Source organism: Chryseobacterium electrogenes, assembly GCF_053553015.1.
Genome location: NZ_JBNPPB010000002.1, coordinates 1,094,997 through 1,210,339, shown reverse-complemented (window position 1 = coordinate 1,210,339; position 115,343 = coordinate 1,094,997). Strand labels below are relative to the sequence as shown.

Here is a 115,343-nt window from a genome sequence, read left to right as displayed (position 1 = left end):
TGCTAACTGTAATTTTAAAAGTTGGTGTTTTTGTTTTTCTTTTTCATATTGAGTTTCTAATTTTTTGCCTAAAGCTGCACTTTCTTGATCATATATTTTCTTAAAAGTTTCGAGATAGGCTTTTTGGTAGTGTATTGCTTCTTTGTAATTGCTTTCATTTTGAAAAAGTCGAGAAAGGCTCTCAAAAAGTGTGAGCTTAATTTGTAGATTAGATCCTTCCTCATGCTCTAGTTCTGTAAGGGCAATAAGGAGATATTTTTTGGCTTCTTCGTTTTTATTATTTTGTATTGCAATTTCTGCTAAGATCCCATTGGCAGAAGCTATGTGAGCATGGTTGTTGGTTTCAATGCCTTGTTTTCTGGCAACATTAGCATAGTATAGAGCTTTGTCTCTGTATGATTCCGGAAAATGAGAAAGATAAAGATTGGCCAAATTAATAGCTACAAAAGACAGGTTAGAAGGAAAAGGAATGCGAGTTTTGTTCGCTTGATAGGTGCTTATGGCTTTAATATAAAAAGACTCTGCTTTCTTAAGATATTCTTTTTGGCTAGTATTAGATTCATAATGTTGTTCATACATATAGCCCATTGCCATATAAGCATCAAATATATGGATTGGGTTTTTCTCTTGGATGGCAGCTTCTAAAGTTAACCTGCTGTATTTTTCTTGCAACTCATAATCGTTCCAATTAGCATATATGGCACTGAGTTCACGATATACAGATGTTTTTCTTAAGTTTAAACTTTCCGAATGTTTTGCTTTTTCATAAAAAGATAAGGCTTGTAAAAAATATCTAACAGCTTCGGCTTCTTTATTATTACGTGAGCAGATCCAACCAAGTCCATAAGCTACATAGCCTTTTGTTTCTAAATCTTTTGTTTTTGCTTCATATATTAATGCAGATTTGGCAGCGTTGTCAGAAGCTTTTAGATTATTATTTAGGTGGTAATTTATTGCGGTAATAATGTATAAATAGGCTGCATATTTACCGTCAGTCATTTTTTTTGCATCGACTATGTTATCCGCCAAAATCGCAAAAGCTTTGCCTTCTTGATTGTTAAAAAAAAGGGATTGTGCGTATTTCCCTGTAATTAGGAGTCGTTGAGGGCTTCCTGATTTTTGACTATTGTATTCTTTTTCTAGGTCATTGCCAATCCCTTGAGCCGAGAATAGGGGACTCAAGAAGATCAATAGTATTAATAAAATGTAGAAGTGGAAGTTTTTTGTTCTCATTATTACAAAAAGTAAGCTAGGTAAAGTTATTACTTCGCTCTTTATGATTTCATTTTTTATTAAACAAATGAAATTTAACTGTCGATAAGAATATCCAAAAATGCTCATTATTAGGCAGTTTTCCAATCCCTATTTTCAGCTAATTTAGTCTTTGAAGTATTAGTTTTTTGGTTTTTAATTAACAAATTAAAAGCAATCGATACTCGCCATCCTTTTCTAAAGGCGCACGATGAATACAAGGTAAAACCTCTTGCTTAGGATGATCTACGGCTAATCTCCAAAGATGTCCAACCCCTAAGTTAATTGGTTGCGCATTAGGCTTTGCTTGATAATGGAGATCAAAAAAGTAGTCTTTTAAAAAACTTTCGAATTCTGATTCTGGTCCATCATGTAGTTTTTTTAGCTTTTCTCTAATGTCCGGAATTAATATTTTTTGTAGCGCCTCATCATTAGCTATTATATCGCTTGAAGCACCATGATAAGTACATAAGAAAGTGTCTGTAGCAATAGGAGAACGATCAACATGGTAAGAATAGACATCTGTTGAAATGAAATCTAGCTCGTCATCTCGCTCATAAGATTTAAGCAAATTGAGAGAAGGAGATGCGCCAAAATCAGTTAATAATTGTATATCATTTATAATAATTTCTCTTGCGATATTTGCTTCCTCGGATAGTTCTAAGGACAAAAGCTCATGAGTAGTAATTTCTGTAATATTGTCTCTTAGTTGAAGTTTTGATACTATTTCGCAGAAGTCCCCAGTAAGATTTCTATGCCAGCATAAGGCGTTTGTATTTCCTTTAAAACTCGTATTAATTAATGCAGAAAAAGAGGAAACAATTTCAGTAGGATTCATTTTGTATTATTTTAGCTACTTTTTTAGATTGTCATAGAGACTCGTGATACGTTAGAACAAAAATAGCTAATTAACAATTAAGATTAACAAGAGTTGAAAGCTTATTTCTGCACGTGCAGAACTTAGTGATGATTAATTAAGTTGCAATTTTAGTCAGTGCAACGAGTTAATACATTACAAATTTTTGAATTAAATTTACTCAATGTTGCGGGAATTGAATAAGGAATTTATATAATTAATTTTTAGGATGAAGTTTCAATTCCATAAAAAAAATCAGCAATAGAAATTGCTGATTTATATAATATTTGAAAACTTAAATGTTAGTAAGACATTTCGATGATATTTTTAGCATCTTTTGGAGTAACCATTCTGTTTTCTCCAAGAAGCCAACCACGAGATTCAAAAGTTGCTTCAACTTTTTCTGCACTTCCATTATATTGATCTGTGTAATCAGATAATTTGGTTTTAATATCTAAAGTATGAAAGAAAGCTTCCATTTTTTCTATGGCTTTATTTGCTTTTTCGTCAATAGTTCCTTCTGTAACATTCCAAATGCGCTCTGCATATTGTGCTAATTTTTCTTTTTTCTTATCAAAGAAATAACGGTAATGTTGTGGTGCAACGATCGCCAAAGTTCTAGCATGATCTATCCCAAATTGTGCGGTAAGCTCGTGTCCCATACCATGAACTGCCCAGTCTTGTGGCACACCTTTACCAATTAATCCATTAAGCGCCATAGTACAGCTCCACATAAAGTTAGCAGCAGCATCATAATCAAAAGCTTCTGTCATAACTTTTGGTGCAATATCTTGCAAGCTTAATAGGACACTTTCTGCAAATCTATCTTGTAGACCAGCACCTGTTGGATAGGTCATATATTGCTCTAGCACGTGAGTGTAAGCATCTGCGATACCATTAGCAATTTGGTTTTTAGGGATTGATCTTATAACTTCTGGATCTAATATTGAAAACTGCGGGAATAATCCAGGACCGCCCATTCCTAACTTTTCGCCAGTAGCACGTCTAGATATTACTGCGCCGGAGTTCATCTCAGAAGCAGTTGCAGGTAAAGTTAACACAGTTGCAAAAGGTAATCCTTTTCCTTCTGCTGTAACAACTCTGTTTTTTAATATATCCCAAGCTTCACCGTCGTAATTGGCTGCTGCAGAAAGAAATTTGGTTCCGTCTATTACAGATCCACCACCAACTGCTAATAGATAAGTGATATTTTTATCTTTGATAACTTTAAGCGCTTCTAGCAATACTTCATATTCTGGATTAGCTGGCACACCACCAAATTCTGTAAGTTGATATCCTTCTAATGCCGTAATAACTTGGTCGTAAACGCCGTTTTTCTTAATGCTTCCTCCACCGTAGATCATTAATATATTGGCGTCTTTAGGTATTTCTCTAGACAAGTTGGCGATTTCGCCTTTACCGAATATGATTTTAGTAGGGTTTTTAAATTCGAAGTTTAACATTTTCGTTCCTTTTTTTTGTTTGGTCAAATTTACACAATTCTACTTTTTATGGCGTGTCCTTTTGTTTTTTATTTCCAATGAGAAACATAGTCTATTACTATTAAAAAAACAAAAGGCCGCGTCATGCAGGGCTACACTTCGTTTCGGTTAGTAACCGCGCTTTGCAAGCGCGCCCTTACTACCGCTCACGCGAGCGTTGTGATTGTATTGACAGTTTTCTGCGCGAAGGATAGCAGCGGTTATCCTTTTTGTAAGAAAGGATAATAGCTAGGCGCAAAAAGATAGTAGCGATGATCTGGCTAGGACTAAATAAGGCGATAATAGAAGGTCGCGCCCTAGAGATAAGTCTTGATAAAGCGAAGTTTATGCGTGTGTTTATTCTGTTCTTTATTGAAAATCCCAGTAGAATCTAAGCTATCAATACGAACTTTGCCATGAGCATGAATGATTTTTTGGTGGTCTAACATGATACCAACGTGGATGATTTTGCCTTCTGCATTATCAAAAAAAGCCAAGTCTCCTGGTTGTGCTTCTTCTAAGAATGTAAGTGGAGCACCAGCTTCAGCCTGTTGAGAGGCATCACGAAGGATTTTGATATTGTGGATTTTGTAGATCATTTGTGTAAAACCACTGCAATCTAAACCGAAAAAACTTTTTCCGCCCCATAGATAAGGTGTGTTAAGAAATTCTTTGGCACAAATAACGATGCTTTCTCTAACGTCATTACTGCGCTTAGTAGATATAGTTTCGAAAGTGACTTCTGAGCCTAGGCTCAATAGCATTTTGCCAGCGTCCGTCATCGCAGATTGAAAGGTTTCTGTGACAAGATGTTGCTTTCTCTGCTTAAGAAAATCCGCAGAAATAACTGTGATCTGTTTGGTATCTAGCCAACCTTCGTAGCCGTCATAATGCATTTTAATTTTAGTAAAATTATTGTTGACTTCTAATATATCGGCAGATTCGCCATAAAGCATCTGTGTTACCATCTCGCTTCTGTCGCTGTTTTCTGCTCTTACTGGCGCGATAGAAACGTTGCAAATTACTTGTTCCATTATTTTTTTCTGATTAGATGTATGCCGTCTCGCAATGGTAAAATTACATTTTCGAAATCGGGATCTTCTGTAACGATTTTATTAACTAATTTAATCTGTTGAGTGGCTTTGTTACTTGGGTTTTCTTCTAAAACTTTGCCATACCAAAGCACGTTGTCGATGAGAATAATGCCACCAGACCTCAATTTTGGTTTTATCAATTTGAGATAATCTTGATAGCTTTCTTTATCAGCATCTATAAATACTAAGTCCCAGGTTGTGTCTATATTTTTGATTTCTTCGCGGGCATCTCCCAAGATAAAGTTAATCTGAGAAGCGTAATCGCTTTCTGCAAAATATTTTTTTGGAAGATAGGCAAGATCTTCGTTTTTGTCTAAGGTATAGATGAGGCCATCTTTATGTAAACCTTCTGCCAAACAAAGCGTTGCATAACCCGTAAAAGTACCGATTTCTAGTATATTTTTTGGCGAAATCATTTTAGAAATAATACTGAGTAATCTACCTTGTAGATAACCAGAAATCATGTGTGGTTGTGTGGTTTTCTGATAGGTTTCTTTTCTTAATCGTTTTAGAATTTCTGGCTCTGCAGAAGTATGGTTTTCTAAGTAACGATCCATCGGTAGGTCTAACTCTTCGAAATAGCTCATTCTCTCTAGATTGTTGCTCAAAATTACGGAAAATAAAAATCCCACAGAAATTCTGCGGGATTTAGTTTTTATGATAAGAAGATATTTATTTCTTAACTGGCGCAATGTCCATTAATTTCATAAATTCATCTAGCTTAGGCATAATGATGATTTCTGTTCTTCTGTTTTCTGCACGTCCAGAAACTGAAGCGTTAGTCGTCTTAGGATTGTACTCTGATCTACCACCAGCTGTAATTCTGTTAGGATTAACCCCAAATTGAGCTTGTAGAACTTTAGCAACAGATGTAGCTCTTAGAGCAGATAACTCCCAATTATCCTTTGGTGAATTACCACTGTTAAGAGGAGTGTTATCTGTGTTACCTTCGATTAGTACACTATAAGTATCATAATCATTGATTACTTTAGCAACCTTTCCTAACACGTCTTGTGCTGCAGGAAGTACATCAGATTTACCAACTTGATAAAGCATTTTGTCTGATAATGATATCATTACAACACCTTTCAATACTTTTACATCAACATCTTGATCTGCGATGTTATCCAAAGAACGTTTCAGTTTATTAGACAATGCTAAGTTAAGACTGTCATTTTTGGAGTTGCTAGAAATCAATTGTTTGATATACTTATTAGAAGCGTTAATTTCTCCTACAAGCTTGTCTATGTTGGTAGAGCTTTTTCCAGAATTGCTAAGACATGCATCTAAGCTGGATTTCAAAGCATTATTTTGCCCTACTAATAAATCATTTTGCCCTTGTAAGTTGGCATTTTTTCCTGTAAGATCTTGGATCTGTCTCTGTCTATCTGCACCGTCATTAATACATTGCTGATAATTAAGATTGAGCGCGTCAAACTGTTTTTTGCTGACACATGATGTCGCCGAAATTGCTACAACAGCGATGGCGAAAACTTTAAATAATCTCATATGATAGATTTTAGAATTTGTTCAAATGTACAAAATGCTTTTAAATAATGGCTTATCTTTGCTTAGTTTTAAAACGAAGAAATTAGTAATACATTATTTTGTTAAGCGAAAAATTTTTTATCGAAACTTTAAAAAATCTTCTACCCAACTTGAAGCAAAAAACATTCCTTTTGGCTGTAAGTGGTGGAGTAGACTCTATGGTTTTAGCTTTTCTTTTTAAAAAAGCTGGACTTCAGTTTGATATTGCGCATGTTAATTATCATCTAAGAGAAGAAGATTCTAACTTGGATCAGGAGTTGGTAGAAAAATTTTGTATAGAAAATAAAATGAAATTTCATCTTTATGATGTTTCTGAAATTGACAATAAACCACAAAATTCTATAGAAAATTGGGCGCGCGATATTAGATACAGATTTTTTGACGATATAAGACAGCAAGAAAACTTGCAATATCTTGTTACCGCACATCACCTTAATGATCAATTGGAGACGTTTGTTATTAATCTTTCTAAAGCTTCTGGGCTAAAAGGTTTGGGCGGAATTCCTAATAATGAGAACAATATTATCAGACCATTGTTAGGTTTTTCAAAACAAGAAATTTACCAATTTGCGCTAGATCATAATATTCTATTTCGGGAAGATTATACTAATAAGGAAAATATATTTCTGCGTAACAAAATCAGAAACCAGATTACGCCACTTTTACTAGATACTAATTCTCATTTTTTAGATAATTTTAAAAAATCTATCAGCATTATTAAAGATTCTAAAAACTTTATCGATCAACAAATAGAATTAATTTTAAAAACAATTACAATCTCCAAATCAGAAAACGAAATAGTTCTCAATAAAGAATTATTAATAAAAGAATCTGAATTTGTAAAATATGAAATTCTCAAAAACTTTAATCTAGAAAGTTATCTAGAAATTGATAAAATGTTGTCCGCAGACAATGGGAAGATTTTCATTACGAAAACGCATAAAATATCAATAGGAAGACGCGAGATTGTTATTCAACCGAAAAATATAGAGTTGGATCAAGATGAGATTATCGAATTAAAATTAAATCTTGTGGAGCAAAAATCCTCAACGATTGTAATTTCTAAAGATTATTTTGAAAACGGAGAGATTGATAATTTCAATCAATGGATTATAAATGCTAAAAACATTACATTTCCTCTGAAAATTAGGCGCCCGAAAGCAGATGATGTTTTTTATCCTATCGGTTTTAATGGGAAAAAGAAAGTGTCAAAATTTTTGAAAGATAAAAAAATACCTATTTTTGTAAGAATTCGAACTTGGATTTTGGTCGATCAAGACGATCAGATCCTCGGCGTATTACCTTATCGTCAAGATCGCAGGTTTGCTGAAGAAAATGCGAAAACTAACGTTCTAATTATAATTGAATAAAATATAAAACGTTTGCAATAGGATTGCTGACTTTTTTAATGTTAAATAAATAGTAACAATGAATTTTTCTAAAAGATTATTTCTATTTGTGTTTGGGGTTTGTGTCATGATGATTAATGCACAGATTAAAGATCCGGTAAAGTTTAAATATGAAGTCAAAGAGCTTGGCAACGACGAGTACGAAGCTATTTTATCAGCAACATTAGAACCGAAATGGCATGTTTATTCTCAAGATATACCAGAAGATTCTGGGATTCCGACGGAGATGAAAGTGTCTTCCAAAGATGGGATTATATTGATCGGTAAGCTCAAAGAAGTTGGTAAAAAGATCGATGAATTTTCTGAAGCTTTTGGTGCTCAGATTGTTTATTATTCTAATGCGGTACAGTTTAAACAGAAATTTAAGCTCAAAAATCCAGGTAAAGCGGCTAGTATTGTTGCAGAAATTACCTATCAGACTTGTAACGATCGTATTTGTCTAGCACCTAGTACTTTAGAGTTTCAAAAAACAATTCCAGCAAGCGGAAAAGAAGAAGCTGATCCTAAAGTTGAAGATAATGCTGTTGTAGCTAAAGTAGATTCTCTGACGACGACTGGACAAACAGTTGCAACAGATCATCCTGCTGTCGTAGCGCAGAAACAAGAAGGTCTTAAAGTTAATTCTTTGGACTTCAAAAATCCACTGACAGAATGTGGTACACAACAGAGTAAAATTGATTCTAATTATCTTACAATTATTGTTTTAGGCTTTCTAAGTGGACTTTTAGCGTTGTTAACGCCATGTGTTTTCCCAATGATTCCGTTGACGGTTTCGTTTTTTACAAAAGGGCAAAAAGATAAAGCAAAAGGCAAAAGAGATGCTATTATATATGGTGCGTTTATTTTGATAATTTTTACAGCATTAAGTATTCCTTTCCATGTGATAGACGGTATTGCTGGTAATATTTTTAACCAAATTTCTACTAATATTTGGCTTAATTTATTCTTCTTTGGCGTATTCTTATTCTTTGCGTTGAGTTTCTTTGGATATTTTGATATCACCTTGCCAAGTTGGATAATGAACAAGTCTTCTAAAGCTGAAGATGCTGGCGGTATGATCGGTATTTTCTTCATGGCTCTGACCTTGGTATTGGTATCATTCTCTTGTACAGGGCCAATTTTAGGAACTATCCTCGGAAGTATATTAAGCGATAGCAGTGTTAATATTCCAATGGTTTTAACCTTTGCATTAGCGGGCTTCGGATTATCTTGGGCATTGGTTTTCGGCTTATTAGCCTTGTTTCCGCAAGCGTTGCAAAGTTTACCAAAATCAGGTGGCTGGATGAACACCGTAAAAGTTGTTCTTGGTTTTATCGAAGTTGCTTTAGCTCTTAAATTTTTATCAAAAGCAGATTTAGTTTCCAAAACATTCTTGCTGAAGAGAGAATTATTTATCGTTCTTTGGATTATTGTTGCCATTGGATTGGTGCTTTATTTATTCGGGAAAATCAGATTTCCGCATGATGATAAAAACCAAAAGATATCCGTGACAAGAAAGGTTTTTGGAGCATTAGGAATTGGATTTGTCATTTATTTAATTCAAGGTTTGATCCCGGCAGAACGTCCGAAATTACAATTATTAAGCGGGATTTTACCGCCATTGAATGTGAGTTATTTCCATGATGAAAAAGAAGGGATTTTAGGTTTGAAACCTTATCATAATTATTTTGATGCTATCGAAGAAGCTAAAAAACAAAACAAACCGGTCTTAATTGACTTTACGGGTTATGGTTGCGAAAACTGCCGTAAGATGGAAGAATTTGTATGGAGCGAGCCTGATATTTTACCGATTTTGCAGAACGACGTTATCCTGGCTTCGGTATATGTAGATGATAAAGAAGAGTTGCCAGAAGCGGATCAGATGAGAATTGATATGGGAAATGGGCAGATGAAAAAAGTGAAAACAATTGGAGATAAATGGTCGCTATTTCAGCAAGTTAATTTTAATAATAATTCTCAACCGCATTATGTGTTGGTAACGCCGGATCAACAAGTGATTAACTCACCAGTTTCTGGATATATGCCAAAAGAAGAGTTTGAGAAATTCTTAAAATGTGGCGTTGATTTTTATAAAAAGAATAAATGATTTTTAGCTCAATAAGAATCAAAATAAAAATAAATTTTAATAAAAAGAGTATTGATAAAATGCTCTTTTTTTATTTATTTTAGACTTAAAATATAATCATGAAAAAACTAGCGTTATTTTTAATCGCGTTCTCCATATTTTCTTGCAAAAAAGCTGAGGAAACACAAAGCAGTAAAGTCGATAGTACCAAGATTGTCGACTCTATTAATTTGGTTAGACAGAAGATCAACGATAGTATTATGGCGAAGGATCGCTATAATAACTTAGTAGGCACGCATGTTTTGACGCATGATATGATAAAAGGTCAAGGGAAAATTGATTTTGCTAAAGCTGGCAAAGACGAATATTCGATTAAAGGATCTCTGCAAAACGGAAATAATTATATTAAAATTGATGGCGTTGGGCAGATGATTTCTAAAAATAATCTGAAGTTTCAAGGGACAATAAAACAAAGCATTCATGATTATGAAAACGGAAAACTGGATGTGAGAAGTGGTAAGAAAATCTTTTTTACTAAAGATGGCTGTAAGACATTTAAGCTTCATGAGTCAGTTAATAGTTTTGGATTTTCGGATCAAATTTATATTAAATTCTAAAAAATATGCTTCATTACGAAATTTCTGGTAGCGGTAAAGAGACTTTGGTTTTGCTACATGGTTTTATGGAAAATCTTACAATTTGGGATGATATTGAGCGATATCTTTCTGAGGATTTTCAGTTGGTTAAAGTAGATTTGCCTGGTTTTGGTAAGTCAGAATCTATTGCCGAAATCCAAACTATGGAAATTATCGCAGACGAAGTTGAAAAACTTATGCATTATCTAGAAGTGACAAATTTCCATTTGTTCGGACATTCTATGGGCGGTTATGTTGCGTTAGCTTTTGCAGAAAAATATCCTCAAAGTTTGAAGAGTTTAAGCCTGTTTTTTTCGACGTATTTTGAAGACGATGCAGAAAAGAAAAGTATTCGCCAAAGAAGCCTTAGAGTTATTAGCGATAATTATCAAGCTTTTGCCAATGCAGGAATTCCTAATCTTTTCGGGATTAATGAAAGAGATCAACTTAGGGACGAGATAGAACTCGCGAAACAAATTGCTTATACGGCAAGCATTGCTGGGGTTTTAGCCTCACAAAAAGGCATGATAGAACGCCCAAATCGTAGAAGTGTTTTAGAGAATTTTGAAGGAAGAGTTTTATTGATTTTAGGTCGATTTGATAATGCTATTAATTCTATCAAAACAATTGCAGAGCTTCCTGAGCGTGAGAATATCAAAGCTTATCTTTTGGATTGTGGTCATAATGGTCATTGGGAAAAGCCGAGTATTTGCGCAGAAATTATTAATACAGAATTGTTGTAAATGGATAGAAGTTTACCCAATATAACGGCGATAAGATTTTTTTTAGCTTTACTTGTTTTATTATATCATCTGCCAGAATTCTCGCAGAATAGAGGGTTTCCGTTTTTTGCGGACGCTGCAATTTTACATAAAGGCACAGAAGCGGTCTATGCGTTTTTCTCATTAAGTGGATTTTTAATTATTAGAAATCTTTATCATGAGAAATTAACATTGGGGCAGATTTCTATCAAGACATTTTATAGAAGAAGAATACTGAGGATATTTCCCTTGTATTATGCGGTGTTGATTTTTGGATTACTGTATTATAATTTGATTTTGCCACGATTAGGATTTGATGTTGGCGAGAAAAATTATTCTATTCTCGAAGCTATATTTTTGGGCGGAACTTTTTTTTCGAATGTTTTGGCGGGTTACAATCCTGGCGGAATTATAAAAATTCTCTGGTCTATTGGGATAGAAGAACAATTTTATTTGCTCATTGCACCAGCTATATTTTTGTTACCATTAAGAAAGATTGCATGGTTTTTAGGTATTTTTACAGTCGTTTATTTTTTGATGTTTAATCTAGAATTTCCTTCTTTTTTAAAAGCGAATAAAGTCTATTTTTATTTCTTCTCCATAAGCGGAATGACGGCTATTTTTCATACTAAAATTTTGACTCAAAGAAAGATTAATTGGCTTTTTAAAACATTGATATTTGGTGTGACAATAGCATATTTTTTTACAGATTATTTTGTGGAGAATTTATCAGAAATCGCTTATCAGTTTGTAAGCATGATGTTGTTTCCGTTGTTTATTGTTTGCTTAATAGACCAACCTATTGCATTTTTACAGAAATCAAAACTAAAATATCTCGGCACAATTTCTTACGGAATCTACATGCTTCATGCGATTGTTTTTCAGATTACAGGATTTTTGGTTATTAAAGTTTTTCCGGATTTAGTATCAATTAATAAGGCTTTATTTGTGATGCTTTATACAATCTTTAATGTTGTATTGACGATAAGTCTAGCTCATATTTCTTACCAATATTTTGAATCTTTTTTCTTGAGGTTAAATACAAAAAAAGAGGACTAAAAATCCTCTTCATTAATATATTGTTTAAAATCGATAATCGTATCTTCTATGGACTTCATATATTTTCCGCCAGAAGCGTTAATATGTCCGCCTCCCTTAAAGTGTTTTCGTGCAAAAGCATTGGTGTCAATATCATCCTTAGATCGGAAAGAAATTTTGATAAAATCATCGTAAAGATCTTCCATGAAGAATACCGCCATTTTGGTTCCGCCAATGCTTAATCCATAATTAACAAAACCTTCGGTATCGCCTTTCTCGAAGCCCATAGCTTTTAGTTCGTCACGTTTTAACCATAGAATAGCAACTTTTCCGTCTTTTACAACTTCTATTCGGCTTAATACTAACGACAAAAGATTAAGTCTAGAAATGGTATTGTTATCCCAAGTATTACTTGTAATAATCGCTGGATCGGCACCTTTTTCAATCAAATTAGCGATAATACGATGCGTCTCTGCACTGGTAGATCTAAAGCGGAAACCGCCAGTATCAGTCATAATACCTGTATAAAGACATTGTGCAATATCCACATTAACAAGGTGCTCATCTCCTAAAGCTTGGATAAAATGATAGACCATCTGGCAAGTTGCAGGAACTGTCGTGTCAGAGTAAACAAAATCGAATTTCTCTGGCATCTGATGATGATCTATTAAGATTTTTTTGGCGTGAGATTTAGTAATCCAATCACCTAAAATCCCTGCTCTTGTTGGCGAATTGAAGTCCAAGCAAAAGATAACATCAGCGTTATAAATAGCTTCGCCAGCTTGTTTTCTTTTATATTCTGAAATGACTGCTTTTTTAGCATCGGGCATCCATTTTAGAAATTTAGGAAAGTCGTTAGGGACAAGGATTGTAGCTTCTATACCTTTGGTTTTCAAAAAATGATAGAGTCCTAAGCTAGATCCAATTGCATCACCATCAGGATTATAATGTGTGGTAATAACAATATTATGGTTGGGAGTTAAGAGTTTTTCTATTTCTGAAAGTTCTTGTGTACTAAACATAGATAAAATGGAATTTTTTGAAGTTCAAAGGTAGTCAATTTTGATAGTTTTAATAAGGAAAAGTAAGATTAAAGTTTTAAACGATGAAACTCATTTTTATTATCCTTAAATTTGCAAAAAAATAGGAAATGCACAAAGCAGGATTTGTAAATATCGTAGGAAAACCTAATGCCGGAAAATCAACATTGCTTAACCAATTAATGGGAGAGAAGTTGGCTATTGTTACTCAAAAAGCACAGACTACACGTCACCGTATTTTTGGGATTTATAACGAAGAAGATGTGCAGATTGTATTTTCTGATACGCCAGGTGTACTAGATCCTAAGTACGGATTGCAAGAAAAAATGATGGATTTTGTTAAAGAAAGCCTTCAAGATGCTGATGTATTTTTGATGATTGCTGATATTAACGATCAAGAAGAACCATCAGAATATCTAATCGATAGATTAACTAAAATCCCTGTACCTGTTCTTTTATTACTTAATAAGGTAGATAAAACCAATCAACAATATCTAGAGGCTAAAGTAGAATTTTGGCATAAGAGATTTCCAAAGGCAGAAATATTACCAATCTCTGCACTTAATGCGTACAATACAGAATATATTTTACCAAAACTGAAATCTTTATTGCCAGAAAATCCACCATATTACGATAAAGATCAATATACAGATAAGTCAGAACGTTTCTTTGTAAACGAATGTATTAGAGAGAAAATCTTGCTTAACTATGATAAAGAAATCCCATATTCTGTAGAAGTTGTAACAGAGCTTTTCAAAGAAAAAGAAGGCATTATTTTTATCGACGCCATTATCTATGTAGAAAGAGATTCTCAAAAAGGAATTATCATTGGGCATAAAGGTGAAGCTGTGAAAAAAGTAGGTACCGAAGCACGTCAGGATTTAGAAAAATTCTTTTCTAAGAAAATACATCTTAATATTTTTGTAAAAGTTAAAAAAGATTGGAGAAAGAACGACAGAGATCTTAAAAACTTCGGTTATCGATAGGCTTTGTATGAAATTTTTATTAGATTTGAATTTTAAATAGAACTTATGAGTAAACTATCATCTACTTACGTTAGTAAGAATCTAATAGATCTAGCCTCTTTGCTGTTAAGGGTATTTGCAGGAGCTTCTATGTTAACACATGGATTTCCTAAATTACAGCAATTAACTGCGGGTGGCGAAATTCAATTTATGGATTTTCTGGGATTAGGTCCTGTAATTTCTCTAGTTTTAGTAGTTTTTGCAGAATTTTTCTGTTCGATTTTTATTATCTTAGGACTTTTTACAAGATGGCTGACAATACCATTGGTCATTACAATGTTAGTTGCAGCATTTATGATTCATGCTGCAGATGACTATTCTGTTAAAGAATTAAGTATTGTATATCTAGTCTTTTATATTCTTATATTATTACTCGGACCAGGAAAATATTCCTTGGATAAAATATTCTCAAAAAAAGAAATTCGTTACTAATCTAGTAACGAATTTTTTATTTCTGTGCGCAACTTCCAAATACTGCATCTGCGCCAAAGTAAAATACAGCAAGCCATACTAGACCTTTTGCTGTAAAAAAAATCAACCCACCAACACCAACTCTTTTAAACCAAAGTTTTAGTTTCGAATTTTTTTCTGGCTGTTCTTCCATGTTTTATATTTTGTACAAATCTATGATTTTGTTATTTTTAAAGCAAAATTTATTTAGATTAAATACAAATAAATAATTAACTAAGGGGATATTCTTAGATCTTGTATTTGATAAATGCTATCCTTAGCATTATACTCAATAATATAATCTATTATTTTGATTTTGTAGAATTTTGACGATTTTGTAGGTTTTGAAAATAAATCTTTATCTTTAGCAACATACAAATCAATTTTAAATAATGAAGACAACAGACCAATTTGAAATTAATAAATCACTCGAGAATCTAGGAATAAAGCAATCTAACCAAGGATCATCGACAGGAGTTCAATTCTTTGCCACAGGAAAAAGTATTGTAAGTCAATCACCTACAGATGGAGAAGATATTGCAGAGGTAACTTGTAGTTCGGTAGAGGATTATCAGACGGTTATAGATAAGGCTCACCAAGCATCTAAGGAATTCAGAATGATTCCTGCTCCTAAGCGTGGCGAAATTGTTAGACAATTTGGAGACAAATTAAGACTTTATAAAGATGATTTAGGAAAACTGGTGTCTTATGAAATGGGGAAGTCATTGCAAGAAGGACTTGGTGAGGTACAAGAAATGATAGATATCTGCGACTTTGCAGTAGGATTATCAAGACAGCTTCACGGTTTTACAATGCATTCAGAAAGACCTGGACATCGTATGTATGAGCAATACCATCCGTTGGGAGTTGTTGGGATTATCTCAGCATTTAACTTTCCGGTAGCTGTATGGAGCTGGAACACCGCTCTGGCGTGGATTGCAGGAAATGTTTGTATCTGGAAACCTTCAGAGAAAACACCACTTTGCGCCATTGCTTGCCAAAATATTATTGCTGAAGTTATCCGCGAAAATAATTTGCCAGAAGGTATTTCTAGCTTATTAGTTGCAGATCATGAGATTGGTGATCTAATGGTTAATGACAAGCGTGTTGCATTAATTTCTTTTACAGGATCTACAAAAGTTGGTAGAGAAGTTAATAAGAATGTAGCGGCTCGTTTTGGAAAGAGTATTTTAGAATTAGGTGGTAATAATGCCATTATTATTTCTGATAAGGCTGATCTTGATATGAGTATTATTGGCGCTGTTTTCGGTGCTGTTGGTACTGCGGGACAACGTTGTACATCGACAAGGAGATTAATCATCCAAGAAGATGTTTATGATGAAGTAAAGAATAGATTAGTAAAAGCTTACGGTCAATTAAAAATAGGAAATCCATTAGATATCAATAATCATGTTGGACCGTTAATTGACCAACAAGCCGTTAATCAATATCTTGATTCTATCGAAAAATGCAAAAAAGAAGGCGGTAATTTTGTAGTGGAAGGCGGCGTCTTAGAAGGCGATGCATATACTTCAGGCTGTTATGTAAAACCATGTATTGCAGAGGTAGAAAATAGTTTTGCAATTGTTCAGCATGAGACATTTGCGCCAATTTTATATTTAATTAAATATAAAACTTTAGAAGAAGCTATTGCTATACAAAATGACGTACCACAAGGATTAAGTTCTGCGATAATGACTCAGAATTTGAGAGAGTCAGAATTGTTCTTATCTCAAGCAGGATCAGATTGCGGTATTGCCAATGTTAATATCGGGACTTCTGGTGCAGAAATCGGCGGTGCTTTCGGGGGCGAAAAAGAAACTGGCGGTGGCAGAGAAAGTGGATCAGATGCCTGGAAGTATTATATGAGACGCCAGACCAATACCATCAATTATTCTACTGGATTGCCATTGGCACAAGGTATCAAATTCGATATTTAAAATTAAACTAACACTTACACCAAATCACAAAATATTAATATAAAATGAGTACAACTAACGTTATAAATAACCCAATTAATAAAGTAAAAGAAACATTAGGAAGGCACATCTTAGCAGATGGATTTGATTTCGTGATGGATTATGAAAAATCCCATGGCTCTTGGATTGTAGATAGATTAACGGGAAAAGAATATCTAGATATGTTTTCTATGTTTGCCTCTGCGGCAGTAGGATATAATCATCCATATATTGTAGAAAAAGCATCTTGGTTGGGTAAAATGGCAGTTTATAAGCCAACGCTTAGTGATGTATATCTTCAGGAGTACGCTGATTTTATGGAAGTTTTTGAGCGTGTTGCCATTCCGAAAGAATTAGAATACTGCTTCTTTATAGAAGGCGGTGCATTGGCAGTGGAGAATGCTTTGAAGGCTGCATTTGACTGGAAAACAAGAAAAAATTGGCAGAAAGATATTAACACAGAAGGGAGCGTTGCAATTCATTTTAAGCAAGCATTTCATGGGAGAAGTGGTTATACTTTATGTTTGACCAATACTTCGGATCCTAGAAAATATCAATATTTCCCAAAGTTTGAATGGCCGAGAATCATCAACCCCAAAATAAATTTTCCAATAACGGAAGAAGGTACTCAAGAAACAATTAAAAACGAACAATTAGCTTTATTGCATATACAAGAAACTATTTTGTCTAATCCTAATCAAGTGTCTTGTATTATTCTCGAACCAATCCAAGCGGAGGGAGGCGATAATCATTTCCGAGATGAGTTTTTTGTTAGCCTAAGAAAAATTTGCGATGATAACGATATTCTTTTAATTTTTGATGAAGTACAAACAGGTATTGCAATGACGGGAACGATGTGGGCTTTTCAGCAAAGCGTTATTAATCCTGACATTATTGTCTTTGGTAAAAAAACACAAGTATGTGGGATTCTTGCTAATAAAGAAAAGATGAATGAAGTTGAGCATCATGTTTTTACAGAAAGTTCTAGGATTAATTCTACTTTTGGTGGTAATTTTATAGACTTGTTGCGTTTCCAGTTGGTTTTGGAAATTATTGAACAAGAAAATCTCGTTGAACATTCTAAAGTTGCGGGACAGTTTTTATTAGATGGACTTAGTAAGTTAGAAGAAAAATTTCCGCAAGATGTTTTTGCTTCTCGAGGGAAGGGACTTATGTGCGCTTTCGATCTTAAGGATGGCGAGACCAGAAATTGGCTGCAAGGAAAGCTTTATGAAGAGGGAATCATCATTTTGACTTGTGGTGATAAGTCATTGAGATTCCGTCCACATCTTAATGTGAAAAATGAAGAATTGCAGTTAGTTTTAAATAAAATTGATGAATTATTAACAAATAATTTGCATTAATCTCATTTAGTTCTGATTATTTTTTGTAAATTGTACATTCAAAACGCAGTTTAATATTAAAAGAACAAGATTATGAGTACAGTAACACGCGTTTCCGTATTTGAAAGTAGCAATGCACAGGAAATACAATTAGTTAAGTCAAAATTACAAGAAGTTGGTATAGAAAGTGAAGTAGAAAATGCATATCTTTCTTTTCTGACAACGCCCACAGCAACAAATATGATGTTGAAAGTGGATCTACAAGATGAAAGCAAGGCTTTTGAAGTGATAGATAATTATTTACAAAACACCAAAAACTAGTTTCATATTTTTTAAATTTTACGTTTTACAGAAGTCGGGATTATTTTATTATAGTCCCGATTTTTTTATCTATTTCTTAAATTCTATTTTTAAAGGAAGGCTAAAAGGAAATTTTAATATTTTCTAGATAATAAATTGTTAGTAGATACAAAAAAAACTGCTCAAGTAGAGCAGTTTTTATTTCTTTATATAGCTTTAAAAGCTAAGTTTTTTTCTTTAATTTGTTGAGCTTCTAATTCTTTGTAGTAACCCGTTTCTAATTTTTTGTAGATGGCTTCAAAAGCTTCAAGTGTTTCGTTAATCTCAGAATCTGTATGAGAAGCAGTTGGGATTAATCTTAACAAAATCATTCCTTTTGGAATTACAGGATAAGAAACTACAGAGGTAAAAATACCATAGTTTTCTCTAAGATCTTTGGCCAACATCATAGCTTCGATAGGATTACCTTGGATGAAAATTGGTGTTACACAAGTATTGGTATCACCAAGATTGTAACCTATATTTCTTAATCCAGATTGTAATTTATTTACATTTTCCCAAAGCTTAGCTTTAATTTCTGGTCTAGATCTTAACAATTCTAATCTCTTTAATCCTCCAATTACCATTGGCATTGTCAATGATTTTGCAAAGATCTGAGATCTAAGGTTGAATTTTAGGTAACGGATGATTTCTTTATTTCCTGCTAAAAAAGCACCAAAACCTGCCATAGATTTTGCAAATGTTGAAAAGTAAACATCAATTTCATCTTGACAACCTTGCTCTTCTCCAGCACCAGCACCAGTTGCACCAAGTGTCCCGAATCCATGTGCATCGTCTACCAAAATCCTGAAACCATATTTCTCTTTAAGTGCAATAATTTCTTTCAGTTTACCTTGTTGCCCTCTCATTCCGAAAACACCTTCTGTGATTACTAAGATTCCGCCTCCTGTTTCTTCAGTTACTTTCTTAGCTCTTTGTAGGTTTTTTTCTAGGCTTTCTATATCATTGTGTCTGTACGTAAAACGTTTTCCTGAGTGTAATCTAACACCATCCACAATACATGCATGAGAGTCTACATCATATACAATTACATCGTTTCTAGAAACTAGAGCATCAATGGTAGAAACCATTCCTTGATATCCGAAGTTCAATAGATATGCAGATTCTTTCTGAACAAATTCTGCTAATTCTCTTTCTAATTGTAAGTGCTGATCAGTCTCGCCGGACATTGCTCTTGCACCCATTGGGTAAAACATTCCGTATTCTGCAGCTGCTTTTGCATCAGCTTCCAAAACTTCAGGATGATTACATAATCCTAAATAATCATTGGCACTCCAGAAGATTACTTCTCTCCCTTGAAATTGCATTCTTGGACCAATTGGCCCTTCTAGTCTAGGGAAAATATAATAACCTTCTGCATAATCTGCAAATTGTCCTAATGGTCCTGGGTTTTGTTTAATTCTGTCAAAAATATCCATCTAAAGTATTTTTTGATTTTTAGTTAAAAATTATCCCGATAAAAATCGGGACATATTTTATTTGATATATTCAGTTTTAAAAACTTCTTCGTAATTATGTACACAGTTGTTGATGAAGCCTTGTTCTTGCATCCATTGATCACTATAGACTTTAGAGATGTATCTAGAGCCATGATCAGGGAAAATAAGAACAACAGTATCAGTTTCTTTCAATTCATTAGAATTGGCATATTGCAAAAATCCTTGCGTTACTGCGCCAGTTGTGTATCCGCCCATAATTGCTTCTTTCAGGGCAATTTCGCGGGTTCTATAAGCAGCCATCTCATCATTAACACGGACAAATTCATCTACTTTATCAAATAATAAAGCGGAAGGGATTAGGTTTTTGCCCATACCTTCTATCTGATAAGGATGAATGTCTTCTTTCTTAATCGCACCTGTCTCATGGAAAGATTTAAGAATAGATCCATCTGCATCTACACCTATAATTTTGATATCTGGATTTTTTTCTTTCAAGAATTTAGCAGATCCAGATAGCGTACCGCCTGTACCAGTACACGCTAGTAGATGTGTGATTTTACCTTGTGTCTGCTCCCATATTTCTGGACCAGTTGTCTGGTAGTGTGCATCAATATTTAATTCGTTAAAATACTGATTGATGTAGATAGAGTTAGGTGTTTCTTCAGAAATTCTTCTTGCAACCTCATAATAAGAACGAGGATCATCTGCAGCAACATTGGCTGGGCATACATAGACGGTAGCGCCTAATGCCTTAAGATATGCAATTTTTTCAGGTTTAGTTTTGTCACTAACTGCCAAAATACATTTGTATCCTTTTATAATACAAACCATTGCCAGAGAAAATCCTGTGTTTCCTGATGTGGTCTCAACCACGACAGAATCAGGTTTTAAAAGTCCTTTTTTCTCGGCATTTTCTATAATGTGTAACGCTATTCTATCTTTAGTAGAATGGCCGGGATTGTGTGATTCCAACTTCGCGTATACAGTTGCAGGGATTTCCTTTGTAACTTGATTTAATCGAATTAAAGGTGTGTTTCCAATTAAGCCAAGAATATTATCGTATACATTAGTCATTATTTAACATTTTTCTCTAAAAAACTGTTTGCAAAATTAACAAAAAAAAGCAAAGTTTTCCAATTTTATTTGAATAAACTTGTTATTTATAATCTGTTTTATGGTGTTATAAAGTTAACAAACGATAATCGACTCTCCAAATTTTAAGCCAAAGTTTATTTTTTGTTAAAATCAAACAAAACTCATAGAAAAGTCTTAATTTCGCAGTAATTTGTATATCTTATGAAGAATTGGACTTTTAAAAAATGGAATACTATCCTAGGTTGGGTAGTTTTTGCAATTGCATTTTTTACTTATATCTCAACAATAGAACACACTTTGAGTTTTTGGGACTGTGGTGAGTATATTTCCTCAGCTGTTAAGTTAGAGGTGACTCACGCTCCAGGTGCTGCTCTTTTTCAATTAGTTGGTGCTGTATCTGCTGTTTTTGCATTAGGCAATGCGAGTAATTACGCATTGGTGATTAATGCGATGTCTGCAACCTTTAGTGCCTTTACAATTTTATTTTTATTTTGGACGATTACACATCTGGTGAGACGATTGCTGAATAAAGACTTTGAGGAGGTTTCTAATCAAGAAGGTATCGGTATCTTATTTTCTGGTGTTGTTGGTGCTCTATGTTTTACATTTTCTGATAGTTTTTGGTTCTCTGCTGTAGAAGGTGAAGTCTATGCGATGGCATCTCTTTTTATTGCATTAATACTTTGGTGTATTACAAAATGGGAAAATGAATATAAAAAAGAGGGGAGTGAGCGATGGATTATTCTGTTATTCTTCATAACAGGACTTTCTGTAGGTGTCCATATGATGTGTATGCTAGCTGTGCCTGCTGCCTGTCTTATTTATTATACTAGAAATTATTCTTTCACTTGGAAGTCCTTTGTGGTTGCTAATGTGGTGACTTTAGTTATATTAGGAGTTGTTTTCAAAGGGATTTTCCCATTGATAATGACCTTGTTCGGGAAAAGTGAAATATTCTTTGTTAACGGGTTAGGATTGCCTTTCCATAGTGGGACTATTTTTGCTTTTGTTCTTTTAATTTTAGCTTGTTATTTCATTGTTAATTTTGCTAGAAAATCGAAGAAAAATGTATTTCAAACGATTGCCTTGTCTATTATATATATGATTATAGGGTTTTCTTGTTGGATGGTTATTCCTATTAGAGCGAACGCTAATCCTCCAATGAACCTTAATGATCCTGATAATGCGATTGGAATGCTGGATTATTATAATCGTGTACAATATGGAGATTGGCCTACCTTATATGGTCAGAATTATACGGCTTATCTTGACGCTAACGGTATCCAGAAGAACGAAGATGGAAGTTTTAAAACTATTAAAACTGGTGACGTCTACGAAAAAGATGAAAAAACTGGACGTTATAGAGTAGTGGGTGATCGATTTAATTATGTTTTCAACCCTGCTCATGTTAGTTTTTTACCTAGAATGTTTAGTGAGGACAAGTCTATTATTCCTAATTATATTTCTATGTATGGTGCGCCAGATTTCAGTTTCAATTATGATAATGAAGATGCGGCAAATAGCCAAGAAGCGAAACAATATTTTGATGATCTAAGAAAGAAATTTGAGAATGGATCTATCAGAATGGATGATTATAATAAAGCGAAACAATTTAATTTAATTAACGTTCAGCGTCCATCTTTGGCTCAGAATTTAGATTACTTTATTACTTTCCAAAACTATTATTATTTTGTTAGATATCTTCTTTGGAACTTCTCTGGAAGACAAAATGACTTAGAGGGCAATATGCAAAATACTAATGGTAATTTTATTACAGGTATCTCTGCGATTGATGATAACCTGTGGGGTAACCAAAGTGATATGCCTGAAAATTATAGAAATGAAAGTACTGTTTATTTCTTTATGTTACCTTTAATATTAGGTATTTTAGGCTTTTTCTTCCAATTAAATAGAGATTTTGGACGTTTTTATGCAATATTATCTTTGTTTATCATTACAAGTGTGGGGATTGTTTTCTATACTGGTATGAAGCCTTTTGAGGTTAGAGAACGAGATTATGCGATGGTGGGTTCTTTCTATGCATTTGCTATTTGGATTGGTCTTGGAGTCGCTGGTATTTATTATTACGTTCAGAAAAAAGTAAAATCTTCTTCGGCGCAGATTGGTGTTGGGGTTCTATTATTGGGAGTGCCATTGATGATGGGTTTCCAAAATTATAATGTACATGACAGAAGTGATCGCACCGCAGCATATGATTATTCTTATTCGGCTTTAAAATCTTTGCCTAAGAATGACATTATGTTTGTGTACGGTGATAATGATACTTATCCAGTCTGGGGATTACAAGAGACAGAAGAATTTAGAAGTGATGTGAAGGTTGTTAATTTTACTTTATTGGCGACGCCTTGGTATCTCGATCAAGTCAAAAGAAAAACATATAATGCAATGCCAGTGCCGTCTGGGTTAACGCATGATAATTATCGTGATGGTACTAATGATCAGATTTTTATAATGAGTAAAAAAGATTGGCAGACTATTTTTGCTAATCTAGAACAAGCTGGCGCTCCAGAAACAGAATTTGCTGAGTTTAGAAAATATCTTGTTCAGGACTCTATGAGCCTTAAGGATGCGATTAACTTCTTAAAAATGTCATCTGAAAATAAAACAGAAATACTGAAAATGGTTTTTGGTGAGAATAGCAAAACAGAGCGTTTCAACTTCTTACCAGTCTCTAAGTTTACGATTCCTGTAGATGTTAATAGTGCTGTAAAATCTGGGATTATTACCGCTGAAGAAGCTCCATTGGCAGAAAAAGAACTTGTTATTGATTATAAAAGCAATAGCTTGTTTAAAAATAATCTAATGCTTCTTGACATCCTAGCACATTTTGATTGGAAACGCCCAATTAACTTCTCAACAGGCGGTATCTATGAAAACGAAAATATTGCTTACCTGGGAGATTACTTGCAGTACGATGGCTTTAGTTACCGATTAGTTCCTATAAAAACACCTCAGAAAGAATCAGGTGAGATGGGAAGAGTTAATGCTAATAACCTTTATAATATTGTTAAAAATTATAAATGGGGTAATTTTAAAAATCTTAAAAATCATTATGATGAGACTGCAATGCAAAATATTGTAACCTATCGTTCTTCGGTAAGTCGTGCAGTAGATGCTTTGGTGGCAACTAATCAAAAATCTAAAGCGGTAGAATTGTTAAGCTTAGTGGATACAGAAATCCCAGTTTCAAGATATAATGATCCTAGATCTTTAAGTTCTATAGTTTTTGGTTATATTGTTGCAGGACAAGAAGCTAAAGGCTTGCAGCTAGCAGAAGATCTTAAAAAAGGAATTTTCAAGGATTATGACTATTTTATTAATTTACCAGAAAGATTCCAGATGAATTCTTCTAGACAAATAAGAATGAAACCATTAGAGTATTCTTTGATTGTTGGTGCGGTAGCAGATGCTTATATTAAAATAGGAGAGACCAAAAAAGCGCAAGAATATACCGAAAAATCTATCAATACTATTGATAAAAGATTTGATGCTTTTATAAAAGATATGCAACAGATGGGCAAAGAAAAAGCCTTTAATCAGATTGACAAATCTCAAAATATCACTAATTTTTATCAATATTTATTTGATGTGATGAATAAATTTGATACTACTTACGCCACCGAAAAAGAGGATCAAGTAACAAGAGCATTAATGAAAGTAGCTCAGTAATATATAGAATATTATATGATAAAATATTTAAAAGAATCTAATTTCCCTATCGGCGTTTTTTTTGGCGCGATAGGGATTTGGTTATTTATGGCGGCTGTTGTTTTCGGACTTAATGAATATGTCATTTTTACGGGGAATAGTATTTTATTTCCTTTTTCTGTAGTATATCCTTCGGCATTTCTTTTTACGGGTATTTTATTTGGTTTTCTTTTTTTAGGTGTTGGATTATTAGCTTACACTGCACATCAAAAACTTAATTTTTTCTGGCTTTATATACTTTGTATTCTTTTGGTAGTATTGGGTAATTTAGCACAAGGTAATATTGATATTGCTTTTTTGCAGCCATTCTATTTTAAAGGAAGACAATATTACGCAGATGCTATAAATATTACAGATTGGCAAATTTGGTTGAAGGATTTTAATCAAAATCTAGAAAGTTTTCAATTGCATACCAAGACGCATCCGCCTTACACGACGTTAATTCATTATCTTTTTTTAGATATTTTTAAAGGTAATATTTTAGGATTAAGCTTATCATTTTTTGCATTATCATGTCTTAGCTTTCCTTTAATGAATCAATTGATGAAAAATTTTGATATAGAAAAATCAAAACGCCAATTAATTTTGATATTATTTGCGATAATTCCATCGGTTAATATTTACTTATTAGTTTCTATTGATGGTATTATTCTGACTACATCTTTATTATTTTTCTGTGGATTGTCAAGTGTTTTTATCAAGAATAAAATCAGTTTTTTATCACTTCTATCATTGTTTCTAGGCTTAGTCGCAACTAATTTGTTATCGTTTTCAGGATTGTTTTTATTTGCGTTTTTAGGTGTTATTTCTTTAATAACACTATTTAGAAAACAGTATTTTGTTACGATTACCTCAGTGATTGTAAGTGTTTTATTTGTTGTATTTTTTTACCAATTATATCTTTTGACAGGAAGCGACCAATTAGAAACTTTTCTTCATGCTAGTCGTTCCGAAAATAAAAATGGATTTATGCTATTGCATTCGCCAATTGTTTATTTCTTTACGCGATTAGAAGATGTTGTTGAGATTTTATTTTTCCTTTCTTTTGCTTACGTGGCTTATTTTTTCAGCTTTAAGAATGATAATATTAAGATGTTTGCAAACGCCAAAATTAATATTTTTTCTTTTTCAGGAATTATTGCTTTAGGAGTTATGTTTTTGACGGGAGCTTATGGTACAGGCGAAACTGCAAGAGCATGTTTGTTCATCGTTCCGCTATTTGTTTTATTCTTAAAAGATTTGCAGGTGAAAGACCTTTCTGTAATTTATTTATTATGTTTATTACAGACATTTGGCATGCAGACTATAGGTAATTATTATTGGTAATTTTATGGGGATGGAGCAGTTTTGTGCATTTTTGAGAGGTGTTAATGTCAATGGTACAACCATGAAAATGGCAGAGGTTTGTCAGGTTTTTAAAGACGCTGGCATGCTCAATGTCACTTCGGTTTTAGCAACCGGAAATATTATTTTTTCATCAGATAAAAGTCGTTCTGACTTAAAGTCAACTTTAGAAAAAGCCTTATCAAGTTATTTTAATTACGAAGCTTTTTTATTTTTGAAATCAAAATCTGAGGTGATTAGTATATTTGAAAATAAAGCATTCTCGCAAGAATCTGATCAGCATCTTTATGTTTTTATCGGGAAGGATAATATCGAAAATGTTTTGTTAAAAGAATTCGATTTATCAACAAAGTCAGAAGAAGAAAATGCTAAAATTGTCAATTCTGTTTTCTATTGGCAAGTCAAAAAAGGAAATACATTGAGCTCTTCTTTTGGTAAAATATTAGGAAAAAAATCTCTCAAAGATCAATTTACGAGTAGAAATATTAATACTCTAGAAAAAATAATCAATAAGTTTTAAAAATGAAATCTAGTTTCTAATCCTTTTCGATTTTGAAAGTTTATGAGTAATTTTACAAGACTTTAAAATTTAAAATAAAATGATTCAATATTTAGACAACATTCAACATAAAGATTCTAAAAACTTTTTCTTAATTGCTGGTCCTTGTATTATAGAAGGAGAAGATATGGCGCTAAGAATTGCAGAGAAAGTGATTACGATTACTGATAAATATAATATTCCGTATATTTTTAAAGGAAGTTTCAAGAAGGCTAATAGAAGTAGAGTAGATTCTTTTACGTCTATTGGTGAAGAAAAATCTCTTGAGATTCTTAAGAAAGTAGGAGAAACTTTTAATATTCCTACGACAACAGACATTCACGAAAATGAACATGCTGCTTTGGCTGCACAATATGTGGATGTGTTGCAGATTCCTGCATTTTTGGTTCGTCAGACAGATTTGTTAGTAGCGGCAGCACAGACAGGCAAATGTGTGAGTCTTAAGAAAGGTCAATTTTTGTCACCAGAATCTATGCAATTTGCGGTTCAAAAAATCACAGATTCTAACAACCAAAAAGTTGCAATTATAGAGCGCGGTAATTCTTTCGGGTATACAGATCTTGTTGTAGATTTCCGAGGTATCCCAACGATGCAACAATATGCGCCAGTTATCCTAGATGTAACGCATTCTTTACAACAGCCTAATCAAAGTTCTGGTGTGACTGGTGGTCGTCCAGAGTTAATAGAAACTATTGCAAAGGCAGGTATTGCGGTTGGTGCAGATGGCTTGTTTATAGAGACGCATCCAACGCCAGAGACTGCATTGTCAGATGGTGCTAATATGTTAAGATTAGATCTTTTAGACGATTTATTAGCAAAATTAACAAGAGTAAGAGAAGCAATTTTATAATAGAATTGTCAACATATAGCTGTAAAATTAAAGAAGTTTGGATTATTCCAAACTTCTTTTTTACTAATTAATTTAACTAATATGAAAGTTTTTACCAACAAAAAATGATTTTATGATTAATTATGACATTAATTAGAGGTGTCGTAATTAATAATCATTTCTTTTGTAAAACTAAATTATTGATTAGTTTTCAATAAAAAAAATGTTTTGTTATTTATTTTTTAATTTATTTGATTTAATGTTGTTTAATCGTTATTGAATTGTGGTTTGCTAAATAATTTTGGACTTATACAATTTATATCAACTTTTCTGGTTTTCAGTAACAAAGAGAAATTGTATATTTAACCATTAAAATTTATCGCATTGAAAAAATATATCTTATCGGCTTTTGTTTTGTTGCCAATGGCGTTGTTTTCTCAGGTAAACCTCAAGGTTCTAGACGAGAATGGCAAAGCGGTTTCACAAGCTAAGGTAACATACAATAATCAAGAGTATATCACAGATAATAATGGTTTTGTTAAAGTTCCTATTGCTACAACCGAGCAAAGTTTACTTGTAGAAAAACAAGATTTTAAATCATTTTCTAAAAGTATAAAACCATCACCAAAAGTTCAGAATGTAAATGTTCTTTTTCTTGAAACAACAAAGGTTAATGAGATTAAAGAAATTATTTTTCAGAAAAGAGTTAGACCAAAGTCTAATGACCTTAGTTCTATAGAGATTTCACCTAGAGAAGCACAACAGGTTGCATCATTATCTGGTGGTGTAGAAGGACTTCTTAAGACTCTGCCTTCTGTTAACTCTAATACAGAGTTGAGTTCTCAATATATGGTGCGTGGCGGTAATTATGACGAAAATTTAATTTATATTAATGATATCGAGATCTACCGTCCTTTTTTAATCAGAAATTCTTTACAGGAAGGATTAAGTATTATTAATCCAGATATGGTATCTGCTGTTAACTTTTCTGCAGGAGGTTTTGAGGCGAGATATGGCGATAAGATGTCATCTGCGCTTAATATTTATTATAAGCAACCTCAGAAATTCGAGTTGTCGGGAGAAGCTTCTTTAATTGGAGGAAGATTAACGCTTGGTGGTGCTTCTAAGGATAAAAGATTATCTGCTATTGTAAGTGCTAGATACAGAAATACCAATTTGGTGCTTAATACACTTAATGAAGATACAGATTTCAATCCTCAATATATGGATTTGCAGTCTTATATTAATTTTAATATTAATGAAAAATGGTCGGCATCATTTATTGGATATTTTTCTAAAAATGATTACGAAATGATCCCGAAAAGCAAAGAAGTAGATTTCGGAAGTCTACAACAGCCCATTAGATTATCAGTCATGTACAATGGTAAAGAAAATGACAAGTATAAGAATATGATGGGGACTTTCAGTCTTAACTTTAAGCCAACCAAACAATGGAACGTTAATGTAGACGCTTTTGCTTATCAGAACCGAGAAAAAGAATATTACAGCATTGCCTCGGGTTATATGTTGCAATCCTTTGATCCAGAAACAGGATCGCCTGTAGCGACTTATGATGCAGGAGGACAGATAGATCATGCACGAAATGATCTTAAGGTTCAGACTTATGGTGCGCAATTGAGAGCAAGATTCTCACCAGATGTAAATACAGATATTGAAGTTGGTGCAAAGATTGAAAAAGAAAAACTTCAGGATAATACCAACGAGTGGCAGTTAGTCGATTCTTTGGGTTATAGTACGCCAAGAAATTTTGTATTGCCAGGTAATCTAGATGCTTCTCAATTAAAACTAAAATATAATATCGCTGGTGCTAATAATATAGATCCTACGAGATTATCAGCTTATGCGCAGTATTCTAAAAAATTCGATTGGGGAGATAATAAAGTCTTTGTAAATGCAGGTGTAAGGGTGCAAAATTGGAGTTTTAACAAAGAAACTTTAGTAAGTCCAAGAGCACAATTTGCGATTAAACCTAATTGGGATAATACAGATATGTTGTTCAAGGTTACAGGTGGTGTCTATTATCAAGCACCTTTTTATAAAGAAATCAAAGATCTTAATGGAGATTTCAACCCTAATATAGAAGCGCAAAGATCTTACCAGATTATCTTAAGTAACGATTACGAGTTCCGTTTGGGAGACAATAAAGATTCAAAACCTTTTAAGCTAACCACAGAAGTTTACTATAAAAAAATGGATAAACTGATTCCTTATTATCTGGATAATGTGAGAATCCGATATTCTGGTAAAAATAATGCCGAAGGTTATGCGTATGGCTTAGATACAAGGTTATTTGGAGAGTTTGTGCCAGGAGTTGACTCTTGGATTTCTGCAAGTTATGCAAGAGTTTATGAGAATATAGATAACCACGGTTATATCCCAAGATCAACCGATCAACGATTAAGATTCTCGGTATTCTATCAGGATTATATGCCTAAGTTCCCAAGTATGAAGGTTAATTTAACCTTAGTTTATGCCAATGGATTACCTTCTGGGACGCCTGTTTTATTCAATAAAGAAGGACAACCAGATTATTTAGGTGCCTACAATTATCAGAAAACACTACCATCTTACAAGCGTGTAGACATTGGTCTTAGCAAAGTATTTATCGATCAAAAAGATAATAAAGTTGCAGCAGGATTCTGGTCTAACTTCCGTGAGTTAACATTGGGAGTTCAGATTTTTAATGCCTTTAATATTAATAACACGGTGGCTAATCAGTGGGTGAGCGATGTCAACAGCTCGGCTTATTATCCTGTGCCTGTAAGATTAACGGGAAGATTCTTTAATGTAAAATTAGAATTCAAACTATAACAACCTAAGCTTCACATCATGTGGAGCTTTTTTTATGGCGTGTCGCCAGCTCGGTAACTTACGGCGCTCGCTTCGCTCGCGCCTCCAGTTCCTCACTGGCGTCGGTCTGCGCGCAGTCGCTTTTTCTAATAAGGCTTTCGCTGTGCTTCGCCATATTAGAAAAGAGCTCCGACAATGCGCTTCGCCCTCACGCAAAAAATTGAGAATATTTAACAACGAAAAATTTCCTCAATCACTATATATTCCCGAAATTTGGTAGTCATTTAGATTAGACAATAGTTTAGTTTGATAGTAATAATTCATCAATTAAAAAAAATAAGAATGAATATTTTATTAGCCTCAACCTCTGCATTATATGGAGAAAAATTTTTAGAATATTTAAGACCACAACTTCAAGATTTGTATCAAGGCATAGACGAGATATTGTTTGTTCCCTTTGCAAGACCAGACGGGATGACGCATGACGCTTACACCGAAATGGCGAAAAGCTTCTTCGATACAATGGATATTAAAGTAAGAGGTTTACACGAGTTTGAAGACAAAATAGAAGCTATTAACCAAGCTAAAGCTTACTTTACAGGCGGAGGTAATACATTTTTATTAGTAAAGACTTTGCATGAAGAAGGCTTAATGAGTGTTCTTAAGACTAACGTTGAGTTGGGCAAATCTTATCTTGGATGTAGCGCGGGCAGTAATATTGGCGGTATTAATATGAAAACCAGTAATGATATGCCCATTGTCTATCCACCAAGTTTTGATTGTATGGGATTGGTACCTTTCAATCTTAATCCACATTATCTGGATCCTCATCCAGAGTTACATCATAATGGTGAAACAAGAGAAACGAGAATTTTAGAATTTTTGACTCAAAATGACACAAAAGTAGTTGGCTTAAGAGAAGGTAATTGGATTAGAAAAATTGGAAGTAAGATTACCGTAGAAGGATCACAATCTACACGGATTTTTGAGAGAAATAAACAAGCCTACGAGGTTACATCGAGTACAGAATTATAACAATGATATTACAAAAAGAAATAGATTTTATCTTGGCGGTTGATGCGCTTAAGAATGTACAGCGTAGAAATTACAACGCAGATGACTCTCGCAGAGAAAATACAGCAGAACATAGTTGGCAGATCGTTATTCTCGCACAGATTCTTTATCCTTATGCCAAGAATAAAGAGCAAATAGACTTGCTAAAGGTGATAAGAATGTTGTCTATTCATGATTTAGTAGAGATCCATGCAGGCGATACTTTTCTGTTTGACGAAAAGTTGATGGAAGGAAAATTTGAAAGAGAGAAAGTCGCAGCAAAGAAGATCTTCGGGATTTTAGATGAAAATATGGCGACAGAGTTCTATAATCTTTGGATAGAATTTGAAGAAGAAACGACGCCAGATGCCATCTTTGCATGTGCTATAGATCGTATTATTCCGTTTATTCTTAACTCTTATACAGATGCGAAGAGCTGGACAGAAGCAGGTGTTACAGAACATCAAGTCAGAAATATGTTAGAAAATGCTATCAAAAGAGCTTCGGACGAGATGGGAGAAGTCTTTGATGTATTAATGGAAAGAAATATTGACGAAGGTAAATTGGTTTAATTAAAATCATTTTGGAAAATTAGTATAGCTTTAGATGATAGAAAATAAAAAACCTTGAGAATTATCTCAAGGTTTTTCTAATTATATTCTTTCTAACTCGTTGGCATTAATCACAGTTTTAAAACTTCCGTAATTAACGGTAACTTTTTCTTTGGATATTTTTTCTATTGTACCCACGCTTGTGCTGCCGCTAATCCTTACGCGTTGTCCAATCTTCATCCAGACGGCTCGTTCTGTTTGCTTCTTTTCTTCGATTTTTTCTTGAGTTTCGGCAATCTTTTCGATGACATCTTCTTTCTTTAATTGCTGAGTAATTTTCCGCTTTACAATTTGGAGTTTTTTGCTTTCGTCTTTGTCGGTATCCAGCTTCCTGAATTTTTCTTGCTCTAATATTTTAACAAAATCTTTCACCACATCTTTCCTCGGTTTTCCTTTGATATAGCTTTCTATAAAGCCTTCTATCTTGTTCCCGAATTGCAGTTTGCGGTGTTCTTCCTCATACAATTTCTGAAAGTTGAACAGCTTTTGCTGCAATTGTTCATTCAGTTTTTGGAGATTGTCGCGCTTGTCTTCAACAGATTCTTTACGTTCTGTAAGATCAGTTTTTAGCTTTTCGACTTCATATTTTTCTTGTTGAAGTTTAACAATCGTTTTGTCGAGATTGACAATGTCGTGTTCTACTTTTTTCTTCGCATTATGAATGATAAACCTAGGGATTCTGTTTTTCTCAGCCACCTCAAAGGTGAAAGAGCTTCCCGCCTGCCCAATCTCTAACTTGTACATCGGTTCTAGCGTTTCTTCATCAAAGAGCATTGCCGCGTTAATCGCATTAGGAAGTTGCTCAATCACTAGCTTAATGTTAGTGTAATGCGTTGTGATAATCGCAAAACTGTTCTTTTGATAGAAAAATTCTAAGAAACTTTCTGCTAAAGCACCACCCAATTCTGGATCAGATCCCGTCCCGAACTCGTCAATCAATAACAAGGTGTTTTCATCAGATTCTCGGATGATTTTTGCCATCTTTTTTAGACGAGAAGAGTAGGTAGATAGATGGTTTTCTATGGATTGATTGTCGCCAATGTCGGTCATGATTTTATCAAAGAAAAACATCTCACTTCTAGGATGCACAGGCACCAAAATCCCTGACTGAATCATCAATTGCATCAGTCCTAAAGTTTTCAGTGTGATAGATTTTCCACCAGCATTAGGACCAGAAATACAGATGATTCTGTTCTTGTCAGATAACTCTAAAGTCTGAGGGTAAATATCTTTGTTTTCGGCTTTATTCTGCAACCATAATAAGGGATGGAAAGCATTGATTAACTTCATGCTTTTATGACGATTAATCTTAGGTAAGATCCCATTAATACGCTTAGCAAACCTCGCTTTGGCTCTTGTAATATCTAGGTTAAAGATATAATCTTGATAGTTGCTAAGTTGCGGTTGATAGTCTGCCAGTTCTGCCGTTAATTGTCGTAATATTTTATCAATTTCTTTTTTCTCTTGTTCTTCATTTTCACGAAGTTTAAAGTAATGTTTTACGACACTTTCTGGTTGGATGTAAGTGATAGATCCAGTTTTAGAAACGCCCAATGTCCGTCCGGGAACTCTTTTTTTGTAACCCGACTTAATGGCTAAAACACGTTGGTCATCAATAATACTTTCTCTGATATCATCTAAGAAATCACCTTGTCCAAGCGCAGTTAACGCGCGATTAAAATTCTCCTGAATGGCTTTTCTGGCGTGTTGCATCTCTGCTCGGATGATTTTTAAGTCAGGAGAGGCTTCACTTTTTACTTCACCAAAACGGTTAAAAACTTGACTGATTTTTTCTAAAATAACTTTTTGAAAGTCAATGTCTTTAATTTCGTTATTCAGGTTAGGGAAAATATCTAACATCTTAGGAAAATAAGTTTTCAGTTTTCCAATCTGTTCTGTGATATTTTTAATCTTTATAAAGGCGTGGTTTTCTAAACGGTAATTTTCTATATGAATAACTTTTAGCTCTTCTTCGATGTCTTCATATTCATCAAAAGGAATGGCATTGTCGCTTTCATACGAACTTAGATATTCTGAGGTTGTTTTTAGTAATAATTCTGCTTCATCTAAAGGAATTGGTTTTAAATGAAGGATTTTTTCTGAGATTTTCTGGGAGTAAGCTAATGGCGCAATTTCGCCTAGCAATCTCGGAAATTCTAATTCTTGTAAATTTTCTTGAGATACTTGCACAATGCAAATATAGATAAAAGGTCAATCTTACAAAAACAAAAAATTTGCAACATTGTTACAAGCTTTATAAGAACTCAGCACCAAAGAAATATCCATTATATGTTAATTGTAAAACGTGGAAGAGGATAAGACGTAAATACTTGCTTTAATATAAAAATTGTTTTCAAAAATATGCTTTGGCAAATTATTTATTCGTTTTTAATTTAGTATTTGCTGTCAAATAAGATATAATTTTATCATATTATAAATAATGAATTAGAATGTCTTCTTTTGTTATATCAATCTTTTTTTTGATACTATTCATTAATTTTGTTGCAGCAAAAGTTCCCATTTCAAATCCGTCGTTAATCTGATATTCGTAAGTTTCATCTAGATATTTCGGAAGTGTTCCTTCACTTATTGCAACCACTTTCTTATTGGTATTGTTAAGATTTCTTTTTATTAAGGAACTATGAAGACCGATCAGCGTCTCATCACTCATCGCAAAAAAACCATCAATAGAATCATCGTCTAACAATATATCTAATTTTTCCTTTACAATATCAGCAGATTTGCAATAGATAATATTTAGGGTAATTTCAGGAAATTGCTTCATACGACTTTCAAATGAAATCAATCTATTTTGGGTAATTTCTAAATTTTCATCACCAAAGATGGCTAGAATATTTTTGCTTCCATAATCAATTAACTTTTCGGCGCACAATTCAGCATTTTTTACATTATCAAAAACGACAGATTCAAAAATATCCTGAGGAACAGTTTTGTCAAAAATGACTACTGGGATTTCCATGTCTTTTAATTTCTTCAAATGTTCACAATCTTTTGTTTCCTTGGTCAAAGAGATGAGGATACCATCTACTCTTGAATTAATGCAGGTTTCTATATGTTCTTTTTCAGTCCCATAAGAATCGTCAGAAGACAATATGAAAAAGCGATAGCCCTCTTTATTGAGAATTGACGAAATACCATTAATAATAGATGGCAAAAAAAACATAGATATTTCTGGTACAATAAGCCCAATCACTTTAGAAGATTTTTTTCTAAAACTAATGGCAAAGTCATTGGGAATATAATTAAATGTTTCTGCAGCTTCTCTAACCTTGAGTTTTACAGAACTGCTGATATCAGGATGATCTTTCAGTGCTCTTGAAACAGTTGAAGTGCTTATGTGAAGCATTTCTGCAAGGTCTTTTATAGTCGTTCTTTTCATTTTGACTTTTAGCATAAATTATTGGGAGAAAATAAGAATAATTTATGGATCTATTTTTGTTAATATTTGTTAAATTAATAAGATTAAATTGTTAACGTAAAGTTAATTTATTTAAAAGTTATCCACCGCAAACGGTTGCGCAAACGATTGATGTTTTTTAAATGTTAATAATACGTTTAAATCTATTTTTTGATATGCTAAAAAAAATACTTTTGAGACATAACAAAAAACTCAACAGAATTATGGAATCACAGATAATAAAAAAAGTACTGATTTTCGGGACGATGAATATGGCCGCATTCATGTTTTCACAGTCTGCTGAAACTGATACAATATCTCCAATAAGTAATACGATTGACGAAGTGGTGATTACCGGGAACTCAAATCCTAAAGCTTCGATAAAAACAAGTACTTCAATTTCTACTTTAAAGCAAGCAGATATTATTAATGCTGCACCAAGAACTACCGCCGAAATTTTCAGAACGATTCCTGGTATCCGTGCCGAATCTTCGGGGGGAGAAGGGAACTCAAATATTACAGTGAGAGGAGTTCCTGTTTCTGCGGGTGGCTCAAGATATTTATTGATTCAGGAAGATGGTCTTCCGGTGATGCAATTTGGTGATATTGCTTTCGGAACTCAGGATCAGTTTACAAGATTTGATTCTTTTGTTTCCAGAGTTGAGGCTCTAAGAGGAGGTTCTGCATCTGTATTTGCATCCAATTCACCTGCGGGGATCATTAATTTTATTACAAAAACAGGCGAAAAAGAAGGCGGAAGCATCACGCAACAAATAGGTTTGAACTATAAAAATTTCAGAACAGATATAGACTACGGAAGACCGCTTGGTAATGATTTTTATATTGGAGTTGGTGGTTTCTACAGAGGTGGAGACGGTCCTAGAAAAACGGGTTACACTTCTAATAATGGTGGTCAATTCCGATTATCTTTATTAAAGAAATTTGAAAAAGGAAGCATCAGAGTGTATGGTAAATACCTTGATGACCGTACTGCAGCTTATATGCCAATGCCGATTGCCGTTTCAGGATCAGATTCAAATCCGGATTATAGCTCTCTCAATAATTACAATATATTAACGGGCGCTTTACAATCATCCAACTTCAGAAATGATGTTACGCTTGGCGCAAACGGACAAATTTTGAAAAGTGATATTCGTGACGGAATGCATTCAGTCTCAAAAACAGTCGGGTTTGAATTTAATTATGATTTAGGCTCAGGTTGGAAAGTTGACGCTAAAGCAAGATATTCTGCAAACGACGGTCAGTTTTTAGCACCGTTTCCGGCATCTGTAGGAAGTAAATCAGAAATTTTGGAATCTGTTACAGGCTACGGAAGCGCAGTCTATGCAGGAACTAATACAGCAGTTGACAGCAATGCCAAATATATGAAAATAGTTTTATTCAATACCAAAATGAATAATCTGAACAATTTCTTCAGCGATGTCAATATCAGTAAAAAATGGAATAAAATAAAGTTGAATACCGGCGTTTACAACAGCTCGCAAAACATCAACCTTTCTTGGAACTGGAATACTTACCTGATGGAAGTTTCTGATAAAAATGCTCGATTAGTGGATATTGTAAGTCCTACAGGAACTAAAATTACAGATAATGGACTTCTTAATTACGGCGTTCCGGCTTTTGGCGGCGTTAATAGAATCTACGATACCAAATACTCGGTGATTGCGCCACACGCTCAGGTGGAAATCAATCCGATGGAAAAATTAACGTTGGATTTTGGTGCAAGATATGATTTCGGAAATGTTACAGGAAGTTTCTCTGGGACGCAGAATACTAGACGCGCAATAGACATTAATCAAAACGGAACTTTAGAGACACCAGAATTGGCTGTAGAAGTCGTAAACGGTACCGTTCCTGTAGATTATCAATATGGTATTTTCGGATATTCATTTGGAGCCAATTATGCTTTGGATTCCCGTAATGCGTTTTTCGCAAGGGTAAGTCAGGGTGGAAGTGCTTCAGCAGACAGAATTCTATTCGCAGGTTACAATTACACCAATAATGATGATCCAGCTTTAGACGCAGTAAAAGTGAATAAACTGAACCAAATTGAAGTAGGTTACAAATTAAGAGGTTCAAACTATTTTCTGAATACTACTTTGTTCCAAGCAAGAACGATTGAAGCGAATTACGAAGCAACTACCCAACTTAGAACAGAAAATAAATACGAATCATTTGGAGTAGAATTCGACGGGTTTTACAAAATCAATAAAAACTTCGACATCAAAGCAGGTCTGACTTACACGCACGCTGAAATCAAAAATGCGATTGATAAGACGATTATTGGAAATATGCCGAGAAGAACTCCGAAATTTATGTATTCTTTCAACCCGAATGTAAATATTGAAAAATTAAGCTTTGGTTTCTTTGCAGTTGGTTCTACAAAAGCGTTCACTCAGGATAGTAATAAACTGATTATGCCGGGTTATATCATTGTAAACCCTTATATTTCTTACAGATTAGTGAAGAATCTAACGCTGAATGTCAATGCTAATAATATATTCAATGCTTTGGCGATTACAGAAGCAGAAGAGGGAAGTTTACAAGGGACCAACGGAATCATCAGAGCGAGAACATTACCGGGAAGAACTTTTGGAGCGAGTGTAAAGTTTGATTTCTAAATTAATTATAAAAGCTTTATTAAAAATTATTATCATTTCATAAAAAATAGTAAATGTTTAGACAAGAAGCCTTACATGTTATAGAACAAGCAATCTCAGGCCAGGGAATCCTTGCATCTTCTGAAAAGAAAGACAATTACGCAAGAGTGTGGTCAAGAGATTCTATGATGACAGGAATTACAGGGATTTTGATTAAAAATCAAATGATCGTTGATGGGTTAGAAAACTCAATAAAAACTCTTGCAGATCATCAGGCAGAAAACGGACAGATTCCTTCCAATGTTTATGGAGATAAAGCAAGTTACGGAACACTTGTCGGCAGAACGGATGCAACGATTTGGTGGATTATTGGAGCTTGTGAATATATATCATATTCTAAAGATGAAGTCTTGAAAGAAACCTTAAAAGATAAAATATACAAAGCTTTCTCTTGTCTGAAAACTTGGGAATTTAATCAAAGAGGCTTGCTGTATAGTCCATTGGGAGGGAATTGGGCAGATGAATATGTGACCTCGGGTTATGTGTTGTACGATAATGTTCTTCGATATTGGGCTTTGAAAAATGCGGCAGAAGTTTATCAAGATGAAAACCTGAAATCTCTCGCAGAAACGACAAAAAAACTGATAGAAAATAATTTCAGAAAAAATAATTCTGATGAATCCAGATATCATCCAACTGCCTATGAAAAAGCCAACGAAAAACCTTATTTCTGGGCATCATTGAATGCGAATGGTTACGATGAACGTTTCGATCTTGCAGGAAATGCATTGGCAATTCTTTTAGGATTTGATATAGATTTGGATGGTTTTACTCAATTTTTACAAGGCTTAAATCAAGAGTTTCAACATTGGATGCTTCCTGTTTTTTATCCAATTATATTTCCAAAAGATGCCGATTGGAACTTGTTGGAAAACAATTACAGTTATGATTTTAAAAACGAACCCTATCAATTTCATAACGGCGGCTCATGGCCAATTTACCTTGGTTGGCTTTGCTTAGGATTAAAGAAAAGAAGTTACAATGAGATTCCTGAAAAAATCGTGAGTCAATACGAAAAACTTCTGAGCGAAAAAGGTTCAAGTTTCAAAGAATATTATTCGACGGATCAATTGATTCCTTCAGGAACTAATCAGTTGTGTTTTTCGGCTTCAGGATATCTTTTGATGAAGATTTAACTTGAGCGAATAATCAACGGTAAACAATAACTATTTATTTTTAAAACAGATTAAAAGATGATTGGAGATGTAATTAATTTGGAGCAGAAACATTTGGATACTGCAAAGAATATTTATAAGATTATTAAAGAAAAATATAATAACGACGAAAAATGGACGGTAGGAATCTGTGGAGAAAGTGGCAGTGGTAAATCGGTTACAGCATTTGCTTTAAAAAAAGTTTTGGAAGAACAAGGGATTAAAAGTGTAGTCATTCAAATGGATGATTACTTCAAGCTTCCTCCAAAAACCAACCACGAGAATCGCCAGAAAAGTTTTGATAATGTCGGCATGCACGAAGTTCATTTAGATTTAATTCAAAATAACATTAAGGATTTCAAAGAAGGAAAATCTACTTTAGCAAAACCTCTCGTTCATTATCAAAATAATTCTATTTCTGAAGAAATTATGGATTTAGAAGACGTTCAGGTTATCATTATAGAAGGGACTTATATTTTGAGCATCGATGATTTTGATTTCAGTATTTTTATCAATCGGAATTATCAAGATACCTATGAAAAACGAATGGAAAGAAACCGTGATGAGCAGAGTGATTTTATTGAAAAAGTCTTGAATCTTGAACATAATATCATCCGTCATTTCAAAGAAAAAGCAAACATTGTCCTCGGGAAAAATTACGAAATTGTAAAGCCATAAATCATGAATAAAAAAATAATTCCTAAGCTCAGTTTTTGGCAGATTTGGAACATGAATGTCGGCTTTTTCGGGATTCAGTACAGTTTTGGGCTTCAGCAGACTGCGGTAAATCCATTGTATTCCTTTTTGGGCGCTCACGCAGACCAACTTCCTATTCTCAATTTGGCAGGTCCGGTTACTGGATTGTTGATTCAACCGTTGATAGGAGCGATAAGTGATAAAACCTGGAGCGTAAAATGGGGGAGACGGAAACCATTCTTTTTGCTTGGTGCTATATTTTGTAGTTTAGCTTTATTTATTTTTCCTTTCAGTTCTTCCATTTGGATGGCGGTTGGACTTCTCTGGATTTTAGATGCTGCTAATAATACAGCAATGGAGCCTTATAGAGCTTTTATTGGGGATAAACTTCCAGAAGAACAACAGACCTACGGCTTTCAGATGCAGAGTCTGTTTGTTGGTGGCGGGATTACGTTAGCTAATCTCTCTTTATTTGTTTTTCAGAAATATTTTGGAGGAAGTTCTGAGCCTGGCGGAATTCCGGCTTGGGTCTATTATTCATTTTTCTTAGGCTCTTTCTGTTCTATCGCTTCGGTGGTTTGGTCTGTTTACAAAACGCCTGAAATCCCGCCAACCGAAGAAGAATTGGTACAGTTAAAAGCGGACAAAGAAAATGATACGGTATTTACACCATTTGTCGATATTTTTACAGCCATCGTAAAAATGCCGAAAATACTTTGGCAATTGGCGCTCGTCTACTTATTTCAGTGGTATGCACTTTTCTGTTATTGGCAGTTTGTAACGCCAATGATTAAGCAAACCTTATATAACGTTTCTGAAAATGACGAGGTAAAAGCCAAACACATTCTTGAACTTTCAAAGACTGGTTTAGGAAATTCGATTGACATAGAATGGGCAAAAAATATATTACGTCTGGTAGAAATAGCCGTTGGACAAACAGGTTTGATGAATGGGTTTTATAATTTTATTACAATGATTTCGGCGTTGTTACTGATTCCATTTGCACTGAAATATTCTTCAAAAAACGTTTACATTTTTTGTCTGCTCGCAACAGGGATATCATTGTTGACTTTACCGTTCATCCATAATGAATATTTGATATTACTACCAATGGTTTTCTTTGGGATAGGTTGGGCATCGATGATGGGATTACCGTATTCTATGGTTTCTCCGTCTATACCTTCTAATAAAAGAGGCGTTTATATGGGTGTTATCAATATGATGATTGTTATTCCTATGCTGATTCAGACAGTATCTTTTGGATTTATATACAAATATTTCTTAGGCAGTAACCCTTCAAATGCCATTGTAATGGCAGGAGTTTTATTTTTGTTGGCATCTTTTTCGGTAACATTAATTAAAGTGAAAAAAACTGCTTATTAATTTATCCAAAAGCCTTTACAATCATTCTGATATCATCACCTTTGTAATCGGCTTAAATATATGAATGAAATTCATTTAATTTTTTTTAAATCTTAAGAAATCCTGATTATTCATCATTGCTTAATTTCTGAATAAAATTTTTGAAGTCAATATTAGAAACTAAGGCGTGGAAAATTTCTTCGCCTTTTTTGTGAAATTTAGTCGTTTACTACGTTTACTGTAAAATGGATATAAAAAAACCGGAGAGAAAGTGAATTATCACCTCTTTCCGGTCTTGTACCCAGTGCCGGAATCGAACCGGCACATCTTGCGATACTAGAGTTTGAGTCTAGCGCGTCTACCAATTCCGCCAACTGGGCATTGATTAATTGGTGCTGCAAATATACAGATTATTATCTTTTAGGGAAAGGTTTTTAAGATATTTTTGCTCGTAAATCCTTATCGTATTGAAAATCAATTTTAAAAGTTTTAGAAAATAATTTCTAAACCATCATAAGCAGGCTTAATATGGTCTGGAAGTGCTTTTTCTATAGCATCATGAAATCCTAATTGGTGTGAAATATGAGTTAGATAAGTCATATTAGGTTTTAATTCTTCTACTAACTCTAATATTTCTGGTAGAATGAAGTGAGAGTGATGTCGTTGCTCTTCTCTTAGACAATTGATGATTAAGGTGTCTAGGTTTTTTAATTTTTCCTTTTCACTGTCTGAGATGAAGCTAGCATCTGTAATATATGCAAGGTTTTTTAATCTAAACCCGATAATAGGCAATGCAGCATGCATGACATTAATTGGTGTAATTGTCGTGTCGTATAATGAGAAGTTTTGGTCAATAATATTGAGTTCGAAAGACGGTGAGCCTGGATATTTTTCTTCTGTGAAAGCATAAGGAAAGCGATTTTTTATTTCTTTTCCTACACGTTCTAAGCAATACAAAGGCATTTCTATTTGGTTTTTGAAAATCAAAGGCCGTAAGTCATCTAATCCGATAACATGATCATTATGTTCATGCGTGATAAGAACGGCGTCAATCTGTTCTTCCTTATTCTGAAGCATCTGCTGTCGAAAGTCTGGACCACAGTCAATTAGTATTTTTTTGTTATTATCTAAGGTGATAAGCGCTGATGATCTCAGTCTTTTGTCCTTAGGATTGTCAGATAAACATACTGGATGATGGCTCCCTATTACAGGAATACCTTGTGAAGTTCCAGTGCCCAAAAATTTAAGCCGCATGCTTTGGTATTGGTATTAATTTTGGTAAATTTACAAAAAAATCTAGATGTCTGTTATTTACCAAAAATTAACACCCAAACAGAAAGCCTTAGTCGTTAATCTGGACTCTTCTATCTACGGAACATTTGCCGAAATTGGCGCAGGACAGGAAACTGTAAGATATTTCTTTAGAGCTGGTGGTGCTTCGCAAACTATTGCAAAAGCAATGTCTGCTTATGATAAAGATTTCTCGGATGCTATTTATGGGAAAGAAATTAAAAATAGATATGTTACTCAGAATCGTCTGCGTAAGATGCTTAGATATGAGGTAACACTTATAGAAGAACGATTGCCAAGAGAAAATAATCCAGGCAAAAAGTTTTTTTCTTATGCCAATACTGTAACAACTGTTAATTTTGATAAAACCGCAAAAGGTCATGGTTGGGTTGGTATTAGATTTCAAAAAGAAGAGAACGAAGGTTATAATGAGATTATTATTCATGTTCAATTCAAAGAGAATGATGCAACATCTCAGCAAGAAACTTTAGGTAGTCTTGGCGTTAATTTGATTTATGGCGCTTATCATTATGCAGATAATCCTAGAAGATTAATAGAGTCATTGTATGATGATCTTTCTACGGATAAGTTGGAGATTGATATGATTGATTTTAGCGGGCCTTGTTTCGAGTATGTGGATAATAGGTTGATGAGTCTTCAGTTGGTAAAATTGGGGATGACTGATGCTGTTATCTTTAATTCTGAAGGAAATAATATGTTGCCTGCTGACATTCTCTATAAGAAAAATATTTTTGCGGTAAGAGGTAGTTTCAGACCTGTTACTAAGGTTAATATTGACATGTTTGAGAATGGCTTAGATATGTTTTTGAAAAATGTAGGTTGTACTTCTGGCGAGACGCAAGTTTTGTTTGAGATTACCATAGCCAATCTTAGAGCTGCTGGAGATATTGATGAGAGAGACTTCTTAGATAGAGTAGATGTTTTAGCAAAATTAGGCTATACAATTATGATTTCTAATTATTCTGAATATTATAGAATGGTAGATTATTTCTCAATGTATACCAATCAACATATTGGTGTAGCAATGGGAGTTAATAATATGCTTGATGTTTTTGATGAAGAATATTATAAGAATTTGCCAGGCGGTATTTTAGAAGCATTTGGTAAGTTTTTCAAACAAGATATGCGTGTCTATCTTTATCCTTACAAAGATGCAGAAACAGGAGAATTGTTAACCGCAGAAAACTTGAAAGTACAAGAAAACCTTAAAGAGCTTTATAAATATTTTAAACTAAATAAAAGAATTGTAGATATCACCAATTACAATCCTATCTTTTTAGAAATATACTCCAGAGAGGTTCTGAAAAAAATAATGTGCCACGAAGATGGTTGGGAAGAGCAGTTGCCAGAAGGTGTTGCAACAATGATTAAAGAAAGAGGTATGTTTGGTTATAAAGAATTAACATTTTAATAAATTTAATAAAATGAAAGAACTTAAGAAAAGACTTTCTGTTATTCTAGAAGCTCCAGAAGCAGAAATCAATCATAAATTACTGAAAGTTTGTCAACTCCTAGACGCAGAAATAGATTACTATAACTGGACGGGATTTTATTTCAGAAATGGAGACAAAGAAGAATTAATATTAGGACCTTATGTTGGTGCTGAGACCGATCATACAGTTATCCCTTTTGGGAAAGGTATTTGCGGTCAAGTTGCAGTGTCGGGAGAGACTTTTGTAGTGCCAGATGTGCATGAGCAGGATAATTATTTATCATGTTCTATCACTACCAAGGCAGAAATTGTTGTTCCGATTTTCAAAGATGGTCAAAATATTGGGCAGATTGACATCGACAGTCATCAGCTAGATCCTTTCACCAAAGAAGACGAAGAATTGCTAGAGTGGCTCTGTGCAGAAGTAGCAAAGAAACTATAGGTTAAGGCTTTTGATAAGATCTTGGTAGTAAGAGTTGGTTTTTGCAATCCTCGTTCCGTACCAAGAAAAAGCTTCGCCATCAACAATTTTGATTAATTTATCAGGAAACACATTTCTAATTTCGGAGATGTGTTTTTCTTTGAAGGGAAATGGCTCCGATGATAGAAAGATAACATCGGCTTCTGTAAGTTCTTCTAATTCTAAAATAGGATAACGTTTCTGAGATTTAAATATATTTTCAAAACCAATTTCTTCTAAAATATGATGAATAAAAGTGTCTCTACCAATGGTCATATAAGGATTTTTCCAAATGAGATAAGCGACTTTTAATTTGGTTTTCGGTTTTTCAAAATTAAAAATATCCTGAATTTTTAAGTTGAATTGCTGCGCAATATTTTGCTTTCCTAATATATTACCGAGGCTTTTTAGCAAGTAATAATTGTCTTCTAGAGTTTCTACGTGAGTAATTACAGTCTTGAAGCTTTTCATTAGCTCTTTGACTTGCTCTTTGATGTTTTCTTCTTTGTTAGCGAGGATGAGATCTGGTTTTAGCGACTTTATTTTCTCAAGATTAAGGTTTTTTGTTCCGCCAATAATTTCAACATTTTTCACAAGATGTTCTGGGTGAATACAGAACTTGGTTCTTCCCACAACTTCACTTGTTGTAAGACCAAAATCAAACAATATTTCTGTTAACGAAGGAACTAATGATATTATTCTCATAAAAAAACTCCATCAAAAATAAACATTTTGATGGAGTTTCAATATTTTAAAACTAAAAAGATTAATCTTCTTTTTTAGCAGCTTTCTTAGCCGCAGGTTTCTTAGCAGGTTTTTCTTCTGTAGATTCCTCAGTTTTTTCAGCAACTTTTTTAGTTGTTTTCTTTGCTGGTTTTTCAGCAACAACTTCTTCTGTAGCAGGAGCTTCTTCAGCAACTTCTTCTACTTTTACAAAGCTATCTGGTGTAATGTAACCTGCTTTTTGCAATAGGTTATACCATTGTGCTAGTTTTTTGATATCAGACTCGTATACTCTTTCTACATCGTAGTTAGGAAGAGATTCTGACATAAAATCCTTAAGCTCATCAGAAGATGATTTGTGAGAAATAGTTGGTTTGTATTCGTATTTCTTAGCAATAGTTTCGAATACGTCGAATAACGGAACTTCTTTATCGAAAGTAAACATTGCGATATTGTCCAATAAGCTTACTTGGCTAGAGTTGGAGATGCTCGCTTTCTTTTTTGTGGTAATATCTTCTACAATAAAACCGTTTCTTAATTGAGAAACAAGTTTGAAAAGTCCTGGTTTACCTGATATTGAAATTATTTTTTCTAACTGCATTTTCTTTATATTTTGTCGTTATTTATTATTTTTTTGAGATTGATTTTATTTTGGGAAACGCATTTTGTAGCTTACGCCAACATCGCCATGCGTTATTTTTTGCAATTTACCTTTGACCAATTTTTTCTTAAGAGGACTAAGGTGATCGGTAAACAATATGCCTTCTATATGATCGTATTCGTGCTGAATAACACGAGATCTTATGTCAGAAAATGTGTCGGTATGTTTTACGAAGTTTTCATCGTAATACTCTATAAGAATTGTTTCTTCTCTTTTTACATCTTCTCTTACTTCTGGGATAGAAAGGCAACCTTCGTTAAATTTCCAAACCTCGCCACTTCTTTCTAAAATCTTGGCATTGATAAATACTTTTTTAAATGTTGCAAGCTCTTCTGAGATCTCTTCATAATCTTCATCAGTTGCTAAAGGTGTAACATCTATCACAAAAAGTCTAATGTCTAATCCAATCTGTGGCGCAGCAAGCCCAATACCATTGGCGCTGTCCATAGTCTCGAACATGTTTTCTATCAATGCATCTAACTCAGGATAATCTTTGTCGATATCGTGAGCTACTTTTCTTAAAACTGGGTCGCCAAAGGCGCGTATTGGTAAAATCATTTTTGATCTAAAAAATTTTGCAAAATTATCGTTGCACTTACACGGTCTATAAGACCTTTTTCTTGTCTCTGTTTCTTACTTTTACCACTTTGGCTTATAAAAAAAGAAGCCATCTTGGAGGTAAAACGTTCGTCTAATCGGTTAACTTTAACGTTAGGAAATTTCAATTCAAATTCTTTTATGAAGATTAAAATATCTTTTTCTATCTCAGAAAGTTGACCTTTTAGATCCGTGGGAAGTCCTATTACAACAGCTTCTACATTGTTTTCTTTGGTGTATTGAATTAAGAAATCAAATATATTTTTGGTTTCCACGGTGGTAAGCGCACTGGCGATAATTTGCATATCGTCTGTAGCAGCTAGTCCACAGCGGACTTTACCGTAATCTATTGCAAGGATTTGTCCCATAGGATTGCAAAAATACAAAAATTTTCAGGCTTAGAAAATTTAGTTTTAATAGAAATCGTTTTCCGCCTAATATTTCTTATTTTTGTGACAGATAACAGAAAGAAAATGGCTTTAGAAATCATTAATTTGACCAAAAAATTTGGAGAACAAATCGCATTGAACAACGTTAATATTTCAATCAATAAAAATGAAATTATTGGTCTTCTTGGTCCTAATGGCGCAGGTAAATCTACCTTGATGAAATCTATTGTTGGTGCATTGAGAGTAGAGTCTGGACAGATTATACTTAATGATAAAGATATTAGCCAGCATGAAGTAGAATCTAAAAAAAGAATTGGCTTTCTACCAGAAAATAACCCGTTGTACCATGAGATGTTTGTGAGAGAGTATCTACAATTTGTTGCTAATCTTCACAATATAAAAAAAGATAGAGTAGATGAGGTTATTGATTTGGTTGGTATAACGCCCGAAAAAAATAAAAAAATCCACCAGTTATCCAAAGGCTACAAGCAGCGTATAGGGCTTGCTCAGGCTATTTTGCACGAGCCAGATCTATTGATATTGGATGAGCCTACTAACGGACTGGATCCTAACCAAATTGTAGAAATCCGAAATGTTATTAAGGAAATTGGGCTAGAAAAGACCGTTATTCTTTCTACACATATTATGCAAGAAGTAGAGGCGCTTTGCTCTCGTGTGATATTAATACATAAAGGTAATATTATCCAAGATTCTCCGATATCAGAGTTTAAAGGTAAGTATACAAGTCTAGAAGAAGCTTTCCAGATGTATACGGAAACTTATTAATTATAACAATAAAGTCAGGAATTACCCTGACTTTCTTTATTTTAACTCATTGATAAGTATTTCGATTTTTTTTATGTATTTGCCATAGAGATAATTGAACCAGAATTTCCCCAATAAATATAACATGAATAGTCCTGCAAATACAGAACTAATAAATATCAAAGCCAACTTTGTATTGTTAAATTCATGGGTGTAAGGAAGGCATTCTAAAATGATAATTGCCTCGCATACTAAAAATGGTATAAAACTTATATAGAAAGAAAGATAATATTGTTTGTTAAGGTCAAATTGATGGATGAGGTCTTTTAATGATTCATACGTTTCTAGTTCTAGATTGCCGATTTCTTTATATAACTTGAAAAATTTAGAATAAAAAAATATCGTGATTATACTCATAGAAATGACTAATATTTCTAAATACAACTTGTATCTGAAAGATAGTTGCTCGAAAAAGCTAATTGCAATAAGAACAAAAATTAGACATACGGCAGTGGTCCAGAATTCCATGCGCATATTGGCTCTTATTTTTTCTAAGGGAAGGTTAAGCTTTTTACGTTGTTCTGTATTTATTTTAGGCGTGTTTTCTGCGTTGTCTTCGCTCCATATATTTTTTAGATCATCAATATTCATATAGTTAGTTTTTAAGGATTTTGTGCTAAAATATCTTTTAACTTAGTTTTCGCACGATTCATTTTGACGCGGACGTTGCCCTCGGAGATTCCCATTTGATCGGCAATTTCTTTACCAGAGAAATTTTCTAAGTAGTAAAATATAAAGGCTTTGTCAATTGGATTTAAAAGTTGAATGGCAGCGTACATTTTGTTGAGTTTTTCTTCTTTTTCTAAATCATAATCTTCTTGAGAAATGCTGTAGCCTGTGAGATCATCATTGCTGATAAAACTTCTTTTTTTCTCTGATTTCAAAAAAACAATTGCTGTATTAAGAGCCACGCGGTATAGCCAAGTCGAAAATTCGCTTTGCCCTTTGAAGCTATTGTATGCTTTCCAAACCTGAAATGTAATTTCTTGAAACAGATCGTCTTGATCGTGCTTATTATCCATATACATTTTAGAAATCTTGAAAATTATGCCCTTATGCTTTTCTATTCTTTCTATAAACTCTTTTTCTAGAGCGCTCATTCTTGTTTTATTCTCATTAATGTTAGTCTTAATAAGTCTAATTTGTTACATAATTACCATTTTTATTAGTAAGTAAAGGCTTTTATCTGTGTGTAGAAAATTTAATGTTATAAGATTATTGTTTTAATTATCAATACGTTATATTTGTTTGGTTTAACCATGGAAATTTTAATATTATGAAAAAATTAGTATTGGCTTTAAGTTTTATATCTATAATAGCTTGCAACAAAACGGAAGACAAAGCCTCTGATTCTGCCAGTCTAGGCGATGTTCTAAGCAGTGCTAAAACGTTGAATAATCTTTCTAGCTCTATGGATGAAATTCAAAAAAAAACCGAAGAACTGAAAAAATTAACCCCATTATCTAATGATATTTTAAAATCTGCCGTTCCAGAAACCATTTTGGGTTTGGCAAGAACAGAGATATCAGTTGGTGATACTACGATGATGGGATTGTCTTCTGCAACGGCAACATACGGTGATCGTGCTGGTAAAAATATAAGCATTACAATTATGGATGGTGCTGGAGAAACAGGCAGTGCAGTAGTCTCTTTGTTATTGATGGGCTTGCAAGCAGAATCTGAGAAAACAACTTCTGAGGGTTTTGAAAAAATAACACAGTTTAATAATCAGAAAGCAATGGTATCGCAACATCAGTATGAAAACTCAGAGTTAGATAGTTCTGTGCAATATATTGTTAATAAGCGTTATTCTATTAAGATAGAAGGTCATGGCTACTCGCTAGATGAGCTAAAGCCAGCAATGGATGCTATTAAAACATCTGGTTTATAACAAAAACAAAAAGTTATAAAAAAATAAAAGCTTCATTAATAAATAATGAAGCTTTATGCGATCCGGACGGGACTCGAACCCGCGACCTCCGCCGTGACAGGGCGGCATTCTAACCAGCTGAACTACCGGATCTTTTTAGTTTAACAAATTATATTATCTTGTTGGATAATCGTTGTTTTTAACTGGTGCAAAAGTAGTCAATATTTCATAATTTACAAATAAACTGCACTGTTTTTTATTTAAATAATTATAACTAGCAGATAATCATAGGGTAAAATTCTCCTTTCTTCATTATTAGTATTGATATTACTTGTGTTAATCTATAATAATGTAGTCATAAGTAAAAAGAATTGTCTAATTATGAGATAGTTTTTATAAAAAGATATTAATAAAATATATCTCGGCGATATTGTAAAAGTAAATTAACATAAAAAGTAACTCACGATCGAGTTACTTTTTATATTTAATATCAACTATTAATTATTAACTATTTTAATTATTCAATAATGCCTCTGCACTCATTTTACCAAAATTATTGGCTGCTAAAGGACTATCGCCAGTTACTAACTTTCTGTCAGTGTAACAAGCTCCAGTAATGTCATTATTTAAGATTTCTACGCCTAAAGCCTGTAGCTTTTCGCCATAAAACCAAGGCATTTCTCCTGGTATATAGCCAATTGCAGGCGTCTGTGTATCTATTGCATCGGGAAAAGATTTAATCTGATAACCTTTGTACGGGAAGTTTTCTGGTGCTTCGTTGTGAGCTGCAGATAGAAGAGCTGCGGGACCGTGGCAAATAGCCAACATAAAAATATCTTGTTGTAGAGACCAATTGATTACTTTTTTCAAGTCCTCATTTTCTGGTAATCCTAACATAGCACCATGACCTCCAGGTAAAAACACAGCAACATATTCGGTTTCTGATTCTAGATTATTATCAGCGATTTCTTTTAGGCTTTTAGGTTGCTCGAACTGAGATTTATATTTATTAAAAATACCTTTTACAGCTTCATCTTCGCTTGGCATTCCCCACATTTCTATGATTGCTGGTGCTCCTGTTGGTGTGAAAATATCGGCTTCGAATCCTGCTGCTTCAAGATGTAACATTGGTACCAAAGTTTCTACAGGGTGATTTCCGGTAGAGAATTTTTTACCATTTTGCATAGTCATATACTGTTCTTCAGTACATACAACCATTATTTTTTTATTCTTATTAGTATTTGCGTTATTGTAAACCGTAAAATCATAATCTGTTTTAGGTGCTACAAATTGAGATAGAGAAAATGGTGAAGGTTCGTATCCTATACCATCAAAAACTGGCTGATTGCTTAATTCTTTTGTCATTGTATCATTTATTTTAAAATTAATTTAAAAAGATTACGGATTTCCCATCTAATTTAATAAAAAGAATCTTTGTAATCTATTATTTTTATTCATCTTTAACGAAGACAAAGTTAATCTGAAGACCAGTGGTATGACAAGGATATATATCACAAAAAAATAGTGACTTAGATCACTGTTGTAATCGGCTTAATGTCTCTCTACTAAGTCCAAGATAATTTGCAATGAGCTGTTTTGGAATGCGTTGGATGATATTGGGGTACATGGTACAAAAGCTCTCATATCGTATTTTGGCAGAATCAGACAAAAGAGATAATATACGTTTTTGTAATGCGACATAACCGTAATTAGATTTTAAACGAAAAAAACGCTCCATTTTTGGAATTTCGTTACATAATTTATCTAAATTCTCAAATGTAATACCTAATAGCTCAGAATCTTCAATACATTCTACAGAAAGAGTAGACTTTTCTTGCTTGTAGAAAGCTGCAAAATCAGAAATCCACCAATTTTCGCTGGCAAATTGTAAAATATGTTCCTTGCCTAGATCATCTATAAAACTGCTTTTTAGTAATCCTTTTTTAACGAAATAAACGTACTCAACATTTTGGTTTTCTTGAATCACAAATTGCCTTTTACGAAATTTTTGTAAAGAAAAATAAGATAAAATTAATTGATAGTCAATATCATTTGTTTCAACAAATTCTGCTACATGCTCTTTAAATAGCTCTTTTTCATTCATGCGTAAAATCCTTTTATATCTAAAAATTGGCATAAAAATAAACATTTTGAAAACGAGAGAAAAGTAATACCAAACAAGATTGATGAAAAACTTTTAAGGTCAACATGCAGTTTCTTCATTTCAGTTTCGATTTTCTTCATTTTAATCATCTTGATTTAATGATAAAGGATTATACTTTTTATCTTTGATTTCTTAATACTCAAAATAAAAGTTCCAATGAAATATTTAACTTCTAAAAAAATCAACCTGTTACAGTTAGTTTGCCTCGCCATGCTTTTTGTCCAAAGTTGTAAAAATACAGAAAGTGAAACCCGCCAATCCGAAAATGTAGAAGCAGAAATCATAAGCTTGCAACCTACAACAGCGGTGATAGATCAATCTTTTCCTGCCAGCTTGCAAGGAAAAGATAATGTACAACTTCGCCCGCAAATCAGTGGTTATATTGATAAAATATTTGTAGACGAAGGTGCTTTTGTAACTGCAGGACAGCCATTATTTAGAATCAATGCAAGCGTCTATCGTGAGCAAAAAAATACTGCATTGGCTTCTTTGGCGATCGCAAAATCACAATTGGCATCGACCAAATTAGAGTTGGATAAATATAAGGTACTAAGCGACAATAAAGTGGTTGCAGATTTCCAATATCAAAAAGCAAAAACCAATTACGAAAGTGCGAAAGCTTCCGTACAACAACAACAGACATTGGTGGCTTCTGCAGATGTCAACCTTGGTTTCGCTATTGTAAAAGCACCTATTTCGGGTTATATTGGTAAAATCCCAAATCGTCTTGGCGCGTTGGTAGGTCCTACGGATGGGCAGGCACTTACTACTTTGTCACAGGTAAACGTGATCTACGCTTACTTTTCTCTCCCTGAAAGTGAAATTTTAAAAATCAATGCTTCCCGTTCTGGAGCTACTTTATTAGAAAAACTGAAAAGTTTTCAGGATGTTACTTTATTGTTGGCAGACGGCAATCCTTACAATCATATTGGGAAAATAGACATGATGGATGGACAGTTTGATGCTACAACTGGTTCCGTTGCGCTTCGTGCCTCATTTCAAAATCCCGAAGCATTGCTAAGAACAGGTAATACGGGCAGAATTGTACTGAAAAGTACGGCGCAAAATGTATACAAAATTCCACTGCTTGCAACTTACGAGGTTCAGGATAAATTATTTGTTGGCTTGCTAGATTCCAAAAATAAAATGGAACGTGTGGCGCTTAAAAATTATACCAAGTCTGGTGATTTTTATATTGTAAAAGAGGGTTTCAAACCTGGCGACAGAATCATAGCAAACGAATTGTCCAGCGTACCAGAGAAGGCTACCATCACTCCAAAAGTAATTAAATAAAGGCTCTGAATCATGTTAAATAAAATTATAAAAAGACCCGTTCTTGCAACGGTGATCTCAATAATATTAGTGCTGTTGGGCGTTGTAGGTTTATTACGAATCCCAATGACGCAGTTTCCGGAGATTGCACCACCTACGGTTTTTGTATCGGGTGTCTATCCTGGTGCCAATGCAGAAAGTGTTATCCGTTCTGTCATCACGCCGCTAGAACAGACCATCAACGGTGTTGAGAATATGCAGTACATGACTTCTAGTGCTGCCAATGACGGTAGTTTTTCTATCACGATTATTTTTAAACAAGGTGTAGATCCGGATCAGGCTGCTGTGAATGTTCAGAATCGTGTGGCGCAGGCCAATGCGCAGCTTCCTTCTGAGGTAATTCGTTTGGGATTGACGACTACCAAACAGCAGACCAGTTACCTGATGATTGTTAATATCAACAGTGATAAACCTGAAAAATACGACGAAGCATTCTTGCAGAATTATACCAATATCAATCTTATTCCGGAGTTGAAAAGAATTCCGGGTGTGGGAAATGTGACGCTTTTTGGGGCAAAAGATTATTCCGTACGTGTTTGGATCAATCCTACCAAGCTTTCGTCTTACGGTTTGGTACCTTCTGATGTAGAAACTGCCATCCAGCAATATAGTTTTGAAGCTTCGCCAGGAAGTCTTGGAGAGGAAACCGATGCGTCTCTGCAATATGTTTTGCGCTACAAAGGTAAACTGAATAAACCTGAAGAATTTGAGAAAATCATTCTTCGGTCCAAGACAGATGGCTCTGTATTGCGCCTGGGAGATGTTGCCCGCATAGAATTTGGCTTATCCAATTATTCCAGTGACACATTTACGGATGCGAAACCTTCTGTGGTTTTTGCGATCTTGCAGGCGAGTGGTTCTAATGCCAATGATATCGCTGTGGAGGTGAAAAAATCTATGGAAAAGTTTCAGCAAAATGTTCCGGATGGTATTCATTTCGAAGTGATTCAGAATATGAAAGACCGTTTGGATTCTTCTGTTTCCCAAATGAAATCGACGCTTATTGAAGCTTTTATCCTGGTTTTTATAGTTGTTTTGGTATTTCTCCAGGATTTCCGCTCGACCATTATTCCGGCTATTGCAGTTCCTGTCTCTATTATTGGGACTTTCTTTTTCATTTATCTGATAGGTTTTTCTGTCAATGTATTGACCTTGTTTGCTTTGGTTCTCGCTATTGGGATTGTTGTAGATGATGCCATTGTCGTGGTAGAGGCTGTCCATGCCAAGATGGAGGAAACGGGTGAAAGTGCCAAGACAGCGACAGTTTCGGCGATGAGTGAGATTAGCGGTGCTATTATTTCGATTACATTGGTCATGTCGGCAGTGTTTCTTCCTGTTGGTTTTATGGAAGGTCCGGCTGGGATTTTTTACAAACAGTTTTCTTACACTTTGGCTATTGCGATTTTAATTTCTGCGGTCAATGCACTTACGTTAAGTCCGGCTTTGTGTGCTTTGATTTTGAAGAATCACAGCCATAATGAACATGGTGAAAAGAAAAAATTTACCCAAAGATTTGCCGATGCTTTTAATACAAGTTTTGAACGATTAACGGATAAATATATTGGTGCAGTAAGCTTTTTGGGCAAAAGAAAACTCATTGCTATTGGTGCTTTGGTTTTAATTTCGTTCGGTGCATTTTTTATGATGAATTCCGCGCCAAAGGGATTTGTACCAGAGGAAGATGATAACAATTTGACTTTCGTGGTCAATCTACAGGCAGGTGCCAACTTGCAATTTATCACAAAGGAAATGGAGGAAGCCACCAAGATTGTGAAAGGTCTTCCTGAGGTTAAAAGTATTAGTACAGTTTCTGGATTTAGTCTTTTCAGTTCTGGTTCTGCGCCCAATTCTGCGATGGGTTTTATTACTTTAAAAAATCCGAAAGACCGCGGTGATGTTTCTGATATTAATGACGTCATGCACAAAATTGAAGCTGCCATGAAAGGCAAAATCCGAGGTGAGTTTTTGATTTTCCGTAATCCTGCCGTAGAAGGTTTTGGTACCGCCGGCGGTGTTGAGTTTGTTTTGCAGGACAGGACTTCTGGCAATATTGCAGATTTCGAAGCTGTGAGTCAGAAAGTGATTTCTGAGCTGAGCAAGCGACCAGAAATTGGAATGGCTTTTACCACATTCCGAAGCGATTATCCACAATATGAAGTGATTTTGAATGAAGATAAAACCCAACAATTGGGATTGACGCCCAAAGAAGTTATGGATGCTTTGCAACTGTATCTTACGGGTTCACAAACCACAGATTTTGTCCGTTTCGGTAGACTTTATCGTGTGAATGTTCGTTCGGAAGCAGATTTCCGTAAGGATGAATCTTCTCTTAACAATATTATGATTCGTAATAATCTCAATCAGATGGTTCCGATATCCACTTTGGTAACGCTCAAAAAAGTTTTTGGACCGCAAGGCATCAGCCGTTACAATCTTTACAATAGCATCAGCGTCAACGTAAATGCGGGCAATGGTGCGAGCAGTGGGAAAGTGATGAGCGCAATAGATGAGGTTTTGAAAAAAGAATTACCCAAAGGTTACAGTTACGAATACGGCGGACTGAGCTTGCAGGAGCGGAACTCTGGCTCGCAGATGGTTTTTATTTTCGGATTGAGTATTCTCTTTGTTTATTTTTTGCTGGCAGCACAATACGAGAGTTATCTCTTGCCGTTAGCAGTAATGCTGTCCTTGCCTACGGGGATTCTTGGCGTCTTTCTCGCCACAGGTTTTGCAGGCATAGACAATAATATTTATGTACAAATTGCCTTGATTATGTTGGTAGGACTTTTAGCAAAAAATGCCATTTTGATTGTAGAATTTGCCGTACAGCAGCGCAAAGCCGGATTGTCGGTTTTTGATGCGGGTATTGCCGGCGCCAGGATGCGTCTTCGCCCTATCCTGATGACCTCTTTTGCCTTCGTTGCCGGCTTGGTTCCTTTGATGTTTGCCAAAGGTGGTACGGCTATCGGAAATCAATCCATAAGTATCAGTGCGGCTGGCGGGATGTTGAGTGGCGTTTTGTTTGGTGTGCTCATTATCCCCGTTTTATACATGATTTTCCAAACGTTGCAAGATAAAATATCAAACATTGAAAATTAAAAAAAGATGAAAATATTTATAAAATATAGCGTTGCTGTGCTGATGTTTTCAGGGTTGATGCAATCTTGCAAAGTAGCGAAAGATTATGAGCGCCCAGAATTAAATATGCCAGCATCATTCAATAATAACATTGTTGAAAAGGATAAAAATGCAATTGAAATTCCTTCTTATAACAAATTTTTTACAGACCAGAATCTACTGAAAATTTTGGATCAAGTCATGGCTAATAATCCAGATTTGATGGTGGCTTCAGAACAGATTCTGGCTTCGGAAGCGGCTCTGAAAAGCATTAAGCTTAATTATTTGCCTGAAATTAATTTACAAGTCAATGCTGGCGTGCAGCGTCTTTCTAAGAATAGTATGTTGGGCTCTTTTGGTGGCGGATTGTTGTTTCAGGAATATAATTTTGCACCCACAGTTTCTTGGGATATTGATTTTTGGGGAAAACTGAAAAGTCAGCGTCAAGAGGCTTTGTCGGGCTATTTGAGTCAGGCAGAAAATCGCCGTGCTTTGCGCGTACAACTTATTGCCCAATCTGCGCAAGCTTATTATAATTTGCTCAATCTAGATGAGCAGTTGCGAATCACCAAAGATGTAGAAAAAAGCATGAACGAAACGCTTGCAATGCTAAAAACGCAATATTCTGTGGGCGACGTTACGGCTTTGGCGATCAAACAATCGGAAGCGCAATTGGCAGAAACCAGAGCTTTGATTCCTGATATTAAAGCAAGCATCAAAGCGCAAGAAAATGCGTTGCAGACTTTGGCAGGAAGTTATCCCGATGTTGTAAAACGTTCTGGATTTATGAATAGCAAAGCCTTCTCAAAAGATTTAGAAACTGGTGTTCCTTCTGATTTGCTAGCCAATCGGCCCGATGTAAAACAGCAGGAACTGCGTCTGCAGGCTGCTAATGCAAGAGTTGGCATTGCCAAAGCTGACTTTTATCCAAGTCTTAAAATCACGGCGCAAGGTGGTTCTAATGCCACGAACATTGCCAACTGGTTCGCTATTCCGGCATCTCTTTTTGGGACGGCTGCTGCGGGACTTACACAACCAATTTTTAATAAAAGACAAATTAAATCTAATTATGAGCAAGCGCAACATCTGCGGGAAGCGGCGGTGCATGAGTTCAGAAAATCTGTGCTGACGGCGGTGGAAGAGGTAAGCACTTCGCTGAGTAATATTGACCAAATTAAAGAACAAATGGTAGAAGTGAACAATCGTAAATCTGCCATGAACAAAGCGATTACCGATGCACAACTGCTTTATAAATATGGCGAAGCCAACTATCTGGAGGTGATTACCGTGCAACAAAGCTATTTTCAGGCAGAATTGGCGCATACGCTGGCGATTCAGAAAGAAATAAATGCTTACATTGCTTTATATAAATCGTTAGGCGGAAATTAAATGATTAAAGATACAAATAGCACCAGTCACTTTTGGAAACAAATTTTCCAGTGGAGTGGTGTGCCGGTATCGCTGGCGCTGGCCAATCTGGTTCAGTATCTCCTGAATCCCGCTAGCAGCTGGTGGGATTTTTACACCGAAGCAAAATGGTCGGAGGTTGGCGCGACTATTTTGGGCGGCATTGTGATGTATGCGATACTTTTCTGGATTATTCGGTCATTATCCAGTTGGGTCAATAGAAAGGTGGTTTTCAAAAACAATATTCTGGTTCAGTTTCTGATTACTACCGGCGTGGTGGTGGTTGCTATGTTTCTGTTGTTGTATCTGGAAAACATTGTCTATGAATGGATTTGGCCAGAACCGACTGTCAATAGCAAGGAGATTGAGCTTTCGATAAGGTATTATCTTGTGGTCAACCTTGTTGTGGCGGCATTTGTAAATAGTTTTTACAATTCCTTTTTCTTTTTTGAACAGTGGAAAGCCAAAGTCATAGAAAGCAATCAACTGGAAATATTGTCCCATCAGCTTAAAGAGAGCGCTTTGCAGTCGGAATTGGAAGTTTTGAAGTTGCAATTGGATCCGCATTTTTTGTTTAATAATTTCAGTATTCTCACTCAATTGATAGAAACCAATCAGGAAGCAGCGCAGGCATTTTTGTCGAATTTATCTAGAGTTTACCGCTATATTTTGACCACTGGGAAAAAGGATGTTGTCGCTTTGGAAGAAGAGCTGAAGTTTATGGAAATGTACTTTCACCTTATCAAAATTCGGCATGGTGACAGTATTTATTTGACAGTGAATGTTACCAAAAAAGATAAGTCCAAAGGCATTCCGCCGGTTACTTTGCAATTGCTTTTGGAGAATGCAATCAAGCATAATATTTCTACCATAAAGCAACCTTTACACCTTGCTATCGAAAGCTTGGGTGATGGGAATATTGCCGTAAGAAATAATCTGCAACGCATCAATATTGATTATAAAACGACCGGAATTGGGCTGAAAAATATCCAGGAACGTTACCAATTATTGCAAGGGACACAGCCGGAAATTATAATTACTGATGATTTTTTTGAAGTAAAATTACCATTGCTAAATCTATAAGTTATGAATTATCTAATCATTGAAGACGAGCAGTACAACGCAGAATTGCTGAAAAGCATGGTAGAAAAAGTGGATCATGACGCTCAGTTATCAGCGATTTTGCCCACCATTCAGGAAAGTGTAGAATGGCTGTCTTCGCATCCGAAACCCGATGTTATTTTTATGGATATTAGATTGGCAGATGGCTTGTCATTTGAGATTTTTAAGCAAATAGATATTGTGTCTCCAGTCATTTTTACCACTGCTTACGACGAATATGCGTTGCAGGCTTTCAAAGTTTATGGAGCTGCTTATTTGCTAAAACCGATAGAAAAAGAGGAGTTGGCAGAAGCTTTGGCAAAAGTAAAACGATTGAAACCGCAACTTTCCGGCGACGATGCTGTTTCTATTTTGGAAATGTTTCGCACGCAGGAAAAAAAATACAAAATCCGCTTTTTACTTCACTATCGGGAAACCTACAAAATGATTCCTACAGATGAAATTGACTATGTTTTTCTGGAGAACAAAATCGTGTATTTTAAACTTTTGGACGGCTCTGCGATTGCTGTTCCTTACACTTTGGAAGAGTTGGAAGAGCAACTCGATCCGCACTATTTCTTTAGAGTCAACAGGCAATATATTCTGCACGTCAATAGCATAGAAAGTATTCACAAACACTTCAACGAAAAGCTGAAAATCGTTCTGAAAAGAGATCGCGATGCCGAAGTGATCGTCAGTAGAATTAAGATTCCGCAGTTTAAAATGTGGCTGGATTTGTGATTGTATTCTGATTTTTAACTGTAATTTGGATTTTAAAATTTATTTTCGACTTCAGCGGCTTCTAGCATTAGATAGTGTAGATCCGTATTTTTTACTAGCGGTTTTAGGAGCTGACTTCCCGGTCCATACATGGCTAATTCTACATAATCGCTACTGTGATCCATGCTAATCCAGCCAACATTATTATGTTTTTTCTGTATTTCGGAAAAAGTTTTATATGGGAGGTTTTTATAGTTGTATAATCCGCTTTCTGACGGTTCTAATCCTTGATAGAAATTAATCATGTGGCTAGCATCTTCATCGGTAACCGAAAATTTGTTGTTCTCATAGATCCAGTCTTTGAGCTGTTGGCGATTAAAATCGGGATTAATTTTATTAAGAATATATTCATTGGTGTATTTGTACTCACTAATAGAATTGAAATTTTCTGTAGCGGTAGCACCATAGATAACACCTGGATTGGCATTTCCGTGATCTGTTGTTATTATAACTAGAGTTTCTTTGTCTTTTTCTGCAAAATCCATCACGACTTTTATAGCATCATCAAAAGAAATCTGATCGTGTATAAGCCCTGCAATATCATTAGCATGAGCTGCCCAGTCTACTTTTCCGGCTTCTATTTGTAGAACAAAGCCTTCTTTGTTATCTTTCATTTGGTGGATTGCAGCTTTTGTCATTTCTGCAAGACTTGGCATATTAGATAAGTTGGCTGTATTTTTTTGATCAATACTATAAGGTAATGCTCCGGAAGTGAAAACTCCTAAAAGAGGTTGGTTATTATCCAGCTTAGACAATCCAGATTTGTCTTTTACAATCTGATAACCTTTCTGTTTGTATTTTTTATAGATATCTTTCTTGTCTTCTCTTTTCTCAGGGTTAAAAAACTCATCACCGCCACCCATCAAAACATCAAAGTTAAAATCAGCATACATCTCTGCAATATCTTCTTCTGCATTTCTTTTTGGCGAATTAATGCAAAAACCGGCAGGCGTAGCATGGGTAATTGTCACGGTTGTTACACATCCCGCTTTTTTTCCTTTTCTTTTGAATTTTTGCCAGATTGGAAGATTAAATTCTCCATTAGCATTAACATTTAAAGCTCCATTTTTCACACGTATACCACCCCCAAAAGCAGAACTAGCAGCCGCAGAATCTGTAATAATAGAACTGGCAGATGCTGTATCCATCAATGCTCTGGATACTTTGTTTTGTAAGTATAGATCCATCCACGTGCCTTCTTTTCCTAGAATATTTTTGGAATAGATATTAGCCATTGATAAGGTCCCTGAGCTCATCCCATCACTAATCATAAAGATGATATTTTTGGCTTTTTTTCCTTTGAAAGTTAAATCTGACTCAGAACGTCTTGCAAATATGTCTAGTGGACTGAGTGATAATGCGCCAGAAAGTAGAATCGAACCTTTTAAGAAATGACGTCTATCCATACGTTTTGTTTTTTGTAAAAATATTACTTTCTGGAAAAAAAATGATGTATGAAATGTTAAGTGTGCATTAAATTATATGAACAATGCTTAAATAACGGAAAAATATTCAATGTGATAATTTGTTTTTGACACTGGTAAAATATGTAAGTTTTTAATTTTTTTTAACAATAAAAAAACTCATTGTTTTCAACTATTTCGTTTCATAATTATTTATAATTAGAAATCTATTGAAATAGTATGTAACAATGAGTTTTATATAAATCCTAAATGACTTATTTTTTTAATTCATTTTTAAGTTCATTTTGTAATGCTGCAATTTTTTGTTTTATGTCTTGGTTTAGTTTTTTAGGGAAATCTTTTACTTTCTTTAAGTCGAAGGATAAAACGATTGATGATATTCCTAAGAAAATAAAGGATAACGCTGTTAACGTTACGATAGATATTCCTGAAAATAAAGGATTAGAAATTAACAAAAATGATAAAATAATTCCGAGGATACTTGTTATGGCTAGATTGCCCCAATTCATAACGCCTGCATCTTTTAGGTCAAAGGAGATCCCAAGTAAATAAAATGAACGGAACATTATTGCAAATCCTACTACAAATGGCAAAATTACAACAGAAATCCCGGGGTTAATAAGCAAGTAGATCCCTATTGCTAACGATAATATACCACTTACTAGATACCATCCCCATCCATTTAACGATTTAGAATTTTGAAAAGAAAAGAAGATTTCGAAAACTCCAGAAGTAACAAATGAAATGCTGAATAATACAGAAAGTGTAAGGTAGGTCTCTAATGGTACGGTGAAAATGTAAATTCCGAAAAGTAATAAAACGATTCCTAAAATAAGCGGAATGTACCAATATTTAACAGAATTGGTGAATGATTTTAATAAATTTGACATGATTTTGGTGTGTTTAGGTTAATAGTATAATTGTTTTTTTGTGATTAAATCTTATTAGGCTGTACTGTTGTTAACAAAATCTTAGTAGATAATTTTTTACCATAATTCGTTATTTTTATTAATATGCCTACTGTCTCAAATTTAAGATGTTTTTTTTGATTTTTCAATAAATAATACGTTTTATTTTGAATTAAATTAAATTTAAAATACTGGTTTACAGTTATATTGGTTGTTGATGTCTATGCCTAGAAGCTTTGTTAACTTTTTCCGACGAAATATTTTATTAAACCTTAAAATATTAAATTAGACTCAAAATAAATTAGTTTTAAACAAATTGTAGAAAATAAAACAGTTGTTATAGAAATAAGATTGATAATTTTTATAAAACAATCATAGTCATGTCAGCGAAAATACCTTTTAGAATCATGAATAAGTTAGACGATTTATCTATTGTTTCTTATTCTTTCTACATTTTTGTTCATCTGATTTCTTACGATATTTCTGAAAATAAATCTTTTAATAGCATTTAATTTTTGTTGATGCTTAGCGTAAAAATCATCAGGTGTATCAAATAACCCAAAGTCCTGATTAATGCCTTTATCCTGGATGAAAGTATTGTTGAGATCCCAATCTATCACGGGATTGATAAAGTTATCTGTAAAGGCACCGTAGCCACAAAATGTTGTTGTACAATCCTTAAATTTTTCCTGTAACTTGGTCAGATAAGGCTTATCCAATATGACGCCTTCTAAGGAGAACCAATTACCATCAACATAAATTTCGACCCAACTGTGCAGAATATTTTTAGGTGATAATGTATACCAAATCCCCGTAATAGCTCCTTTTTGTAAGGCTTTGTCAATCGTGAAACCATGGATGCGATTTGGTATTTCTACAGCTCGCAATAGCGCCATGAGTAAAGTTGCTTTTGTATTACATTGTCCATATCCGTCTTTTAGTATGGCAGAAGCGGCTATGTTATCTGCAATATTATAACCGAATCTAATCTCATCTCTTACAAAATTGTAAATGGCTTTTATCTGATCGATAGGTTCTAAATGACGCCATTGTTTTTCTTCGATCAATGTTTGTAATGTAGGATGCTTATAATCAAGAATTCTTGTTTCTTTAAGATAATTGTTCATTATTTCTTTTTTTAATGGAACAAAGTTGCGGGTTTCTGTTTTGAAAAACTTGTACAAACTGGCTATTTTAACAACTTCAAAATCTTTGGAGAAAGTCCAAAAGTTTCCTTAAAAGTTCTTGTATAATGCGAGCTATCAGTAAAGCCAAATTGATGTGCCGTTTCGGTAATGGATTGCGTTTTTATGTAAGGTAAGGATTTAATGAGCTTATTCCAGAGTTGATAGCGACGGAAATTGAGATTAGTTTTTTCTTTAAATAGATGCAAAAACCGAGTCTGAGAAAGGTGACAGAATTTGGACATTTCTTCTAAAGAAATAATACGATCAAAATTCTGCTCCAGATATTGGATTGTACGGTAGATTCTTTCATCTGAAAAATGATTTTCAGATTCGCAGGTGCATTTTAACTGTTCTAGATATTTTTTTGTATTGTCTATTAGTTCATGAAAATTACAGTTTTGCTTTAAGTAATCAGAAAGAAAAATAGAAAGTTGATGGAGGTCTTCACCAGGATTTATGATCTCATTGTGATTGTATTTTTTAAACAATTGATGTCCTAATGTGCTCAAAGGATTAATGAGAATAATCAGACACGTCTCATTACTTCGGAATTGATGAGGAACATTACTATTAATAAAACATTGGGTATAAGACTTGTCGTTATTAGCTGCATCGGTTACCATAAAGTAACCATTGATAGTTATGCTGATTTGCAAAGCATAATGACGATGCATTACATTATCGTTAAATTGTCCTATAAATAATGCCCACATTTTGTCGATGTGTAGCTTGCTTAGTTGCAGGTCATTGTTAGGTAAATACATCTTATAGTTTTCTGGACTATTTATTATGTTGAAACTGGATGATAAATATAATCCAATAGATTAATACTTTTGACCCATCATTAAAAAAAATCAATTATGGATTACAAAATTTAAAAAGCCAGATTTAGAAAATTTAGACGAAACAGCAGAATTGTTCAATCTTTATCGTGTTTTTTACCGTCAGTAATCTGATCTGGAAAAAGCAAAAGAATTTCTTATACATCGTTTCCTAAAAGAATATATTATGTATGCTCAATATAGGTTTCACTTTTTTTTAAGCTAGCTAGAATCATTGTTTTTGTAAATTTGATCCAAAATAAAAACGAATAATTTATGCAAAATAGCGATATTAAACGAGTTTCTAGACTGACAGCTATATTGACCCAATTGCAGACAAAAAACTTGTTGATAGCTCAGAATTTGGCAAATCAATTTTCGGTTAGTAAAAGAACAATTTATCGTGATATTCGTGCATTAGAAGAAGCTGGCGTCCCCATTATTACAGAGGAAGGAAAAGGCTACACGTTGATGGATGGTTACAAAATTCCACCTGTGATGTTTACAGAAAGTGAGGCCAATGCCCTGATAACGGCAGAACAATTGATTCTGAAAAACAAGGATGCTTCTTTCGTAAAAGACTACACAGACGCAGTTAACAAAATAAAAGCGGTTTTAAGAAGCAATACAAAAGATAAAGCCAATTTGCTATCGAGCAGAATTTTATCTGGACAAAATATTGAAAGCAATCGCACAAGTAACAATTTGTCAATTCTTCAGTTGGCTTTGACCAATTATAATTTGGTTAAGATTACATATTTTTCGCCTGAAAATAATCAAACGACAGAAAGAATCGTGGAACCTTTTGCAATTTATACAACGCAAGAAAATTGGCTTTTGATAGCACTTTGCAGATTGAGAAACGATTACAGAGCTTTTCGACTTGATCGTATCGAGAGTTTATCAGTACAGAATCAGACTTTTGAACCACATCAAATCACTTTCGAAGAATATATTGATCTCGTCAAGAAAAAATGTTGATGACCCTTGACATAAGGCTGTCTTTTGCCTGATCTATTTTTGCATCAGTATTAATTTAAAACTGAAAAAAAGTATGATCAGATTCAACAATAATTTGGCGAAAGCTATGGAATTTACGAGTTTCAAAAAAAGAGAAAACGTAACCGATAACGAACTTTTGTTCGCCGTTCTGAAATTTGAAACCGTCTTAGTACAACAAAAGGGCATCATTTTTCATTGCCTGGTCAGGAGTTATAATAATGACTATGCAAACGTTCTCTTTGCCGATTCTATCGACGTTTTGAAAGATTTAGGTAAGAATTTAGGTCATCTTCCAGAAGTTCAAAGTTTTTTTGAAATGGTTGATACGAAAACCGTAAAAATCGAATATCACGAGATACAAAAAGATAATTTTCAGATTCCAAAAGAGTTTTCTTGTATTGAAAAGGGCACATTTTCTTTAAATGATATTAAAGATTCAGACCAACTGTTATCAGTTTCCGAGAAGATAGAAAATGAATATTTAGATACTTTTGAAAATACTCAGGCGCATTTTATCGGAATTTTGAATGAAAACCAATTTTCAGAAGTGACTTTTGGGAAAACACTAGCGAAAACGAAGCAGATTTGTTTCGGCTATTTTGATAATCCTTATGGTCTGGAATTACTAAATCTTGCCGATAAAGAAAGTATGGAACTTGATTTTTGGTACTTAATCGGATAAACGATGACAAAACAAATCCCATTGGTTGACAAAATTTATATTCTTGAAAAATTTCAGCAAAAACTGACCAGACAAAAGCTGACCGAATTGCAAAAACCATTAATAATATTATTGATAAAATAAAATAACTTTAAAATCACCAAAACAAATCTTTAGCTTTGCACGATGGAAAACTTGCAACAGATTTCAGAATTTCAGTCGTCGCCAGAGTTGGTAGATAAGCTTTATCAATATAGCCAGCAGAAGAATTATGACGCCGGAAGTATTATTCTGGACGAGAATGCCAGTGTTCGCGCCATCCCAATTGTGACGAAAGGAACGCTCAAAGTGATCCGCACAGAAGAGGATGGGCGGGAGATTCTGCTGTATTACATCAAAGCTGGCGAGAGTTGCATCATGTCTTTTTTAGGCGGTTTGCACAATGAGACGAGCAAAGTAAAAGCCGAGGTAGAAGAGGATGCAGAGATTCTGTTTTTACCGGTGGACAAGGTTTCATTGTTCATCAAAGAATATCCGGAATGGCTGGATTATATTTTCCGATTGTATCATAGGCGATTTGAAGAATTGCTGGATATTGTGAATGCTATTGCCTTCAAAAAAGTGGATGAGCGGATTTTGACTTTGCTAAATAAAAAAGCAGAACTCACAGGAAACAAAACTTTAAATATCACACATGAACAGCTGGCTAATGAGCTTGGGACGGCTAGAGTAGTGGTTTCCCGTTTGCTGAAACAGTTGGAAGAAAACGGAACTGTATCGCTTGGCAGAAACAAAATTACGCTTGTGTAACCTAAGTTGCACATTGTTTTTTGAAAGGTTTTTAATTTTGCTGAAAATAATTTATAAATGAATAAAGACCTCATTCTGCGCGAGAAATTGGCATTGCAGCGTACTATTTTGGCAAACCAAAGTTCTTTTTTGGCATTTTTACGTACTTCAATGTACTTTTTGGTGGCCGGTATCAGCATCAAAAATCTTACAAGCACCCGATTTGGAAATCTTATAGAGATTGTGTTTATCATTATTTCTGCAATCATATTATTAGCCGGAATTTTCAACTATTTTAAACACCAGAAAAGCATTGCAGAGAGTCAGAAACACATTGGCAACTACAAAATGGAATATCTCGAAGCCTAATTATTTTCTTGTGTAACAAAAGTAACTGCACAGCAAAAATCAACTTCCGAAATTTGCACTATTAAATTTTAAATCATGAAAATAGAGCAGATTTATACAGGATGTTTGGCGCAAGGTGCTTATTACATCACATCCAATGGCGAGGCGGCGATCATAGATCCATTGAGAGAAACGCAACCTTACATCGATCGATTACAGAAAGATCATGTAAAACTGAAATACATTTTTGAAACCCATTTTCACGCAGATTTTGTGAGTGGTCATTTGGATTTGAGCAGAAAAACAGGCGCTCCTATTGTCTATGGTACAAAAGCAAATCCGGACTTTGAAGCCATTGTAGCAAAAGATAATCAGATATTTACGTTAGGAAATGTGACAATTAAAGTCCTTCACACGCCGGGACATACCACAGAAAGTTCTTGCTTTTTGTTAATTGATGAAAACGGAAAGGAAACAGCATTGTTCAGCGGTGATACTTTATTTTTAGGCGATGTTGGCAGACCAGATTTGGCTCAGAAATCGGCTCAACTTACGCAGGAAGATTTGGCGGGAATGCTTTATGATAGCTTGTACCTCAAGATTTTGCCGTTACCAGATGAGGTTGTTGTTTATCCCGCACATGGCGCTGGCTCGGCTTGTGGGAAGAATATGATGAAGGAAACGGTCGACACTTTGGGCAATCAAAAAAAAGTGAATTATGCACTGAATCAACCTAATAAAGACGCTTTTATAAAAGCCGTTACAGATGGATTGCTACCTCCACCAGCTTACTTCGGGATGAATGTCACGATGAACAAAAAGGGCTACAACAGTTTTGATGAGGTACTTTCGCAAGCTATGTCAGCACTTTCTCCCCAAGATTTCGAAGCTGCAGCAGAAACTTCTGGTGCTTTAATTTTGGATACCAGAAGTAATATAGATTTTGCAAAAGTTTTCATCCCGCAATCTATCAACATTGGTTTAGATGGTGATTTTGCACCGTGGGTAGGCGCTTTGCTAGTAGATGTAAAGCAAGCGATTCTTCTGGTTACAGATCGGGGAGAGGCACAAGAAGCGATAACCCGATTGAGTCGTGTGGGTTTCGATCATATTTTGGGATATCTGGAAGGTGGTATGGAAGCGTGGGAACTCGCAGGAAAAGAAACAGATAAAATCAATCGCATCTCGGCAGAACAATTTGCTAAAGAATGTAAAACGAGTGAAACTATGATTATTGATGTCCGCAAAGAAAGTGAGTACAATGCCGAACATGTGGAAGACGCCTACAGCAGGCCGTTGGCTTACATTAATGATTGGATTAATGATATCCATCCTCAAGCACATTTTTATCTGCATTGCGCTGGCGGTTACCGCAGTATGATGGCGGCAAGTATCTTACAAGCCAGAGGTTACAGAAATTTTTCTGAGATCGAAGGTGGTTTCACAGCCATTGCAGAAACTGACATTCCGAAAACAGATTTTGTTTGTCAAAGCAAATTGGTTAATTAATTTTCATTAAAATAAAAACTATGATAGAGATTATAAAAGAACCATGGCCGTGGTATGTTGCCGGCCCTTTGATTGGCTTGATTGTTCCTGCCTTACTAATTTTGGGGAACAAATCCTTTGGCATCAGTTCCTCGTTGCGGCATATTTGTGCAGCTTGCTTGCCTGCCAATATTTCGTTTTTCAAATATGATTGGAAAAAAGAAATGTGGAATCTGTTCTTCGTATTCGGAATCTTTTTGGGTGGTGCTATTGCAGCAAATCTTCTTTCTAACCCAGAACCGATTGTCATCAATCTGAAATTGGCTACAGAACTGGCAGGTTATGGTATTAATAATTATAACAATTTGGTTCCGGAAGATCTTATGAATTGGTCATCTTTATTGACTTTAAGGGGATTTGTGATTATGGTTATAGGCGGTTTTATGGTGGGCTTTGGTACGCGCTATGCCGGTGGTTGCACAAGTGGACATGCCATTATGGGACTATCCAACTTGCAATGGCCATCTCTGGTGGCGACAATCTGTTTTATGATTGGCGGTTTTGTTATGGCCAATTTAATTTTACCTTTTATACTTTCACTTTAACAAAACAAAAATGAAAAAAGATATAAAAAATAATACTCAAAATTGTGAATCTGATAGATCATACATCCAAGAAAAACAATCACAAAAGGGATGGTACAGCAATTTGAAATTCCTTTTTGTAGGCATCTTATTTGGGATTGTATTTGTAAAATCGGAGGTGGTGAGCTGGTTTCGGATACAAGAGATGTTCCGTATGCAGTCGTTCCACATGTACGGCATCATTGGCAGCGCTATTTTGGTGGGAATGATTTCGGTGTGGCTGATAAAGAAGTTTGATGTCAAAACCATCAACGGTGAAAAGATAGAATTTCACCCTAAAAAATTTAACAAAGGTCAAATTTACGGCGGATTGATTTTCGGTTTTGGATGGGCTATTACAGGCGCTTGCCCTGGACCGCTATTTGCACAAATTGGCACGGGTGCAACTGTGGTTGTGGTGACGCTGCTGAGTGCTATTGCCGGGACTTGGGTTTATGGCTATTTTAAGGATCGATTGCCACATTGAAAGATGAATACCATTAAATAATGATTTTTTAATTAAACTTTATACATACTAATAGCCTAAATTCTGATTTTAGGCTATTATTTATTAAGCTTAAAAAATATTTAATTCAATTTGTAATCCGTAAGAACAGTATTAGATAAACTTTAAATAAAAAGAAAAATCAATATCGTATTATTTCATATAAAATACATCATTACAATTATTAAAAATAATTGTAATTAAACGTTTAACCATAATTTAACTTTACAATGGTATTTGGTAACAATTAATTAATGTGGCATAAAGCTTGTTTTTGTTAATGTATTGTATTTTAGTGTATTATGTTTTATTTTTTTTGAAAATTAAAATTTGCCAAATTACACTTTTTTCTGAATTGACCAAAAAAATATGACTATTGTTTTTTTAATTTATTATTAAATACTTTGCACTGTAAATCAGAACAATGAAACGTGCATCCATTAAAGATATTGCTAAAATTGCCGGAGTTTCCGTGGCAACGGTTTCATATGTTCTTAATAAAAAAGAGGGACAAAGAATAGGAGAGGAGACTAAGAAAAAAATTTTAGAAATTGCTGAAACGATTAACTATGTCCCAAACAGAATAGCCAGAAGCCTTCAGAATAACAAAAGTAAATTATTAGGGCTCATTGTAGCAGATATTTCTAATGATTTTTATTCTAGTATTGCAAGACATCTGGAGGATAAAGCATTGAAACTTGGTTATACCTTGATTATTGGAAGTTCTGATGAAAATGCTACAAAATTTGAAAGACTAATTGACCTTTTTTCTCAACAACAAGTTGACGGGATGATTGTGGCTCCTGTTGCAGGATCAGAAGTTATTTTGTCAAAATTAATAAGCAGAAATTACCCTGTTGTTACTATAGATAGATATCTGAAAGGAATCAACATTCCAGGTGTTATCATTAATAATAGAGAAATTGCAGAAGAAACAACCTCGTATCTCATATCCAAAGGCTTTGATCAGGTTATCTATATAGGTTACGATACAAAATTGCCTCATCTTCTAGATAGAAAATCTGGTTTTGACGCAAGTATTTTTGATTCTGAAAAAGAGCTTGTTAGCCATAATATTTTGGTTGATTTGGATAATATCACCCAAGATGTCCAAACTAAATTAACACAGGTTTTGGGTGAAAATCCAAAGAATACAGCAGTTTATTTTTCTAGTAATAAACTTGCAGTTGCCGGTCTTGAGTATTTAATTAAAAATAATATAAAAGTTCCGGAGCAGGTTTCTGTTCTCGCTTTTGATGAGACAGAAGCATATAAATTATTTCCTTCAGATGTTTCTTATATCAAACAACCTCTAGAAGAAATGGCAGAAGAAGCTATCAATCTTTTGGATACGCAAATTAATCAATACAGTTCTACGGCTAAGAAAATAACGCTTTCTGCAGAATTGATTGTTAAAAAGTCTATAATATAATTTTTTTATTAATTAACTTAAACGTTTAACCAATGAATATAAATAAAAATAAATCTTACGCCGTATGTTTCGGAGAAGTCCTTTGGGATATTTTTCCTACTGGGACTAGAGCTGGTGGAGCACCCTTCAATGTAGCTTATAACTTAGATAAAATGGGACTTGAAGTTAAAATGATTAGCAAAATCGGAAACGATGATCTTGGTAATCAATTGTTAGGGCAGATTAAAAATTGGGATATTTCTACAGAACATATTCAGACTGATGTTGAGAAATCGACAGGAACTGTTCTTGCAACGTTTGATGAGAACGGAGAAGCACATTATGATATTATCAACGACGTAGCTTGGGATCATATCGAGATTACGCAAGAGCACAAAGAATTAATAAAAAATTCTGAAGCATTTGTTTTTGGAAGTTTGATTGCCCGCAACGAAAAATCAAAAAATACACTTCTAGAGTTGATAGAGTTATCTAAATTCAGGGTTTTTGATGTTAATTTTCGTCCGCCTTTTATCGATTTTGATTTGATTAAAACCTTATTGCATAAAGCACATTTGGTTAAAATGAACAAAGCAGAATTGAGAACGATTATTGAGTTTCTTGGTGAAGATTATGTGGATGAAGATACTAGTGTTAAGCATATTCAGAAATATTTTGATCTTAACGAGGTTGTCCTTACTAAAGGTAGCAAAGGCGCAAGATACTTTGTAGGAGACAAAAATTACACTTTTTCTGCTGTTGAGATTGAAGTAAAAGATACGGTGGGTAGTGGAGATTCTTTTCTGGCAGGCTTTTTATCAAAAAGAATCCAAGGAAAATCTCCTGAAGAAATCATGAAACAAGCGGTGTCTTTGGGCGCATTTATCACTTCAAAATCAGGAGCTTGTCCAGATTACACTTATGAAGAATTCAAATCTTTTAGAGAAGAACATTACGGTCAAACTATTTAAAATAAGCTTATGAATACTGCAAAATTTACAGAAAAGAAATACATTGTCGTATTGGCATTTGTGATTTCGTTATTTTTCTTTTGGGCGATCGCACTTACGATGGGCGATGTGTTGAACAAGCATTTTCAAAATGTCTTGAAGATTTCCAAATCAGAGTCAGGATTGGTACAGCTATCTATTTTTGGTGCTTACGCATTGATGGGAATTCCGGCTGGTTATTTTATGAAAAAATTTGGCTACAAAAAAGGCGTCATCCTGGGATTGGTTCTTTTTGCTTTGGGTTCTTTCCTTTTTATTCCTGCGGCAAATCAGATGTCTTTTGGATTTTTCCGTGTGGCTTTATTTGTTTTGGCAATGGGAATGGCGACTTTAGAAACGGTAGCGCATCCTTTTGTAGCAGCATTGGGAAATGAAAAAACCAGTGATCAAAGAGTAAATTTTGCACAGTCTTTCAATGGTTTGGGAGCGATTATTGGACCGCTCTTGGGAGGTTTTTTTATCTTTGGTAAGTCTGGTTTGGATGATAATTCATTGGATTCTGTCAAAGATCTTTACACTTGGATTGGCGTGGTGATTTTGACGATTACTATTGTTTTTTCTTTTATCAAAGTTCCTAGTTTAAAGGACCCTCATGCAGAAGATATTCAGATTTCTGAGAACGATAATGGCGCAGAAGCTTCGATTTCTGATCCGCACGCACCACTTTACAAACAGAGACATTTTATCTGGGCTGTGATTGCTCAGTTTTTCAATATTGCTGCGCAGGGCGGGACTTGGGCTTATTTTATCAATTATGGTGTTGAGAAAATGCATCTTCCAGAGATTCAGGCGTCTTATTACTTTTCACTAAGTATGGCAATGATGATGATTGGTCGTTTTGTAGGAACTTTCTTAATGAAATTTATCGCTCCTAATAAACTCTTGACTATATTTACGATTTGCAATATTGTACTTTGTTTGATTATTTCTCAAAGTTTTGGTTGGGTTTCTTTTATCAGTTTGATATTACTTAACTTGTTCTTAAGTGTTATGTACCCAACAATTTTCAGTCTTGGATTGAAGAGATTAGGTACCAAAGTTCCACAAGCTTCTTCATTCTTGGTAATGGCGATGTTTGGTGGCGCAGTATTTCCACCTTTAATGGGGAAAATTGCTGAGCACGATATTGCACACGCTTACTTGCTTCCTATTATTTGTTATGTTTTTATTCTTTTGTTCGCTGTAAAATATTACAAACCAAAGACTCTTAAATAGATGAATAACAAGGTTGTAAAATATAGTTTTTGGTTTCTATTAATCATTAGCCAGGTAGCTCAGGCTCAGATTACAGTTACCAATAAGGATTTTTCCTTTGGGACAACGGGCAGAATTGGTGCTGGATATTCTCCGAATGCCGATGGGAAAACAGGAAGACAACTGAATCTTAATAATCAAGGTTCGTTAGGAGGTCGTATGGATCAGGGCGATTATGTGGAATTTTTACCAGCTTTTCACTTTACTCCTGTTATTAATAATGATAGTGTAAAAGCAACAAAAATTGATATGCAAGCAAGGTTAAGTTTCTACTCTGGCGGAACATTTTTGGGCAATGTAGATTCAAAATCAAATCAAGGAATGATTATCGCCTTGCCTGAAGCCTTTGTAGAAGCTAAAAATATTATGGGAAGTGATTGGGACGTTTGGGCTGGATCACGATGGTTGAGGTATGATGATATCCATATTGCAGATTATTTTTACTTTGATGATCATTCTGCAACTGGTTGGGGAGTGCGACACAAAAACACTAGATTTTCTATGTTTTTCCCTGCTGCGATAGATACGGCGGCAAGTAATTCTACGCCTTATTCTTATACCAATATCATTAGCGGAACAAAGAGTCTGATCTACAGACAACGTGAAGTTTTTATTTTAGAACAGACTATTCCTTTTAAAAATATTAATCATAAATTTAAAGTTCTTGCCGAATTCCATAACTTGGATAAATCAGGAAAAAATTCTATAGAGCAGTATCCTGCAGATCACGGTTGGGTTTTGGGAGCTAAATTAAACACCAATTTGAAAACGAAAATTCCGGGTTCATTTAATCAGATTTCTGTAAGATACGGCAGCGGAATTGCCAATGGTGGCGACAGCGGAAATACCCAAACATGGAGAACTTATGGTGCTCCAGATGAGGTTAATAAAACGTATAAAGGGGCTTATTCTCTCACCGCAGTAGAACATATTTTGCTCAATCTTTCCAATAAATGGTCTGCCAATGCCTATGCTGTTTTTACGATGAGCAAAGGAGGATCAGACAGCAATAATAAAGCAATTGATTATTACAATCGAGAGATTTTTAATAAAAAATCCGAATTTAATACAGGTGTAAGAGCGACGTATTATGTCAATAATTGGTTTCATATTTTGTCAGAATTACATTTTGCAACCAGAAAAAATGGTAATCAAGATGCAGCTTCTATGACAAAATTAGTTTTGGCGCCAACCATCGTTCCGACAGCAGAAAGAAGTGTCTGGGCAAGACCACATATTAGATTGATTGCAGAGGTTTCACGATATAATAATCAGGCAATGAATAGTCTTTATTCGCCTTTTTTACAGCAATCTGGAGCAAAGAGATTCGGGACTTATTTTGGCGTGAGAACAGAATGGTGGGTTTTTTAACAACATAAAAAATTAAAGAAAATGAACGTAAAATTAGGAGCTTCTCTCTTATCCTGGATTACTCCGGTTTGGACGCCAGAAGCAGGTAAATATGCGATAGAAAAAACAGCAAATGCGGGTTTTGATTTGATTGAAATCCTCTTGCCAACATCTATGGAATTTAATTCTAAAGAAGTAAAACAACAATTAAACGATAATAATCTGGATGTCGTATGCTCTCTTAATCTTCCAAAAGAAGCGCACATTGCTTTTCATCCGCAGGTTGCAGAAAAACTAATTAAACAAGCTATCGACAAAACCTCGGAGCTTGAAACTGATTTTCTAGGTGGCGTTTTGCATGGTGGCATTGGTGTTTTCTCAGGAAATCCATTAACCGAAAATGAAGCCGAAACCATTGCAGAAGTTTGGAGCAATGTTGCAGATTATGCCAAAGAAAAAGGTGTTAATATCGGTATAGAACCCATCAACCGCTATGAATCTTATGTTTGTAACACGGCAAAAAATGTTTTGGATTTGATAGAAAAAACGGGCAAAGACAATCTATTATTGCACCTCGATACATTTCACATGAACATTGAAGAAGCTAATTTTTATGATCCGATTATACTTGCGAGTAAGAAATTAAAACATGTTCATATTACAGAATCTCACCGCGGGATGTTGGGCGAGGGAACCGTTAATTGGGCAGAACTTTTCAAAGCTTTGAAGGAAATCAATTTTGAAGGAAATTTGGTTTTGGAGAATTTTTCATCTTCAATTCCCGGGATGCAGCAGATGGTTTCTCTTTGGCAAAAATCGCCTTACGATGCAGAAGAGCTGGCACTTGGAAGTTTAGCCTTTTTGAAAAAGCATATTTAATTTCTCTAATGGTTTAAGATTTTAAATGTTCATCTGATACTAACTAAAAATTCATTCAATAAAGCTATATTGAATGAATTTTTAATTTATAAGAGAATTAAACTTTGCCATATTTATTAGAATTTTAGCAAAGCTTTTATTTAATAAAATGACTTAACTATTATCTGGCTTAGTAGCAGTTGCTTTGCCAGAAACATCGCCCTTCATGTCAACAATAATGGGATTATTAATAATTGATAGCAAATTCTTTCTGTATACCGTAACGTTAACACGAATTTCTGTTGTTGTTTTTCCCGTTGTATCATTTATAACAAATTTACGATCATTATTGGGTAGGAAGACTAATCTCCATGTTCCATTTTCTACAAATGCTCTTGCATTATAAAGAGGAATATCATTATTATTTCCTTCTAATCTTACTGTAGGGTGGCTATTAGTTCCCCACACAATATAGCCTCCTATAGATACATAATATTTATCCGCAGAAATTTTTGTATCATAATTAGACACGCCATCTAGGCTACCATTATTAAAGAAGTATACGACGCTATTGATAGCGCTGTAACTGGATGTGGCAGGAACATATTTTTTAAGAGTATTGTCACTATTATCTTTTACAATAAGATAAGAATTAATAGATGTCCCTGTGTATACACCTGGATTTTCGAGGTGTAAGTTTTCAGAAATATTCATATTACCCTTTACGTCAAGAATCCTTTTGGGATCGGTTGTATTGATGCCTACTTGAGAATAAAGTGATTGTATACAGCCTAATGCAATTATTTGAAGTGTTTTTTTCATAATTTTTTTTTAGATTCCAGGTGGTGTAGAAGAAGCTTGTCCAGTGTTACTACCTCCTAAATTAAATTTGATTTCTCCTAAATCTTTATAAAATCTTTTAGAGAAAAGAACAATGTCAAATTTATAAGTATAACGATTAGATGTGTAGCGCGTATTAAGTGTAGGGTAGCCTATTTTAGCATGCCACATACCACCTTCAGAGGTAACTTTGATCTCAAAATGTCCTTTATTGTTATTTGTAGCAAAAAGACCATTATTAGGTTCTGCTGCATTAGATGTAGAGGGGATTGCCTGGAAATTAGTAATCGCTACAAAATATTTATCGGTAGGGATTTGTAAATTAAGATCGTTAAGATCATCTTGGTAAATATTCTCTACACTATAAGGTTGAATTACAATAGGAGCATACAGTGTTTCTTGCTTGTATAGTTGACCATTTATAATACTTGATTGGGGATCTCTAGATACAACAGAAAAACCAGCGGTATTATTACTATATGTATTGTCTGCTGTATAAGTTTCTTTTGCAATACCCACACTACCAATAACTTCTAAGGATTCTTTTGGATTTGCTGTACCTATTCCTACATTTTGAGAAAAACTAAATATAGGTAATAATAAAAATATATACGTTTTCATTTTTATGTTATATTAATTTAAAATTGCATTGGTTGCAGTACCCGTACTTATTTGATTCATATCTATTTCTTGCTCCTGGAATATTTTAACATAGGTTTTGGGATATACTGCACACATGATAGTCCAAGCTCCATTAATTATATTGTTCTTGTTATCCTTAATAGCATTCAATCCAGGATAATCAGCATAAAGACGCCAAGTTCCGTTAGTGTTTTTTGCACCAAATGAAGGCAAGGCAATTCTTGGTCCTGAATTATTAGATGGTTCTACATCCGTATCGAAATATCCGGATAAAACTACCAAAGCATAATCATTAGCATTAAGTAATGTATTAAAATCGAGTACATAGTCTCCTCTTACATTTTCTAATTTATAAGTAACGATGCTAGCAATACCTGGTGTATTTTCCAATGTAGGATCTATCACTTTTATACTATTATCGGTAATATTGTATGCTAGAAGGTTATATCTGTCTTTTGCTTCTGCGGGAATTGCATTAATATTAGGTACAATAATTTTGTCAGAATAATAATCTCCTTTAATATCCAATGTTACTCTTGGTGTGATTGTATTAATTCCTACATTATTGGATTGCGCAGATAAGATAACACTGCTTAAAATGAAAAGTAGTTTATTCATTGTTTTAATCTATAAGATTTTTTTTTTGGATTTGTGTCGTTGCAAAAGAATAACAGTTTAAAAAAAAATGATAATTTTATATATCAATTTAAAAAAAATGTATAATAAAATATTGCAAATTTGTCTTGATGTTTTTTCTATTAACAGCGCGCAAAAGTAAGTATAATGAACGAACTAAGAAAACATTTTTTTAGCTATTTTGTTTTTTTAAATTCTTTTCTTTTCTAATTTGATAATAATATTTTTTTATTTACGGATTATCAATTAGTTATGTTTAACATAGGGTATTTGTTTTGGTTGAAGATTTAGCGATATATTTTTCCAATATTTTTGTATAATTCAGTTTAATCATCACTTAATTGAAAAACTGATAAAAATTATTTGCCTAAATTTTTACAATGTACCCGAGATAATTTATGTCATTTTGTTTTTTTTATAAAACTTTTTAGACAAATAAAATCATGATTTTAATGTTATTAATTTGATACAACTACACAAAAATCGAATCTTACAAGATACCGAAAGGCGTCAAATTAATAAAAATTGAACTGTACGAAAACCGAAATAATGTAACATCAATAGACAACCCAAAACTTATTGTCGAGCAAACTTTTAATTTTCCCCCAAAAATATAAATATCAGTTTTCAACCATCAATAGCCATGACTTTTCGAAAATGCTAGAGAAAACCTATAGATAATGGTTATTAAAATAAATTTGATTTCAACTGAATTTTTATAAAAGCTGCTTTTTGTTTTTTACCATTTACCACCGCTGAATTAACTGGATAAACTTCTGCATAAAAAGTGTCATTGTCCGCCCAAAAAGCCTTCATCTCGTTTCCGACTTTAAATTGTGTAAAATTAACGTATAACAGATTGACTTGATTTTTGGAGTGTGGCACGTATTTACTGACAAGAAAATCACTTCCTACATCATAGTTAGTATTGATGGCAGACACCCTGCTTTTTGAGGGTAGAATCTGTGGAAATCCTGCGGTGAAGAGTTCAAAACTACTCTTTGATTTCACATCATAAAATGTATAGTAACTGTCATTTATTTCCGTATTGTGCTCTTTGAAAACCTCCAAATCTAGATAGGCAGAGCGTCCCATGTAGTCATTATTCAATAGTCCGTCTTCCGTAGAGACATTTTGATATTGTGTGATGACTTCTTCTGGATTGCTTCCTGTGTAAATCCAGTTGTTATCATTCAGTTTTACAAGAGGATTTTTTACTAAAACTTCATCTATGCGTTTTGTTGATGCGTTTGTAAATTCTTGTTCTGACACCTCCGTGATTGTTCCATATTTAGCAAAAGATTTATTTTTGGTATCGTTAGAATCTTTGTAATTGCTGCTTCTGATTTCGTAGAGATCGACGCCTTTTAGAGTTAAATCAAATGACGCTGTGAATTCTGATTTTAGAACAAAAGCTTCAATACTATTAGAAATGTTATTTTCGATACTGTAATGAATGGCATAAAAATCATCAAATTCCTCGAAACCATAGTAGTTGTGAAGTTTGTTGAAAGCCACCTTCATGTGTGCAGCACTTTTGTCTGGTGCCACAAAAAATTGTACAGAATCTAGCTTGCTAAATAATTGATAGGGTACTTCTTGTACGTTCTCTACGCCTTTTATCTTTTTGAAATCAGCAAAAGTGATGGTCTTATTGTTGCCTCCGTCAGTGCTAATCTCTGCTGTTTTGTCTTGCTTACATCCAACCAGTAGTAAAGCAATTGTTATCAAAAGAATTGGATATAATGTCTTCATACTTCTTCTATCTTTTTACGAAGATATCGGTAATTATGTGGGCGAGCAAGATTAGGCATCAATTTTTGAAATAATTAGCCGAAACTAGGGAGAACTTTTAAGCTTTTCAGTTATCTGGATTCATTTTGAAATCTATTCTTTGCAGATTACAGTGTCAAAATCTAAATATAATTGTGTTAAACCTGAGTTATCAACAGTTACCCATTTGTAATTGGTAAGTACATAAGCATTGCCTTTATCAAGCTCAACCCATTCATCAATTCCTTTTGCTCCAATTTTCAGATCACTTTTTGAGGTTAATCCTGCTGGAGTAACGTAATTTCTATCTTTCGTTATGTACTTGCATTTATTAGAGTCTAGATATTCATTAATATCTGTTGGCATTATTAGTTTTGATTTTGTCAAAGTAGGCAAAGTTTGATTAACCATTTTGGGAGTTATGGCAATTTGACAAGAATGGAAACAGAATAATGTGGTTACAATAAGGCTTGTCTTTATAAAATTAAGTTTTTTCATACTAGTTGTTTTTAACGTCAACCAAATTAATAAAATTATTTTAAAAGATGAATAATTTCTGATGTATTACGAAAAATTAAACTTACAAGATATCTTTTGGATTTTGCTATACAATTATCCTTAATGTTTTTTTAATTAATAGAGATTTTGATATTTTAAGAAATACTGCATTATGAGTAACCAATTTTATTAGTGAGTTAGCTAGTTGACCATTCTTTCTTTAAGATTGCAAATTGATATGTGTTTTCAAAATTGGGAGTGCCATCAGGATTATTGACAAATGATATAAAATCTATAAATAATCCTTCTTCTCTCATCCCTATGCGTTTACATAATTTCTGAGAAGAAATATTATCATCCTCGGTGTATGCGTAAATTCTGCGTGCATCTTTCTCAAATAAATATTTTAATAAGGCTTCTGCAGCTTCTGTGGCATAACCTTTACCTCCAAAATTGGGATTAAAATTCCAGCCAATACTATAGGTGTCTAGATCTTCTTTGTGTGCAAAAACATCTCCAATAATAATATCAGACTCTTTTATGCATACGGCGTAAGATTCCTTAGAGTTTTCGGTATCTTTTTTTCTAGTTCTAATAGTTTCAAGGGCCTCCTCAATAGAATTTACTTTTTCACTTATAAAGCAATTCACCATTGGATTAGCGAGATATTGCAGTAGTCCTTCTGCATCTTTATCTTCAAAATCTCTAATAATTAATCTTTCTGTATCTATTTTCATATTACAATTTACTGCTAATTAACATTCTTTTTTATGAATAAAATTAAGAAAAATATAGAGTTGAGAAACTAAATAAAAAGAAAATAAATTTAATGTTTTTACAAAATTTTAAGTTGTGCAACAGCTATAAGTATTAGCAAAAGTTATTTTGTTAGCAATTTATATTTTAACTGAGCATCATTGTCTTCTGGATCTTTCTCAAGGTAGAGCTTTAGATATTCTAGAGCTTGTTTTTTTTGACCAGAAATCCGGTATGCCTCACTGATGTAATAATAACCATTATTTGAGTTGGGAAAAAAGTGAAGATTTAACTTAAATAAATCTATTGCCTGATTGGTCTTTTTTTCGAACAACAGCTTATAAGCATATCTTTCAATAAGATTTTCTCTTAATGAATATTTCTTTGAGTTGAGTTCTATTTCTTTAATACCAGCTTCATAACCTTTGTTAGTGACGGTTTTGATGATATCTTTAGTGTAAAAGAAGTTGTCAATGGATGGTGATGAACCTACCAATTGTTTTTTAATCAGATTGCTCGCTTCCCAATAATTTTCGACTTCTCCATTGGTCAGAATCACAATAGTATAACCCAAATCTGGATAAATCATTATTTCACTGGCAACGCCATCGTGTCCGCCAGTATGTCCAAAAATACGATGCCCATTGACTATAGTTTCTTCAAATCCATAACCATACATTCCTTCCCTGAACTTCACTTTACCTGATGTAGAAAGCGTCGTATTTTCTTTGTTGAGTAAAATGTTGTTTTGTAAAGCATTAGCAAAATTCAATAAATCATCAACTGTAGAATAGCCACCACCAGCAGGCGTTCCTTTTGTGGGATTTAGAAAAGTGTTATTTTTCCATTGTCCTGGTTCTTCTAATGACATTGTGTAGCCTGTCGCCAAATTTGGAACGGCATTATCCAATTCATAAGCATCCGTATTAATCATTTTTGCTGGTTGATAGATATGTTCTTTTACGAAATCAAAATAATTCTGCCCCGACAATTTTTCAATAATTAATCCTATAACCATATATCCGGAATTGCTGTACAAGAAATCAGTACCTGGAGCAAAGGCAAGTTTTTTATCTACAAACAACGGAAGGTAATCAGGAACTGTTTTGAAGTTTACTTTTGCAAGCTTGTCATATTCTTCCCAAAAACTGAACATTCCTGATGTGTGCGTCAATAATTGATGAATGGTCACAGAGTCGGCAACCGTTTTATTGGGATAATCTGTAAGATATTTTCCTACTTTATCCTGAAGCGAAATTTTCCCAGATTCTACCAATTGCATAATAGCTATTGCGGTAAACATTTTGTTGATAGAAGCTAAATTGAATTTCGTGTCCTGTTTATTTTTAATACGGTCCGGCAAATTGGAAAATCCAAATGTTTCTCTGTAAATTGGTTTACCATCTTTTGCAATAAGAACAACTCCGCTTAAGTTATTTTCTTTTTCAAGAATTTTTAATTGAGACTTTATCGGATTAACGATGCTTTCCCGATTTTGTGATTGGACCACAATAGGTAGCAAAATAGCAGTGAAGAAGATTGCTGTAATAAAATAGATTTGACGGATTGTCATTGTATATTTTTTATGATTAAGTCGCAAAACTACATTAATCAACAAACGAAAAATTGTACAAACGTAAACCCATCTATAAAAATAGCCAATGAATTTGTTTTTTTTCCAGCGCAGTCGTTTTTTCAAAGAAAACCTTAGGAGAGAAGCCTGTTACAGATTTGAATTCTCGTGTCATATGCGACTGATCAAAATAATCAACGCTATAGGCGATATCTGTTAAATTATTTTTTGCCTTATCTGATGCGTATTTGTTAACCGCATTTCTAAATCTTAGTATCTTTTTGAATTGAGATGGTGTTTTGCAGATATGTTTGCCAAAGTGTTTATTCAATGTAGTGCGAGAAACAGCATTTTTTTCGCATAGTTCTGTAATCGTTAATGCGTCATTTTCATCAGACATCATTTCAGATAAAACTGTGTCAAGGAAATTGTGCTGAAATCCTCTCAATTTGGATAACCAATAACTTTCAACTGCTTTAATTTTTTCGGTGTCATTTTGCAAAGAAAGAATTTCGATCATTGCTTTTCTATAATCTTCAAAGGGTGAGAAATCAGAAAAGCTGGAGCTGTTGTAATGGTTTAATTCGTGTTCCAAAAATGAATTAATAGCCAAAGGTTTAAAATAGATGGTAATTTCGTTTATTTTCCCTTCATATTGGACATGTACTGGTTTGTTGAAATCAGAAACTAAATTCGTTTCTATCTCATTGTCATTACATTGCTTAATGATTAATTGATTTCCTTTAGTAATCGATTTTGATTTTTCACTGCTTGAAACAATGGTAAAAATAGATGGAAAGGTGATGTATTTGGCGGGTTTTTCTTCAGAGGTATGGGTGAGTATATATATGCACTCTATGTATTTTTTAAGTAGAGTATTGGAAGGAGAATAAACTTTTATTTTCATCGGTTTTGGGCGTTAGAGCGCAACTAACTATTTGTTATATATAAGCTTTTCGCCCTTGGTCTATTAAAATTATCATTAATAGATTTGCAGTATATTAATCCACTTTTATGGAAACTAAATTAAGAAAATAAATAATATGAAAATCAATTTGCGGATTATTCTGAATAAATTTCAGCTTTTAAAAACCTCGCTTAAAAATGCTTAAACGAGGTCATTTATTTTCTGTATTTTTAAAAATTACAGAGTTGTGCAACGGTTACCACTGTTAGCGGAAGATTTTTTTGAAACTTAAAGATTTTTACCGTCTTTATCTTTGAAAAAAATATCATTATTATCTAAAACAAAATAATACATTCCGGCGGTTGTAAAAAACCATAGAAGATAATCTTCAAAATTTGTTGAATTTCTAATAAAAATTTGTCTAAATAGCCAAAACCAAGCGTAGATATTGAACGCAATAACATAAATACGTTTCATTGTTAAATTCACTTTTGGTTTTATTCTTTTGTATTCGTGTTCAAATTCGGATTTCATTGATTAGTTTTTCAGATTTCAATTTTTTTAATTTGCATAAATGCTTGGATTATCTATTTTCCATTTTCTTTCTTCTGAATTCCACATTAAATAAGGCCCATCAAAACCTTCTAAATAGATTAATTCATACGTTCCATTATTATCAGTTTGATAACTTGGTTTAGTTCCTAAATATTCCATTTTAAAACCTAAACTTTTTAAAACTTTCCAATCATCATTATTAGAAAGTTGTTTATGGCTTTTTTGATAATTATCAATGTTTTCAATGAGTTTATTACCAAATTGAATATCCGATTTTCGCGTTATACTAATTGGTAAATTCCAATAAATAATAAATGTCAAGATTAATAAAGTTATAATCGAAATTAAACCAATAATTATTTTTTTTCATTTATTGACGATAGTTTGGATAAACTTCCTGCTAACGAAAAAAGTGTTGGCGAAGTGCGGGCTTTCGAAGGACTGAAAGTTCAAGAAAGACCAAACAACGCCGATTCTTTTTCAATGAACTAAATTACAAAAAAATGTGGAATTTAAAAGCAGTTGCTGCTTATTTTGAGTGAATTTTTAAGCTTTCACAAAACTTCGTTTGAAAAGGTTAAAACAAAGTCGATATTTTCTGTATTTTTAAAAATTACAGAGTTGTGCAACGGTTACCTATGTTAGCCGTAGTTGTTATTTTTTCAAAGAGTTTACAAAATTATCAATATCTTCATCAGTGAAATTTCCACTTATTTGAATTTTACCATTTGGGATTTCATTAATAACTCTTGGTGCAGAAATCAACATCTTATTTAAAACTATTGCAATTGGTTTTCCAATATTGTTCTCAGTTAGTTTCTTAAATTTTTTTGCTCCATCTTTCGTTAAAGTCAAATTAATAATATTTCTATCCAATTGGTCTTTTGAAGATTTTATTTCTAAAATTTCATTTTTTTTGATTTCGGGATTTAATGATAGATTCAAATCTTCTAATTTAGAATTCGAACCGTCAAAATTGATAACAGAATAAAATCCATCTTCTTTTTCTACGGGAATAGGAATTTCTCGATTTTCTTCAGATTCTCTTTTATTTTCGGCAATAGTTTTGTCCAAGATTGGTTTTAATTCATTTTGAACATCTTGAAAACTATTTCTGAATTTATCTTCTAAACTTCCAAATGAATTTAGAAGTTTTTTTCCAGTTGTAGAGTTGTAAAAATTATAGATTTCATTAATTTCATTTTCATTATAAACATCTGCAAAAGCCTTTGAAAGTCTTTTTGATATTTCTTTATCTGTTAATTTTCTTTCAATTTCCACAAGTTTTAAGCTGTCTTTTTTATCAGAACTATATTTTAATGGATTTATTGACATATCAATTATGAAAGATTTATATCTTTCAATACTTCCATTTGTATTTAAAATAAAAATAATTTTTTCTTCTTTAGTTTGGGAAAAAACTAAACTTGAAATTAATATAGTTATGATTTGCAGGGTTGTTTTCATACAATTACGGCTAACGGAAAAAGGCTTTGCGAAGTGCGGGATTTCGAAGGACTGAAAGTTCTGGGAATTCCGAAACGTAGCAAATGCTTTTTCAATGTAACTAAATTAATAAAAATATGTGAAATTAAAAAGCAGTTGCGAATTTTTTTAACAAAATTTTCAACTTTCACAAAACCCCGCATTTTGCTAATACAATGTGCTTGTTGCACAACTCAATTTTAGAAGATACTCAGAATTCATAACTATATCTACGCGGAAAAAAGCTGGAATAAAGCATCCACAAGCCACTTTATGATAGAATGCATGAAAAACTAACGCAACACAAAACTTATCACCGCAGGCTGGTTAAACGCCGTTCAAGTACGGTTGAACCTGTTTTGTGGACGCTGATCAACTACCACAATATGAAACGTGTTAACAGCCGTGGGAAAGCTCAGGCGAACAAACACGTTTTGATGTCGGCGCTGTGTTACAACCTGAAGAAATACCTGAATTTTGTGACGAAAAAACCGAATATCTTAGTTCAACAAATGCAGCTTCTCAAGAAGAGGTTTTGGTTGTTAGATAAGCAACAAAATACTTGTTCGATGGCTTGGATTTAAGCCTCTTTAATTATTCTATTTTCCTGGAAATTGCCAGAATAAACCTCGCTTAAAAAGGCTAAAACGAGGTCGGTATTTTCTGTATTTTTAAAAATTACAAAGTTGTGCAACGGTTACCGGTGTTAGCTGCGGTTTTTTTTATTCTTTATTCTTTGAAGCCCTAATCTGATATTCTTACGTATTCTATCAATATACTCATTTCTAGAAGTATAATCCGATAACAATCCAACATCAATTAGTGAATAAAGTGATTCATCAAAATGAGGTTCTAACCCTTTATGACAAGTATGACATAAGGTTATTAAGTTTTTATCTTCTGTTAATCCACCTTTAGAATGTGGGGTGATGTGATGTAAATGTAGTTCAACATGTTCGTTATTTTGATGCGAGGCTCCACAAACTTTGCATCTTAAATTATCTCGTTTAAGAATTTCCATTCTTAATTTTGGATTTGCTGCTCGATTAATTTTTTTTCTTGGTATTGATTCTATATTTTGATAACCTCCATAATATGTTTTAATATTTTTCTGGGGTTTTATTATTTCGGATAAATATAATTCACATAATTCTTTTGTAATCAAACCATTTCCTCCAAATAAACTTATAAAATATCCGAAATCATTTTTGTTATTTATAACTAATAATGGTTCTTTGATATCTTTAAAAAGTTGAATTGCTAAATCAGGTATCATCAATGATGGTTCTCTAATTTCAATTAAAGGGTTTGTTTCATCATTTCCACACCAATTTGTCATAAAAGTATAATTGAACTTGTTATTTTCTTTAAAAAAAACAGAACATTGAAAATATTCAGTTTCTAGTAAAGGTTTTTGAGAAATTAATCTTTTTAGTTCAGTATTTAATTTATTTTCTTTGTCCACAATATTTGTATAAAATCGCAGCTAACGGTTTGGGGCTTTGCGATGGTGGGGCAATCAAAGCACAAATTTTCAATTTATACAAAAGTTGAACCGAAGAACTGCCGTTGAACTTTGCAGTTTCGCCCCACTATTGCAAAACCCTTGTTACCTGCTGTGTTGTTTTCGGTTACAAATTTGTCGTGTCAAAATATTGCTTCGCAAAGTCGGATATTCGTTGATGTCTTTCAGCAATTTCAATTTCTGTCCACTCAATTTTTTCTCTAATTTCTGTATAGCTCGACAATGCTGTGTCTTGAAAAAGTTCGCTCTTTTTTTCAAACGACTTATTGCCAAATTTGCTGTTTTGGCTTTGTGTCAATAAAGCTAAATTGCCTGCAAGTTGTAGAAAATTGTTTCTAAAATCTTCTGTATATTCTTCGTTTGTTGGATTTTGTGGTTTAATATGTTCAATTGTGTAACTGTTGTAAAGTTCTTTGTCCAACAACGCACCTGAACGATTTTTATGTCTTAAACTATTTTCATATTGCCATAATACAAACTTAATTGTGTTACGGTTGTAATGCCATTTTTCGTTGTCAAAATAGTTTATGATTATGTTTTTAAATCTGTCGCCATCGTTCCAATACCATTTAAAACCTGCTTCCGTTACACTTTTAATGTCTTGGTATAAATTCTCAATATTATAACTGTCGGCAGAATTGAAATATCGTTTTGCATAATGTGGCAGATAATCAGTTCGATAATCGCCTAATTTTAGCTTAAAACAAAGAATTTCAAGAAGTTTTGCTATTTGTTTAAATATTTCGCCCGAAACTTCGCCTTTATTGAACATTGTTAATAATACCAATTTCCAATTTGCTTCGTTACCAACAAAAAATAGGTTTGTAATTTCTGATATATTTTTATTGCTTACAATACTTTTTGCACTATGAGTTAAGTCAACAAAGTTTTCAAAAAATGACTTTATCCACTTTGTTTTATTCTCTTCCTTGTTTAGTTTTTCTTTGATTGCTTCAATATTTCCGTTGATATTGAAAAATAAATTGCAGTAATTGTCTAAAAGTTCGTTTTCAGTAAAGTAGCTTTCAACGGCTTCAATATGACGATATGTTTGTGAAATTTCTCTTTGAATATCTGCAATATCATTATTTGCCTGAAAATCATTCGTACTTTGAATATAGATTTGGTGCATCAAATAGGCTTTGATAACCTCAAATCTTGATAATTCTTTTCCTCTGTTATTTTGGTATTCAAAAACTTGAGTTGCTTCTACTTTGTTCGTAATATAAAATGTACTGATAACTGCACTTTCTAAAGTTTGTTGAACCAAGTATAAGCTGTCATTGTCAAGTTTAGTTAGTTCGGTTTCAAAATAATTGAAAGCATCAATAATTCTTTTTTGAGAAATTGTTTCAGTATCGTCAATTGCAGATACTAAATGTTTTAGGCTTACTTTTTTGAAAATAATTTGATCGTCTTCAATAGTTCTAAAAACATCGGTTAAATATGTACTTCTTATTCCGTCGATATTTTGTCCTTGCTTTTCTTGGATTTTTGCAATAGCAGATAAAAACAAAATAGTTGTTGTTAATCGTTGTTGTCCGTCAATGATGAAAAGAGTAGAGCCATCTTTTTCAAAAAGAAATTGCCCTAAATAATAGCGTTTCCCTTTTTGTTCCAAAAGGTCTTCCAAAAATTGAGAACATTGTTTGTTTTCCCAACTATAAGCTCGTTGATATGCAGGTATTCTAATACTTTCCGAAGATTGGAAAAGTAATTTTATATTTTCTGCTGTTTTGTTTTCTGTTTGTATTTCGGTTTCCATTAAAACTAATTATTTAAATAATCAAAGGTGGCGAAGCCACCTTTGATGAAATATTTTTTACATTGCTGGTTGATGTTTCTTTGTCGGACTCTTTGAGCAAGAACTTGAAGTCAAACTTGATAAACTTGAATATTTGCTACCGCAACATTTACAAGTGTATTGAGATTTTTCACTTCCTTCATAAAGTTCGTGTTTTTTGCCGTCAGGATTTTTTGAGCAAGAACTTGAAGTTAGACTTGAAACACTGGAATATTTACTTCCACACCATTTGCAATAAAAGTTAGCCATATTAATTTTGGTTTGTCATTTGCGCTTACTCTGTTCGGTTTTCAGCTTTCCCCGTTAGTTCTGCAAATGTCGGATGTCAGTCGGTCAAACCGTGTCGTTGTGGACGGTCGCTCTGAACATAGCAGGTAACGGAAAAAGGCTTTGCGAAGTGCGGGAATTCGAAGAACCAAAAGTTCAAGAATTCAGAATCGAAGCAAATGCTTTTTCAGATTGTTAAAATTAAAGAAAAAATCAATATGAAAAGCATTTTGCGAATTATTTTGACAAAATATTAAACTTTCACAAATCCCCGCATTTTGCCAATACAATGTGCTTGTTGCACAACTCAATTTTAGAAGATACTCAGAATTCATAACTATATCTACGCGGAAAAAAACTTGAAGACATTATCCACAAACCACTTTATGATAGAATGCATGAAAAACTAACGCAACACAAAGCTTATCACCGCAGGCTGGTTAAACGCCGTTCAAGTACGGTTGAACCTGTTTTGGGGACGCTGATCAACTACCACAATATGAAATGTGTTAACAGCCGTGGGAAAGCTCAGGCGAACAAACACGTTTTGATGTCGGCGCTATGTTAAAACCTGAAGAAATACCTGAATTTTGTGACGAAAAAAAACGAATATCTTAGTTCAACAAATGCAGCTTCTCAAGAAGAGGTTTTGGCTTTTAGATAAGCAACAAAATATGCGTTTGATAGCTTGGATTTAAGCCTCTTTAATTATTCTATTTTCCTGGAAATTGCCAAAATAAACCTCGCTTAAAAAGGCTAAAACGAGGTCGATATTTTCTGTATTTTTAAAAATTACAGAGTTGTGCAACGGTTACCTATGTTAGCAGAAGTATTTTTATATTTCAAACGGTATGTTATCTCTAAGCTGAACTTTGATTTTATTTACTCCTTTTCCTCCATTAAATAATATTTTTCTACGAGTTTTTTCACTAAACTGATTTATTCTCATTTCAAATGTTTGAGGCAAGCGATTTACTGTGATAACTTTTGTTGAAAATAATTTATCTGAAATAAATTTTACATAAAAAATATCATTTTCAATTACTCTGAAATTATTTTCATAATGAGTATTTAAACAGAAGGTTCTACTTTTAAGAAGTATTTCAGTAATTCTATCTTGAAATACATTATATGAAGATATTAAAATGTTATCCTTATCTATTTCTTGATAAAATATAAAGTCATCAAATATTGGAATTCTTCCTAATACATAAAATTCTTGTGACTTATATTCATATATATTTTCATAAATCTGAGAAAAAATGTTAGTTTCAAATAATTTCCAAATTCCATTTGATTTAATCTGACTATTAATTTTATCAGATTCTAAAGGAATGAAATTTTTTTCTTTGGAATATAGATTAATATTGTCATATTTTTTATTATAAGAATATTGGGAATTATCCGTACAAGGGTGCTTTGTCCAAGGTGGACCTAATTCATCAAAGAAAACTCTACTTCCATAATGATTTTGATAGAAAAAAACATTAGCAAGACAAACTGGACATTTTGCATTAGGGTTAGTAAATGAGAATGAATTAATAGGAAACTTATTAATTACTTCTTCGGAAAAATTTGTTTTAAATATTTTAGAATAATTTGAATATGAAAAATTATTATTGCCTTCTCCAAATCCACATTTACAATATTTAGAATGATTGTGAGCTGTACACATTTTGGTAATATTTCTGCTAACGGAAAAAGGCTTTGCGAAGTGCGGGAATTCGAAGAACTTTAGTTCAAGAATTCAGAAACGAAGCAAATGCTTTTTCAATGAAACTAAATTAATAAAATTATGTGAAATTAAAAAGCAATTTGCGGATTAAATAGACGAAATTTTCAACTTTCACAAAACCCCGCATTTTGACAATACAATGTGCTTGTTGCACAACTCAATTTTAGATTTGGTGTTTTGTCTTAATCTATCATGTTTTTTTTAGTTAAACATTTGGTTGTTAGTATTTTATTTATTAAATTAGACTAAAATTAATTATCCCGATGCAAGGCCGGAAAGTATTCACACCACAGTTATTTTACGAACTAAGCTTAGATATTTTAGTTCCTTCAGATAATTTTTATCGCCGCGTCAATCAGTCTTTAGAGCTGGATTTTCTGTATAAAGCTACCCAAAATTATTATGGCAGCCAGGGTCAGGATAGTATTGATCCTGTAGTTTTTTTTCAAGATTTTGCTGGTTGGCTATCTCAACAATATCAATAGCGATCGTGCGCTGATACGTTATTGCAGCAATTGTCTAGACGTCCGATTATTTTTAGGCTATGATCTCAACGAAGAATTACCTTGGCATTCCACAATCAGGCGGACACGATCCCTTTTTGGCGAGGAAGTTTTCTTGGGGCTTTTTCAATTAATTTTAAAAAAGTGTGTCGAACAAGGCATGGTAAGAGGCAAGCGTCAGGCGGTAGATGCAGCCTTTATCAAAGCCAATGCAAGTATGGATTCTTTGGTGGAGAAGGATGTTTTGCAGGACTCTTCAGCTTATGTTAATGAACTTGAATTGAACTCAGAATTCAAAACTACATCTACGCGGAAAAAGCTGGTGGAGCAACATCATCAATGGAAAAAAGAAGAGTATAAAAAGATGCCCGGTGCTAAGAAAATTATAGCTCATGATGAGGACGGGAATGAAATTCGTCCAAAATTCCTAAGCAACCACACCCATTACAGTCCAACAGATTCGGATGCGAAGATCTCAACCAAACCGGGGAAACCTCGCCAACTGAATTACGCAGGGCAACTATCTGTTGACGATAAACATCATGTCATCACCGGTGCTTGCGCGAGTACTGCTGGGAGCAAAGACAGCGCCATATTTTCTGATATTATGGATCAAACGCTTGAGAATCTTGGACAAAACGGTATCGAAATCAATGAGGTGTTAGCCGATGCTGGTTACAGCAGTGGGACGAGTTTGCAATATTGCGAGGACAAAAATTTAGATGCTTGGATCCCGAACTTCGGACAGTACAAACCCGTCCGTGAAGGATTTATATTTAATAAAGAAAAAAATCGCTACGAATGTATTCAAGCGGGCGGAAACCGAGCCTTATTACCCTTCAAACGGATTTTAACAGACAGTAAAGGCTACGACAAGAAAAGCTATTGCAGTAGCGAGAAAGATTGTGGCAATTGCCCTCTACGACAAGAATGTTGTGGCAAATTGACGAAGTTTAAAAAGCTGGAAGACAGCATCCAAAAGCCACTTTATGATAGAATGCATGAAAAACTAACGCAACACAAAACTTATCACCGCAGGCTGGTTAAACGCCGTTCAAGTACGGTTGAACCTGTTTTGGGGACGCTGATCAACTACCACAATATGAAACGTGTTAACAGCGGTGGAAAAGCTCAGGCGAACAAACACGTTTTGATGTCGGCGCTGTGTTACAACCTGAAGAAATACCTGAATTTTACGACGAAAAAACCGAATGTCTTAGTTTCACAAATGCAACTTCTCAAGAAGAGATTTTGGTTTTTAGATAAGCAACAAAATACTTGTTCGATAGCTTGGATTTAAGCCTCTTTGATTATTCTATTTTCCTGGAGATTGCCAAAATAAACCTCGCTTAAAAAGGCTAAAACGAGGTTGATATTTTCTGTATTTTTTAAAATTACAGAGTTGTGCAACGGTTACCTATGTTATGTGCAGTGCAATATTATGAGTTTTCGTTTCCCTTTAGAAGAATACTGTCACTAAAAAAGGTAAAAACATAGCTAAGAAAATCGCTGTGTAAGAGATAATTTTGTCAGTTGTTTTCGAATTTGCTCTTTTGGGATTTAAGTAATCAATTTCACTTGAGTATCTTAAATGTAGTTTGAAATCTCTATTGTTAATTCTCTTACTTATAAATGTGCATAATGAGAGATATAAAGTAAAAATAAGAGGCGTGAAAAATGCCCAAATTTGTATTATTCTTTCTTCATTATTTTTGTATGATATTTGACTGTTATAAATTGAACCAATAGTTAAATAAGTTAAGGCAATAAACCATTTTTTATATCCTTTAAATAAGTTTGATTTACGATAAAAAAGGAAAATGTAATTGTAAATAAATGGAAGAATAATTACTAAAAATTTCATGTAAAATTTCTATTTTAACGGTTTTTTTGGTGCATTGCAGATAACGGAAAAAGGCTTTGCGAAGTGCGGGAATTCGAAGAACTAAAAGTTCAAGAATTCAGAAACGAAGCAAACGCTTTTTCAGATTGTCTAAATTAAGAAAAAAATCAATACGAAAAAGCAGCGGTGGTGAAAAGTTGTTCGATTTTTAATTTAGACTTTAAGCCCGTATTTTGCTAATACCGTGTGCTTGTTGCACAATCAATTACCAGATTTTTACTCAGTGATAGAGTTGTGTAAACAAGAACTTTGGAAAACGTAAAGATAAAAAAACAAAATATGTTGTTTTTTAAAAGAAAAAACATATTTTAATAAATAAAATATTATCCAATGAATCACAATTATTTAGATCAAAACAAATCCAAAATTTATGCTGCTTACAAGAAAAGTGTCTTTTTAAAAAGCGATATTAAAAATGAAATCCCGACGCTTGATGAAGCTCTACTTTTTGAGAAGATCAGACTAATGATGCCAGATCTAACTTTCGGAGAAAGGACTGATGACGAGTTAGTGATAGTTGACAATCTCAGTCTTTATCATGAGTTTCATAACCAAAGTGATTCTAGTATAACTTCTAGGCTTATACTCTTAAGATCTTTAGATAACATCTTTTATCTAGAGGTTAGTTAGTCATTAGGATTTTATATGTGTAAAGAATTGCTTTCAAAAGTACTTAATAAGCAACTGTACACTTTATAAAAAAATGAAATTAAAAAAGCTAATGGTAGCAGATTGGCTGTTGAGGATCATAGTTTTGACATGTAATTAAAAATCAAATTAAAATTATGTCAACAATGATTAACAAGGGCAAAGAACTTATTAGAATCAGCCCAAAAGATGCTAAAAAAAATGAATATTCTACCAACGATGGTCGCTCTTGGTTAAAGAGAAACTAAAATTAATACTCCGATTTTTTTCGGAGTATTTTAGTAAATGGATATATGTCGACTACTTATTCTTCTATATTTTTATCGAGTGTTTCTTGATTAGTATAAATTCTTCTCAGAAGTATGGCTTATAATGCGTTAAGATATTGTATTGTAGTGGTTTGTAGGTTGTTAATTTTGTATCAATTTTTTAGTAAAACCTAACGTTGGATTATTCTTGTATGATTACGGTTTTCCGTAATGATTGCAAGGTAAATTTATTGTAAATTAGAAACCTTAAAAATAAACCATGATTTTGAATAGTGGAGGCTTGGCCATTGATATATCAAAGGTAAAAGCTATCAAAATGGAGCACCTAAAAAAAGGGCGAAACTTAGTTTTTGAACTTAATAACCTTTTGCTACCAGTTTACAATTCTGACACAGAAGAAGAGGAGTTAAAATCTTTCCCAAACGATCCTGTCGTTCATTATTTTGATAATTCCGACTCAGCAATTGCTTATTTTGATGAGTGGGTAGAAATGTGGAATGATTATATCAATGACAAGTAAAGCATAAAAATGGCAATTAAAAAATCAGAATTATATAGCTCGTTATGGGCAAGTTGTGACGAATTACGTGGCGGGATGGACGCCTCTCAATACAAAGATTATGTACTCACCATGTTGTTTGTAAAGTACATTTCAGATAAATACAAAGGCGACCCTTTTGGCGCGATCACCGTTCCGGAGGGTGCAACTTTCGATGATATGGTAGACTTGATTGGAAATCCAGAGATTGGCGATAAAGTCAACAAGCAGATTCTTAACCCCATTAAAGAAGCCAATAAACTCAATGAATTTCCCGATTTTAATGATGAAAGCAAATTAGGCAAGGGAAAAGATTTGGTAGATACTGTTTCCAATTTGGTTCGGATTTTCAACGATCCGAGTTTGGATTTTTCTGGTAATTCTGCTGAAGGCGATGATATTCTGGGCGATGCTTACGAATACCTAATGCGCCATTTTGCTACAGAAAGCGGAAAATCGAAAGGACAGTTTTATACACCTGCCGAAGTCTCGAGAGTATTGGCAAAAGTGATTGGGATTAACCAAAACAATTCATCACACCAAACGATGGCGTATGATCCGACTTGTGGTTCGGGGTCCTTGTTGCTGAAAGTGATGAATGAAGCAGGCAAAAACATTGATCTCTACGGACAGGAAAAAGAAACCACTACTGCCAACTTGGCTCACATGAACATGATTCTGCATGGTGCCGAGACTGCTACCATTATTGCAGACAATACATTGAGCCGTCCGTTTTACAAAGAAGAAAACGGTTCGCTTAAAAAGTTTGATTATGTGGTGGCCAATCCACCGTTCTCGCTGAAAAGCTGGAGCAATGGCGTGAATGTAGATAGCGATGAGTACAACCGTTTTGCTTTAGGCGTTCCGCCGGAGAAGAATGGTGATTATGCTTTTCTGTTGCACATTTTACAATCTTTAAAAGCCAATGGTAAAGGAGCGGTGGTACTGCCTCACGGTGTATTGTTCCGTGGCAATGCCGAGGGCGAAATCCGTAAAAATATTCTTAAGAAAGGTTACATCAAAGCCATTATTGGTCTGCCTGCCAACTTGTTTTATGGCACGGGCATTCCGGCTTGTATCATAGTGTTGGACAAAGAAAATGCTGAGCATCGCAAAGGTTTGTTTATGATAGATGCCAGCAAAGGCTTTGTAAAAGATGGCAACAAAAACCGACTGAGAGAGCAAGACATCCGCAAGATTACCGACGTGTTCGAGGCGTTTGCAGAAGTGCCGAAATTTAGCCGAATGGTGTCGATGACAGAAATTGCCGACCCTAAAAACGATTACAACCTCAACATTCCACGGTATATTGATACTCAGGAAGCCGAAGATATTCAGGATTTGGCCGGGCATTTGTCGGGTGGCATTCCGCAGAAAGATGTGGCTGGTTTGCAGGCGTATTGGGATTTGTTCCCTTCGCTGAAAGCCGATTTGTTCAATCCGGCAAGAGCAGGATATTTTGAATTGAAAGTACCTGCGGAAAACATTAAAACAACCATTTTCAACCATCGCGAATTTGTAGCCTTTAACACAAAAATGCACACCGCTTTTGATAAATGGTTGCACGAACAACAAACGGAATGGAATAATTTAGATAAAGGTTTTGCAGTAAAAGAAGCCATTGAAACATCAGCACAAACCATTCTGAGCCATTTTGAAAATAATGCTTTGGTGAACCGCTATGCGATGTACCAACACCTGATGCAATACTGGAACGAAGTGATGCAGGACGATTTTTATTCGATTGCTTTAGACGGCTGGAAGGCAGGAAACGAATACACCCGATTGGTCATTAAAGGTAAAAAAGGAAAAGACGGCAAAACTGCACAGGACAAAGAGATTGCAGGTTTGGCAGGTATTGAAGGCAGAATGGTAACGCCGGAAATGATGATACATTATTTCTTTAAGGAACAAAATGACAGTTTGCAGGATTTAGAAAATCAACTGAACCTTACGCAGGAAGCCCTTGCGGAAATAGAAGAAGAAAACAGTGGAGAGGAAGGCATTTTCAGTGATTTGGAAAAAATAAATCTTAAAAACGTAAAAGACTTTTACAAAGAACGTAAAGCCGATAATGCCTCTAAGGAGGAATTGAAATACATCAAAAACTATATTGATACGCAGGAAGCTTTGGGTGGCATTACCAAACTGATAAAAATTGCAAAAGAGAATTTGGAAGTAAAAGTGGTGGCGCAATATCCTTTATTAACCGAAGCCGAAATAAAAGATATGGTGATTAACCACAAATGGACACCCGTATTGCAACAGGCATTGCAAAGCGAACAGGAAAAGCTGAGCCAAAACCTTACGCAACGCATTAAGGAACTGGCAGACCGCTACCAACAGGCGTTGCCAACTTTGGAAACCAAGACAGTGGAAGCTTCGCAAAAAGTATTGGCTCACCTGCAAAAAATGGGATTGGTATGGTAAAGGAAAATACAATGAAGCAGACTGAGATTGGTTTGTTGCCGGATGATTGGGAGATTGAAAGTATTGGAAATCTTACAAGTAAAATAATTGGAGGTGGTACGCCTTCAAGAATTGTAAAAGAATATTGGAATGGAAAAATTCCTTGGATGACAGTAAAGGATTTTACGTCGTTTAATCCAAATTTTACACAAGAGAATATCACGGAATTAGGTTTAAAAAACAGTGCAACTCGGATAGTTTCTGCGGGAAATTTAATTATTGCCACAAGGATCGCTCTAGGTAAAATTGTTAAATACAATGTTGATGTAACGATAAATCAAGATTTAAAAACAATAAATCTTTTTCCAAAAATCAATAAAGACTATTTTATTTACTCTTATAGAAATATTGAGGAAAAAATAATTGAAAAAGGTAGTGGAAGTACTGTTCTTGGATTATCGGTGGCAGATTTAAACTCTTTCCAAATTCCCCTTCCGCCCTTACCCGAACAAGAAGCGATAGCGAAAGCGTTGAGTGATGCCGATGCGTGGATAGAAAGCCTGGAGCAACTCATCGCCAAAAAACGCCTCATCAAACAAGGGGCAATGCAGGAATTGTTGTCGCCTAAGGAGGATTGGGAAGAAAAAACAATTTTTGAAGTAGCTGATAAGAAAAGAGATTTGTTTAATGATGGTGATTGGATTGAAGCCGTTCATATCAAAGAAGAAGGAATAAGATTAATCCAAACTGGAAACATTGGCGTAGGAAGATTTTTAAATAAAAACAATAAAAAATATATTTCAGAAAAGTCTTTTGTTGAATTGAAATGTAAAGAAATAGTAGAGGGAGATTTACTTATATGCCGTTTGGCAGAACCTGCAGGACGAGTGTGTATTTTTCCTAAAACTGAAGATTTAAAAAGTGTAACTTCTGTGGACGTTACAATCTACAGACCTGATGAAAATATTTTTGACAGACGAATTTTGTTGTACTTATTATCAACTGATGAATGGTTTAAACAAGTTCTTGAACAAGTCGGAGGAACTACGCATAAAAGAATATCACGAGGAAATTTGGGTAACATTAAAATTAAAATTCCAAAATCCCTGACCGAGCAAATCCGCATCGCCACGATATTATCGGATATGGATGCGGAGCTGGAAGCTTTGGAAGGGCAACTGGGCAAAGCAAGAAAGGTAAAACAAGGGATGATGCAGGAATTGCTGACGGGGAGAGTGCGGTTGGTGTAGATTGAAATATCAGACTCACGGTTTAACCCCACGGTGTGTTAATTAAACTAAAAAATAATAAATTATGGCAGTGTTTAAAGGAACTCTAAGAGAGTTTAATGATTATGTAGGACCATTAGCTAGGAATATTGTCGCAAATATGGCAAGAAAATTAAAGGTACATACAACTTGTAGGGAGGTTGGCTGTAATAAAAGAAAGCCGTTAGAAGCTGCTCATATTAAAGGAAAGGATAGACCAACCATTATTGCAACTATTCTATCAGATTATAAAATAGATAATGATTTATATGAGGTAGATTTGGAAGAGTTTAAATCTAAATTTATAGCTGAACATCAACCAATCGAAGATGTTATTTTACCGATGTGTAAAGAACATCATTTGGCATATGATAAAAATTATGAAATAGAAAGTGAACTACCAGTTGTGATTGATGAATTAGTAGATGAAGAAGGTCATAAATATACAGAAGTTGATTTAGAAAACCTTTCTTCTTTAGAGTTTAAATCTTTAGAAAATGTGATCAATAAGCAGCTTGGTATATCCGTTATCAAAGATAAAGTAAGTGAAAAATTAAATTTAGCGAAGCAACAAATCTCCGTTTCTAATGTGTCTGATTCAAATGGATTATGGAACTTTGATGTCAATAAGAGCAAATTTGCTAAAGATTTCGCCTTTGTATTTTACAATCAGAAAACTCAAAATTATGGAGCTTCTTTTTTTAAAGGTAATAGTTTAGAGCTTAGCAGTTTTGGAAAAAAAAATGATGGTCAAGTAATTCGCTTTTTTGTAGATACTAATTATAAAGATCGATCAGGTTTCAAATTTACTATTCAACATTTTTAATATAATTAACAGAATTTCAATAGTAAAAAAGTAAACCTTAACAACTCAACTTACCAAATCTTACCAAATGAAACAAGGCAAGATGCAGGAATTGCTGACGGAGTGAGTACGGTTGGTGTAAGGATAATTAAAAACTAAACTATGGAACCAAATCTTATAGAAAATCCCTTAGTCACTATAAAGGATTTAAAAAATAAAAATTTCTACATCAACAAATATCAAAGAGGATACCGTTGGGGTAAAAGAGAAATAGACGCCCTTTTGAACGATATTTTGTCTTTTGATAGCTCCAGAGATGGTTTTTATTGCTTGCAACCTTTAGTTGTAATAGATGCCAAAGATGGCAATTATGAGTTAATTGATGGGCAACAGCGCACTACAACAATTTTCTTAATATTGAAATACCTGTTAAAAGACAATTATTACCAGATTAGATACGAAACAAGAAATACAGCCCAAGATGGAGAAAATACTTTTCTATCCAATTTACATACTTATAGTTTTCCGGAAGAATTAAAAAACGAGGCCGACGACATAGAAAACCTCATTTGGAAAGTTTGGAAAACTTCTTTTTGTCAGGAAAATAATATAGAGGATAGTGTAGACAATTTTTATTTTTTTAAAGCGTATTGTCTAATTCAGTATTGGTTTAAGATAAACAATGAGTCGGAAACAATTAGCGATAACCTACTAGAATATACCAAAGTGATTTGGTATACCGAAGCGTTAGAAGCAAAAGATGTTGCCAATACCTTTATCAATTTTAATGATGGTAAAATTAGTCTAGACCAAGCAGAACTGGTTAAAGGGTTGTTTGTATTGGATATGAATAAAATTGTAGATTCTACAAGAAAATCATATGAAGAAAACCAATTTGCTGATGAATGGAACGCTATAGAACAGCATCTTAAAAAGCCAGAATTTTGGAATTTTATTCAAAAAAATCGTTCCAATAAAGAGTTAGCCAATAAAATCACGTTGCTGTTGGAGATAGAGAAAGGTAAAAGTGTAAAAGAAGAAGACTTGTATTATACTTTTCGGCAATATGAGAGCGCCTTTGCCAGCGAAGTACAACCAGAATGGAGAAGTCTAGCAACGTTATACAATTTGCTAGATGAGTGGTACCAAGACAGAGAGACGTATCACTTGATGGGCGCTGTAGTTCATCTTACTACAAAAACAATACATACAGTTTTAAAAGAATATAGAAATTCTAATAAAAAAAGCGAATTAAAATTCTATTTAAAAGAAATTCTTAAAGAAGAGTTTTTTGAAGATAAAAAGGAAAAGTTTAAAGGGAAATACGATATTAATGAAATTAAATATGGGAAAGCAGGCGTTTTTCCAATTCTATTCTTGTACAATATAGCAGTAGCACAACAACAAGACAAAAAGTATGTGTTCCCTTTTGATTTGTTTAACACAACACGAGCCTGGAATGTCGAGCATATATATGCTAAAAATTCTAATGGGTTTGAGTTTAAAGAAGATCTGCAGGATTGGATTTTGGAAATCAAAGAACTACTTGCTGAAAGTGAATCATTGAAGCATAACGAAGAATTACAAAGAACATTTGCAGAAATAGATGAAAGCGATTTGGAAAGTGCAAACTCTAAAGTTAAAAAGGTAGAAAGCTTGTTAGGCGATATTATAGATAAAGACCATTTATCCAATCTCTGCCTGTTGGATGACAAAACAAATATTAGGGTTGGTAAACAAATATTTAGAAAAAAACGCCAAGAAATCTTAGAAATTAATTCTGTTTTAGATGTCAATGCATATGTTCCTCTGGCAACCAAACAGGTTTTCCAAAAAGCTTTGACTCCATCAGATGAATTAACGATGAACTATTGGAATACTATGGATAGAGAAGCGTATATGAGTGATATGTTAGACAAAATTACTTGTTTTTTAAATTGATATTATGATCCTAAAATATAATTTTCACCAATTAATCAGCACACATATCATTGAGGTGCCTATCATACAAAGAGACTATGCACAAGGCAGAATCTCCGATAATGTTAAATATATAAGAGAACGTTTTGTAAAATCTTTGGTGGAGCATGTTGTTACCAATTCTCAATTACACTTAGGATTTGTCTACGGTAAAATCGAAGGCAAAGAACGAAAAAGAGAACTGAAACTACATCAAGAATCAGTAAGTACGTTGCTTCATTCTGTAAAACAATATGCCAATCAGTTCAATATCAACGTAGAGGCAAGTATTAATGTGAATGAACTGACCGAACCTTTAAGTTTACGATTTATTCCATTAGATGGACAGCAACGTTTAACTACTTTATTTTTGTTGTATTGGTATATTTCTATGAGAAAAAAAGAGTCATCATTGTGGTTATTAAATTTTAAATATAACAACCGAAAGATGGCATTAGCATTTTTTGAGACACTTACTAATCAAGATAACATTCAGTTAATTGAAAAAGAATTAGAAGCAGATATTCAGAAACAAATCACAGAATATACATGGTATCTAGATAAGTGGAAGTATGATGCAACTGTAAATGGGGCAATTGTAATGTTGCAAGCCATACATGAAGAATTCGCTAACCATAGTAATTTTGATTTCAGCTTAGTCAAGTTAGAAGAAATACCGTTTAAATTTGATTTTCTTGATTTGGATGATCTAAAACAATCGGATGAATTATACATTAAAATGAATGAAAGAGGTAAGCAATTGACTGATTTTGAACATTTTAAAGCTTGGTTGCAAGATGTTGTAGAAAAGAAGAATTTATCAGATGAAGAACAATCTTTCTTAAGCTCATTCTGGAAAAAAATAGATACTGTGTGGTTAGATTTTTTCTGGAAAAAAATAGATGCAGACTTTAGATCATTAGATGATTTTTATTTTAATTATTTAAAAACAACAGCAATCAATTTTCATTTAGCAAAATCTAAAGAACCTAACTTGCCACGTTACCTGAAAGATCTATTACAAACCATAAGAAATGTCGATAATTACGATAAGCAAAACGTCACTTATATTCCCTTAAGCCAATTTGTACTCGAAGATAAAAACGACAAAGAGAATAAAAAAATAATTTTTGAGTTGTTTTCAATGGACTGCTTACAACATATTAACAAAACATTGTCCACCTTAATTGCAATAGATGAAGAAACAAATTCAAAAATAAATACAATTATTAAAGAACCTTTTATTTCTAAAGGGAAAAATATATTAACACTATATCTCAATAATAATACTTTTACACCTAACTATTGGGATCAAGTATATTACTATTTTTTACTAGAATTATTAAAATCTGACAAAATAAATATTAGTTTTTGGATGCGTACTATGAGAAATATCATATACAATACCTATATTCAAAATCCTGATAATGTATACGATGCTTTGCAAAGTATCAATTCCTTAATTAGCTCTGAGGTATTAGATTTAAAAGAAGGACTAATGTCGGATATGATCAATTTATCCTTTTTCAATAAAGATCAAATAGCCGAAGAAAAGTACAAATGCAATAAAATTGAAAATGGATGGGATAGTAAAGAGATTCAAGGTTTAGAAAATCATATCTATTTTATGGGGCAAATTCAATTTGTTTTTCAATTAGCAGACGAAAATAATGTTTTATTTTCTCAATATGCAGAACTAATTTCGGGACTATTTTCCGAAAAAATAGAAGATTTTGAACTACAACAAGCATTATTAACAAAAGGCGATTATCTAGTAGAAAGAACCAATCACTCATTTTGTCGAAAATCGTATGATTCTTTGAGAAGTCGAAATGATAATTGGAGACAAATATTTAACAATGAAAACAAAAGAATATTTTTAAAAAATTTATTAGATCATTTATTGCAATTACCTCATGTAGAATTACAAGACGGATTAAAAACAATTATTAAATCTCATAAATTTACAATTAATGACTGGGAATATTATTTTATTAATAATCCAAGAGCTATCCAAGAGTGTAAATATAATGAGATCCGATGGTTTAATAAAGATGATATACGTATTCTTCATTCCAGTACGATAACAGGATATCATCTAGAATTAAGAACAATATGGTTATATCAGTATTTACTAGATATTAGTTTTGACATAAAACCGTTTGAGAAGAAAATGTATCTATTCGATAAAAATACAGGAGGTTTTCCAGGGATAAAACTCTCATCTTATCAGGTAAAAGAAAAGGCATACGATTTAGATATAAGATTTTCAAAAGAAGATAATGAATACGAATTTTGTTTTTATCACAAAGCAGATACAATTAATGAAAGATCTGCTGATGCTGAAGTCGTGAATAAAATGGACGATTTTATTTATGATGATAATTTAAAACACTATTTTAAAAAAGTTAAAAAAGAAAGTATTATAGATGCTTTGACCCAATTAATTGAAAAGTTATAAAAATGATTAACCCCATAGAACGCATCACCCAAAAACGTATCATTCAACTTTTTCAAAAAGAATTGGGATATACCTATTACGGCAATTGGGAAAAAAGAGAACATAATAGCAACGTAGAAGAAGATATTCTTAAAAATAACTTGCTAAAGCGTGGTTATTCCGAAGTACTTGCTGATAAAGCGGTAAAAGAAATACATGATTTGGCGACGACTAATGCAGGTAATTTATACACTCGTAACAAAGAGATGTACTCATTGTTGCGTTATGGCGTAAAAGCGAGGCCAGATTTGGGGGAGCAATTTGACACCATTTTCCCGATTGATTGGCAAAATTGGGAAGCCAATGAATTTGGTATCGCAGAAGAAGTGACACTTGCCAAAGGGCAAAACACCAGGCGTCCAGATGTAGTAATCTATGTCAATGGTATTGCGCTGGGAGTTTTAGAACTCAAGCGAGGCACAACAGATATTGCCGAGAGTGTGCGCCAATCTATTTCTAATCAAAAAGAATTATTCAACCAATGGTTTTATAGCACCGTTCAGTTTTTGCTTGCAGGCAACAATACGCAGGGTCTAAAGTATGGAACCATAGAGACGCCAGATAAGTATTTCCTATCCTGGAAAGAGGATGAGCATGACAATGAAGGTTACAAACTTGATAAATATCTCAAAAAAATTTGTGAGAAACAGCGCCTTTTAGATTTGATTTATAATGGGGTAATCTTCGATGCCGGCGTGAAAAAATTACCACGTCCGCATCAGTATTTTGCGTTGAAAGCTTCGCAAGATTTCATCAGGAAAAAAGAAGGTGGTATTATTTGGCATACACAAGGTTCTGGCAAATCGCTAATGATGGTAATGCTCGGCAAGTGGATTTTGGAAAATGTACCAAACTCCAGAATTGTCATCCTAACCGACCGAACAGAACTGGACGACCAGATAGAGCGTGTCTTTAAAGATGTTGGCGAGACGGATGTTGCCAAAACAAGATCTGGAAAGGAATTGATGCAGTTTTTGACTTCATCAAGACCAAGATTGGTTTGTTCGCTCATTCATAAATTTGGTAATAAAACGGAAACAGATTTTGAGGCATTCATAAAAGAATTGCAAGATAACCCGGTTCAAACGCAGGGAGAGATTTTTGTTTTTATAGACGAATGTCACCGTACCCAAAGCGGAAAACTCAACCAAGTAATGAAAGCCGTTTTGCAAAACGCCGTATTCATCGGTTTTACTGGAACACCTTTGCTAAAAGAAGATAAGAAAACAACCATGGATGTATTTGGTAGGTACATTCATACCTACAAATTTAATGAAGCGGTAGAAGATGGCGTGGTGAAAGATTTGATGTACGAAGGGCGTTCTATCGAACAAAATCTAACTTCGCAAGCCAAAGTGGACCAATGGTTTGACGCAAAAACAGGTGGCTTAAATGATTTCCAAAAGAATGAGCTTAAGAAGAAATGGGGCACCATGCAAAACGTGCTAAGCTCTAAAAGTAGAATGGAAAAAATAGTAGCCGATATTGTCGCAGATTTTTCCGTAAAACCTCGCTTAAGGTCTCAAAATGGAAATGCTATTTTGGTGGCTTCTAGTATTTATGAAGCTACAAAATATTATAGTCTATTTCTGAATACGGAACTTAAAAACAAGTGCGCCATTATCACGTCCTACAACCCCAATGCAAGCGATGTATCGCTGGAAGACACAGGTACAGACAATGAAACCGATAGGCAATTTATTTTTAAAACTTACACCGATTTATTAAAACAAGTTAGCCCAAAAGGGAACAAATCTAAAACAGAAACCTACGAGGCAGACTCCAAAGACAGTTTTAGAAAAGAACCAGCAAGAATGAAGCTACTAATTGTAGTTTCTAAGCTATTAACAGGGTTTGATGCGCCACCTTGTTCCTACATTTATATTGACAAAAGAATGCAGGACCACACGCTGTTTCAGGCAATCTGCAGGGTAAACCGTCTTGATACAGAAGACAAAGATTATGGCTACATTATCGATTATATGGAGCTATTTGGTAATGTAACGGATGCTATTAATGTTTATACTTCAGAATTAGATAGTGAGGGTTTTACGAAAGAAGAGGTTGGCATACAGTTGAAAGACCGCTTGAAAATAGCCAAAGACCGTTTATTTACGGCTTTAGAAATGGTAGAAAGTATTTGTGAAAATGTAGCTTCTCCCAAAAATGATTTGGCCTATATTCATTATTTCTGTGGCAATACAGAAAATCCGAACGATTTAAAAGCAACTGAATATAAAAGAATGGCTTTGTATAAAGCTATTGTAGAATATATCCGTGCATTTGCCAATATAAAAGCAGATTTTGTTGTGGCAAAATTTACCGATGCAGAGATAAAACGTTTTAATGATAAGCTGGAAGAATATCTAAACCTACGTACAATTATTCGCATTGCGTCTGGAGAAACAATTGATTTAAAAGCTTACGAGGCAGATATGCGTTTCCTGATAGATACATACATCAAAGCAGACGAATCGGAGGTGATTTCTCCTTTTGAGAATATTTCTCTGCTGGATTTGTTGGAAACTGATATGGATAAAGCCATTGACAGTATGCCGAAAGATATCAAAGGAAATCCAGAAGCTGTAGCGGAAGTTATAGAAAATAACGTGCGTAGTAAAATTGTTGAAGAGCATTTGCTAGACCCTAAATACTTCGACCAAATGTCTGTTTTATTACAAGAATTAATTGAGAAAAGAAAACAGCAGACTATCAATTATCATGATTATTTAAAAGAAATTGGTAAGATTGCTAGCCAAGTAAACCAAGGTAAAAAAGACGGCGTGCCAAAATCTTTAAATACAAAAGGAAAAGTAGCACTGTACCACACTTTGGATGGCGACGAAAATTTGGCACTTATTCTGGAAGAGAAAGTACAATATGCCAAGCAGGAAGGCTTCAGAGAGAATTTAGCAAAGCAAAAATTAGTAAAAAAAGCCATTTTCGATGTGCTCAGCGATGTGAGTAAGGTTGAAGAGATTTATAAAATCATTGATGCGCATAAAGACGAGTACTAATGGCAACAGAGATTTTACATATTGGTTCAATCGAAATTGAGGTCACTTTTAAGGCGATTAAAAATCTGCATCTTAGTGTGCATCCGCCCTATGGAAGAGTTACTATAGCTTCTCCAGATTTTTATGATTCGGAGAAGGTGAAAATTTATGCATCCACAAAATTGGGTTGGATAAAGAGAGAGCAAAACAAAATTAGAAGCCAAGAACGTGAGGACCCAAAACTGATGATTACACAGGAAAGTCACCAGTTTTTAGGTAAACGCTATTTACTTAAAATTATCGAAGCCAGCCGTCCCAAATTACTTTTGAAACACAACGTGATCGAATTGTATGCCTTGCCAAATGCTACGCTAGAGCAGAAACAAAAGACACTTTTTAACTGGTACAAAAAAGAGTTGGAAGCAAAAATTGGAAATTTGATTTCGGAATATGCACGTCAGATGAATATTGCAAACATTAATTTTGGGATTAGAAAAATGAAAACCAAGTGGGGAAGTTGTAATATCGAAAAACGGATGCTTTGGTTTAACATCGAACTAGCCAAAAAACCGATCGAATGTGTTGAGTACATCGTCGTTCATGAATTGGTGCACTTACTAGAAAGAAATCATAATAAGAATTTTGTAATCTTGATGGATAAGTTTTATCCCACTTGGAGGATTCAAAAAAAAATTTTGAACGAATTACCATTATAAGACTTAGTAAATTTTAAGACAATGACCCGTACTTACCGCATCGCTCTTTTAGAAGATAATAGCAGACAATTAGAAAAACTGGTAAAATATCTTAGTAGTCTTCCTAATGTAGAAGTTGTACTAACAAGTCAAAATTCTGATCACTTTTTGGATGAGGTAGGGATAGCTCATCCTGAAATACTGGTCACAGACTTAGTGCTTTTAAATAATACAATGAATGGACTAGATGTCGCACAAGAACTTCAGTTACCTGTCATGTTTATTGGAGAAACAAAGGAATATATTAGAGATATTGAAAATTTGAAACGTGATGCAGAAATCTGTGTAGATCATATCACCAAACCCTTTAACGAAGAACAGTTTGTAAAGAGCTTCAAAAGATTTTTAAAAGAAGTTAGCTTTTTTGCAGCACCGCAATATGTATATCTTGATTTCAACAAAACCAAAAAGAATAAGATTTTAATTGATGACATCGTTTACTTGTGTGCCGATAAGATGGCTGGCTCTGAGTCTAATAACAAACAAGTTCATTTTATTAATCGCCAACCTGTCAATCTTATTGACTTTTCGTTTTCCAGAATGGAAGATAAAGGATTCATGAAATCACAGTTTATAACGATTCATAAATCATTTAGAGTTAATAAAAAGTTTGTCAGATGTTACCATCCAAAAACTGAAAGTATTGAAATTAGTATATTCGATACTGAGAATAGGACAAAAAGTCATTACCTTCCAGTATCAGAAAATTATCAGACTATCATTAGAAAACTGATTTTTTAAGCGTTCTTATTCCTCAAAAAAACGTTTTTATTATTACGCTTTCGCTGTTGTTTCCGCAAGCGTATTTTTTTTGCTTTTTGGATGTTGATTTGATTAATGATTGATATAACAACAAATCTGTTAATCAAACTATGAAAACATCCTTTGAGGGAATTATTCCTTCTGTCAATTATCACTTATGGGAACCATGCAACATGAGATGTAAGTTCTGTTTTGCGCCATTTTATGATGCCAAAAAACTGCTTCCTAAAGGACATCTTCCAAAAGAGCAATCTTTACAACTCATTAAAGAACTCGCTGATTTTGGTTTTCAAAAAATCACATTTGCTGGTGGAGAACCTACGATTTGCCCGTGGATATCAGAACTTATTTCTTCAGCAAAACAATATGGTATGACGACAATGATTGTCACCAATGGAACGAAAATCAATGAGCAATTTTTAAAGCAAAATAAAGGACTTCTGGATTGGATTATTTTAAGTATTGACAGTTTAATTGATGATGTTAATATAAAGTCAGGGAGATCTGTCAAAGGAAAAATAGCAATCAGTGTGACTTCCTACAAGAAAATGATTGATCAGATAAAGAGCCACGGCTATCAACTTAAAATTAATACAGTGGTACATCAAATGAATTTTACTGAATCTCTGACAGAACTTATAACCTATGCTCAGCCTCAGCGATGGAAGGTTTTTCAGGTGTTGCCTATTAAAGGTGAAAATGATGAATATATTGATGAATTTGTTATCAGTGATGAACAATTTAATTATTTCCTTTCTAGGCATCATCAGTTTGAGGAGAATGGGATTATGATAAGGGAAAATAATGATCAAATGAAAGATAGCTATGTGATGATAGATCCTGCGGGCAGATTTTATACTAATAAAAATGGGAAACAAGAATACAGTCAACCTATATTAGAAACAGACGTTGAAAACGCATATCATGAGCTTGATTATAATTATAATAAATTTATTGATAGAAAAGGAATTTATCAGTGGAGTATAGATAAAAAAGAATAATCTTGTAGAAAATTAAAATAGGCAACCTTAGATAGTTGCCTGTTTTTCTTTCGGTATTTGGTCTAGATATATTATTTAGATGTTTTAATATATTGGATTTCCAAATATGTACAAATAAAACCACCGGGTAATTTTTTCTTCATCATGATGGCTGCTATGGCTGGCGGGCTTCCTTATTCTTTAGAAGAAATTCCACATAGGATAGGACTTGTTACTTTGGGTGTTTTCTTATCATGCATAATTGCTGTCATCTTTAGTTTATTAGTTTTGAAACCCAATATTAGTAAAGATATAAAAGAAACATTATCACAGCTTTCTCTTCAAAACGATGTAGATTACTTAGAAGCGGTCATTATTGGGATTTTCATGTCCTCTTCATTCTTTATCGCTCATTTCCTAGGTTTGGACAATCCTTATTGGGTGCCAATATCCTGTCTTGCTGTCATGCAGGGCGTTACCAGACAACATATCTGGCGTCGTGGATTGTATAGAGTTTTGGGTACTATACTTGGCATGCTGTTGTGCGGTATGATTTTATCATTTTTGCAAGCACCAATTGAGATAATAATCGCCATAATGGTTTTGCAGTTTTTAGTTGAATTATTTATCGTCAAAAATTACTTTTTTGCTGTTTTATTTGTTACGCCAATGACGGTTTTGCTGTCGGAAGCTGGCCATTCTCTCACTTTGGATCCAGATCTTTTAGTAATATCCAGATTAAAAGATGTTCTTCTAGGCTCTCTTCTAGGGATTATCGGCGGTTGGGTGATTTATAATGAACGACTTAGATTTCACTTTGTAAAGCGTGTCAGATTAACTAAGAAGATTTTAAAAAAGTAAAGTATTTAATACAGTTTGTTGAAGAATTATTTATTAAAAATGAAAAACCAAAGCAAAAATATTTTTACTTTGGTTTAACTATTTATTTCTGACCTAAAATTTGTATCGGATTTTTAGGACAAGACAAAATTAGGAGTTAGACTTTAAGAAATCAAAATATTAATTTGTCCTTGCATCAGAAGCGGTAATCGTCTTTTTTATAAATAAAATATCAACAGATTTATTTCCGTCACTTATTGCATTTATATCACCTATAATTTTCCATACATCATTGGCTGGTCCTAGTAAACGATAATTATGCAGAGCATTCGCTGCGAAAATATTTTCTGTTGAAGCATTTGTAGGAATGTTAAATTGAATGTTCGACATAATAGCTTCCCATCCTGCGACACTCATTCCTGTACTTAATCCACCACCACTAGAAGGCCAGTCAGCAACGGTAAATCTTTTAATAACAAACATAGCAGTTGAAGTATCGGATGTGTTAAATCCTGTAGTCGTGTTATTAGGCATCAGATTTGAGGTTGTGCTAGTAGACTTTCCTAAAACTCCATTAGCATCTGAATATATCATTGTACTCCCATTAAAAACTTCGGAAGGAGCTAGTCCGTTGCTTGTGTCTGTACCTGTAGTGTAGATAGAGTTTGATGTTCCAATGGGTGGTAGAGAGCGTATACGTGTTGTACCGTTAACGTCAAGAACCTCTGTTGGTGTAGCAGAGTTAATACCTATTTGTGCACTCACCTTGTAAAAAAAAACTGAAAGTACTATAAACAATACAGTGTTAAATTTTTTCATATACTAAAAATCTAATTATTAATTTAATCTTGAGTCTGCTGCAACAAACTTAGATTTAATGAATAGTACATCAACTACTAAAGTTTCAGTAGAATTTACAATATCTCCAACAATTCTCCAGTTTCCGGTTGCTTCTGTCTTTAGTCTATAATTAAAAGGGCTTCCTTCAGCAAAAGGACTTGCTGTGTTACTATTGATTGTAATCATTACATTAGACATGATTGCTTGCCAGTTTGTAGAATCCATACCTGTGTCAAATCCAGTAGCATTATTATAAGTACCTTTAAGACCACCAACATCATCTTTTAAGGTAAATCTTTTTACTACAAAAGTTGCTGTTGATGTATTATTAGCAGGATTAAAGCCTGTTGCGTTATTATTATTGACAAGTTCACCAGCCGTATTTTTTCCCAGAACACCATTGGCATCAACTACTACAGGGGTAACAGCATTGAAAGTTTGTGTTGGACTGGTTCCTGAATTAGTGTCCACACCTGTTGTAAAAATGGAATTTGTAGAACCATTATTAGGAAGAGAACGTACTCTCATAGTACCTTTTACATCTAGAATTTCTGTAGGCGTAGATGTTGCAATCCCTACCTTTCCACTTTGACTAAAACTTAGTGCACTAATACAAGTTACTAAAATTAGTGTAATTTCTTTTTTCATTTAAACTATTTCATTATTAGAGATGTAAAAATAATTAATTTAAAATAAAAAATAGTATTAAATAATGTTTTATTATAGTGAAATTTACATTAAATAAAAAGGTTGTATTAAAAATAAAAAAAAGAACTTATTAATTCTAAGCAATTTTTTGGCTTTTAAAAAGATAATTAAAATCGGGGAAGTATAAGAAGACTAAAGTGGCAATCAATCGCCTGTTACTGCAAGGAAAAAAAAGTGCAGAACGTTGGTGGTGTAATCAAAATAAAGTTAGAATTTATTTTGAAATAGTAGAAGTTGATTTAATGGAAATTAGCATCTACCCAAGACAAAACTTTACAATTGAAATCTCCTAATAAAACAAGGATAATCTCAATAAGATTTGTCTTGAGATGTTATAAAACATGAAGATGCTTTTGGATTACTTCTTAGATTCTTCCAAAGAAACTTTTCTGAATTCCTTCAAAAGTTTTTCTAATTCTAAAGAGGTTTTACGTGCTCTTGTACCAGCAGCTTTGTTACCTTTTTCTGCTTGTAAATCTGCATCAGCTTTAAGTGCTTCAAAGCTTGCAGAGATTTTTTCGATTAACTCGTTCATTTGATCGTATTTTAAAAAATTTGCGTTGCAAAAATAACCTTTTATTGCATTAATCCAAGATTATATCGACCTAAGAATAGAAAAAAATGGGATTTCAGAGATTTTTTTTTAATTTTTTAGAAAATGAAGAAGTCTCTGTTAATCGGACTTCTCAAGATTGTATCATAATTAAGTTCTCGTGATGTATTATTTTAACATAAAAAATATTAGATTTTATCTCGGTTTTTGTAATTTTCGGCTTCTATAATAATGAGGATGGACAGAATTCAGGAGAAATTAATGATTTTAGCAGACGCTGCAAAATACGATGTAAGTTGTAGTTCTAGTGGAAGCAAACGGAAAAATGAAGGCGGAATTGGAGATGCTTCGACTTCCGGAATTTGCCATACTTATACAGAAGATGGACGCTGTGTTTCTTTGCTAAAGATTTTGCTTACCAATCACTGTATTTATGATTGTGCTTTTTGTGTGAGCAGAAAAAGTAATGATGTAAAACGTGCTGCTTTTACCGTAGACGAAGTGGTGGATCTAACCATGAATTTTTACCGTAGAAATTATATTGAAGGCCTATTCCTAAGTTCTGGGATTTTCAAAAGTGCGGACTATACTATGGAAAGGCTCATGAGAATCGTTAAAAAACTTAGAGTTGATGAGCGTTATAATGGTTATATTCATCTTAAAACCATTCCTGGAGCTAGCGAAGAATTAATAAAAGAAGCGGGACTGTATGTTGATAGGATGAGCATTAATCTAGAAATGCCAACAGAAGCTGGACTTAAGTTAGTTGCGCCAGAAAAAGATCATGATTCTGTAAGAAAACCTTTGGCTTTTGTCCAAAATCAAATTTTAGAAATTAAGTCAGAATCTAAGCTTATCAAGAAAAAACCACTCTTTGTTCCCGCAGGACAAAGTACGCAGATGGTTATTGGTGCAACGCCAGAAAGTGATTTTGAAATTATGAATGTCGCTAATGAGTTTTACCAAAATTACAACCTAAAAAGAGTGTATTACAGCGGTTATATTCCTATTAATAATGATAATAAGTTTCTGCCACAGATTGGTTCTCAACCACCTTTGATTAGAGAAAATAGATTATATCAAACCGATTGGCTGTTGAGATTTTATGATTTTAAATTAGATGAAATTCTCAATCCTAACTTCATAAATCTCGATATGGATATTGATCCGAAATTAGGTTGGGCGCTGAGAAATCCGCAGTTTTTCCCAGTTGATATTAATACGGCGAGTTATCAAGAAATTATAAGAATCCCTGGCGTTGGCCGAGGTTCTGCAATGAAAATTATCAAAAGCAGGCAATTCGGGAAGTTGCATGAGTATCAAGTTAGAAAAATGGGTATTAGCTTTAACCGAGCCAAATTTTTTATGACGTGTACAGATACGCCTTTCAGCCTTGGTAATCCTAGTTCTTTAAACATCAAAAAACAGATATTGAAAAATTCTAAAAGTAAATATCAATCTAAAGTTCCGGAAAATCAATTGTCACTTTTCTAATGGTAAATTATTTGTTTGACGGAAGTTATCAAGGTTTATTGACGGCTGTTTTTGAGAGCTTTGAACGCAAAAATTTTGATGTTAATATCAGTGAAAAAGACAATTATATAAGTTCTTTTTTTGAGGAAGAATTAGAGATTATTTCTGATCCCATCAAAGCTAACCGTGTGATGAAAGGTCTTAAGCAAAAACTGAAATCCGAGCAAGTCAAACAATTATATTGGGTTTTTCTTTCTGAAGATGCCAAGGCGAGAAATGTTTTGTTTTATATAATCCAACACGTTTTCCGGAATGATGCTAATATTTTTGAGAATTTTGGTGATGATCGCGTGCTTTATTTTCATCAGATGTACACCAAAGTTAGGCGAGAGCGTCATCGCATGCAAGCTTTTATTAGGTTCGAAAAAAGTAACGATGGAACTTTTTATTGCATGATAGATCCAGATTTTAATGTGTTGCCACTTATCGCGAGCTTTTTCAAAAAAAGATATGCTGATCAGGTTTGGCTGATTTACGATGTTAAAAGAAAATATGGATTATTATATAATTTGAGCCAAATAGAAGAAGTTAATTTATTGCCTCAAAATTCTAATTCTACCGATATTACGACATCTTCTATAGATATTGACGAGCGAGAAATTCATTTTCAAACATTATGGAAACAGTATTTTAAAAGTACAAATATTGAAGCTCGAAAAAACATGAAACTCCATCTGCAACACGTGCCAAGACGATATTGGAAATACTTAACGGAGAAACAATAATCTACCAAACTCTTAATACTTTTTCGTTATTATTAGCATTGCTTAAATTGTGATTTTGAGCATTACTTTAGTTTGAGAAGTCAATATTTATTGTTGATTATTTTTGAATTATAACATGATATATTAGTGAAAAATATAATGATTTAGACCTTTGATTTAAGTTGAATAATGCTATTTTTCGCTTGTATTTTTCAATTTTTGAAAAAAAAAGAATGTTAAAAAATATTTTAATTTTTGATCATTATAAGTTTTTTATGATTTTCAATGATTTGTAATTCAGTCTTTTGTATTTTATTTTTGGCTTTTTATAAGTAATGGATATGGGTTGTGTTTTTGTTTTTATTGTTTTTGATAATTTATTTATTTTCCCATATTAATAAATTATTATAAATTTGCACCCCCAATATAATAGCAATTATATATGATATTTTCATCCATATTGTTATTTTATTAATTTTTTATTACACAATATTTTGATGAAAAAATACACATGTATATTAATGTTCTTTTGCGCTAATTTTTTCTACACTCAAGTTGGGATAAATACTAATGATCCTAAAAGAACTCTTCATATTAATGGAAATCTAAAAGTTTCTGATCTAAAGGATGCTTCTGATGATGCAGATTTTGATCGTATTCTCGTTGCTGATCAAAAAGGGAATGTAGACTATGTTGTTAAGCAAGATTTTCTTCCCGCATCTGGTACTGTAGGATTTTCTAATAAAGAAACGTACAGCACTGTATATAATCAGACAACTGGTACAGGTGATGAAGCTAAGGAGCTTAAGTGCGGAAAATTTGTTTTTATATTTGATAAAAGCACGGATTCTAATATTAAATTTTATCTTCAAAGTAAACCTGAAAGTACAGTTAGTATATATATGAATATGGAGCAAAACTGGTCTGGTAATGGTTTTCAGTTTTATCAGGGAACAACTCCTAATAATACATTACCTTTTGTATTTACAACAACTAATTATAATACAGCGCAATTGTTTGCAAGTGCTAATGTCGCAGATTATGAGCAGAATGTAATGCATTTTCAATATCCTGGAGATAACAATTTTTACCGTTTAATTATATATAGAGTGAAGCACAGTAATACAAGTTATGATTTTGTTGCGGCTTGCGAAAAATTTTAAGAGATATGAAGAATAGATATTTTATAGGGTTATTTTCTTTAGCTACTTTTATTTTTGCTAAATCTCAAAATATAGGTATCGCTACAGATAGTCCAACAAGAACAGTAGACGTTAATGGTAATATTATTATTACTGATCTTAAGGATAAAACAAATGTTGCAGGTTATAATAATCTTCTAACAGCGAGTAAGGCTAACGGAAATGTAGATTATATAAAAACGACTGCATTGATACAGTCAGAGCTTAATAATATGGCTGTAATTCGTGTGTTATATAATGCTACGGCAGCTGATAGCTCTAAAGAATGCGCCTGTGGAGATGTTGTGTTTAGATTTAATGGCGAAAATGCTGAATTTAAACTTCTTACTGATACTGTTTTTAAAACTAATAATGTTACTAATTTTAGTGTATCATACGGTATAAAAAGGTTTATTAATAATTCTTATAGTTACGATAATAAAACTAATGTTGTTTTTGTAAATGATAATTCTGCAGCAAACACTTATTATAATAAATATAGATTATTAGATGACACAGTTTTTAATAGTGATAATAACACTGTAAGAATTTACACTATAGTATTGCCTAAACAGGGTAATTTGTATAAGTTAACTCTTAGCAGATTGCGCAATACAAGTACATTGACTAATTACGCTTTAATTTGTGAAAAATTCTACGTAAAAGAAATTTAGTATGAAAAAAATATTAATATTATTGATAATAACTTCTGGAATTAGTATTTCTGCTCAAGTTGGAGTTAATAATCCTAATCCAGTAAGAATGTTGGATATTAATGGAAATCTAAGAT

The 115,343-nt window shown here is 33.7% G+C and carries 103 protein-coding genes, 2 tRNA genes and 3 pseudogenes (2 of these 108 cut by a window edge); 63 read left to right on the top strand and 45 right to left on the bottom strand.

Annotated elements, in window-relative coordinates:
* From ACQQ6V_RS05460 to ACQQ6V_RS05435, 6 genes are all read right to left on the bottom strand, one after another.
* Positions 1-1,182: the 5' portion of a sensor histidine kinase gene (locus ACQQ6V_RS05460; protein WP_448844543.1), read on the bottom strand. It extends 1,002 nt beyond the left edge of the window; only the first 1,182 of its 2,184 coding nucleotides appear in the window; the start codon lies at positions 1,180-1,182; the stop codon falls past the left edge of the window.
* A gap of 229 nt (positions 1,183-1,411) precedes the next feature.
* Complete coding sequence (locus ACQQ6V_RS05455) at positions 1,412-2,089, bottom strand: DUF1826 domain-containing protein (protein WP_448844542.1); 678 nt, start codon at positions 2,087-2,089, stop codon at positions 1,412-1,414.
* Positions 2,090-2,409: 320 nt separating this feature from the next.
* Positions 2,410-3,570, bottom strand: a complete 1,161-nt coding sequence (locus tag ACQQ6V_RS05450; protein WP_448844541.1) for an iron-containing alcohol dehydrogenase — start codon at positions 3,568-3,570, stop codon at positions 2,410-2,412.
* A gap of 335 nt (positions 3,571-3,905) precedes the next feature.
* Positions 3,906-4,622 carry a C40 family peptidase gene (locus ACQQ6V_RS05445; RefSeq protein WP_448844540.1) on the bottom strand — a complete coding sequence of 239 codons (717 nt, stop codon included), beginning with the start codon at positions 4,620-4,622 and terminating at the stop codon, positions 3,906-3,908.
* Positions 4,622-5,269: an O-methyltransferase gene (locus tag ACQQ6V_RS05440; RefSeq protein ID WP_448844539.1), complete on the bottom strand. Its 648-nt coding sequence runs from the start codon at positions 5,267-5,269 to the stop codon at positions 4,622-4,624. Before ACQQ6V_RS05440 ends, ACQQ6V_RS05445 begins: the two co-directional genes overlap by 1 nt.
* 85 nt (positions 5,270-5,354) lie before the next feature.
* Complete coding sequence (locus tag ACQQ6V_RS05435; RefSeq protein WP_448844538.1) at positions 5,355-6,191, bottom strand: OmpA/MotB family protein; 837 nt, start codon at positions 6,189-6,191, stop codon at positions 5,355-5,357.
* Positions 6,192-6,289: 98 nt separating this feature from the next.
* Here ACQQ6V_RS05435 and tilS point away from each other — a divergent pair, with 98 nt between their 5' ends.
* The 5 genes from tilS (at position 6,290) to ACQQ6V_RS05410 (ending at position 12,159) form a co-directional block, all read left to right on the top strand.
* The gene (gene tilS / locus ACQQ6V_RS05430; RefSeq protein WP_528072279.1) at positions 6,290-7,600 is read left to right on the top strand and encodes a tRNA lysidine(34) synthetase TilS; all 1,311 of its coding nucleotides are present in this window, start codon (positions 6,290-6,292) and stop codon (positions 7,598-7,600) included.
* Positions 7,601-7,658: 58 nt separating this feature from the next.
* Positions 7,659-9,725, top strand: coding sequence for a protein-disulfide reductase DsbD family protein (locus ACQQ6V_RS05425; RefSeq protein WP_448844536.1), 2,067 nt, complete (start codon positions 7,659-7,661; stop codon positions 9,723-9,725).
* Between the two features lie 98 nt (positions 9,726-9,823).
* Positions 9,824-10,321, top strand: a complete 498-nt coding sequence (locus ACQQ6V_RS05420; RefSeq protein ID WP_448844535.1) for a hypothetical protein — start codon at positions 9,824-9,826, stop codon at positions 10,319-10,321.
* 5 nt (positions 10,322-10,326) lie between these two features.
* The gene (locus tag ACQQ6V_RS05415) at positions 10,327-11,082 is read left to right on the top strand and encodes an alpha/beta fold hydrolase (protein ID WP_448844534.1); all 756 of its coding nucleotides are present in this window, start codon (positions 10,327-10,329) and stop codon (positions 11,080-11,082) included.
* A complete protein-coding gene (locus tag ACQQ6V_RS05410; protein ID WP_448844533.1) occupies positions 11,083-12,159 on the top strand; it encodes an acyltransferase family protein in 1,077 nt (358 codons plus the stop codon).
* Here the strand turns inward: ACQQ6V_RS05410 and ACQQ6V_RS05405 are convergent.
* Positions 12,156-13,160: a DHH family phosphoesterase gene (locus ACQQ6V_RS05405; RefSeq protein ID WP_448844532.1), complete on the bottom strand. Its 1,005-nt coding sequence runs from the start codon at positions 13,158-13,160 to the stop codon at positions 12,156-12,158. The genes ACQQ6V_RS05410 and ACQQ6V_RS05405 overlap by 4 nt on opposite strands.
* Before the next feature lie 128 nt (positions 13,161-13,288).
* Between ACQQ6V_RS05405 and era the strand changes: the two genes are divergently transcribed.
* Together era and ACQQ6V_RS05395 are read left to right on the top strand one after the other, a co-directional pair.
* Positions 13,289-14,164 (top strand): GTPase Era, encoded by an 876-nt coding sequence (gene era, locus ACQQ6V_RS05400; protein ID WP_448844531.1) that lies wholly within the window; start codon positions 13,289-13,291, stop codon positions 14,162-14,164.
* Between the two features lie 45 nt (positions 14,165-14,209).
* Positions 14,210-14,635 carry a DoxX family protein gene (locus ACQQ6V_RS05395; RefSeq protein ID WP_448844530.1) on the top strand — a complete coding sequence of 142 codons (426 nt, stop codon included), beginning with the start codon at positions 14,210-14,212 and terminating at the stop codon, positions 14,633-14,635.
* A gap of 16 nt (positions 14,636-14,651) precedes the next feature.
* Here the strand turns inward: ACQQ6V_RS05395 and ACQQ6V_RS05390 are convergent, their stop codons facing one another.
* Complete coding sequence (locus ACQQ6V_RS05390) at positions 14,652-14,807, bottom strand: hypothetical protein (protein ID WP_448844529.1); 156 nt, start codon at positions 14,805-14,807, stop codon at positions 14,652-14,654.
* A gap of 238 nt (positions 14,808-15,045) precedes the next feature.
* Here ACQQ6V_RS05390 and amaB point away from each other — a divergent pair, with 238 nt between their 5' ends.
* The 3 genes from amaB to ACQQ6V_RS05375 all read left to right on the top strand — a co-directional run bounded on the left by amaB (position 15,046) and on the right by ACQQ6V_RS05375 (position 18,275).
* On the top strand, positions 15,046-16,593 hold the full coding sequence (amaB, locus tag ACQQ6V_RS05385; protein ID WP_448844528.1) for an L-piperidine-6-carboxylate dehydrogenase: 1,548 nt from the start codon (positions 15,046-15,048) through the stop codon (positions 16,591-16,593).
* Between the two features lie 44 nt (positions 16,594-16,637).
* A complete protein-coding gene (gene lat / locus ACQQ6V_RS05380; protein ID WP_448844527.1) occupies positions 16,638-17,975 on the top strand; it encodes an L-lysine 6-transaminase in 1,338 nt (445 codons plus the stop codon).
* 72 nt (positions 17,976-18,047) lie between these two features.
* The gene (locus tag ACQQ6V_RS05375) at positions 18,048-18,275 is read left to right on the top strand and encodes a DUF2007 domain-containing protein (RefSeq protein ID WP_448844526.1); all 228 of its coding nucleotides are present in this window, start codon (positions 18,048-18,050) and stop codon (positions 18,273-18,275) included.
* A gap of 185 nt (positions 18,276-18,460) precedes the next feature.
* Here the strand turns inward: ACQQ6V_RS05375 and ACQQ6V_RS05370 are convergent, their stop codons facing one another.
* Together ACQQ6V_RS05370 and ACQQ6V_RS05365 are read right to left on the bottom strand one after the other, a co-directional pair.
* Positions 18,461-19,732 (bottom strand): aminotransferase class I/II-fold pyridoxal phosphate-dependent enzyme, encoded by a 1,272-nt coding sequence (locus ACQQ6V_RS05370; RefSeq protein ID WP_448844525.1) that lies wholly within the window; start codon positions 19,730-19,732, stop codon positions 18,461-18,463.
* Between the two features lie 57 nt (positions 19,733-19,789).
* On the bottom strand, positions 19,790-20,827 hold the full coding sequence (locus ACQQ6V_RS05365; RefSeq protein WP_448844524.1) for a PLP-dependent cysteine synthase family protein: 1,038 nt from the start codon (positions 20,825-20,827) through the stop codon (positions 19,790-19,792).
* Positions 20,828-21,049: 222 nt separating this feature from the next.
* Between ACQQ6V_RS05365 and ACQQ6V_RS05360 the strand changes: the two genes are divergently transcribed.
* From ACQQ6V_RS05360 to ACQQ6V_RS05330, 7 genes are all read left to right on the top strand, one after another.
* Positions 21,050-24,538: a glycosyltransferase family 117 protein gene (locus tag ACQQ6V_RS05360; protein ID WP_448844523.1), complete on the top strand. Its 3,489-nt coding sequence runs from the start codon at positions 21,050-21,052 to the stop codon at positions 24,536-24,538.
* A 15-nt stretch (positions 24,539-24,553) separates the two neighbouring features.
* Complete coding sequence (locus ACQQ6V_RS05355) at positions 24,554-25,903, top strand: hypothetical protein (protein WP_448844522.1); 1,350 nt, start codon at positions 24,554-24,556, stop codon at positions 25,901-25,903.
* A 10-nt stretch (positions 25,904-25,913) separates the two neighbouring features.
* Entirely contained in the window at positions 25,914-26,441 is a 528-nt protein-coding gene (locus ACQQ6V_RS05350) for a DUF1697 domain-containing protein (protein ID WP_448844521.1), read from the top strand.
* A 79-nt stretch (positions 26,442-26,520) separates the two neighbouring features.
* Positions 26,521-27,330 (top strand): 3-deoxy-8-phosphooctulonate synthase, encoded by an 810-nt coding sequence (gene kdsA / locus ACQQ6V_RS05345; RefSeq protein WP_448844520.1) that lies wholly within the window; start codon positions 26,521-26,523, stop codon positions 27,328-27,330.
* Positions 27,331-27,693: 363 nt separating this feature from the next.
* The gene (locus ACQQ6V_RS05340) at positions 27,694-30,141 is read left to right on the top strand and encodes a TonB-dependent receptor plug domain-containing protein (RefSeq protein WP_448844519.1); all 2,448 of its coding nucleotides are present in this window, start codon (positions 27,694-27,696) and stop codon (positions 30,139-30,141) included.
* 321 nt (positions 30,142-30,462) lie between these two features.
* The gene (gene pepE / locus ACQQ6V_RS05335; protein WP_448844518.1) at positions 30,463-31,155 is read left to right on the top strand and encodes a dipeptidase PepE; all 693 of its coding nucleotides are present in this window, start codon (positions 30,463-30,465) and stop codon (positions 31,153-31,155) included.
* 2 nt (positions 31,156-31,157) lie between these two features.
* Entirely contained in the window at positions 31,158-31,745 is a 588-nt protein-coding gene (locus tag ACQQ6V_RS05330; protein WP_448844517.1) for an HD domain-containing protein, read from the top strand.
* Positions 31,746-31,826: 81 nt separating this feature from the next.
* Here the strand turns inward: ACQQ6V_RS05330 and ACQQ6V_RS05325 are convergent, their stop codons facing one another.
* Both ACQQ6V_RS05325 and ACQQ6V_RS05320 read right to left on the bottom strand, forming a co-directional pair.
* Positions 31,827-33,974, bottom strand: coding sequence for an endonuclease MutS2 (locus ACQQ6V_RS05325; RefSeq protein WP_448844516.1), 2,148 nt, complete (start codon positions 33,972-33,974; stop codon positions 31,827-31,829).
* Between the two features lie 241 nt (positions 33,975-34,215).
* The gene (locus ACQQ6V_RS05320) at positions 34,216-35,184 is read right to left on the bottom strand and encodes a LacI family DNA-binding transcriptional regulator (RefSeq protein ID WP_448844515.1); all 969 of its coding nucleotides are present in this window, start codon (positions 35,182-35,184) and stop codon (positions 34,216-34,218) included.
* Positions 35,185-35,426: 242 nt separating this feature from the next.
* On the opposite strand from ACQQ6V_RS05320, the gene ACQQ6V_RS05315 reads away from it, so the two are divergent.
* The 4 genes from ACQQ6V_RS05315 to ACQQ6V_RS05300 are packed head-to-tail and all read left to right on the top strand — an operon-like array spanning position 35,427 to position 41,116.
* Positions 35,427-37,844: a TonB-dependent receptor domain-containing protein gene (locus ACQQ6V_RS05315; protein WP_448844514.1), complete on the top strand. Its 2,418-nt coding sequence runs from the start codon at positions 35,427-35,429 to the stop codon at positions 37,842-37,844.
* A 53-nt stretch (positions 37,845-37,897) separates the two neighbouring features.
* Positions 37,898-39,019 (top strand): glycoside hydrolase 100 family protein, encoded by a 1,122-nt coding sequence (locus ACQQ6V_RS05310; protein ID WP_448844513.1) that lies wholly within the window; start codon positions 37,898-37,900, stop codon positions 39,017-39,019.
* 57 nt (positions 39,020-39,076) lie between these two features.
* Complete coding sequence (locus ACQQ6V_RS05305) at positions 39,077-39,715, top strand: uridine kinase family protein (protein ID WP_448844512.1); 639 nt, start codon at positions 39,077-39,079, stop codon at positions 39,713-39,715.
* A 3-nt stretch (positions 39,716-39,718) separates the two neighbouring features.
* Entirely contained in the window at positions 39,719-41,116 is a 1,398-nt protein-coding gene (locus tag ACQQ6V_RS05300; RefSeq protein ID WP_448844511.1) for an MFS transporter, read from the top strand.
* Between the two features lie 277 nt (positions 41,117-41,393).
* Here ACQQ6V_RS05300 and ACQQ6V_RS05295 read toward each other — a convergent pair.
* Both ACQQ6V_RS05295 and ACQQ6V_RS05290 read right to left on the bottom strand, forming a co-directional pair.
* Positions 41,394-41,475: transfer RNA gene (locus tag ACQQ6V_RS05295), tRNA-Leu, on the bottom strand.
* Positions 41,476-41,584: 109 nt separating this feature from the next.
* Positions 41,585-42,349: an MBL fold metallo-hydrolase gene (locus ACQQ6V_RS05290; RefSeq protein ID WP_448844510.1), complete on the bottom strand. Its 765-nt coding sequence runs from the start codon at positions 42,347-42,349 to the stop codon at positions 41,585-41,587.
* 46 nt (positions 42,350-42,395) lie between these two features.
* On the opposite strand from ACQQ6V_RS05290, the gene ACQQ6V_RS05285 reads away from it, so the two are divergent.
* Together ACQQ6V_RS05285 and ACQQ6V_RS05280 are read left to right on the top strand one after the other, a co-directional pair.
* Entirely contained in the window at positions 42,396-43,817 is a 1,422-nt protein-coding gene (locus tag ACQQ6V_RS05285) for a TonB-dependent receptor (protein ID WP_448844509.1), read from the top strand.
* A gap of 13 nt (positions 43,818-43,830) precedes the next feature.
* Positions 43,831-44,280, top strand: coding sequence for an XrtF-associated fRMsr-like GAF protein (locus ACQQ6V_RS05280; RefSeq protein WP_448844508.1), 450 nt, complete (start codon positions 43,831-43,833; stop codon positions 44,278-44,280).
* Here the strand turns inward: ACQQ6V_RS05280 and ACQQ6V_RS05275 are convergent.
* The 4 genes from ACQQ6V_RS05275 to ruvX form a co-directional block, all read right to left on the bottom strand.
* Positions 44,275-45,003, bottom strand: a complete 729-nt coding sequence (locus ACQQ6V_RS05275) for an ABC transporter substrate-binding protein (RefSeq protein ID WP_448844507.1) — start codon at positions 45,001-45,003, stop codon at positions 44,275-44,277. The genes ACQQ6V_RS05280 and ACQQ6V_RS05275 overlap by 6 nt on opposite strands.
* Before the next feature lie 61 nt (positions 45,004-45,064).
* Positions 45,065-45,622: a DUF5606 family protein gene (locus ACQQ6V_RS05270; protein ID WP_448844506.1), complete on the bottom strand. Its 558-nt coding sequence runs from the start codon at positions 45,620-45,622 to the stop codon at positions 45,065-45,067.
* Positions 45,623-45,667: 45 nt separating this feature from the next.
* Complete coding sequence (def, locus tag ACQQ6V_RS05265; protein WP_448844505.1) at positions 45,668-46,240, bottom strand: peptide deformylase; 573 nt, start codon at positions 46,238-46,240, stop codon at positions 45,668-45,670.
* Complete coding sequence (gene ruvX / locus ACQQ6V_RS05260; RefSeq protein WP_448844504.1) at positions 46,237-46,647, bottom strand: Holliday junction resolvase RuvX; 411 nt, start codon at positions 46,645-46,647, stop codon at positions 46,237-46,239. The genes def and ruvX overlap by 4 nt, the downstream gene beginning before the upstream one ends.
* A 105-nt stretch (positions 46,648-46,752) precedes the next feature.
* Here ruvX and ACQQ6V_RS05255 point away from each other — a divergent pair, with 105 nt between their 5' ends.
* Positions 46,753-47,454 carry an ABC transporter ATP-binding protein gene (locus ACQQ6V_RS05255; RefSeq protein ID WP_448844503.1) on the top strand — a complete coding sequence of 234 codons (702 nt, stop codon included), beginning with the start codon at positions 46,753-46,755 and terminating at the stop codon, positions 47,452-47,454.
* Positions 47,455-47,490: 36 nt separating this feature from the next.
* On the opposite strand, the gene ACQQ6V_RS05250 is transcribed toward ACQQ6V_RS05255, so the two are convergent.
* Positions 47,491-48,084 carry a hypothetical protein gene (locus ACQQ6V_RS05250; protein ID WP_448844502.1) on the bottom strand — a complete coding sequence of 198 codons (594 nt, stop codon included), beginning with the start codon at positions 48,082-48,084 and terminating at the stop codon, positions 47,491-47,493.
* An 11-nt stretch (positions 48,085-48,095) separates the two neighbouring features.
* The gene (locus ACQQ6V_RS05245; RefSeq protein WP_448844501.1) at positions 48,096-48,593 is read right to left on the bottom strand and encodes an RNA polymerase sigma factor; all 498 of its coding nucleotides are present in this window, start codon (positions 48,591-48,593) and stop codon (positions 48,096-48,098) included.
* Positions 48,594-48,769: 176 nt separating this feature from the next.
* Between ACQQ6V_RS05245 and ACQQ6V_RS05240 the strand changes: the two genes are divergently transcribed.
* The gene (locus tag ACQQ6V_RS05240) at positions 48,770-49,384 is read left to right on the top strand and encodes a hypothetical protein (protein ID WP_448844500.1); all 615 of its coding nucleotides are present in this window, start codon (positions 48,770-48,772) and stop codon (positions 49,382-49,384) included.
* A gap of 58 nt (positions 49,385-49,442) precedes the next feature.
* Here ACQQ6V_RS05240 and ACQQ6V_RS05235 read toward each other — a convergent pair.
* The 3 genes from ACQQ6V_RS05235 to ACQQ6V_RS05225 all read right to left on the bottom strand — a co-directional run bounded on the left by ACQQ6V_RS05235 (position 49,443) and on the right by ACQQ6V_RS05225 (position 51,467).
* A tRNA-Asp gene (locus ACQQ6V_RS05235) sits at positions 49,443-49,516 on the bottom strand.
* Between the two features lie 360 nt (positions 49,517-49,876).
* The gene (hchA, locus tag ACQQ6V_RS05230; RefSeq protein ID WP_448844499.1) at positions 49,877-50,728 is read right to left on the bottom strand and encodes a glyoxalase III HchA; all 852 of its coding nucleotides are present in this window, start codon (positions 50,726-50,728) and stop codon (positions 49,877-49,879) included.
* A gap of 169 nt (positions 50,729-50,897) precedes the next feature.
* Positions 50,898-51,467, bottom strand: a complete 570-nt coding sequence (locus tag ACQQ6V_RS05225) for a Crp/Fnr family transcriptional regulator (RefSeq protein WP_448844498.1) — start codon at positions 51,465-51,467, stop codon at positions 50,898-50,900.
* A 216-nt stretch (positions 51,468-51,683) separates the two neighbouring features.
* On the opposite strand from ACQQ6V_RS05225, the gene ACQQ6V_RS05220 reads away from it, so the two are divergent.
* Genes ACQQ6V_RS05220 through ACQQ6V_RS05200 form a run of 5 tightly spaced genes read left to right on the top strand, consistent with a single transcriptional unit; the run spans position 51,684 to position 59,225 of the window.
* Positions 51,684-52,820 carry an efflux RND transporter periplasmic adaptor subunit gene (locus ACQQ6V_RS05220; RefSeq protein ID WP_448844497.1) on the top strand — a complete coding sequence of 379 codons (1,137 nt, stop codon included), beginning with the start codon at positions 51,684-51,686 and terminating at the stop codon, positions 52,818-52,820.
* Positions 52,821-52,832: 12 nt separating this feature from the next.
* Positions 52,833-55,958 carry an efflux RND transporter permease subunit gene (locus ACQQ6V_RS05215; RefSeq protein WP_448844496.1) on the top strand — a complete coding sequence of 1,042 codons (3,126 nt, stop codon included), beginning with the start codon at positions 52,833-52,835 and terminating at the stop codon, positions 55,956-55,958.
* Positions 55,959-55,964: 6 nt separating this feature from the next.
* On the top strand, positions 55,965-57,365 hold the full coding sequence (locus tag ACQQ6V_RS05210) for an efflux transporter outer membrane subunit (RefSeq protein ID WP_448844495.1): 1,401 nt from the start codon (positions 55,965-55,967) through the stop codon (positions 57,363-57,365).
* A complete protein-coding gene (locus tag ACQQ6V_RS05205) occupies positions 57,366-58,466 on the top strand; it encodes a sensor histidine kinase (RefSeq protein WP_448844494.1) in 1,101 nt (366 codons plus the stop codon).
* Between the two features lie 3 nt (positions 58,467-58,469).
* Positions 58,470-59,225: a LytR/AlgR family response regulator transcription factor gene (locus tag ACQQ6V_RS05200; RefSeq protein ID WP_448844493.1), complete on the top strand. Its 756-nt coding sequence runs from the start codon at positions 58,470-58,472 to the stop codon at positions 59,223-59,225.
* A 32-nt stretch (positions 59,226-59,257) separates the two neighbouring features.
* Here ACQQ6V_RS05200 and ACQQ6V_RS05195 read toward each other — a convergent pair whose 3' ends face one another.
* The 4 genes from ACQQ6V_RS05195 to ACQQ6V_RS05180 all read right to left on the bottom strand — a co-directional run bounded on the left by ACQQ6V_RS05195 (position 59,258) and on the right by ACQQ6V_RS05180 (position 63,547).
* Positions 59,258-60,670 (bottom strand): alkaline phosphatase, encoded by a 1,413-nt coding sequence (locus tag ACQQ6V_RS05195; protein WP_448844492.1) that lies wholly within the window; start codon positions 60,668-60,670, stop codon positions 59,258-59,260.
* A 272-nt stretch (positions 60,671-60,942) separates the two neighbouring features.
* Positions 60,943-61,578: an HdeD family acid-resistance protein gene (locus ACQQ6V_RS05190; protein WP_448844491.1), complete on the bottom strand. Its 636-nt coding sequence runs from the start codon at positions 61,576-61,578 to the stop codon at positions 60,943-60,945.
* A 443-nt stretch (positions 61,579-62,021) separates the two neighbouring features.
* Entirely contained in the window at positions 62,022-62,723 is a 702-nt protein-coding gene (locus tag ACQQ6V_RS05185) for a transglutaminase-like domain-containing protein (RefSeq protein ID WP_448844490.1), read from the bottom strand.
* Positions 62,724-62,785: 62 nt separating this feature from the next.
* Positions 62,786-63,547 carry a helix-turn-helix transcriptional regulator gene (locus ACQQ6V_RS05180; RefSeq protein ID WP_448844489.1) on the bottom strand — a complete coding sequence of 254 codons (762 nt, stop codon included), beginning with the start codon at positions 63,545-63,547 and terminating at the stop codon, positions 62,786-62,788.
* A gap of 333 nt (positions 63,548-63,880) precedes the next feature.
* On the opposite strand from ACQQ6V_RS05180, the gene ACQQ6V_RS05175 reads away from it, so the two are divergent.
* The 12 genes from ACQQ6V_RS05175 (at position 63,881) to ACQQ6V_RS05120 (ending at position 74,924) form a co-directional block, all read left to right on the top strand.
* On the top strand, positions 63,881-64,585 hold the full coding sequence (locus tag ACQQ6V_RS05175; RefSeq protein ID WP_448844488.1) for a helix-turn-helix transcriptional regulator: 705 nt from the start codon (positions 63,881-63,883) through the stop codon (positions 64,583-64,585).
* A 73-nt stretch (positions 64,586-64,658) separates the two neighbouring features.
* Complete coding sequence (locus tag ACQQ6V_RS05170; protein ID WP_448844487.1) at positions 64,659-65,288, top strand: hypothetical protein; 630 nt, start codon at positions 64,659-64,661, stop codon at positions 65,286-65,288.
* A 165-nt stretch (positions 65,289-65,453) separates the two neighbouring features.
* Positions 65,454-66,077, top strand: a complete 624-nt coding sequence (locus ACQQ6V_RS05165; RefSeq protein ID WP_448844486.1) for a Crp/Fnr family transcriptional regulator — start codon at positions 65,454-65,456, stop codon at positions 66,075-66,077.
* A 57-nt stretch (positions 66,078-66,134) separates the two neighbouring features.
* Positions 66,135-66,425 (top strand): DUF202 domain-containing protein, encoded by a 291-nt coding sequence (locus ACQQ6V_RS05160; protein ID WP_448844485.1) that lies wholly within the window; start codon positions 66,135-66,137, stop codon positions 66,423-66,425.
* 75 nt (positions 66,426-66,500) lie between these two features.
* Positions 66,501-67,913, top strand: a complete 1,413-nt coding sequence (locus ACQQ6V_RS05155) for an MBL fold metallo-hydrolase (RefSeq protein WP_448844484.1) — start codon at positions 66,501-66,503, stop codon at positions 67,911-67,913.
* A gap of 20 nt (positions 67,914-67,933) precedes the next feature.
* Positions 67,934-68,497, top strand: a complete 564-nt coding sequence (locus ACQQ6V_RS05150) for a YeeE/YedE family protein (protein WP_448844483.1) — start codon at positions 67,934-67,936, stop codon at positions 68,495-68,497.
* Between the two features lie 10 nt (positions 68,498-68,507).
* Positions 68,508-69,002, top strand: a complete 495-nt coding sequence (locus ACQQ6V_RS05145) for a DUF6691 family protein (protein WP_448844482.1) — start codon at positions 68,508-68,510, stop codon at positions 69,000-69,002.
* 442 nt (positions 69,003-69,444) lie between these two features.
* Positions 69,445-70,452 (top strand): LacI family DNA-binding transcriptional regulator, encoded by a 1,008-nt coding sequence (locus tag ACQQ6V_RS05140; RefSeq protein ID WP_448844481.1) that lies wholly within the window; start codon positions 69,445-69,447, stop codon positions 70,450-70,452.
* 32 nt (positions 70,453-70,484) lie between these two features.
* Entirely contained in the window at positions 70,485-71,402 is a 918-nt protein-coding gene (locus ACQQ6V_RS05135) for a carbohydrate kinase family protein (RefSeq protein WP_448844480.1), read from the top strand.
* Between the two features lie 9 nt (positions 71,403-71,411).
* On the top strand, positions 71,412-72,656 hold the full coding sequence (fucP, locus tag ACQQ6V_RS05130) for an L-fucose:H+ symporter permease (protein WP_448844479.1): 1,245 nt from the start codon (positions 71,412-71,414) through the stop codon (positions 72,654-72,656).
* Complete coding sequence (locus tag ACQQ6V_RS05125) at positions 72,657-74,066, top strand: carbohydrate porin (protein WP_448844478.1); 1,410 nt, start codon at positions 72,657-72,659, stop codon at positions 74,064-74,066. It begins immediately after the preceding gene.
* 21 nt (positions 74,067-74,087) lie between these two features.
* Entirely contained in the window at positions 74,088-74,924 is an 837-nt protein-coding gene (locus ACQQ6V_RS05120; protein ID WP_448844477.1) for a sugar phosphate isomerase/epimerase family protein, read from the top strand.
* Positions 74,925-75,077: 153 nt separating this feature from the next.
* On the opposite strand, the gene ACQQ6V_RS05115 is transcribed toward ACQQ6V_RS05120, so the two are convergent.
* The 11 genes from ACQQ6V_RS05115 to ACQQ6V_RS05065 all read right to left on the bottom strand — a co-directional run bounded on the left by ACQQ6V_RS05115 (position 75,078) and on the right by ACQQ6V_RS05065 (position 84,550).
* The gene (locus tag ACQQ6V_RS05115; protein WP_448844476.1) at positions 75,078-75,725 is read right to left on the bottom strand and encodes a hypothetical protein; all 648 of its coding nucleotides are present in this window, start codon (positions 75,723-75,725) and stop codon (positions 75,078-75,080) included.
* Positions 75,726-75,734: 9 nt separating this feature from the next.
* The gene (locus tag ACQQ6V_RS05110; RefSeq protein WP_448844475.1) at positions 75,735-76,364 is read right to left on the bottom strand and encodes a hypothetical protein; all 630 of its coding nucleotides are present in this window, start codon (positions 76,362-76,364) and stop codon (positions 75,735-75,737) included.
* A gap of 12 nt (positions 76,365-76,376) precedes the next feature.
* Entirely contained in the window at positions 76,377-77,003 is a 627-nt protein-coding gene (locus ACQQ6V_RS05105) for a hypothetical protein (RefSeq protein WP_448844474.1), read from the bottom strand.
* A gap of 705 nt (positions 77,004-77,708) precedes the next feature.
* Positions 77,709-78,776, bottom strand: a complete 1,068-nt coding sequence (locus tag ACQQ6V_RS05100; protein WP_448844473.1) for a resolvase — start codon at positions 78,774-78,776, stop codon at positions 77,709-77,711.
* Between the two features lie 132 nt (positions 78,777-78,908).
* The gene (locus ACQQ6V_RS05095) at positions 78,909-79,292 is read right to left on the bottom strand and encodes a hypothetical protein (RefSeq protein WP_448844472.1); all 384 of its coding nucleotides are present in this window, start codon (positions 79,290-79,292) and stop codon (positions 78,909-78,911) included.
* A gap of 197 nt (positions 79,293-79,489) precedes the next feature.
* Entirely contained in the window at positions 79,490-80,029 is a 540-nt protein-coding gene (locus ACQQ6V_RS05090; protein WP_448844471.1) for a GNAT family N-acetyltransferase, read from the bottom strand.
* A gap of 143 nt (positions 80,030-80,172) precedes the next feature.
* Positions 80,173-81,621, bottom strand: a complete 1,449-nt coding sequence (locus ACQQ6V_RS05085; protein ID WP_448844470.1) for a serine hydrolase domain-containing protein — start codon at positions 81,619-81,621, stop codon at positions 80,173-80,175.
* Between the two features lie 73 nt (positions 81,622-81,694).
* A complete protein-coding gene (locus tag ACQQ6V_RS05080; protein ID WP_448844469.1) occupies positions 81,695-82,528 on the bottom strand; it encodes a helix-turn-helix domain-containing protein in 834 nt (277 codons plus the stop codon).
* Between the two features lie 288 nt (positions 82,529-82,816).
* The gene (locus tag ACQQ6V_RS05075) at positions 82,817-83,062 is read right to left on the bottom strand and encodes a hypothetical protein (protein WP_448844468.1); all 246 of its coding nucleotides are present in this window, start codon (positions 83,060-83,062) and stop codon (positions 82,817-82,819) included.
* 27 nt (positions 83,063-83,089) lie between these two features.
* Positions 83,090-83,404 carry a hypothetical protein gene (locus ACQQ6V_RS05070; protein ID WP_448844467.1) on the bottom strand — a complete coding sequence of 105 codons (315 nt, stop codon included), beginning with the start codon at positions 83,402-83,404 and terminating at the stop codon, positions 83,090-83,092.
* 333 nt (positions 83,405-83,737) lie between these two features.
* Positions 83,738-84,550, bottom strand: a complete 813-nt coding sequence (locus ACQQ6V_RS05065; protein ID WP_448844466.1) for a SecDF P1 head subdomain-containing protein — start codon at positions 84,548-84,550, stop codon at positions 83,738-83,740.
* Positions 84,551-84,822: 272 nt separating this feature from the next.
* Between ACQQ6V_RS05065 and ACQQ6V_RS05060 the strand changes: the two are divergent.
* Positions 84,823-85,152: pseudogene (locus ACQQ6V_RS05060) on the top strand (transposase); the annotation flags it as partial.
* A gap of 122 nt (positions 85,153-85,274) precedes the next feature.
* Here the strand turns inward: ACQQ6V_RS05060 and ACQQ6V_RS05055 are convergent.
* Together ACQQ6V_RS05055 and ACQQ6V_RS05050 are read right to left on the bottom strand one after the other, a co-directional pair.
* A complete protein-coding gene (locus tag ACQQ6V_RS05055) occupies positions 85,275-86,033 on the bottom strand; it encodes an HNH endonuclease (RefSeq protein WP_448844465.1) in 759 nt (252 codons plus the stop codon).
* A 166-nt stretch (positions 86,034-86,199) separates the two neighbouring features.
* Positions 86,200-87,858, bottom strand: a complete 1,659-nt coding sequence (locus tag ACQQ6V_RS05050; RefSeq protein ID WP_448844464.1) for a DUF262 domain-containing protein — start codon at positions 87,856-87,858, stop codon at positions 86,200-86,202.
* Positions 87,859-88,516: 658 nt separating this feature from the next.
* Here ACQQ6V_RS05050 and ACQQ6V_RS05045 point away from each other — a divergent pair.
* A pseudogene (locus ACQQ6V_RS05045) lies at positions 88,517-88,729 on the top strand (IS1182 family transposase); the annotation flags it as partial.
* Positions 88,730-88,999: 270 nt separating this feature from the next.
* Here the strand turns inward: ACQQ6V_RS05045 and ACQQ6V_RS05040 are convergent.
* The gene (locus ACQQ6V_RS05040) at positions 89,000-89,839 is read right to left on the bottom strand and encodes a hypothetical protein (protein ID WP_448844463.1); all 840 of its coding nucleotides are present in this window, start codon (positions 89,837-89,839) and stop codon (positions 89,000-89,002) included.
* A gap of 323 nt (positions 89,840-90,162) precedes the next feature.
* On the opposite strand from ACQQ6V_RS05040, the pseudogene ACQQ6V_RS05035 reads away from it, so the two are divergent.
* Positions 90,163-91,702 (top strand): annotated as a pseudogene (locus tag ACQQ6V_RS05035) (IS1182 family transposase).
* 159 nt (positions 91,703-91,861) lie between these two features.
* Here ACQQ6V_RS05035 and ACQQ6V_RS05030 read toward each other — a convergent pair.
* A complete protein-coding gene (locus tag ACQQ6V_RS05030; protein WP_448844462.1) occupies positions 91,862-92,266 on the bottom strand; it encodes a hypothetical protein in 405 nt (134 codons plus the stop codon).
* 369 nt (positions 92,267-92,635) lie between these two features.
* On the opposite strand from ACQQ6V_RS05030, the gene ACQQ6V_RS05025 reads away from it, so the two are divergent.
* The 12 genes from ACQQ6V_RS05025 (at position 92,636) to ACQQ6V_RS04970 (ending at position 109,055) form a co-directional block, all read left to right on the top strand.
* Positions 92,636-92,935 (top strand): hypothetical protein, encoded by a 300-nt coding sequence (locus tag ACQQ6V_RS05025; protein WP_448844461.1) that lies wholly within the window; start codon positions 92,636-92,638, stop codon positions 92,933-92,935.
* Between the two features lie 546 nt (positions 92,936-93,481).
* Complete coding sequence (locus ACQQ6V_RS05020; RefSeq protein WP_448844460.1) at positions 93,482-93,742, top strand: hypothetical protein; 261 nt, start codon at positions 93,482-93,484, stop codon at positions 93,740-93,742.
* A 9-nt stretch (positions 93,743-93,751) separates the two neighbouring features.
* Positions 93,752-96,190 (top strand): type I restriction-modification system subunit M, encoded by a 2,439-nt coding sequence (locus ACQQ6V_RS05015; RefSeq protein WP_448844459.1) that lies wholly within the window; start codon positions 93,752-93,754, stop codon positions 96,188-96,190.
* An 11-nt stretch (positions 96,191-96,201) separates the two neighbouring features.
* Positions 96,202-97,419, top strand: coding sequence for a restriction endonuclease subunit S (locus ACQQ6V_RS05010; RefSeq protein ID WP_448844458.1), 1,218 nt, complete (start codon positions 96,202-96,204; stop codon positions 97,417-97,419).
* A 64-nt stretch (positions 97,420-97,483) separates the two neighbouring features.
* On the top strand, positions 97,484-98,263 hold the full coding sequence (locus tag ACQQ6V_RS05005) for a hypothetical protein (RefSeq protein WP_448844457.1): 780 nt from the start codon (positions 97,484-97,486) through the stop codon (positions 98,261-98,263).
* A gap of 141 nt (positions 98,264-98,404) precedes the next feature.
* A complete protein-coding gene (locus ACQQ6V_RS05000; RefSeq protein ID WP_448844456.1) occupies positions 98,405-100,183 on the top strand; it encodes a GmrSD restriction endonuclease domain-containing protein in 1,779 nt (592 codons plus the stop codon).
* A 4-nt stretch (positions 100,184-100,187) separates the two neighbouring features.
* Positions 100,188-102,662, top strand: a complete 2,475-nt coding sequence (locus ACQQ6V_RS04995; RefSeq protein WP_448844455.1) for a GmrSD restriction endonuclease domain-containing protein — start codon at positions 100,188-100,190, stop codon at positions 102,660-102,662.
* A 2-nt stretch (positions 102,663-102,664) separates the two neighbouring features.
* On the top strand, positions 102,665-105,718 hold the full coding sequence (locus tag ACQQ6V_RS04990; protein WP_448844454.1) for a type I restriction endonuclease subunit R: 3,054 nt from the start codon (positions 102,665-102,667) through the stop codon (positions 105,716-105,718).
* Positions 105,718-106,413 carry a M48 family metallopeptidase gene (locus ACQQ6V_RS04985; RefSeq protein ID WP_448844453.1) on the top strand — a complete coding sequence of 232 codons (696 nt, stop codon included), beginning with the start codon at positions 105,718-105,720 and terminating at the stop codon, positions 106,411-106,413. Before ACQQ6V_RS04990 ends, ACQQ6V_RS04985 begins: the two co-directional genes overlap by 1 nt.
* Before the next feature lie 21 nt (positions 106,414-106,434).
* Positions 106,435-107,193, top strand: coding sequence for a LytR/AlgR family response regulator transcription factor (locus ACQQ6V_RS04980; RefSeq protein WP_448844452.1), 759 nt, complete (start codon positions 106,435-106,437; stop codon positions 107,191-107,193).
* Between the two features lie 131 nt (positions 107,194-107,324).
* Entirely contained in the window at positions 107,325-108,215 is an 891-nt protein-coding gene (locus ACQQ6V_RS04975; RefSeq protein WP_448844451.1) for a viperin family antiviral radical SAM protein, read from the top strand.
* A gap of 144 nt (positions 108,216-108,359) precedes the next feature.
* Complete coding sequence (locus ACQQ6V_RS04970; protein ID WP_448844450.1) at positions 108,360-109,055, top strand: FUSC family protein; 696 nt, start codon at positions 108,360-108,362, stop codon at positions 109,053-109,055.
* A gap of 159 nt (positions 109,056-109,214) precedes the next feature.
* Here ACQQ6V_RS04970 and ACQQ6V_RS04965 read toward each other — a convergent pair whose 3' ends face one another.
* Positions 109,215-109,853 carry a hypothetical protein gene (locus tag ACQQ6V_RS04965; RefSeq protein ID WP_448844449.1) on the bottom strand — a complete coding sequence of 213 codons (639 nt, stop codon included), beginning with the start codon at positions 109,851-109,853 and terminating at the stop codon, positions 109,215-109,217.
* 18 nt (positions 109,854-109,871) lie between these two features.
* Positions 109,872-110,522, bottom strand: coding sequence for a hypothetical protein (locus tag ACQQ6V_RS04960; protein ID WP_448844448.1), 651 nt, complete (start codon positions 110,520-110,522; stop codon positions 109,872-109,874).
* Between the two features lie 197 nt (positions 110,523-110,719).
* Here ACQQ6V_RS04960 and ACQQ6V_RS04955 point away from each other — a divergent pair, with 197 nt between their 5' ends.
* Positions 110,720-110,875 (top strand): hypothetical protein, encoded by a 156-nt coding sequence (locus tag ACQQ6V_RS04955; RefSeq protein ID WP_448844447.1) that lies wholly within the window; start codon positions 110,720-110,722, stop codon positions 110,873-110,875.
* A gap of 65 nt (positions 110,876-110,940) precedes the next feature.
* On the opposite strand, the gene ACQQ6V_RS04950 is transcribed toward ACQQ6V_RS04955, so the two are convergent.
* Entirely contained in the window at positions 110,941-111,117 is a 177-nt protein-coding gene (locus ACQQ6V_RS04950) for a BF3379 family histone-like protein (RefSeq protein WP_448844446.1), read from the bottom strand.
* A 249-nt stretch (positions 111,118-111,366) separates the two neighbouring features.
* Between ACQQ6V_RS04950 and ACQQ6V_RS04945 the strand changes: the two genes are divergently transcribed.
* The 5 genes from ACQQ6V_RS04945 to ACQQ6V_RS04925 all read left to right on the top strand — a co-directional run.
* Positions 111,367-112,629 carry a putative DNA modification/repair radical SAM protein gene (locus ACQQ6V_RS04945; protein WP_448844445.1) on the top strand — a complete coding sequence of 421 codons (1,263 nt, stop codon included), beginning with the start codon at positions 111,367-111,369 and terminating at the stop codon, positions 112,627-112,629.
* Positions 112,629-113,393, top strand: coding sequence for a TIGR03915 family putative DNA repair protein (locus tag ACQQ6V_RS04940; RefSeq protein ID WP_448844444.1), 765 nt, complete (start codon positions 112,629-112,631; stop codon positions 113,391-113,393). The genes ACQQ6V_RS04945 and ACQQ6V_RS04940 overlap by 1 nt, the downstream gene beginning before the upstream one ends.
* A 476-nt stretch (positions 113,394-113,869) precedes the next feature.
* Positions 113,870-114,535, top strand: a complete 666-nt coding sequence (locus ACQQ6V_RS04935; RefSeq protein ID WP_448844443.1) for a hypothetical protein — start codon at positions 113,870-113,872, stop codon at positions 114,533-114,535.
* Positions 114,536-114,540: 5 nt separating this feature from the next.
* A complete protein-coding gene (locus ACQQ6V_RS04930; RefSeq protein WP_448844442.1) occupies positions 114,541-115,227 on the top strand; it encodes a hypothetical protein in 687 nt (228 codons plus the stop codon).
* A gap of 1 nt (position 115,228) precedes the next feature.
* Positions 115,229-115,343, top strand: the 5' end (the start) of a protein-coding gene (locus tag ACQQ6V_RS04925) for a hypothetical protein (protein WP_448844441.1). The gene runs 545 nt beyond the window's last position; only the first 115 of its 660 coding nucleotides appear in the window; its start codon is at positions 115,229-115,231; the stop codon falls past the right edge of the window.

Coding starts and splice junctions, on each gene's coding strand:
- ACQQ6V_RS05455 (WP_448844542.1), bottom strand. CDS start 2,089: ATGAATCCTACTGAAATTGTTTCCTCTTTTTCTGCATTAATTAATACG.
- ACQQ6V_RS05450 (WP_448844541.1), bottom strand. CDS start 3,570: ATGTTAAACTTCGAATTTAAAAACCCTACTAAAATCATATTCGGTAAA.
- ACQQ6V_RS05445 (WP_448844540.1), bottom strand. CDS start 4,622: ATGGAACAAGTAATTTGCAACGTTTCTATCGCGCCAGTAAGAGCAGAA.
- ACQQ6V_RS05440 (WP_448844539.1), bottom strand. CDS start 5,269: ATGAGCTATTTCGAAGAGTTAGACCTACCGATGGATCGTTACTTAGAA.
- ACQQ6V_RS05435 (WP_448844538.1), bottom strand. CDS start 6,191: ATGAGATTATTTAAAGTTTTCGCCATCGCTGTTGTAGCAATTTCGGCG.
- ACQQ6V_RS05425 (WP_448844536.1), top strand. CDS start 7,659: ATGAATTTTTCTAAAAGATTATTTCTATTTGTGTTTGGGGTTTGTGTC.
- ACQQ6V_RS05420 (WP_448844535.1), top strand. CDS start 9,824: ATGAAAAAACTAGCGTTATTTTTAATCGCGTTCTCCATATTTTCTTGC.
- ACQQ6V_RS05415 (WP_448844534.1), top strand. CDS start 10,327: ATGCTTCATTACGAAATTTCTGGTAGCGGTAAAGAGACTTTGGTTTTG.
- ACQQ6V_RS05410 (WP_448844533.1), top strand. CDS start 11,083: ATGGATAGAAGTTTACCCAATATAACGGCGATAAGATTTTTTTTAGCT.
- ACQQ6V_RS05405 (WP_448844532.1), bottom strand. CDS start 13,160: ATGTTTAGTACACAAGAACTTTCAGAAATAGAAAAACTCTTAACTCCC.
- era (WP_448844531.1), top strand. CDS start 13,289: ATGCACAAAGCAGGATTTGTAAATATCGTAGGAAAACCTAATGCCGGA.
- ACQQ6V_RS05395 (WP_448844530.1), top strand. CDS start 14,210: ATGAGTAAACTATCATCTACTTACGTTAGTAAGAATCTAATAGATCTA.
- ACQQ6V_RS05390 (WP_448844529.1), bottom strand. CDS start 14,807: ATGGAAGAACAGCCAGAAAAAAATTCGAAACTAAAACTTTGGTTTAAA.
- amaB (WP_448844528.1), top strand. CDS start 15,046: ATGAAGACAACAGACCAATTTGAAATTAATAAATCACTCGAGAATCTA.
- lat (WP_448844527.1), top strand. CDS start 16,638: ATGAGTACAACTAACGTTATAAATAACCCAATTAATAAAGTAAAAGAA.
- ACQQ6V_RS05375 (WP_448844526.1), top strand. CDS start 18,048: ATGAGTACAGTAACACGCGTTTCCGTATTTGAAAGTAGCAATGCACAG.
- ACQQ6V_RS05370 (WP_448844525.1), bottom strand. CDS start 19,732: ATGGATATTTTTGACAGAATTAAACAAAACCCAGGACCATTAGGACAA.
- ACQQ6V_RS05365 (WP_448844524.1), bottom strand. CDS start 20,827: ATGACTAATGTATACGATAATATTCTTGGCTTAATTGGAAACACACCT.
- ACQQ6V_RS05360 (WP_448844523.1), top strand. CDS start 21,050: ATGAAGAATTGGACTTTTAAAAAATGGAATACTATCCTAGGTTGGGTA.
- ACQQ6V_RS05355 (WP_448844522.1), top strand. CDS start 24,554: ATGATAAAATATTTAAAAGAATCTAATTTCCCTATCGGCGTTTTTTTT.
- ACQQ6V_RS05350 (WP_448844521.1), top strand. CDS start 25,914: ATGGAGCAGTTTTGTGCATTTTTGAGAGGTGTTAATGTCAATGGTACA.
- kdsA (WP_448844520.1), top strand. CDS start 26,521: ATGATTCAATATTTAGACAACATTCAACATAAAGATTCTAAAAACTTT.
- pepE (WP_448844518.1), top strand. CDS start 30,463: ATGAATATTTTATTAGCCTCAACCTCTGCATTATATGGAGAAAAATTT.
- ACQQ6V_RS05330 (WP_448844517.1), top strand. CDS start 31,158: ATGATATTACAAAAAGAAATAGATTTTATCTTGGCGGTTGATGCGCTT.
- ACQQ6V_RS05320 (WP_448844515.1), bottom strand. CDS start 35,184: ATGAAAAGAACGACTATAAAAGACCTTGCAGAAATGCTTCACATAAGC.
- ACQQ6V_RS05315 (WP_448844514.1), top strand. CDS start 35,427: ATGGAATCACAGATAATAAAAAAAGTACTGATTTTCGGGACGATGAAT.
- ACQQ6V_RS05310 (WP_448844513.1), top strand. CDS start 37,898: ATGTTTAGACAAGAAGCCTTACATGTTATAGAACAAGCAATCTCAGGC.
- ACQQ6V_RS05305 (WP_448844512.1), top strand. CDS start 39,077: ATGATTGGAGATGTAATTAATTTGGAGCAGAAACATTTGGATACTGCA.
- ACQQ6V_RS05300 (WP_448844511.1), top strand. CDS start 39,719: ATGAATAAAAAAATAATTCCTAAGCTCAGTTTTTGGCAGATTTGGAAC.
- ACQQ6V_RS05290 (WP_448844510.1), bottom strand. CDS start 42,349: ATGCGGCTTAAATTTTTGGGCACTGGAACTTCACAAGGTATTCCTGTA.
- ACQQ6V_RS05285 (WP_448844509.1), top strand. CDS start 42,396: ATGTCTGTTATTTACCAAAAATTAACACCCAAACAGAAAGCCTTAGTC.
- ACQQ6V_RS05280 (WP_448844508.1), top strand. CDS start 43,831: ATGAAAGAACTTAAGAAAAGACTTTCTGTTATTCTAGAAGCTCCAGAA.
- ACQQ6V_RS05275 (WP_448844507.1), bottom strand. CDS start 45,003: ATGAGAATAATATCATTAGTTCCTTCGTTAACAGAAATATTGTTTGAT.
- ACQQ6V_RS05270 (WP_448844506.1), bottom strand. CDS start 45,622: ATGCAGTTAGAAAAAATAATTTCAATATCAGGTAAACCAGGACTTTTC.
- def (WP_448844505.1), bottom strand. CDS start 46,240: ATGATTTTACCAATACGCGCCTTTGGCGACCCAGTTTTAAGAAAAGTA.
- ruvX (WP_448844504.1), bottom strand. CDS start 46,647: ATGGGACAAATCCTTGCAATAGATTACGGTAAAGTCCGCTGTGGACTA.
- ACQQ6V_RS05255 (WP_448844503.1), top strand. CDS start 46,753: ATGGCTTTAGAAATCATTAATTTGACCAAAAAATTTGGAGAACAAATC.
- ACQQ6V_RS05250 (WP_448844502.1), bottom strand. CDS start 48,084: ATGAATATTGATGATCTAAAAAATATATGGAGCGAAGACAACGCAGAA.
- ACQQ6V_RS05245 (WP_448844501.1), bottom strand. CDS start 48,593: ATGAGCGCTCTAGAAAAAGAGTTTATAGAAAGAATAGAAAAGCATAAG.
- ACQQ6V_RS05240 (WP_448844500.1), top strand. CDS start 48,770: ATGAAAAAATTAGTATTGGCTTTAAGTTTTATATCTATAATAGCTTGC.
- hchA (WP_448844499.1), bottom strand. CDS start 50,728: ATGACAAAAGAATTAAGCAATCAGCCAGTTTTTGATGGTATAGGATAC.
- ACQQ6V_RS05225 (WP_448844498.1), bottom strand. CDS start 51,467: ATGAATGAAAAAGAGCTATTTAAAGAGCATGTAGCAGAATTTGTTGAA.
- ACQQ6V_RS05220 (WP_448844497.1), top strand. CDS start 51,684: ATGAAATATTTAACTTCTAAAAAAATCAACCTGTTACAGTTAGTTTGC.
- ACQQ6V_RS05215 (WP_448844496.1), top strand. CDS start 52,833: ATGTTAAATAAAATTATAAAAAGACCCGTTCTTGCAACGGTGATCTCA.
- ACQQ6V_RS05210 (WP_448844495.1), top strand. CDS start 55,965: ATGAAAATATTTATAAAATATAGCGTTGCTGTGCTGATGTTTTCAGGG.
- ACQQ6V_RS05205 (WP_448844494.1), top strand. CDS start 57,366: ATGATTAAAGATACAAATAGCACCAGTCACTTTTGGAAACAAATTTTC.
- ACQQ6V_RS05200 (WP_448844493.1), top strand. CDS start 58,470: ATGAATTATCTAATCATTGAAGACGAGCAGTACAACGCAGAATTGCTG.
- ACQQ6V_RS05195 (WP_448844492.1), bottom strand. CDS start 60,670: ATGGATAGACGTCATTTCTTAAAAGGTTCGATTCTACTTTCTGGCGCA.
- ACQQ6V_RS05190 (WP_448844491.1), bottom strand. CDS start 61,578: ATGTCAAATTTATTAAAATCATTCACCAATTCTGTTAAATATTGGTAC.
- ACQQ6V_RS05185 (WP_448844490.1), bottom strand. CDS start 62,723: ATGAACAATTATCTTAAAGAAACAAGAATTCTTGATTATAAGCATCCT.
- ACQQ6V_RS05180 (WP_448844489.1), bottom strand. CDS start 63,547: ATGTATTTACCTAACAATGACCTGCAACTAAGCAAGCTACACATCGAC.
- ACQQ6V_RS05175 (WP_448844488.1), top strand. CDS start 63,881: ATGCAAAATAGCGATATTAAACGAGTTTCTAGACTGACAGCTATATTG.
- ACQQ6V_RS05170 (WP_448844487.1), top strand. CDS start 64,659: ATGATCAGATTCAACAATAATTTGGCGAAAGCTATGGAATTTACGAGT.
- ACQQ6V_RS05165 (WP_448844486.1), top strand. CDS start 65,454: ATGGAAAACTTGCAACAGATTTCAGAATTTCAGTCGTCGCCAGAGTTG.
- ACQQ6V_RS05160 (WP_448844485.1), top strand. CDS start 66,135: ATGAATAAAGACCTCATTCTGCGCGAGAAATTGGCATTGCAGCGTACT.
- ACQQ6V_RS05155 (WP_448844484.1), top strand. CDS start 66,501: ATGAAAATAGAGCAGATTTATACAGGATGTTTGGCGCAAGGTGCTTAT.
- ACQQ6V_RS05150 (WP_448844483.1), top strand. CDS start 67,934: ATGATAGAGATTATAAAAGAACCATGGCCGTGGTATGTTGCCGGCCCT.
- ACQQ6V_RS05145 (WP_448844482.1), top strand. CDS start 68,508: ATGAAAAAAGATATAAAAAATAATACTCAAAATTGTGAATCTGATAGA.
- ACQQ6V_RS05140 (WP_448844481.1), top strand. CDS start 69,445: ATGAAACGTGCATCCATTAAAGATATTGCTAAAATTGCCGGAGTTTCC.
- ACQQ6V_RS05135 (WP_448844480.1), top strand. CDS start 70,485: ATGAATATAAATAAAAATAAATCTTACGCCGTATGTTTCGGAGAAGTC.
- fucP (WP_448844479.1), top strand. CDS start 71,412: ATGAATACTGCAAAATTTACAGAAAAGAAATACATTGTCGTATTGGCA.
- ACQQ6V_RS05125 (WP_448844478.1), top strand. CDS start 72,657: ATGAATAACAAGGTTGTAAAATATAGTTTTTGGTTTCTATTAATCATT.
- ACQQ6V_RS05120 (WP_448844477.1), top strand. CDS start 74,088: ATGAACGTAAAATTAGGAGCTTCTCTCTTATCCTGGATTACTCCGGTT.
- ACQQ6V_RS05115 (WP_448844476.1), bottom strand. CDS start 75,725: ATGAAAAAAACACTTCAAATAATTGCATTAGGCTGTATACAATCACTT.
- ACQQ6V_RS05110 (WP_448844475.1), bottom strand. CDS start 76,364: ATGAAAACGTATATATTTTTATTATTACCTATATTTAGTTTTTCTCAA.
- ACQQ6V_RS05105 (WP_448844474.1), bottom strand. CDS start 77,003: ATGAATAAACTACTTTTCATTTTAAGCAGTGTTATCTTATCTGCGCAA.
- ACQQ6V_RS05100 (WP_448844473.1), bottom strand. CDS start 78,776: ATGAAGACATTATATCCAATTCTTTTGATAACAATTGCTTTACTACTG.
- ACQQ6V_RS05095 (WP_448844472.1), bottom strand. CDS start 79,292: ATGAAAAAACTTAATTTTATAAAGACAAGCCTTATTGTAACCACATTA.
- ACQQ6V_RS05090 (WP_448844471.1), bottom strand. CDS start 80,029: ATGAAAATAGATACAGAAAGATTAATTATTAGAGATTTTGAAGATAAA.
- ACQQ6V_RS05085 (WP_448844470.1), bottom strand. CDS start 81,621: ATGACAATCCGTCAAATCTATTTTATTACAGCAATCTTCTTCACTGCT.
- ACQQ6V_RS05080 (WP_448844469.1), bottom strand. CDS start 82,528: ATGAAAATAAAAGTTTATTCTCCTTCCAATACTCTACTTAAAAAATAC.
- ACQQ6V_RS05075 (WP_448844468.1), bottom strand. CDS start 83,062: ATGAAATCCGAATTTGAACACGAATACAAAAGAATAAAACCAAAAGTG.
- ACQQ6V_RS05065 (WP_448844466.1), bottom strand. CDS start 84,550: ATGAAAACAACCCTGCAAATCATAACTATATTAATTTCAAGTTTAGTT.
- ACQQ6V_RS05050 (WP_448844464.1), bottom strand. CDS start 87,858: ATGGAAACCGAAATACAAACAGAAAACAAAACAGCAGAAAATATAAAA.
- ACQQ6V_RS05040 (WP_448844463.1), bottom strand. CDS start 89,839: ATGTGTACAGCTCACAATCATTCTAAATATTGTAAATGTGGATTTGGA.
- ACQQ6V_RS05030 (WP_448844462.1), bottom strand. CDS start 92,266: ATGAAATTTTTAGTAATTATTCTTCCATTTATTTACAATTACATTTTC.
- ACQQ6V_RS05025 (WP_448844461.1), top strand. CDS start 92,636: ATGAATCACAATTATTTAGATCAAAACAAATCCAAAATTTATGCTGCT.
- ACQQ6V_RS05020 (WP_448844460.1), top strand. CDS start 93,482: ATGATTTTGAATAGTGGAGGCTTGGCCATTGATATATCAAAGGTAAAA.
- ACQQ6V_RS05015 (WP_448844459.1), top strand. CDS start 93,752: ATGGCAATTAAAAAATCAGAATTATATAGCTCGTTATGGGCAAGTTGT.
- ACQQ6V_RS05010 (WP_448844458.1), top strand. CDS start 96,202: ATGAAGCAGACTGAGATTGGTTTGTTGCCGGATGATTGGGAGATTGAA.
- ACQQ6V_RS05005 (WP_448844457.1), top strand. CDS start 97,484: ATGGCAGTGTTTAAAGGAACTCTAAGAGAGTTTAATGATTATGTAGGA.
- ACQQ6V_RS05000 (WP_448844456.1), top strand. CDS start 98,405: ATGGAACCAAATCTTATAGAAAATCCCTTAGTCACTATAAAGGATTTA.
- ACQQ6V_RS04995 (WP_448844455.1), top strand. CDS start 100,188: ATGATCCTAAAATATAATTTTCACCAATTAATCAGCACACATATCATT.
- ACQQ6V_RS04990 (WP_448844454.1), top strand. CDS start 102,665: ATGATTAACCCCATAGAACGCATCACCCAAAAACGTATCATTCAACTT.
- ACQQ6V_RS04985 (WP_448844453.1), top strand. CDS start 105,718: ATGGCAACAGAGATTTTACATATTGGTTCAATCGAAATTGAGGTCACT.
- ACQQ6V_RS04980 (WP_448844452.1), top strand. CDS start 106,435: ATGACCCGTACTTACCGCATCGCTCTTTTAGAAGATAATAGCAGACAA.
- ACQQ6V_RS04975 (WP_448844451.1), top strand. CDS start 107,325: ATGAAAACATCCTTTGAGGGAATTATTCCTTCTGTCAATTATCACTTA.
- ACQQ6V_RS04970 (WP_448844450.1), top strand. CDS start 108,360: ATGATGGCTGCTATGGCTGGCGGGCTTCCTTATTCTTTAGAAGAAATT.
- ACQQ6V_RS04965 (WP_448844449.1), bottom strand. CDS start 109,853: ATGAAAAAATTTAACACTGTATTGTTTATAGTACTTTCAGTTTTTTTT.
- ACQQ6V_RS04960 (WP_448844448.1), bottom strand. CDS start 110,522: ATGAAAAAAGAAATTACACTAATTTTAGTAACTTGTATTAGTGCACTA.
- ACQQ6V_RS04950 (WP_448844446.1), bottom strand. CDS start 111,117: ATGAACGAGTTAATCGAAAAAATCTCTGCAAGCTTTGAAGCACTTAAA.
- ACQQ6V_RS04945 (WP_448844445.1), top strand. CDS start 111,367: ATGAGGATGGACAGAATTCAGGAGAAATTAATGATTTTAGCAGACGCT.
- ACQQ6V_RS04940 (WP_448844444.1), top strand. CDS start 112,629: ATGGTAAATTATTTGTTTGACGGAAGTTATCAAGGTTTATTGACGGCT.
- ACQQ6V_RS04935 (WP_448844443.1), top strand. CDS start 113,870: ATGAAAAAATACACATGTATATTAATGTTCTTTTGCGCTAATTTTTTC.
- ACQQ6V_RS04930 (WP_448844442.1), top strand. CDS start 114,541: ATGAAGAATAGATATTTTATAGGGTTATTTTCTTTAGCTACTTTTATT.